General features: G+C 66.1%; 118 protein-coding genes and 3 pseudogenes (2 of these 121 only partly in view). 57 read left to right on the top strand and 64 right to left on the bottom strand.

Translation table 11 applies throughout. The features are described from left to right. On the top strand, positions 1-291 hold the 3' portion of the coding sequence (locus tag G6N66_RS14410) for an SRPBCC family protein (protein ID WP_085231042.1). 192 nt of this gene lie to the left of the window's left edge; 291 of the gene's 483 nt are visible here — the last part of the coding sequence; its start codon lies off the left edge, out of view; it ends in the stop codon at positions 289-291. On the opposite strand, the gene G6N66_RS14405 is transcribed toward G6N66_RS14410, so the two are convergent. The 3 genes from G6N66_RS14405 to G6N66_RS14395 all read right to left on the bottom strand — a co-directional run bounded on the left by G6N66_RS14405 (position 275) and on the right by G6N66_RS14395 (position 3,569). Continuing rightward, the gene (locus G6N66_RS14405; protein ID WP_085231041.1) at positions 275-1,138 is read right to left on the bottom strand and encodes a cyclopropane mycolic acid synthase family methyltransferase; all 864 of its coding nucleotides are present in this window, start codon (positions 1,136-1,138) and stop codon (positions 275-277) included. The genes G6N66_RS14410 and G6N66_RS14405 overlap by 17 nt on opposite strands. Positions 1,139-1,250: 112 nt before the next feature. Beyond that, positions 1,251-2,771: an FAD-dependent oxidoreductase gene (locus tag G6N66_RS14400; RefSeq protein WP_085231040.1), complete on the bottom strand. Its 1,521-nt coding sequence runs from the start codon at positions 2,769-2,771 to the stop codon at positions 1,251-1,253. 45 nt (positions 2,772-2,816) lie between these two features. Next, complete coding sequence (locus G6N66_RS14395; protein WP_085231039.1) at positions 2,817-3,569, bottom strand: hypothetical protein; 753 nt, start codon at positions 3,567-3,569, stop codon at positions 2,817-2,819. Positions 3,570-3,662: 93 nt separating this feature from the next. Here G6N66_RS14395 and G6N66_RS14390 point away from each other — a divergent pair, with 93 nt between their 5' ends. From G6N66_RS14390 to G6N66_RS14375, 4 genes are all read left to right on the top strand, one after another. Then, a complete protein-coding gene (locus G6N66_RS14390) occupies positions 3,663-4,895 on the top strand; it encodes a L,D-transpeptidase (RefSeq protein ID WP_232079304.1) in 1,233 nt (410 codons plus the stop codon). 117 nt (positions 4,896-5,012) lie between these two features. Then, on the top strand, positions 5,013-5,417 hold the full coding sequence (locus G6N66_RS14385) for a Fur family transcriptional regulator (RefSeq protein WP_085231060.1): 405 nt from the start codon (positions 5,013-5,015) through the stop codon (positions 5,415-5,417). Then, positions 5,396-7,636: a catalase/peroxidase HPI gene (gene katG / locus G6N66_RS14380; protein WP_085231059.1), complete on the top strand. Its 2,241-nt coding sequence runs from the start codon at positions 5,396-5,398 to the stop codon at positions 7,634-7,636. The genes G6N66_RS14385 and katG overlap by 22 nt, the downstream gene beginning before the upstream one ends. Positions 7,637-7,717: 81 nt before the next feature. After that, positions 7,718-8,332, top strand: coding sequence for a hemerythrin domain-containing protein (locus G6N66_RS14375; RefSeq protein WP_085231037.1), 615 nt, complete (start codon positions 7,718-7,720; stop codon positions 8,330-8,332). A 3-nt stretch (positions 8,333-8,335) separates the two neighbouring features. On the opposite strand, the gene G6N66_RS14370 is transcribed toward G6N66_RS14375, so the two are convergent. Both G6N66_RS14370 and G6N66_RS14365 read right to left on the bottom strand, forming a co-directional pair. Then, positions 8,336-8,554: an acyl carrier protein gene (locus tag G6N66_RS14370; protein ID WP_085231036.1), complete on the bottom strand. Its 219-nt coding sequence runs from the start codon at positions 8,552-8,554 to the stop codon at positions 8,336-8,338. 65 nt (positions 8,555-8,619) lie between these two features. Then, the gene (locus G6N66_RS14365) at positions 8,620-9,189 is read right to left on the bottom strand and encodes a carboxymuconolactone decarboxylase family protein (RefSeq protein ID WP_085231035.1); all 570 of its coding nucleotides are present in this window, start codon (positions 9,187-9,189) and stop codon (positions 8,620-8,622) included. A 38-nt stretch (positions 9,190-9,227) separates the two neighbouring features. Here G6N66_RS14365 and G6N66_RS14360 point away from each other — a divergent pair, with 38 nt between their 5' ends. Next, positions 9,228-9,551: a winged helix-turn-helix transcriptional regulator gene (locus G6N66_RS14360; protein ID WP_085231034.1), complete on the top strand. Its 324-nt coding sequence runs from the start codon at positions 9,228-9,230 to the stop codon at positions 9,549-9,551. Positions 9,552-9,554: 3 nt separating this feature from the next. On the opposite strand, the gene G6N66_RS14355 is transcribed toward G6N66_RS14360, so the two are convergent. Next, a complete protein-coding gene (locus G6N66_RS14355; protein WP_085231033.1) occupies positions 9,555-10,709 on the bottom strand; it encodes an LLM class flavin-dependent oxidoreductase in 1,155 nt (384 codons plus the stop codon). Between the two features lie 53 nt (positions 10,710-10,762). Between G6N66_RS14355 and G6N66_RS14350 the strand changes: the two genes are divergently transcribed. The 5 genes from G6N66_RS14350 (at position 10,763) to G6N66_RS14330 (ending at position 14,537) form a co-directional block, all read left to right on the top strand. Beyond that, on the top strand, positions 10,763-11,536 hold the full coding sequence (locus G6N66_RS14350; protein WP_085231032.1) for an enoyl-CoA hydratase/isomerase family protein: 774 nt from the start codon (positions 10,763-10,765) through the stop codon (positions 11,534-11,536). A gap of 129 nt (positions 11,537-11,665) precedes the next feature. Continuing rightward, positions 11,666-12,337 (top strand): TetR/AcrR family transcriptional regulator, encoded by a 672-nt coding sequence (locus G6N66_RS14345; protein ID WP_179968275.1) that lies wholly within the window; start codon positions 11,666-11,668, stop codon positions 12,335-12,337. An 82-nt stretch (positions 12,338-12,419) separates the two neighbouring features. Further along, positions 12,420-13,061, top strand: a complete 642-nt coding sequence (locus tag G6N66_RS14340) for a carboxymuconolactone decarboxylase family protein (protein ID WP_085231031.1) — start codon at positions 12,420-12,422, stop codon at positions 13,059-13,061. 10 nt (positions 13,062-13,071) lie between these two features. Beyond that, positions 13,072-13,758, top strand: a complete 687-nt coding sequence (locus tag G6N66_RS14335) for a GntR family transcriptional regulator (protein WP_232079507.1) — start codon at positions 13,072-13,074, stop codon at positions 13,756-13,758. Further along, entirely contained in the window at positions 13,755-14,537 is a 783-nt protein-coding gene (locus G6N66_RS14330) for an SDR family NAD(P)-dependent oxidoreductase (RefSeq protein WP_085231029.1), read from the top strand. The genes G6N66_RS14335 and G6N66_RS14330 overlap by 4 nt, the downstream gene beginning before the upstream one ends. Here G6N66_RS14330 and G6N66_RS14325 read toward each other — a convergent pair. The 5 genes and pseudogenes from G6N66_RS14325 to G6N66_RS30440 all read right to left on the bottom strand — a co-directional run. Further along, a complete protein-coding gene (locus tag G6N66_RS14325; protein WP_085231028.1) occupies positions 14,484-15,425 on the bottom strand; it encodes an LLM class flavin-dependent oxidoreductase in 942 nt (313 codons plus the stop codon). The two genes, G6N66_RS14330 and G6N66_RS14325, sit on opposite strands and share 54 nt — an antisense overlap. Continuing rightward, entirely contained in the window at positions 15,422-16,639 is a 1,218-nt protein-coding gene (locus G6N66_RS14320) for an LLM class flavin-dependent oxidoreductase (protein WP_085231027.1), read from the bottom strand. The genes G6N66_RS14325 and G6N66_RS14320 overlap by 4 nt, the downstream gene beginning before the upstream one ends. Before the next feature lie 69 nt (positions 16,640-16,708). After that, the gene (locus G6N66_RS14315; RefSeq protein ID WP_085231026.1) at positions 16,709-18,082 is read right to left on the bottom strand and encodes a 4-hydroxyphenylacetate 3-hydroxylase N-terminal domain-containing protein; all 1,374 of its coding nucleotides are present in this window, start codon (positions 18,080-18,082) and stop codon (positions 16,709-16,711) included. 6 nt (positions 18,083-18,088) lie between these two features. After that, entirely contained in the window at positions 18,089-19,165 is a 1,077-nt protein-coding gene (locus tag G6N66_RS14310) for an acyl-CoA dehydrogenase family protein (protein ID WP_163645846.1), read from the bottom strand. 161 nt (positions 19,166-19,326) lie between these two features. Next, positions 19,327-20,331 (bottom strand): annotated as a pseudogene (locus G6N66_RS30440) (acyl-CoA dehydrogenase family protein); the annotation flags it as partial. 190 nt (positions 20,332-20,521) lie between these two features. Here G6N66_RS30440 and G6N66_RS14300 point away from each other — a divergent pair. Continuing rightward, a complete protein-coding gene (locus G6N66_RS14300; protein WP_169721503.1) occupies positions 20,522-21,580 on the top strand; it encodes a class I SAM-dependent methyltransferase in 1,059 nt (352 codons plus the stop codon). Here the strand turns inward: G6N66_RS14300 and G6N66_RS14295 are convergent. Continuing rightward, positions 21,570-22,331 carry a DUF1906 domain-containing protein gene (locus G6N66_RS14295; RefSeq protein ID WP_085231024.1) on the bottom strand — a complete coding sequence of 254 codons (762 nt, stop codon included), beginning with the start codon at positions 22,329-22,331 and terminating at the stop codon, positions 21,570-21,572. The two genes, G6N66_RS14300 and G6N66_RS14295, sit on opposite strands and share 11 nt — an antisense overlap. 244 nt (positions 22,332-22,575) lie before the next feature. Here G6N66_RS14295 and G6N66_RS14290 point away from each other — a divergent pair, with 244 nt between their 5' ends. Genes G6N66_RS14290 through G6N66_RS14280 form a run of 3 tightly spaced genes read left to right on the top strand, consistent with a single transcriptional unit; the run spans position 22,576 to position 25,662 of the window. After that, positions 22,576-23,832, top strand: coding sequence for a glycosyltransferase family 4 protein (locus G6N66_RS14290; RefSeq protein WP_085231023.1), 1,257 nt, complete (start codon positions 22,576-22,578; stop codon positions 23,830-23,832). Then, the gene (locus G6N66_RS14285) at positions 23,745-24,605 is read left to right on the top strand and encodes a class I SAM-dependent methyltransferase (RefSeq protein WP_372515994.1); all 861 of its coding nucleotides are present in this window, start codon (positions 23,745-23,747) and stop codon (positions 24,603-24,605) included. Before G6N66_RS14290 ends, G6N66_RS14285 begins: the two co-directional genes overlap by 88 nt. Next, positions 24,586-25,662 carry a prenyltransferase gene (locus G6N66_RS14280; RefSeq protein ID WP_085231021.1) on the top strand — a complete coding sequence of 359 codons (1,077 nt, stop codon included), beginning with the start codon at positions 24,586-24,588 and terminating at the stop codon, positions 25,660-25,662. The genes G6N66_RS14285 and G6N66_RS14280 overlap by 20 nt, the downstream gene beginning before the upstream one ends. Here G6N66_RS14280 and G6N66_RS14275 read toward each other — a convergent pair. From G6N66_RS14275 to G6N66_RS14260, 4 genes and pseudogenes are all read right to left on the bottom strand, one after another. Further along, entirely contained in the window at positions 25,649-26,296 is a 648-nt protein-coding gene (locus G6N66_RS14275; RefSeq protein WP_085231020.1) for a class I SAM-dependent methyltransferase, read from the bottom strand. The two genes, G6N66_RS14280 and G6N66_RS14275, sit on opposite strands and share 14 nt — an antisense overlap. A 34-nt stretch (positions 26,297-26,330) precedes the next feature. Then, entirely contained in the window at positions 26,331-27,182 is an 852-nt protein-coding gene (locus G6N66_RS14270) for a class I SAM-dependent methyltransferase (protein WP_085231019.1), read from the bottom strand. A gap of 23 nt (positions 27,183-27,205) precedes the next feature. Then, positions 27,206-28,566, bottom strand: a pseudogene (locus G6N66_RS14265) (HNH endonuclease signature motif containing protein). An 86-nt stretch (positions 28,567-28,652) separates the two neighbouring features. Next, positions 28,653-28,865: a hypothetical protein gene (locus G6N66_RS14260; protein WP_085236594.1), complete on the bottom strand. Its 213-nt coding sequence runs from the start codon at positions 28,863-28,865 to the stop codon at positions 28,653-28,655. A 113-nt stretch (positions 28,866-28,978) separates the two neighbouring features. On the opposite strand from G6N66_RS14260, the gene G6N66_RS14255 reads away from it, so the two are divergent. The 3 genes from G6N66_RS14255 to G6N66_RS14245 all read left to right on the top strand — a co-directional run bounded on the left by G6N66_RS14255 (position 28,979) and on the right by G6N66_RS14245 (position 31,619). After that, positions 28,979-29,746, top strand: coding sequence for a sulfite exporter TauE/SafE family protein (locus G6N66_RS14255; RefSeq protein WP_085236652.1), 768 nt, complete (start codon positions 28,979-28,981; stop codon positions 29,744-29,746). A 45-nt stretch (positions 29,747-29,791) separates the two neighbouring features. Next, on the top strand, positions 29,792-31,249 hold the full coding sequence (locus G6N66_RS14250) for an amino acid permease (protein WP_085236596.1): 1,458 nt from the start codon (positions 29,792-29,794) through the stop codon (positions 31,247-31,249). A 115-nt stretch (positions 31,250-31,364) separates the two neighbouring features. Next, positions 31,365-31,619: a hypothetical protein gene (locus G6N66_RS14245; protein ID WP_085236598.1), complete on the top strand. Its 255-nt coding sequence runs from the start codon at positions 31,365-31,367 to the stop codon at positions 31,617-31,619. Positions 31,620-31,677: 58 nt separating this feature from the next. Here G6N66_RS14245 and G6N66_RS14240 read toward each other — a convergent pair whose 3' ends face one another. After that, positions 31,678-31,821 (bottom strand): hypothetical protein, encoded by a 144-nt coding sequence (locus tag G6N66_RS14240; RefSeq protein WP_163645844.1) that lies wholly within the window; start codon positions 31,819-31,821, stop codon positions 31,678-31,680. 133 nt (positions 31,822-31,954) lie between these two features. Here G6N66_RS14240 and G6N66_RS14235 point away from each other — a divergent pair, with 133 nt between their 5' ends. From G6N66_RS14235 to G6N66_RS14220, 4 genes are all read left to right on the top strand, one after another. Next, positions 31,955-33,262 (top strand): hydroxyacid-oxoacid transhydrogenase, encoded by a 1,308-nt coding sequence (locus tag G6N66_RS14235; RefSeq protein ID WP_085236600.1) that lies wholly within the window; start codon positions 31,955-31,957, stop codon positions 33,260-33,262. A gap of 127 nt (positions 33,263-33,389) precedes the next feature. Continuing rightward, positions 33,390-33,821 (top strand): tautomerase family protein, encoded by a 432-nt coding sequence (locus tag G6N66_RS14230; protein ID WP_139825554.1) that lies wholly within the window; start codon positions 33,390-33,392, stop codon positions 33,819-33,821. Between the two features lie 22 nt (positions 33,822-33,843). After that, positions 33,844-34,662 carry a glycoside hydrolase family 16 protein gene (locus tag G6N66_RS14225; protein WP_085236602.1) on the top strand — a complete coding sequence of 273 codons (819 nt, stop codon included), beginning with the start codon at positions 33,844-33,846 and terminating at the stop codon, positions 34,660-34,662. Positions 34,663-34,930: 268 nt separating this feature from the next. Then, on the top strand, positions 34,931-36,583 hold the full coding sequence (locus tag G6N66_RS14220; protein ID WP_085236604.1) for a PE family protein: 1,653 nt from the start codon (positions 34,931-34,933) through the stop codon (positions 36,581-36,583). A 10-nt stretch (positions 36,584-36,593) separates the two neighbouring features. Here the strand turns inward: G6N66_RS14220 and G6N66_RS14215 are convergent, their stop codons facing one another. Further along, positions 36,594-37,496, bottom strand: coding sequence for an NAD-dependent epimerase/dehydratase family protein (locus tag G6N66_RS14215; RefSeq protein WP_085236655.1), 903 nt, complete (start codon positions 37,494-37,496; stop codon positions 36,594-36,596). Positions 37,497-37,557: 61 nt separating this feature from the next. On the opposite strand from G6N66_RS14215, the gene G6N66_RS14210 reads away from it, so the two are divergent. From G6N66_RS14210 to G6N66_RS14195, 4 genes are all read left to right on the top strand, one after another. Next, the gene (locus tag G6N66_RS14210; protein ID WP_085236606.1) at positions 37,558-38,580 is read left to right on the top strand and encodes a cation diffusion facilitator family transporter; all 1,023 of its coding nucleotides are present in this window, start codon (positions 37,558-37,560) and stop codon (positions 38,578-38,580) included. A gap of 12 nt (positions 38,581-38,592) precedes the next feature. Then, positions 38,593-39,414 carry an alpha/beta fold hydrolase gene (locus G6N66_RS14205; RefSeq protein ID WP_085236607.1) on the top strand — a complete coding sequence of 274 codons (822 nt, stop codon included), beginning with the start codon at positions 38,593-38,595 and terminating at the stop codon, positions 39,412-39,414. A gap of 144 nt (positions 39,415-39,558) precedes the next feature. Continuing rightward, positions 39,559-39,942 carry an NYN domain-containing protein gene (locus G6N66_RS14200; protein ID WP_085236609.1) on the top strand — a complete coding sequence of 128 codons (384 nt, stop codon included), beginning with the start codon at positions 39,559-39,561 and terminating at the stop codon, positions 39,940-39,942. Continuing rightward, positions 39,939-40,886 carry an NAD(P)H-dependent flavin oxidoreductase gene (locus tag G6N66_RS14195; RefSeq protein WP_085236611.1) on the top strand — a complete coding sequence of 316 codons (948 nt, stop codon included), beginning with the start codon at positions 39,939-39,941 and terminating at the stop codon, positions 40,884-40,886. Before G6N66_RS14200 ends, G6N66_RS14195 begins: the two co-directional genes overlap by 4 nt. 159 nt (positions 40,887-41,045) lie before the next feature. On the opposite strand, the gene G6N66_RS14190 is transcribed toward G6N66_RS14195, so the two are convergent. From G6N66_RS14190 to G6N66_RS14120, 15 genes are all read right to left on the bottom strand, one after another. Further along, positions 41,046-41,654, bottom strand: coding sequence for a CAP domain-containing protein (locus G6N66_RS14190; protein WP_139825555.1), 609 nt, complete (start codon positions 41,652-41,654; stop codon positions 41,046-41,048). A 16-nt stretch (positions 41,655-41,670) separates the two neighbouring features. Then, the gene (locus G6N66_RS14185) at positions 41,671-42,087 is read right to left on the bottom strand and encodes a DUF732 domain-containing protein (protein ID WP_085236614.1); all 417 of its coding nucleotides are present in this window, start codon (positions 42,085-42,087) and stop codon (positions 41,671-41,673) included. A 4-nt stretch (positions 42,088-42,091) separates the two neighbouring features. After that, positions 42,092-42,685 (bottom strand): hypothetical protein, encoded by a 594-nt coding sequence (locus G6N66_RS14180; RefSeq protein ID WP_232079302.1) that lies wholly within the window; start codon positions 42,683-42,685, stop codon positions 42,092-42,094. Further along, complete coding sequence (locus tag G6N66_RS14175; protein WP_085236659.1) at positions 42,682-43,242, bottom strand: mammalian cell entry protein; 561 nt, start codon at positions 43,240-43,242, stop codon at positions 42,682-42,684. The genes G6N66_RS14180 and G6N66_RS14175 overlap by 4 nt, the downstream gene beginning before the upstream one ends. 44 nt (positions 43,243-43,286) lie before the next feature. After that, entirely contained in the window at positions 43,287-44,735 is a 1,449-nt protein-coding gene (locus tag G6N66_RS14170; protein WP_085236616.1) for an MCE family protein, read from the bottom strand. After that, the gene (locus G6N66_RS14165) at positions 44,736-45,869 is read right to left on the bottom strand and encodes a virulence factor Mce family protein (RefSeq protein ID WP_372515708.1); all 1,134 of its coding nucleotides are present in this window, start codon (positions 45,867-45,869) and stop codon (positions 44,736-44,738) included. A 5-nt stretch (positions 45,870-45,874) separates the two neighbouring features. After that, positions 45,875-47,161 carry a virulence factor Mce family protein gene (locus tag G6N66_RS14160; RefSeq protein ID WP_085236618.1) on the bottom strand — a complete coding sequence of 429 codons (1,287 nt, stop codon included), beginning with the start codon at positions 47,159-47,161 and terminating at the stop codon, positions 45,875-45,877. Then, a complete protein-coding gene (locus tag G6N66_RS14155) occupies positions 47,158-48,474 on the bottom strand; it encodes a virulence factor Mce family protein (RefSeq protein WP_163645843.1) in 1,317 nt (438 codons plus the stop codon). Before G6N66_RS14155 ends, G6N66_RS14160 begins: the two co-directional genes overlap by 4 nt. Further along, entirely contained in the window at positions 48,471-49,499 is a 1,029-nt protein-coding gene (locus tag G6N66_RS14150) for a virulence factor Mce family protein (RefSeq protein WP_085236620.1), read from the bottom strand. The genes G6N66_RS14155 and G6N66_RS14150 overlap by 4 nt, the downstream gene beginning before the upstream one ends. Positions 49,500-49,539: 40 nt before the next feature. Then, the gene (locus G6N66_RS14145; protein ID WP_085236622.1) at positions 49,540-50,925 is read right to left on the bottom strand and encodes an MCE family protein; all 1,386 of its coding nucleotides are present in this window, start codon (positions 50,923-50,925) and stop codon (positions 49,540-49,542) included. Between the two features lie 5 nt (positions 50,926-50,930). Continuing rightward, the gene (locus G6N66_RS14140) at positions 50,931-51,746 is read right to left on the bottom strand and encodes an ABC transporter permease (protein WP_085236624.1); all 816 of its coding nucleotides are present in this window, start codon (positions 51,744-51,746) and stop codon (positions 50,931-50,933) included. Between the two features lie 9 nt (positions 51,747-51,755). Beyond that, positions 51,756-52,541, bottom strand: coding sequence for an MlaE family ABC transporter permease (locus tag G6N66_RS14135; protein WP_085236625.1), 786 nt, complete (start codon positions 52,539-52,541; stop codon positions 51,756-51,758). Positions 52,542-52,808: 267 nt separating this feature from the next. Beyond that, the gene (locus tag G6N66_RS14130; protein ID WP_085236627.1) at positions 52,809-53,015 is read right to left on the bottom strand and encodes a ferredoxin; all 207 of its coding nucleotides are present in this window, start codon (positions 53,013-53,015) and stop codon (positions 52,809-52,811) included. Beyond that, entirely contained in the window at positions 53,012-53,422 is a 411-nt protein-coding gene (locus G6N66_RS14125) for a nuclear transport factor 2 family protein (protein WP_085236628.1), read from the bottom strand. The genes G6N66_RS14130 and G6N66_RS14125 overlap by 4 nt, the downstream gene beginning before the upstream one ends. After that, the gene (locus G6N66_RS14120) at positions 53,419-54,678 is read right to left on the bottom strand and encodes a cytochrome P450 (RefSeq protein WP_085236630.1); all 1,260 of its coding nucleotides are present in this window, start codon (positions 54,676-54,678) and stop codon (positions 53,419-53,421) included. Before G6N66_RS14120 ends, G6N66_RS14125 begins: the two co-directional genes overlap by 4 nt. A 125-nt stretch (positions 54,679-54,803) precedes the next feature. On the opposite strand from G6N66_RS14120, the gene G6N66_RS14115 reads away from it, so the two are divergent. Further along, positions 54,804-55,991 (top strand): LuxR C-terminal-related transcriptional regulator, encoded by a 1,188-nt coding sequence (locus G6N66_RS14115; protein ID WP_085236665.1) that lies wholly within the window; start codon positions 54,804-54,806, stop codon positions 55,989-55,991. Positions 55,992-55,994: 3 nt separating this feature from the next. Here G6N66_RS14115 and G6N66_RS14110 read toward each other — a convergent pair whose 3' ends face one another. Then, positions 55,995-57,533, bottom strand: a complete 1,539-nt coding sequence (locus tag G6N66_RS14110; RefSeq protein WP_085236632.1) for an aldehyde dehydrogenase family protein — start codon at positions 57,531-57,533, stop codon at positions 55,995-55,997. Continuing rightward, entirely contained in the window at positions 57,530-57,949 is a 420-nt protein-coding gene (locus G6N66_RS14105; RefSeq protein WP_085236667.1) for an SCP2 sterol-binding domain-containing protein, read from the bottom strand. Before G6N66_RS14105 ends, G6N66_RS14110 begins: the two co-directional genes overlap by 4 nt. A 228-nt stretch (positions 57,950-58,177) precedes the next feature. Between G6N66_RS14105 and G6N66_RS14100 the strand changes: the two genes are divergently transcribed. Together G6N66_RS14100 and G6N66_RS14095 are read left to right on the top strand one after the other, a co-directional pair. Further along, positions 58,178-58,570, top strand: a complete 393-nt coding sequence (locus tag G6N66_RS14100; RefSeq protein ID WP_085236633.1) for a nuclear transport factor 2 family protein — start codon at positions 58,178-58,180, stop codon at positions 58,568-58,570. Positions 58,571-58,624: 54 nt separating this feature from the next. After that, positions 58,625-59,821 carry a TetR/AcrR family transcriptional regulator gene (locus G6N66_RS14095; protein WP_085236635.1) on the top strand — a complete coding sequence of 399 codons (1,197 nt, stop codon included), beginning with the start codon at positions 58,625-58,627 and terminating at the stop codon, positions 59,819-59,821. Positions 59,822-59,833: 12 nt separating this feature from the next. Here G6N66_RS14095 and G6N66_RS14090 read toward each other — a convergent pair whose 3' ends face one another. From G6N66_RS14090 to G6N66_RS14070, 5 genes are read right to left on the bottom strand one after another with little or no spacing between them, the layout of a single operon-like run. Then, complete coding sequence (locus G6N66_RS14090) at positions 59,834-60,604, bottom strand: SDR family oxidoreductase (protein ID WP_085236637.1); 771 nt, start codon at positions 60,602-60,604, stop codon at positions 59,834-59,836. A 4-nt stretch (positions 60,605-60,608) separates the two neighbouring features. Beyond that, positions 60,609-61,679, bottom strand: coding sequence for a 3,4-dihydroxy-2-butanone-4-phosphate synthase (locus G6N66_RS14085; protein WP_085236639.1), 1,071 nt, complete (start codon positions 61,677-61,679; stop codon positions 60,609-60,611). A 6-nt stretch (positions 61,680-61,685) separates the two neighbouring features. Then, a complete protein-coding gene (locus G6N66_RS14080; RefSeq protein WP_085236640.1) occupies positions 61,686-62,759 on the bottom strand; it encodes an alpha/beta fold hydrolase in 1,074 nt (357 codons plus the stop codon). 14 nt (positions 62,760-62,773) lie between these two features. Beyond that, positions 62,774-65,278, bottom strand: a complete 2,505-nt coding sequence (locus tag G6N66_RS14075) for an FAD-binding oxidoreductase (protein WP_085236642.1) — start codon at positions 65,276-65,278, stop codon at positions 62,774-62,776. 24 nt (positions 65,279-65,302) lie between these two features. After that, positions 65,303-66,412 carry an LLM class flavin-dependent oxidoreductase gene (locus G6N66_RS14070; RefSeq protein WP_085236644.1) on the bottom strand — a complete coding sequence of 370 codons (1,110 nt, stop codon included), beginning with the start codon at positions 66,410-66,412 and terminating at the stop codon, positions 65,303-65,305. Positions 66,413-66,648: 236 nt separating this feature from the next. Between G6N66_RS14070 and G6N66_RS14065 the strand changes: the two genes are divergently transcribed. From G6N66_RS14065 to G6N66_RS14050, 4 genes are read left to right on the top strand one after another with little or no spacing between them, the layout of a single operon-like run. Next, the gene (locus tag G6N66_RS14065) at positions 66,649-67,599 is read left to right on the top strand and encodes an enoyl-CoA hydratase (protein ID WP_085236646.1); all 951 of its coding nucleotides are present in this window, start codon (positions 66,649-66,651) and stop codon (positions 67,597-67,599) included. Between the two features lie 15 nt (positions 67,600-67,614). Then, the gene (locus tag G6N66_RS14060; protein ID WP_085236648.1) at positions 67,615-68,844 is read left to right on the top strand and encodes an acyl-CoA dehydrogenase; all 1,230 of its coding nucleotides are present in this window, start codon (positions 67,615-67,617) and stop codon (positions 68,842-68,844) included. Position 68,845: 1 nt separating this feature from the next. After that, positions 68,846-69,952, top strand: a complete 1,107-nt coding sequence (locus G6N66_RS14055) for an acyl-CoA dehydrogenase family protein (protein WP_085236650.1) — start codon at positions 68,846-68,848, stop codon at positions 69,950-69,952. A 55-nt stretch (positions 69,953-70,007) separates the two neighbouring features. Next, positions 70,008-71,630: an AMP-binding protein gene (locus tag G6N66_RS14050; RefSeq protein WP_085236669.1), complete on the top strand. Its 1,623-nt coding sequence runs from the start codon at positions 70,008-70,010 to the stop codon at positions 71,628-71,630. A 40-nt stretch (positions 71,631-71,670) separates the two neighbouring features. On the opposite strand, the gene G6N66_RS14045 is transcribed toward G6N66_RS14050, so the two are convergent. Both G6N66_RS14045 and tpx read right to left on the bottom strand, forming a co-directional pair. After that, complete coding sequence (locus G6N66_RS14045; RefSeq protein WP_085236268.1) at positions 71,671-72,819, bottom strand: IS30 family transposase; 1,149 nt, start codon at positions 72,817-72,819, stop codon at positions 71,671-71,673. Positions 72,820-73,139: 320 nt separating this feature from the next. Continuing rightward, positions 73,140-73,631, bottom strand: a complete 492-nt coding sequence (tpx, locus tag G6N66_RS14040) for a thiol peroxidase (RefSeq protein WP_085234567.1) — start codon at positions 73,629-73,631, stop codon at positions 73,140-73,142. Between the two features lie 113 nt (positions 73,632-73,744). Here tpx and G6N66_RS14035 point away from each other — a divergent pair, with 113 nt between their 5' ends. Together G6N66_RS14035 and G6N66_RS14030 are read left to right on the top strand one after the other, a co-directional pair. Next, entirely contained in the window at positions 73,745-74,695 is a 951-nt protein-coding gene (locus tag G6N66_RS14035; protein WP_085234566.1) for a GlxA family transcriptional regulator, read from the top strand. Positions 74,696-74,713: 18 nt separating this feature from the next. Continuing rightward, complete coding sequence (locus G6N66_RS14030) at positions 74,714-75,451, top strand: DJ-1/PfpI family protein (RefSeq protein ID WP_085234565.1); 738 nt, start codon at positions 74,714-74,716, stop codon at positions 75,449-75,451. Here the strand turns inward: G6N66_RS14030 and G6N66_RS14025 are convergent. Both G6N66_RS14025 and G6N66_RS14020 read right to left on the bottom strand, forming a co-directional pair. Further along, positions 75,448-75,930 (bottom strand): nuclear transport factor 2 family protein, encoded by a 483-nt coding sequence (locus G6N66_RS14025; protein WP_085234564.1) that lies wholly within the window; start codon positions 75,928-75,930, stop codon positions 75,448-75,450. The genes G6N66_RS14030 and G6N66_RS14025 overlap by 4 nt on opposite strands. A 40-nt stretch (positions 75,931-75,970) precedes the next feature. Then, the gene (locus tag G6N66_RS14020) at positions 75,971-76,816 is read right to left on the bottom strand and encodes a hypothetical protein (RefSeq protein ID WP_085234563.1); all 846 of its coding nucleotides are present in this window, start codon (positions 76,814-76,816) and stop codon (positions 75,971-75,973) included. A gap of 59 nt (positions 76,817-76,875) precedes the next feature. On the opposite strand from G6N66_RS14020, the gene G6N66_RS14015 reads away from it, so the two are divergent. Then, positions 76,876-77,658 (top strand): SDR family oxidoreductase, encoded by a 783-nt coding sequence (locus tag G6N66_RS14015; protein WP_085234562.1) that lies wholly within the window; start codon positions 76,876-76,878, stop codon positions 77,656-77,658. Here G6N66_RS14015 and G6N66_RS14010 read toward each other — a convergent pair. Next, positions 77,607-78,436, bottom strand: a pseudogene (locus tag G6N66_RS14010) (YqjF family protein). The gene G6N66_RS14015 and the pseudogene G6N66_RS14010 overlap by 52 nt on opposite strands. A gap of 127 nt (positions 78,437-78,563) precedes the next feature. Here G6N66_RS14010 and G6N66_RS14005 point away from each other — a divergent pair. Then, on the top strand, positions 78,564-79,046 hold the full coding sequence (locus G6N66_RS14005) for an MPT63 family protein (RefSeq protein ID WP_085234561.1): 483 nt from the start codon (positions 78,564-78,566) through the stop codon (positions 79,044-79,046). Between the two features lie 13 nt (positions 79,047-79,059). On the opposite strand, the gene G6N66_RS14000 is transcribed toward G6N66_RS14005, so the two are convergent. Further along, on the bottom strand, positions 79,060-79,731 hold the full coding sequence (locus tag G6N66_RS14000; protein WP_085234560.1) for a hypothetical protein: 672 nt from the start codon (positions 79,729-79,731) through the stop codon (positions 79,060-79,062). A 25-nt stretch (positions 79,732-79,756) separates the two neighbouring features. After that, positions 79,757-81,613 (bottom strand): fatty acyl-AMP ligase, encoded by a 1,857-nt coding sequence (locus G6N66_RS13995; RefSeq protein WP_085234559.1) that lies wholly within the window; start codon positions 81,611-81,613, stop codon positions 79,757-79,759. 71 nt (positions 81,614-81,684) lie between these two features. Between G6N66_RS13995 and G6N66_RS13990 the strand changes: the two genes are divergently transcribed. Both G6N66_RS13990 and G6N66_RS13985 read left to right on the top strand, forming a co-directional pair. Then, positions 81,685-83,100, top strand: a complete 1,416-nt coding sequence (locus G6N66_RS13990; protein ID WP_085234558.1) for a TIGR00366 family protein — start codon at positions 81,685-81,687, stop codon at positions 83,098-83,100. Between the two features lie 55 nt (positions 83,101-83,155). Further along, positions 83,156-83,617: an SRPBCC family protein gene (locus G6N66_RS13985; protein WP_085234557.1), complete on the top strand. Its 462-nt coding sequence runs from the start codon at positions 83,156-83,158 to the stop codon at positions 83,615-83,617. A gap of 29 nt (positions 83,618-83,646) precedes the next feature. Here G6N66_RS13985 and G6N66_RS13980 read toward each other — a convergent pair whose 3' ends face one another. The 6 genes from G6N66_RS13980 to G6N66_RS13955 all read right to left on the bottom strand — a co-directional run bounded on the left by G6N66_RS13980 (position 83,647) and on the right by G6N66_RS13955 (position 89,136). Continuing rightward, complete coding sequence (locus G6N66_RS13980; protein ID WP_085234556.1) at positions 83,647-83,952, bottom strand: hypothetical protein; 306 nt, start codon at positions 83,950-83,952, stop codon at positions 83,647-83,649. A 146-nt stretch (positions 83,953-84,098) separates the two neighbouring features. Then, positions 84,099-85,262, bottom strand: a complete 1,164-nt coding sequence (locus G6N66_RS13975) for an LLM class flavin-dependent oxidoreductase (RefSeq protein ID WP_085234555.1) — start codon at positions 85,260-85,262, stop codon at positions 84,099-84,101. 115 nt (positions 85,263-85,377) lie between these two features. Next, a complete protein-coding gene (locus tag G6N66_RS13970) occupies positions 85,378-85,746 on the bottom strand; it encodes a hypothetical protein (protein ID WP_139825357.1) in 369 nt (122 codons plus the stop codon). 75 nt (positions 85,747-85,821) lie between these two features. After that, positions 85,822-86,022: a hypothetical protein gene (locus G6N66_RS13965; RefSeq protein ID WP_085234553.1), complete on the bottom strand. Its 201-nt coding sequence runs from the start codon at positions 86,020-86,022 to the stop codon at positions 85,822-85,824. A 106-nt stretch (positions 86,023-86,128) separates the two neighbouring features. After that, positions 86,129-88,423 (bottom strand): isocitrate lyase ICL2, encoded by a 2,295-nt coding sequence (aceA, locus tag G6N66_RS13960; RefSeq protein ID WP_085234552.1) that lies wholly within the window; start codon positions 88,421-88,423, stop codon positions 86,129-86,131. A gap of 116 nt (positions 88,424-88,539) precedes the next feature. Beyond that, on the bottom strand, positions 88,540-89,136 hold the full coding sequence (locus tag G6N66_RS13955) for a DUF5134 domain-containing protein (protein ID WP_085234551.1): 597 nt from the start codon (positions 89,134-89,136) through the stop codon (positions 88,540-88,542). A 91-nt stretch (positions 89,137-89,227) separates the two neighbouring features. Between G6N66_RS13955 and G6N66_RS13950 the strand changes: the two genes are divergently transcribed. Continuing rightward, positions 89,228-89,596: a hypothetical protein gene (locus G6N66_RS13950; RefSeq protein WP_085234550.1), complete on the top strand. Its 369-nt coding sequence runs from the start codon at positions 89,228-89,230 to the stop codon at positions 89,594-89,596. A 7-nt stretch (positions 89,597-89,603) separates the two neighbouring features. Here G6N66_RS13950 and G6N66_RS13945 read toward each other — a convergent pair whose 3' ends face one another. Next, on the bottom strand, positions 89,604-90,326 hold the full coding sequence (locus tag G6N66_RS13945; RefSeq protein ID WP_085234549.1) for an MBL fold metallo-hydrolase: 723 nt from the start codon (positions 90,324-90,326) through the stop codon (positions 89,604-89,606). 101 nt (positions 90,327-90,427) lie between these two features. Between G6N66_RS13945 and G6N66_RS13940 the strand changes: the two genes are divergently transcribed. From G6N66_RS13940 to G6N66_RS13920, 5 genes are read left to right on the top strand one after another with little or no spacing between them, the layout of a single operon-like run. Then, positions 90,428-90,733: an ArsR/SmtB family transcription factor gene (locus tag G6N66_RS13940; protein ID WP_139825362.1), complete on the top strand. Its 306-nt coding sequence runs from the start codon at positions 90,428-90,430 to the stop codon at positions 90,731-90,733. Then, positions 90,730-91,119, top strand: a complete 390-nt coding sequence (locus tag G6N66_RS13935; protein WP_085234547.1) for an SRPBCC family protein — start codon at positions 90,730-90,732, stop codon at positions 91,117-91,119. Before G6N66_RS13940 ends, G6N66_RS13935 begins: the two co-directional genes overlap by 4 nt. 3 nt (positions 91,120-91,122) lie before the next feature. Then, on the top strand, positions 91,123-92,127 hold the full coding sequence (locus G6N66_RS13930) for a zinc-binding dehydrogenase (RefSeq protein WP_085234546.1): 1,005 nt from the start codon (positions 91,123-91,125) through the stop codon (positions 92,125-92,127). 37 nt (positions 92,128-92,164) lie between these two features. After that, positions 92,165-92,611 (top strand): SRPBCC family protein, encoded by a 447-nt coding sequence (locus tag G6N66_RS13925; protein WP_085234545.1) that lies wholly within the window; start codon positions 92,165-92,167, stop codon positions 92,609-92,611. 20 nt (positions 92,612-92,631) lie between these two features. Then, positions 92,632-93,135, top strand: coding sequence for a YbhB/YbcL family Raf kinase inhibitor-like protein (locus tag G6N66_RS13920; protein WP_232079301.1), 504 nt, complete (start codon positions 92,632-92,634; stop codon positions 93,133-93,135). A 4-nt stretch (positions 93,136-93,139) separates the two neighbouring features. Here G6N66_RS13920 and G6N66_RS13915 read toward each other — a convergent pair whose 3' ends face one another. Continuing rightward, entirely contained in the window at positions 93,140-94,699 is a 1,560-nt protein-coding gene (locus tag G6N66_RS13915) for a phytoene desaturase family protein (RefSeq protein WP_085234543.1), read from the bottom strand. A gap of 37 nt (positions 94,700-94,736) precedes the next feature. Between G6N66_RS13915 and G6N66_RS13910 the strand changes: the two genes are divergently transcribed. Continuing rightward, positions 94,737-95,333 carry a TetR/AcrR family transcriptional regulator gene (locus tag G6N66_RS13910; protein ID WP_085234542.1) on the top strand — a complete coding sequence of 199 codons (597 nt, stop codon included), beginning with the start codon at positions 94,737-94,739 and terminating at the stop codon, positions 95,331-95,333. Here G6N66_RS13910 and G6N66_RS13905 read toward each other — a convergent pair whose 3' ends face one another. Together G6N66_RS13905 and G6N66_RS13900 are read right to left on the bottom strand one after the other, a co-directional pair. Continuing rightward, positions 95,334-95,879: a TetR/AcrR family transcriptional regulator gene (locus G6N66_RS13905; RefSeq protein ID WP_085234541.1), complete on the bottom strand. Its 546-nt coding sequence runs from the start codon at positions 95,877-95,879 to the stop codon at positions 95,334-95,336. Beyond that, on the bottom strand, positions 95,876-96,205 hold the full coding sequence (locus G6N66_RS13900) for a DUF962 domain-containing protein (protein ID WP_085234540.1): 330 nt from the start codon (positions 96,203-96,205) through the stop codon (positions 95,876-95,878). The genes G6N66_RS13905 and G6N66_RS13900 overlap by 4 nt, the downstream gene beginning before the upstream one ends. Positions 96,206-96,290: 85 nt before the next feature. On the opposite strand from G6N66_RS13900, the gene G6N66_RS13895 reads away from it, so the two are divergent. After that, entirely contained in the window at positions 96,291-97,106 is an 816-nt protein-coding gene (locus G6N66_RS13895; protein WP_085234539.1) for an alpha/beta fold hydrolase, read from the top strand. Here G6N66_RS13895 and G6N66_RS13890 read toward each other — a convergent pair. Continuing rightward, a complete protein-coding gene (locus G6N66_RS13890; RefSeq protein ID WP_232079300.1) occupies positions 97,103-98,005 on the bottom strand; it encodes a LysR family transcriptional regulator in 903 nt (300 codons plus the stop codon). The two genes, G6N66_RS13895 and G6N66_RS13890, sit on opposite strands and share 4 nt — an antisense overlap. A 92-nt stretch (positions 98,006-98,097) precedes the next feature. On the opposite strand from G6N66_RS13890, the gene G6N66_RS13885 reads away from it, so the two are divergent. Next, entirely contained in the window at positions 98,098-98,490 is a 393-nt protein-coding gene (locus tag G6N66_RS13885) for a tautomerase family protein (RefSeq protein ID WP_085234537.1), read from the top strand. After that, positions 98,487-99,452, top strand: coding sequence for an NAD(P)H-dependent flavin oxidoreductase (locus G6N66_RS13880; protein WP_085234536.1), 966 nt, complete (start codon positions 98,487-98,489; stop codon positions 99,450-99,452). The genes G6N66_RS13885 and G6N66_RS13880 overlap by 4 nt, the downstream gene beginning before the upstream one ends. Here G6N66_RS13880 and G6N66_RS13875 read toward each other — a convergent pair. Genes G6N66_RS13875 through G6N66_RS13865 form a run of 3 tightly spaced genes read right to left on the bottom strand, consistent with a single transcriptional unit; the run spans position 99,446 to position 102,330 of the window. Then, a complete protein-coding gene (locus tag G6N66_RS13875; protein ID WP_085234535.1) occupies positions 99,446-100,159 on the bottom strand; it encodes a hypothetical protein in 714 nt (237 codons plus the stop codon). The genes G6N66_RS13880 and G6N66_RS13875 overlap by 7 nt on opposite strands. A 15-nt stretch (positions 100,160-100,174) precedes the next feature. Continuing rightward, complete coding sequence (locus G6N66_RS13870) at positions 100,175-101,620, bottom strand: class I adenylate-forming enzyme family protein (RefSeq protein ID WP_085234534.1); 1,446 nt, start codon at positions 101,618-101,620, stop codon at positions 100,175-100,177. Further along, positions 101,602-102,330: a hypothetical protein gene (locus G6N66_RS13865; RefSeq protein WP_232079299.1), complete on the bottom strand. Its 729-nt coding sequence runs from the start codon at positions 102,328-102,330 to the stop codon at positions 101,602-101,604. Before G6N66_RS13865 ends, G6N66_RS13870 begins: the two co-directional genes overlap by 19 nt. Before the next feature lie 106 nt (positions 102,331-102,436). Here G6N66_RS13865 and G6N66_RS13860 point away from each other — a divergent pair, with 106 nt between their 5' ends. From G6N66_RS13860 to G6N66_RS13840, 5 genes are all read left to right on the top strand, one after another. Beyond that, positions 102,437-102,919, top strand: coding sequence for a carboxymuconolactone decarboxylase family protein (locus G6N66_RS13860; protein WP_085234533.1), 483 nt, complete (start codon positions 102,437-102,439; stop codon positions 102,917-102,919). A gap of 17 nt (positions 102,920-102,936) precedes the next feature. Next, the gene (locus tag G6N66_RS13855) at positions 102,937-103,578 is read left to right on the top strand and encodes a nitroreductase family protein (RefSeq protein ID WP_085234532.1); all 642 of its coding nucleotides are present in this window, start codon (positions 102,937-102,939) and stop codon (positions 103,576-103,578) included. Continuing rightward, positions 103,578-104,072 carry an SRPBCC family protein gene (locus G6N66_RS13850; protein ID WP_085234531.1) on the top strand — a complete coding sequence of 165 codons (495 nt, stop codon included), beginning with the start codon at positions 103,578-103,580 and terminating at the stop codon, positions 104,070-104,072. Before G6N66_RS13855 ends, G6N66_RS13850 begins: the two co-directional genes overlap by 1 nt. Before the next feature lie 117 nt (positions 104,073-104,189). Further along, the gene (locus G6N66_RS13845) at positions 104,190-104,681 is read left to right on the top strand and encodes a hypothetical protein (protein WP_085234530.1); all 492 of its coding nucleotides are present in this window, start codon (positions 104,190-104,192) and stop codon (positions 104,679-104,681) included. 16 nt (positions 104,682-104,697) lie between these two features. Continuing rightward, entirely contained in the window at positions 104,698-105,663 is a 966-nt protein-coding gene (locus G6N66_RS13840) for an FAD-dependent oxidoreductase (protein WP_085234529.1), read from the top strand. On the opposite strand, the gene G6N66_RS13835 is transcribed toward G6N66_RS13840, so the two are convergent. Continuing rightward, the gene (locus G6N66_RS13835) at positions 105,650-106,039 is read right to left on the bottom strand and encodes an anti-sigma factor antagonist (protein ID WP_085234528.1); all 390 of its coding nucleotides are present in this window, start codon (positions 106,037-106,039) and stop codon (positions 105,650-105,652) included. The two genes, G6N66_RS13840 and G6N66_RS13835, sit on opposite strands and share 14 nt — an antisense overlap. Before the next feature lie 100 nt (positions 106,040-106,139). Here G6N66_RS13835 and G6N66_RS13830 point away from each other — a divergent pair, with 100 nt between their 5' ends. Continuing rightward, the gene (locus G6N66_RS13830) at positions 106,140-106,922 is read left to right on the top strand and encodes an enoyl-CoA hydratase/isomerase family protein (RefSeq protein ID WP_085234527.1); all 783 of its coding nucleotides are present in this window, start codon (positions 106,140-106,142) and stop codon (positions 106,920-106,922) included. Here the strand turns inward: G6N66_RS13830 and G6N66_RS13825 are convergent, their stop codons facing one another. Then, positions 106,923-107,324, bottom strand: a complete 402-nt coding sequence (locus G6N66_RS13825; RefSeq protein ID WP_085234526.1) for a phage holin family protein — start codon at positions 107,322-107,324, stop codon at positions 106,923-106,925. Positions 107,325-107,341: 17 nt separating this feature from the next. Beyond that, positions 107,342-108,409, bottom strand: coding sequence for an amidohydrolase family protein (locus tag G6N66_RS13820; protein WP_085234525.1), 1,068 nt, complete (start codon positions 108,407-108,409; stop codon positions 107,342-107,344). Positions 108,410-108,534: 125 nt separating this feature from the next. Here G6N66_RS13820 and G6N66_RS13815 point away from each other — a divergent pair, with 125 nt between their 5' ends. Both G6N66_RS13815 and G6N66_RS13810 read left to right on the top strand, forming a co-directional pair. Then, positions 108,535-109,746, top strand: a complete 1,212-nt coding sequence (locus G6N66_RS13815) for an MFS transporter (RefSeq protein WP_085234575.1) — start codon at positions 108,535-108,537, stop codon at positions 109,744-109,746. Between the two features lie 174 nt (positions 109,747-109,920). Continuing rightward, positions 109,921-110,279, top strand: partial view of a sulfotransferase family protein gene (locus G6N66_RS13810; protein ID WP_085234524.1) — the 5' end (the start) only. Its footprint extends 451 nt past the window's final position; only the first 359 of its 810 coding nucleotides appear in the window; it begins with the start codon at positions 109,921-109,923; its stop codon lies off the right edge, out of view.

Raw genomic sequence — 110,279 nt, 5'->3', positions numbered from 1 at the left:
GCCGGTGGCCACTACGTCGTTCACAACCTGGTCGATGTGTTCGATCAGGACCGTGCCATCGGCTGGATGCCGGGTCAGCTCGACGACGCGGGCAGGCATTCCCCCGGCGGCTGGTTCTGGCGCTACGACCTTCGTCCCAACGGCGACGGCACCGACGTCACCCTCACCTACGACTGGAGCGCCACGCCGCAGGAATTTCGCGACGAGGTCGGCGGGATGCCCGTGTTCGCCGAGGACTACCTCGACGCATCGCTGCTGACCCTGGAGCGCGTCGTCACTTCCGCAGAGTGAACTGGTTGACGTCGATGTGGCCGGACCGGAATAGCTTCGCGCAGCCGGTGAGGTACCTCATGTACCGCTCGTAGACCTCCCGCGACTGCAGCTCGATCGCCTCGGCTTCGCGCGCCTGCAGGGCCTGCGCCCACAGGTCGAGGGTCCTGGCGTAGTGCAGTTGCAGCGACTGCCGGCGGGCCAGCGTGAAACCCACTGTCGCAGAATGCTCTTCGACCATTTCGATGGTGGGCAGCCGCCCACCGGGGAAGATCTCGGTGACGATGAACTTGGTGAAGCGCAGCATGTCGATCGTCAGGGGTAGGCCCTGCTCGCCGAGCTGCTCGAGGGCCAACCCCGTGATCGTGTGCAGCAGCATCACACCGTCGGTGGGCAGGATCTTGTGGGCCAACGCGAAGAAGTCGCCGTAGCGGTCATAGCCGAAGTGCTCGAATGCCCCGATGGACACGATTCGGTCGACGGAATCCGTGAACTCCTCCCAGCCCTGCAACAGGACCCGCCGGGTGCGCGGGGTGTCCATGCCGTCGAACATGGCCTGCACGTGCGCCGCCTGGTTTTTGGACAACGTCAGGCCGATGACGTTGACGTCATATTTCTCGATCGCTCGACGCAGGGTGGCGCCCCAACCGCAGCCGATGTCGAGCAGCGTCATGCCGGGCTCTAGGCCCAGCTTGCCCAGCGCCAAATCGATCTTGGCGATCTGGGCCGCGTGCAGCGTCATGTCGTCGCGCTCGAAGTACGCGCAGCTGTACGTCTGCGTCGGATCGAGGAATAGCCGAAAAAAGTCGTCGGACAAGTCGTAATGCGCCTGGACGTCGGCAAAACGCGGCGTCAGCCCCTCAGTCAATGGTCTGTGCCTTTCCGGACCTGGGGCCCTGCGGATGTGTGCAAACTGGACACGATTACCCCCGCAAAGTGGTTCGAAACGGGGCGACACTTGGATTGCCCGACACCCGAGCTCAGTGCGAGGCGGTCAGGTCCCGGGTGGCCGGTCCTTCCAGCAACGTGCCGTCGGGCGCGAACCGCGACCCATGCAGCGGGCATTCCCATGCCTTGTCGGCGTCGTTCCATGTCACGATGCCGCCGAGGTGCGGGCACACCGGCGAAACCCGGTGCTGGCTGCCGTTCACCCGGCAGCGGGCTTCCAGATGCCAGGGCGGCCCACTCACCACGCCGCCTTCGTCCTGGCCGGGGTCGCGTCGGCCGGTGCGCGTCACCGGGGTGATCCACCCCGTGGTCAGCCTGAAGCCGACTTCGACGTTGGCTTGCATGGCCGTCAGCGCACCCGACAGCTCGTGGGGGCTCCAACTGGCGAACGCCTTCGACCAGTCCATCCGCCCGCCCAGCATGCGGCTCGAGAGCGCCAACGCGGCGGCGGCACCGTTCGTCATGCCCCATTTTTTGAAACCCGTTGCGATGAAGATGGTTTCGTTGTTCGGCAGGATAGGACCGACATAGGGCAGTTGGTCGATCGGTGTGTAGTCCTGCGCCGACCAAAAGTGGGTCTGCGCCGCGCCTGGGTAATGCCTGCGCGCCCATGACGACAGCTCCTCAAGCGCTGTGGTGGGGCTTTTCTCGCGGCCGACGGTATGACCGGCGCCACCGACAATCAGCACGTTGCCGCCGTCCACCGGCGCATAGCGCACCGAACGCGTCGGCGAGTCGGTGGAAATCATCATCGCGCGGGTGATGTCGCCGGGCACTTTGAAGGCGAAGCAATACGAGCGGCTCGGCTTGACCCGCGCGAAGTAGCCGCCGCGGTCCAGGATTGGGATCCCGGTGGCCAGCACGAGTTGCCTGCCGCTGATTTCGAGGTCGCCGTGCCCGGGCGTGTTGACGTGTGCGCGTACTCCCTTGCCGTGGCTGGACACTCGCCGGACCCGCGTGTGCTCGACCAGCCGCCCTCCGCGGTCGAGCAGCTCCGCGGCCAACGAGTCCAGGAACGGCATCGGGTCGAATTGGGCCTGATCGGCCAGTCGCACGCCGCCGTGGTAGGGAAACGGCACCCCGGCGTCGTCCTCCCAGGTGACCGGCAGACCGACCGCCTGACACGCTTTGAGTTCGGCGCGCGCAGAGGCGACGCCCCGGCGGCACTGCGCGTAGGTGTAGGCATCCTCGCGCTGCACCGGCACGCCGTGCGACGCGCAGTGGTTGAGCACCCAATCCTGGCCTTCGCGATTGCCCTCCACGTAGGCGCGGGCGGTGTCCTTGCCGTGCTTGGAAAGAATCTTCGACAGGTTGCTGCCCTGCAGCAGGCTGATTTTGGCCGTGGTGTTTCCGGTGGCACAGGCGCCGACGGTGCGCGCCTCCAGCACCAGTACGTCCTTGCCGGCGCGCGCCAGCAGCACGGCGGTCATGAGTCCCGTGATCCCGCCGCCCACGACGATGACATCTGCGGACCGGGACCCGCGGTCAAGCGGGTCAGACTGCTTTGCGGCCCAGGGCGGTTCGTGTCGATCGGCAAGCCATAACGAAGTCACAGCGTGGCTGATACCCCGACAGCTCGCGGCAAAACGTCTGCGGCGCTACCGCGCCCGCTTCAGCTGCGCGTGTGCGTCTTTCAGTGATGCCGCGGCGGCACGGCTGGCTTGCTTCGCCCTGTCGTAGCGTTTCTCGGCGGCGTCGAGCGCACGCTCGGCCTCGCGCAGGCCGGCCAGCGCCTCGTCCCGACCACGCCGAGCCGCGTCGCGGTCGGCTTGCCGCGCGGACAGTTCGTCGTCGGCTTCGGTCTTGGCCCGCTCGGCGGCGGCCGCGGCGGCCCGTAGCTTTTCCAGTTTGGGTTCGCGTCGAGTCTTCGTCGACGCGGGCGCCGCATCCGCGAACCCGCCGAAGCCAGACCATCGTTCCGCCTTGGTCAATCGACCCAGCCGCGCCCTGACCTCGGGATCGGCGATGGCGGCTTGCAGCGTGCCGGTGACGTCCTCGCGCACCGCCGACGACGGGTTCGTCACCCCGGCGGATTTGAACGCGGCCCGGGCGAGTTCGTTGATGAGCTTGTGTTGTTCGGCGGACAGGTTTCGAATGCGTTCGCCGTCCATGGCGGCATGCGCATCCCGCAACCGGTCACCGAGGTCGGACAGGCGTTGTCTGGTCTTGTTGTCCCGGAGCACGAGCCGGTTGACCATCCACGCCGCCGCCGTTGGTTTGCGTGCCGCGGAAATCCGTTTGGCGGCAGCGTCGTCGCCGCGTCGCTTGGCTGCCGCGCTCAATTCCGCGCGCTGCGCCGTGAAGACGTCCGGTTGCGCGCAATACAGACTGTCGAGTTCGTCGTCGGCCATGAGTCCATGATCTCTCGCTCACCGGGTTTACCGAGCACGCACATCGGGTTACCCGCAGTGCAACATTGTCCGTGCTCAAGAGGATGCAACGGTTTGCCAACATCAACGTCCATCGGTAGCGGCCGGAGGCGGCTGCTGCTGCTCGCCGTGTTCGTGGTGGTCGGGGTGGTCGGCTCGCTGCAGATTGCGGTGCCTCCGGGTTCTCGTTCGTCGAAACCGCTTGAGGCGGCGCAGGTCACGATCACGCCGGACGCCAATGCGCACGACGTCGATCCGGTCGCGCACGTCGTGGTCAAAGCCAACGTGGGCACGCTGACCGACGTGCGCATGGTCAACGACGGCGACAAGCAGGTCGACGGTGTGATGACGCCCGACAACAAGGTGTGGAAGCCCACCGTCCCGTTGGGCTACGGACGCACGTACACGCTGAAGGTCAGCAGTCGCGGACCCAATGGCGTTGACTCGACTCGGGTGTCGTCGTTTTCTACGCTGCGGCCGTCCAATCAGACGAAGGTTTCGTTCACCACGACGTCGGAGGCGGCGTTGAAAGACGGCGGCACCTACGGCGTCGGAACGGTGGTCGTCGCCCATTTCGACGAGCAGATCGCCGACCGCGCCGCGGCCGAGAAGCACCTGACGGTGACGACCAACCCCGCGGTGCAGGGTTCGTGGTTCTGGGTCGACGACCAGAACGCCCACTGGCGGCCGGAGCACTACTACGCGCCGGGCACCACGGTAACCGCCGAGGCCAAGATCTACGGAATATCGCTGGGGAACGGCATATTCGGGCAAGAAGACAACCGGGTGTTGTTCCGGATCGGCGACTCGCACGTGTCCGTCGCCGACGATGCCACCAAGCTGGTCACCGTCTTCGACAACGGCAAGCTGGTCCGTACCATGCCCACGTCCATGGGCATGGGTGGTACGGAAAACATTGCCGGACACACGATTTCGTTGTGGACGCCGCCGGGCATCTACACCGTGCTGGACAAGGGCAACCCGGTCGTCATGGATTCCTCGACGTTCGGCCTGCCCAAGAACTCGCGCCTCGGCTATCGCGAGACAATCAAGTACGCGACCAAGATCAGTACCGACGGCATCTATCTTCATGAGCTCGACGCGACGGTCTGGGCCCAGGGCCACACCGACACCTCGCACGGCTGTCTGAACCTCAACGCCGACAACGCGAAATGGTTCTACGGCTTCTCCGTCCCCGGTGACGTGGTGGAGATCCGCAACAGTGGCGGACCGCCGGTCAAACTGGAGCAAAACGGCGACTGGACGCTCAGCTGGGATCAGTGGCGCAACGGCAGCGCCCTGAAGTGACGAGTCGGCCCACCCGATATTCGCCCGAACCCGCCGAAATGAACTCTTGACTGAATCCAGATAACGCGCCATATTGTCAGGGTGTCCTCGACGGCGAAGCACGCGGAGCGGTTGCGGATGGCCGATCTTCGTGTGACCCGACCTCGGCTCGCGGTGCTGGAGGTGGTGGACGCGCACCCACATGCCGACACCGAGACGATCATCTCGGCGGTGCGCCAGGGGCTGCCCGAGGTTTCTCGGCAGGCCGTGTACGACGTGCTTAATGCGCTCACCGCGGTGGGTCTGGTTCGGCGCATCCAGCCGCTGGGTTCGGTCGCCCGCTACGAGTCGAGGGTCGGCGACAACCATCACCACCTGGTCTGCCGCACCTGCGGCACGATCACCGACATCGACTGCGCGGTCGGCGAGGCGCCGTGCCTGACCCCGGCGGATGTCGACAACGTTCTGGATGGGTTCGTTCTCGACGAGGCCGAGGTCATCTACTGGGGCTTCTGCCCCGACTGCTCGAGTGCAGTTTCTTAGATCAGCCCGAATCACCTAACACCGAAAGGAAAGTCGTGTCCGAAAGCGAAAACCCGACAATCGCTGCACCGACCCCGAAAGAGGGCGCTCCCCTGACCAATCAGGACTGGTGGCCCAACCAGATCGACGTGTCGAGGCTGCACCCGCACTCGCCGCAGGCCAACCCGCTCGGTGACGACTTCGACTACGCCGCCGAGTTCGCCAAGCTCGACGTGGAGGCGCTCAAGGCCGACATGATCTCGCTGATGACCACCTCGCAGGACTGGTGGCCCGCCGACTACGGCCACTACGGCGGCTTTTTCATCCGGATGAGCTGGCACGCCGCGGGCACGTACCGCATCTTCGACGGCCGCGGCGGCGGCGGACAGGGCTTGCAGCGCTTCGCCCCGCTCAACAGCTGGCCGGACAACGCGAGCCTGGACAAGGCCCGCCGGCTGCTGTGGCCGATCAAGAAGAAGTACGGCAACAAGATCTCGTGGGCCGACCTGATCGTCTACGCCGGCAACGTGGCCCTGGAGTCGATGGGGTTCAAGACCTTCGGCTTCGCGTTCGGCCGCGAGGACGTGTGGGAGCCCGAGGAAGTTATCTGGGGCTACGAGGACGAGTGGCTGGGCACCAACAAGCGCTACTCCGGTGAGCGGGACCTGGCTCAGCCCTACGGCGCGACCACCATGGGCCTCATCTACGTCAATCCCGAAGGGCCCGAAGGCAAGCCGGACCCCGTCGCGGCGGCAATCGACATCCGTGAGACGTTCGGCCGGATGGCGATGAACGACGAGGAAACCGCCGCGCTTATCGTCGGTGGCCACAGCTTCGGCAAGACGCACGGCGCCGCCAGCGGCGAGCTGGTCGGTCCGGAGCCCGAAGGCGCCCCGATCGAACAGCAGGGTCTGGGGTGGAAGAGCCCCTACGGCACCGGCTCGGGCAGGGACGCCATCACCAGCGGGCTGGAGGTCGTCTGGACACCCACGCCGACCAAGTGGGACAACACGTTCCTGGAGACCCTGTACGGCTACGAGTGGGAACTGGTCAAGAGCCCCGGCGGCGCGTGGCAGTTCACGGCGAAGGACGGCGCCGGCGCGGGAACCATCCCCGACCCGTTCGGTGGGCCGGGTCGGAACCCGACCATGCTGGTCACCGACATCTCGCTGCGGGAAGACCCGATCTACGGCCAGATCACGCGGCGTTGGCTGGACCACCCCGAGGAGCTGGCCGACGCGTTCGCCAAGGCGTGGTACAAGCTGCTGCACCGCGACATGGGCCCGATCAGCCGCTACCTCGGCCCGTGGGTTCCCGAGCCGCAGCTGTGGCAGGACCCGGTTCCGGCGGTGGATCACGCGCTGGTCGACGAGAAGGACGTCGCCGCACTGAAGACCAAGGTGCTCGGCTCCGGCCTGTCGGTTCCCCAACTGGTCAAGACGGCCTGGGCGGCGGCGGGCAGCTATCGCAACACCGACAAGCGCGGTGGTGCCAACGGTGGCCGGATTCGCCTTGAGCCGCAAAAGAGTTGGGAGGTCAACGAGCCCTCCGAGCTGGACAAGGTGCTGCCGGTGCTGGAGAAGATCCAGCAGGACTTCAACGCTTCGGCGTCGGGCGGGAAGAAGATATCGCTGGCCGACCTGATCGTGCTGGCCGGCTCGGCGGCGGTGGAGAAGGCGGCCAAGGACGCCGGCTACGAGATCTCGGTGCACTTCTCGCCCGGGCGGACCGACGCCTCCCAGGAGAACACCGATGTCGAGTCGTTCAGTGTGCTCGAACCGCGGGCCGACGGGTTCCGCAACTACGTGCGGCCCGGTGAGAAGGCGCCGCTCGAGCAGCTGCTGCTGGAGCGTGCGTACCTGCTGGGTGTGACCGCGCCGGAGCTCACGGTGCTGATCGGTGGTCTGCGCGTCCTCGGCGCCAACCACGGCGGCAGCAAGCACGGCGTGTTCACCGCCAACCCCGGCGCGTTGACGAACGACTTCTTCGTCAACCTGCTCGACATGGGCACCGAGTGGAAGGTGTCGGAGACGGCGGAGAACGTCTACGAGGGCCACGACCGGGCGTCGGGTGCTCTCAAGTGGACGGCGACCGCGAATGACCTTGTGTTCGGGTCGAACTCGGTGCTGCGCGCCCTCGTCGAGGTGTACGCGCAGGACGACAACGCGGGCAAGTTCGTGGAGGACTTCGTCGCGGCCTGGGTCAAGGTGATGAACAACGACCGGTTCGACCTGACGTAACAACGCGAACACGGTGCAACACCCCCGCGAGCCCGCACGGCTTGCGGGGGTGTTGTAGTTCAGGGCAATCTGAGGGACGCAATGACGGACATCACCGCGCTGATCCTCGCCGACCACGACTGGTTCCGCGAGCAATTCGCCAAGCTCGACGAGCTGCAGGCACAGGAGCAGGTCAACCGCGCCGCGCTGGAGCGGGTGTGGCGTCCGCTCGCCGACAAGCTCGACGTGCATGCCTACATCGAAGAGAAGATCTTCTACCCGCAACTGCTCAAGCGTGGCGCCGACGATCCCGAGGGCGAGACGCTCGATGCGATCGGCGATCACAACGACATTCGCGACGGAGTCCGCGACGCGCACGCAACCCGGGTCGGCACCGACCGGTGGTGGGCCGCGGTCGGGCGCACCCGGGCGGCCAACGACGATCACATGGGCGAGGAAGAACGAGAAGGACTTTCGGACTTCCGCCGCAACGCCCCCATCGGTCTTCGGGAGACGCTCGGACAGCAATACAGCGAGTTCATGGCCGCCCATCCCACCACCGAGGGATTGCCGATCGTCGACCGCGACCCGCAGCGTTACGTCGACGAAGTCGAGGAGCAGGGCGAGGGAAGCGAGGAAGGCGAGGGTGCCGAGGGCGCCTCGCAGCCCGCACGCACCGATTTCTCGCTGCGCATCGGCAGCCTCAAAGGTCAGTGAAGCTTAGGCCGAGGTCAACTTGCCCAGCAGTTCGTGACAGCGGTGCGCCCGTTGTGAGTCTTGCGTCATCACGTCCTCGAAAAACGACGCAACGTCTTCCAGCCCAGCGTTTTTCGCATCGCGGACATATTGACCGTAGTCATGCCCGGCCTTCAGCGAATGGTATTGCAACGAGATCAGGTCGAACTCGACGTCGCCAAATCCGGTTTCTCCGGTTGCCATGGTTTCCCCCTTGCGATGATCTGCTGACCCAGTGGTGCTTCCCGTTGGTCGATGACCTAAACACTTCAACCGCGCGATGTGGCGAAAGTGCGGGCGCCGGCTTCCAGCGGTAGCCGCAGCGCATTCACGAGATAGCTTACGGTCCTGTAGGTTCCGGCAAGCATGAGCAACTCCAGGATCGCCTCGTCGGTGTGGTGCGCGCTCAACTGCGCCCACAGGCCGTCGTCGACCGTGCAGCTGGAGTGCAGGCTGTCGCAGAGCCGGATCAGGACGCGATCGGCGTCATCCCAGCACGCATCCTCGGGTCCGCCGGTGGTCAGCGAGGCGATCTGCTCGTCGCTCAGGCCGGCCTTGGCGGCGAACGTGCTGACGTGCACTCCCCACTCGTACTCGGCGCCGCAGGCCGCGGTGACCCGGTCGATGACGATCTCGCGCTGACGGATCGTCAGGTGCCCGCGGTCGAGAAGACCCGAGTTGAAGAACTTGAAGAACAACCGGTGGTCGCGGGCCAGCGTGGTGAACAGCACCAGCGGCGGGTTGCCCCGCATGATCGCGTCGATGGCTTGCTGAATGTCGGCGGGCAGGGGTGGCGTCGCGGGCGCGATGCGCGCGCTATGACTTTTATAGCGTTTCATGCTGGCACTGTACGCCGCGATGCTACAAAATGTGAAGCATGCGAGCTCCGCGGATCGGCGAACCAGTATGGGGATCATCCACCGGGCGGGCGATCATGGTCGCCCTCGACGCCCTGGGCCGGCGCGGCGCCCTGCGGATCCTGTGGGAATTACGCGGCGGCCCACTGACTTTCCGCGCGCTGCAGGCGGCCGCCGAGATGAATCCCGGGTCGCTGAACACCCGCCTCAAGGAACTGCGGGCGCTGGACATCGTGGAGCACTCCGACGGTGGCTATCGGCTGACCGGTCACGGGCGATCGCTGATGACCGCCCTGAAGCCACTGCAGGCCTGGGCCGAGGACTGGACGCCCCGTGCGCACTGAATTTCAGCGCAGGTTGGTCGGATTGAGATCCTCGGGCATCTGCTGGCCGGCGTCCTCGTAGGCCTTCTTGATCGCCGCCATCGCCGGCGCGCCGTAGTCGCGCTTCTTGGACACCACCATGTCGTAGCTGGCGCGCAACGGCTCCAGGTGCCCACGAAACTCGGGAATCACGTAGCGGCCCATCAATTCGTAGCTGCGCAACGTCGCCTCGCGGTCGGCCCAGTCGCCGGCCAGCACCAAAAATCCGCCGAATCCCCCGGTGGCCTGCTGCAGCCGGTGCAGCGCCTCGATCATGTCGTCGGGCGTGCCCACGATCGCGGCGTCCTCGGCGATTTCCTGCTCCAGCGTGTAGTCGTTTTTCAGCCCGGCAACGCGCTTGAAGTAGCCGATGCGCTCGGTTTCCCGACCCTCGCGCACCTCGGCGATCGCCTGCTCTCGCGTGTTCGCCAGGTGCGCGCGGATCACCAGCCGCCATTCGTCGCGGCGCAGCTGCTTGCCGCTTTCGGCGGCGGCCTTCTCCCCCAGCGCCCAGTGCGCGGCCAGATCCTTCTTGCCGCCGATCAGCCCGGCGCCCAGCGACAGGACACCCACTCCGTGCGTGCCGGCGGCCGTCATGCCCGACGGTGAGGTGCTCGACGCCACCGCGATCGGCATCGAGCCGTTCACCGGAAGCATCTGCAGCGCAGCCTCATTCAGCGTGAACCAGTCGCTCTCGTGGGTGACCGTCTCGCCGGCGAGCAGCCGGATGATCACGCCGAGCGCCTCGTTCATCCGGGGCCGCTGCGTCGAGGGATCGATGCCCATCATGGTGGCGTCGGAGATCAGCGCGCCGGGGCCGACGCCGAGCATCGCCCGGCCGTGCGTGAGGTAGTCGAGCTGGACGAACCGGTCGGCCACCATCATCGGGTGGTGGTACGGCAGGCTGACCACACCGGAGCCGAGCCGGATGCGCTGGGTGCGTTGCCCGGCGACCGCCAGGAACATCGCGGGATCGGGGATGTTCTCCCACGCGGCCGAATGATGCTCGCCGACCCAGGCCTCGTCGAACCCCCACCGGTCGCACCAGGCGATCAGCTCGAGGTCGCGCTCGTAGCTGGTCAGCGGGCTTTCGCGAACCGGGTGATACGGGGCGATGAACGTTCCGAACTTCAGCTGCACAGCCGCCTCCTACAATCTACATTGACGTTCACGTTCATCGAGAGGACCGCCCGATGCTCGATCCCGGCGCATACCGCACCATCGACATCAGCCTGGACGGCTCCACCGGCGTGGCGGTGTTGACGCTGAATCGACCGGAGAAAGCCAATGCCGTTGACGACGTCATGCATTCGGAGTTGTCCACCGTCTTCGCCGCGGCGCAGGACGACGGCCGGGTGCGTGCGGTGGTGCTGACCGGCGCGGGCCGCACGTTTTCCGCCGGCGGCGACGAATCCAGCGATCGCGGGTACCACACCGCGACCGGGCGCACCCCGATCGAGGAGGCGCGCCACATCGTCGACGACATCATCGCCTTGACCAAGCCGCTGGTCGCGGCCGTCAACGGGCACGCGATCGGGCTGGGCGCCGTGCTGGCCACCCTCGCGGATATCTCGTATGTCGCCGACTCGGCGAAGCTGGGCGACCTGCACGTGCACGCCGCGCTGCCGGCCGGCAATGGCGCGGCGGCGATCTGGCCGTTGCTGGTCGGGGTCAACCGCGCCAAGCACCTGCTCATGACCGGCGAGGTGCTGACCGCCGCCGAGGCCGAGCGCTTCGGCCTGGTGACCAGGGTCGTCCCGGCGGCCGACGTGCTTCCGACGGCGATGTCGACCGCCGTCCGGCTCGCGAAGCTGGCGCCCCAGGCGGTCCAGGGCACCAAGGCGGCGGTCAACCGTTTGCTCGCCATGGCGTCGGGCGCGGTGCTCCCGTTGTCGCTGGCGTTGGAAGCCGCCGCGATGGAGCACGACGACTTCCGCGCCGCGATGGAGAAATTGGGTCGCAAGTGAACGCGCAAATGACTCGGCATCAATCGGCACGCTACGACGCCAATGGCCGTTTGTCAACGTCAACGTTCACGTTGATAATTGCGTCTTTGCGCAGCTCCGGGCCTTGATACCGTACGTTTGTATTCGCGTGTGTTCGCGCTACCGACTAGGAGGACGACGATTCCAGCCACCCGACCGCAGAGCGACAATGCTCGTCGGCGCCATGAGCGGCGCAACGCCGATCGCCGCGCCTCCGGCGAGCGATGGCAAACCATCCTCAAGGGAGCCGCCGAGGTCTTCCTGCGCGAGGGATTCGCGCGGGCTCGCCTCGAGGACGTCGCCGTCGAGGTCGGCATCAACCGCGCCTCGCTCTACTACTACGTCGGCACCAAGGAGGAGTTGCTCGTTGCGCTGATCGAGCAGCCCGCCTACACGATGACCCGGCATTGTCGCGAGGCCCTGGAGTCCGATGCGCCGGCCGACGAGAAGCTGCGTCGCGCGCTGCGCGCCTATGTCGACGATCTGGCCGCCAATCCGGAACTGTTTCTGTTGTTCAGCGAAAGCCAGCATCTCGCGACCATTTTCGAAGCGCGTGACATCGTCACCAACGCCGACGCATACGGCAAAACGCTGCTCGCGATCGTCCAGGAAGGCGTGGCGTCCGGTGTCTTCCGCGGGGACCTCGACCCGCGGCTGGTAATGCTCGGCATTCTGGGCATGCACAACTGGATCCACCGCTGGTACGTGCCCGGGGGGCGCAACACGCTCACGGAAATCGGTGATGCCTTCGCCGCCATGGTGCTCTCCGGCTTGCGCCCGTAGACCGGACTGTACGCAATCCATCGTTTCTCGGAGTCGCCGAGCTGCGTTGACGCGTCGGCCGAGGCTGAGATTGAATGCAATCATGCCACGCTTAAAGCAAATCCCCCGCGGTGAGGTCACCGACGACTTCACGCTGAAGATGTACGACTTCATGTTTGGCGACCGCGATCCGGTGGCTGAGCCCGGCACGGTCGGCGGAACGCTGGGCAACTGGTGGACCGTGATGGCGCAGTCCCCCGCCGCGTTGCGCCATGCCGTGCGCGGCTTTCGGCTGTACCGCCAAGAAGTCAAGCTGCGGCCGGAAGACCGTGAGCTGGGCCAGATCCGGGCCGGTTGGGTGGTCGGCAGCCAATTCGTCTTCTCGCAGCACTGCAAGGCGTGCCGGTCGGCGGGGCTGTCCGAGGAGAAGATCGCCGCCATTCCATCGTGGGAAACCGCCGACTGTTTCGAGCACGAGGAGCGATTGCTGCTGGCCTACGCCGATTGCCTTGCGGGCCAACACGGTCGGGTCCCCGAGCAGCTTTTTGCGCAACTGCGCGAGGCCTTCACCGATTCGGAGATCCTCGAATTCACCTACGTCACCACTATGTACGTCATGCACGCGATCATGTCGCGGGCGTTGCGGCTGGAGTTCGACGACGTCGACGATCCAACCGTGGAGGTGGCCGATCCGGAGGGCGGCGGCGTGCTGGACATCGGCGCCGCCACGTCCGGAGGTGACTGACTTGACCGAGATGGACGGCCGCTCGGACCTGGCCTACCGGCTCATCCGACGCGCGATCGCGGAAGGCGATTTCGAGCCGGGCTCACGACTGGTCGAACAGCGCATCGGCGAGATGTTCGAGCTGTCCCGCACTCCCGTTCGAGAAGCGTTGCGCGCCTTGGCCGCCGACGGGTTGGTGACCATCGAGCGAAACCGTGGCGCCATGGTCGCGACGATGTCCGAAACCGACATCCGAGACCAATACGAGCTACGCGCCCGGCTGGAGTCACTGGCGGCGGAACGGGCCGCCACCCGGATGGACGCCGACGCCATCGCGACGCTGGATGCCGCGATCGCCGAGTTCGACGAGGGCATCGCGCTGATGTCGAACGGTTCGGCCGATGCCGCGCTGCGCAGAATCACCGCTGCCAACAACGCCTTTCACCGAGCCGTCGTCGAGGGGGCGCAGCATCGGCGGCTGTCGGTTCTGCTGGAGCACGCGGTCGATATCCCGTTGGTGTATCAGGTCTTTCGGCACCAGACCGAGGCCGAACGGCAGCGGTCGAATCTGTTTCACCGGATGGTGCGCGATGCGATTGCTGCGGGCGAGCCGCAGCGCGCCGGGGCGTTGATGGCCGAGCACATCTTGCAAGGCCGCGACTCGCTGCTGCAGTTGCGGGCTCAGCCGGGCCGCGAAACCGAAACGCACGCTTCGTGACTCTTCCTCTTCGGGGCCCTGTCGGTGCCTGGTTCCGGTTGGACGGTCGCGTCGCGGTGGTGACCGGCGCGACGTCCGAGCTGGGGGTGGCGATCGCACGGGCCCTGGGTGCCGCGGGGGCGCGCATCGCCCTGGCGGGACGCCGCCTCGAGGTCGTCGAGGCCCGGTGCGCCGGCCTGCGGGATGACGGCATCGACGCGGCCGCCTTTCGGGTCGACGTCGCCGATCACGAATCATGCACTGCCGCAATCACTGAGGTCGTGGAGCGGTTCGGCCGGGTGGATGTGCTGGTCAACAACGCCGGGGTGGGCACCGCGGCGCCCGCGACGCGGGAAGACCCGGCCCAGTTCCGACGCACGGTCGAGGTGAACCTGATGGGCGCCTACTGGATGAGCCAGGCGTGCGGGCGCGTCATGCGGCCGGGTTCGGCCATCGTCATGATCAGCAGCATCCTCGGGCTGACGACGACGACGCTCCCCCAGGCGGGCTACGTGTCGAGCAAGGCGGGGTTGCTGGGGCTCACGCGGGATCTGGCCCGGCAGTGGACCGGCCGCAAGGGGATTCGGGTCAACGCGGTGGCGCCAGGATTCTTGTCCACCGGTCTGGCCGAGCTGACGCCCGACGGCTTCAACGACGACTTCGTGGCGCATCGGGTGCCCGCCGCCCGGCTGGGCGAACCCGACGAGGTGGCCGCCGCGGTCCTATTCCTGGCCAGCCCGGCCGCATCATTCGTGAGTGGCGCGGCGCTGCCCGTTGACGGCGGCGCTCTGATTACCTGACCGGCGGGCGAGCAACAAGCCCCGTAAGTGTTCCAGCACAACGGGATTGACCAGATCCGGCTCGTAGAGGAGCTCGGGCGGAAAATACAGCACGATCTCGTCGATGCCGACCTGCCGCCAGCGGGCCACCCATTCGTCGAAGGCCTGCACCGACGACCAGATCGGGTCCGGCGTGGTCGCTGGGCTGCCGGCCAGGATTTGGCGGCGAATGCTGGATGGGTTTCGGCCGAACTCGGCGCAGAACTCGTCGAGGGCGGCGGCGCGCTCTTTGGTGATGGCCAGCAGCTCGGGTGAGGACAGCCCCCAACCACCGAACGAACTCCAGATGTCGCCGAACTGGGCGACCAACCGCAGGCTCGAACGGCCATGCGCGGCAATGCACATCGGCGGACGGGGACGCTGCAGCGGTGCCGGGCGAAGCCGAACACCGCGGACGTGGTAGTGCTCCCCCGCATAGTCGACGGGCTCGGCGCGTAGCAACGCGTCGATCAACTCGACCGCTTCGGCGAACCGTGCCTCGCGTTCCCGCCGCGGCCAGGGCGCCGTGCCGACCAGCTCGTGGTCGGTGGGTGCGTAGCCGGCACCGATACCCAACTGCAGCCGGCCACCCGACATGTTCTCGATCGTGACGGCTTGCCGGGCCAGCACCACCGGATGTCGCAGGATGACATTGGACACCAACGGCCCCAGCAAGATCCGCCTGGTGCAGTTGGCCAGGCCGGACAGCGTCGTGAACGCCTCGTACCAATTCGACCTCGGTGCCTGGGGGTTGGCGACGTGATCATCGATCCACAGGCTGCGAAACCCCAACTCCTCGGCACGCTCGCACCGGTCCACCAGCGTCGACCACGCGACGTTGGGAAACAGCAGCGCCCCGAAGTCGATCACCGGCCGGCGTGCAGGCTTTCGTTCTGGGCTGCGGCTTCAGCGGCTTCAGCGGCTGCAGCGCGCCGGCGGGCGTCGCGCTCCTCCAGGAACTGCTGGGTGGCACCGACGATCGCATTGGTGATGTTGCCCATCAGTGTCTCGCGGTGGAAGATCGTCCAGTCCCGGCTGCGCTCGAGCGGTTCGAGCGAATCCTGGAACACCGGCATGACGTAGCGACTGATCAACTCGTAGGAGCGCAGCGTGGCCTCACGGTTGGCCCATTCGTGCGCCATCAACAGATAGGTGCCGAAACCGCCGGACTGCCTTTCCAGCCGGCGCAACTGGTCGATCGCCATGTCGGGCGTGCCGATCACACCGACCCCGGTCTCATTCACCGCGGCGACGATGTCCTCTCCCGGGTCGAAATCGCCCAAAATCGGTATCGCCCCGACGTTTTGGAAGTAGTCCACCCACTGCGCCAAGCCGATCTCGACCTCGCGGCGCGCCTGCTCCTCGGTTTCGGCGATGTGCATCGGTCCGACCATCCGCCACTTTTCCCGACTCACCGTTTGCCCATGCGCGGCCGCGGTCTCGGTGGCGGTCCGCCAGTTGCGCGCCAGCGCGTCGAACGCCTTCCGCTGGGTCGCCGCGATCGACAACAACCCGATGCCGAATTTGCCCGCCGCCACCGGTCCCGAGGGTGACGCCGTCACCGCCACACTGACCTCGATGCTGGGCCTGCTGTAGGGCCGCAATTGCAACCGGGCGTCGCGCAGCGTGAACCAGTCGGTCTCCCGGTTCACCGGCGCCTCGTCGCGCCACAATTCGAGCACCGCCTCCAGCGACTCGAGCATCATGTCGCGTTGCCGCGTCGTCTCGATGCCCATCATGTAGGCGTCACCCGGCAGCGCACCCGGCCCGACGCCCACAATCAGCCGGCCTCGCGTCAGGTGGTCGAGCTGCACCATCCGGTCGGCGAACATGAAGGGGTGGTGATACGGCAGGGACGCCACGCCGGTCCCCAGCCGGATGCGCTTGGTGCGGGCCGCCGCCGTGGCGATCATCAGATCCGGTGCGCCGCTGATTTCCGTTCCACCGGAATGGTGTTCACCGAACCACGCTTCCTCGTAGCCCAGCTCCTCGACGGCCTCGACCAGCTGCAGGTCACGTTCGAAGGAAAGCGTCGGATTGTCGCCCACCATGTGGTAGGGAGCGATGAACACACCAAAGCGCATGGCCTGAATCTACGTCCACGTTCACGTTCACGCAAGGTCGGTCGCCGCTCGCGGGGGGTAGGCGGTGCCTCAGTCGAGCGCCGCGGCCCGCCTGGCCAGGCGTTTGGCGCGCTCGAGGTCGTAGTGCTTGCGGGTCACCAGGCGCTGGGCGAACAGGCCGCCGCCGGATTGGACGTTGGTGACCAGGTGCCAGCCGCCGTACGCGTCAGCGGTGGCATCCCGGATGGCGTGAAACAGTTTGGCGCGGGTGTCGCCGTCGACCTCGGATGCGCCGGTCAGGTACTTGCGCAACTGCGGCCCGACATCGGGGTTGTCCAGGTCGGCCATCGACGGCGTGGTGATCACGCCGCCGCCGGCGATGTCGTGCAGGTGGCGCACCATCAGGTTGAAGTTCGCGGCGCCAAGGTATTTCGTCGCGTTGGTGTACAGGTCGTCGGGATAGTAGTAGCCCTCCGGCGTGGTGTGCGCGTTGCTGATCGCGGCCTCCATGCCCGCCCGCAGCATGGTGGCGTGGATCATCATCTCGTCGATCTTCTCGCGGATGTGCGAAACCCGGGCGGTGCCATTGGCTTCCGCGATCAGCTGGGCCAGGCCCACCATCTCGTCGGCCTGCTCCACCATCACCGCCGTGCCGCCGAGGCGCTCCCACAGGCCCAGCGAGTGCGCGAAGATTCCCGCCTGCGCCGCGACACCGTCGAGGAACACGTGCTCGTGCGGCACGAAGACGTCGTCGAAGATCACGAATCCGTCGGGCATGCTGCGCCCGGAGCTCACCGGGTGGTCCCGCTCGTCGCCGCCGCGCGCCTGCACGGTACGGCTGATCACGTGCACGCCGGCGGCGTTCACCGGGACGGCGCACGCGATCGCGTAGTCCTCCTCCCCCGGTTTCATCGACTTGGTCGGCATGACCAGCAGGTGGTGGGCGAACGGCGCCGCGCTGATGTGCAACTTCGCGCCGCGGATCACCACGCCGTCGGCGCGGCGCTGCACCACACGCACGTACTGGTCGGGGTCGTCCTGCGCGGCCGGGGCCTTGGACCGATCGCCCTTGGAGTCGGTGATGCACTCGGCGATCCGGATGTCGTCGCGGCGGGCTTGTGCCACATAGGCATTGATGCGCGCGACGAACTCGGGGTGCGCGTCGCCCAACCGCGCGGCCGCCACCACCAGCGTCATGAGCGACTGGTAGGTGACGTTGAGCAGCAGGTCCATCTCGGTCAGGACGGGCACGCGCTCGCGCAGTTCCTCGACGGTGCGCGGCGCCTCCACCAACGGGTTCACCGCGTCCGCGTCGGGCCGGTAGTACTCGTCGTATCCCGCGGCCACCGCGTCCAGCGCCGGCGCGAGCAAGGAATCGGTATCCAGGTCGGCGACCAGCTTGCCGTCCTGGTAGATCCGTCGGCCGTCGCGCAACGAGTTCTTGTACTGCTCGCCGGTCATCATGTTCGGTTACACGCTCCTCCGGTTGAACGGCTTGTCACGATCGGGGTCGGGCTCGCGGGGCAGCCCCAGCACCCGTTCGGCGATGATATTGCGCTGGATTTCCGACGTGCCCCCCGCAATGCAGAACTTCTTCATCTCCAGGAAGGACCTTGTGCCGGAGGGCATCTCGGCATCGGACGGCCAGCCCAACGTGAGGTGCGGCGCCAAGTCGACGCGGATGCGGCCGGTGCGTTCGTGCAGGTCCGCGCTGACGAGCTTGCGAATGGAGTCGATGGCACCCGGGTTGCGTTCCGGCGTGACGCTGGCGCGAAAGCTTGCACTCTGCAGTGCGCGTTCGTCAACGAGCATGCGCTGCAACCGGTCTCGAACGTCGGCGTTGTCCCAGGCCCCGCTGTCGACGGCTTCGGCGATGAGCTGGTCGGCCACTCCGGGGCCGACCACCGGCGGCCCGGTGAGGCTGTTGCGTTCCTGCATCAGGGTGCTGATGCCGACCTGCCATCCGGCGTTCAGCGGACCCAAGCGTGCCGAGTCGGGAACGACGACGTCGGTCAAAAAGACCTCGTTGAACTCGGCGTCGCCGGTCATCTGCCGAAGCGGTCGCACCTCGACTCCAGGTGTGCGCATGTCAAGCAGGAAGTAGGTGATCCCGGCGTGTTTGGGCAACGACGGGTCGGTGCGGGCCATCAGCAAACCGAAGTCGGCCGTGTTGGCGAAGGAACTCCAGATCTTCTGCCCGTTGACCAACCAGCGATCGCCGTCGATGCGCACCGCCGAGGTCGCCAGCGAGGCCAGATCGGATCCGGCGCCCGGCTCACTGAACAGCTGGCACCAGCGGTGCTCGCCGCACGCCAGCGGGCGCAGGTACGTCTCGCGTTGCTCGTCGGTGCCCCACTGCAGGATCGTCGGGCCGGCCAGCCACACGCCGACGAAGTCTTCCTCGGGTCGGTCCACGCCGCGGCGGCGCAGCTCCTCGACGACGGCGCCGCCTTCGTCGCGGCCCAGCCCGCGGCCGCCGTACTGGGGTGGCCAGGTCGGTGTCGACCACCCGGCCTCGCCGAGCCGGCGATACCAGTCGCGCCGCACCGGCGAGTACTTCTCCCCGGCGGCGGCAATGCGTTGTCGCCGGCGACCTCGTCGGTCAGGTGCTCTGCCAGCCAGCGGCGCAGTTGGTCGACCGCGGGCGACGACGCAACCTGAGCCGGTTCGGTTGGCGCCGAGGGGTTTCCGACGACGGCGGCGCCGAGCCGGTCGCGATGCTGCGACGGTGTGCCGAAGAGGTACTGGTCGGCCTTGGCCCGCCGCAGATACAGGTGCGCGAAATGCTCCCAGGTGTACCCGATACCGCCGTGCAACTGGATCATCTCGGCGGCGTTCTGCAGCGCCGCATCGCCACATGCCGCCGCCGCGACCAGCACGGCGAACTCCGCGTCGGCCGCACCGGCGGCCAGCTGCTGGATCGCATACCACGCGCTGCCGGCGCACAGTTCGGCGCGCACCGCGGCGTCGGCGAGACGATGCTTGAGCGCCTGAAATCCGCCGATCTGACGGCCGAACTGCCTGCGATCCAACAGATACCGCCTAGTGAGCTCGACGCACTGCTCGGCGAGCACCGCCTGCTCGGCGGCCAGCAAGGCCGTCGCGCGCAGCCGCACCGAGGCCAGCACGGACGAGGCCGCGCCGGCGACACCGACCGGGCGGCCCGGGGCGCCAACCAGCCGGAGGTTGGCCAGCGGCCGGGTGGTGTCCAGGGTGGACAGCCGCTCGCGGTGCATCTGGTCACAGCCTTCCACCGCGAAAAGCGTTGGGCCACCGTCGGTGTCGGCGGCCATCAGCACCACGTCCGCGTCGGCGCCGTCGGGGACGTGGTGGAAGTCGCCACTGACCACCCAGCCTTGCCCTGCGCGTTCGGCACGGCCGATGCCGTCGGCGACCGTGGCGGCCAACTCGCCAGCGGCGATGCCGGGTAGCAGTGCGGCGCAGGCGGATTCGTCACCGGAGGCCAACAGCGCTTCGCCGGCCAGGCACGCCGTGGCCAGATACGGCGGCGCCCCGAGCTCCCGAGCGAGTTCCTCGCAGACAATCGTCTGTTCGACCAACCCCGCCCCGCTGCCGCCGTAGTGTTCGGGGATCGCGATGCCGAGCAATCCCAGCTCGGCCAGCGCGGTCCAACCCGCGCGCCGCGCCGCAGCCGCGTCCGCGTGCCGCGCTTCCGGTAGCGGCAGGTGCTTCGCCACCACCCTGCGCACCATGTCGCGAAGGTCTGCAAGAGCGGACTGGTGTTCGGAGGCAGCCGAGATCGCGTCAAGCGAGACAGCCATTTTGTATACATTAGGGCCGAATTGACGGGTGTCAATACCGACTACACCGGCTTTTGTATGCAATGCTCCCGCGACGTCCCCCGGCTGGTGTGAACCGGTCGGGTCGTGTACATAGAGTCTGGTGGACGGCCCACCCCCCAGCTCCTTCGACGCACCAGTGCTGCGCGAAGCGATGGCCCGGCGGTTACATCGCCGAGCTGAGGCCGAGGGCAAACTCACGGTGCCGGCCGTTCCCAGCATGGTCGATGAGTACGTCGAAATGTGCGAAAAGATCTTTGCCGGCATGGGCATTCGGTACACGGTTGAGGAGTCCGCTCAGCTCAAGAGGGTGCTGCAGGGCGAACTGACAAAGGCGTACAAGACCTCTTCGCGTTCGGTCGTCGTCATCGAGTTCAACGCGCCCTGGGGCACCACGCTCAACTATCGCGTGAAAGCGGAATGGCGGACGATCGAAGAGGATTACGACCGCTGGGTCGCGATACGTCAGCCACCGCTGTTCGGCAGCGAGCCGGACGCGCGGGTGTGCGCGCTGGCCGACGCGGCGGCCGATCCCAAAACCCATCGGGTCCTCGACATCGGCGCCGGTACCGGGCGCAACGCGCTGGCCCTGGCGCGACGCGGGCATCCGGTGGACGCGGTCGAGATGACCGCGAAGTTCGCCGAGACCATCCGCTCGGAGGCCGAGGCCGAGGCGCTGGACGTCCGCGTCATCGAGGCCGACGTGTTCACCGCCACCGATGGAGTGGAGTCCGAATATCAGCTGATCGTGGTCTCCGAGGTGGTGCCGGACTTCCGCGTCGCGGCGCAGTTGCGCGGGCTTTTCGAATTGTGCGCGCAGCTGTTGGTTCCCGGCGGGCACCTGGTGCTCAACACCTTCTTGCCGCGCCCGGGTTACACCCCCGACGACGCCGCGCGCGAACTCGGGCAGCAGTTCAACAGCATGATCTTCACCCGCGACGAGGTGAACGGAGCGGCGGCCCAGCTGCCGCTCGAGCTCGTTGCCGATGACTCGGCCTACGACTACGAAAAGGCCCACCTACCCGAAGGCGCTTGGCCGCCGACCGGCTGGTTCGACGGATGGGCCAGCGGCCTCGACATCTTCGACCTCGAGCGTGACGAATCCCCGATCGAACTGCGCTGGCTGGTCTACCGGAAGACGAGCCATCAGGTCACCGGTTGAGATCCCACTGCCCGTAGTCGGGTGCCAGGACGTCGTCGACGTCTACTTTGATGCCGTTCAAGACGGGGCCTTCGAGGATCCCCTGATACAGCACCGCCGTGGGCTCACGTTGCCCGTTCGACCATGCCTTCGTCTGCCATGCCCACCGGAACCCGGGGCTGGTGGAGTGCCCGATCACGCCGTCCCGCACGGCCCAGCCACAGGCGTTGGCGTGCCCATAGATGCCGGTGCGCTCCACGCCCAGGACCGAGTTGATGCCCCGAAACCAGTCAACCGCAATGCCATTCCAGGTGGCGACGTCGATGTTGTCGTCGACGCTGAAAAAGATCGGCGCAGAACCGGTTCCACCCGCCGCGTTGTGCAGGCGCAGCGCGGTCTGGGCGTCGGCCACGCCGCCGTCATGCCCGCGGGTGTAGTCCGACGGTGTGGGCCAGCCCGGCTTGCCGTACTGGAAGTTGCTGACGATGTGCAGGCCGGCCGCGCGCAGCGCGTCGGCGTAGTCGCGGGTGATCGGCTTAGCCTCGAAGTGCGCACCCGGACGCTCTTCGGACACGTAGTTGATCACTCCGTCATAGCCGGCCGACTTGATCTCATCCGGTGGGATCCTGCGCTCGGCAAAATCGATCAGCTGCGTGGCGGCCGCCGACGCCGGCGGCCAGCCGGGCGCCGCCGCGAGCGTCCCCAGGCTCAGCAGAGCCGGTGAAAGCGCGTATTTGAAGACTTCGCGTCTCGAGACGGGTCGCTCAGGCATCGGCGCGATGGTAGCAAAAGCGCACCCCGGCCGATCGCGGTAACAGGCTCATGACATGCTGGTTCAGCTGATCGCGTGGCGTGCACCGCCGATGCCCCGGAGGCCGCGTTGCGTCGATTAGATGGTCGAACTATAGTCTGGACAGGTGTCCAGTTTGCTACGACGGGGTCGGGCGTCCGGTTGATCGCGGCGGATGGGGGGACAAGGTTCCGCCGTCGTTTCATCCAACGCAGAAGGGTTGAGTATGCGGATTGCCCTGCTGTCCTATCGGAGCAAGACCCATTGCGGCGGACAGGGCGTTTATGTGCGCCATCTGAGCCGGGGGTTGGTGGACCTGGGTCACGACGTCGAGGTCTTCTCCGGCCAGCCCTATCCGGAGCTGCTCGACCCGCGGGTGCGATTGACCGAAGTACCCAGCCTCGATCTCTACCGTGAGCCCGACCCGTTCCGGGTGCCGCGGCCCAGCGAGATCCGCACCTCGATCGACCTGTTGGAACTCGCCACCATGTGGACCGCGGGCTTTCCCGAGCCACGCACGTTCACCATGCGGGTGGCGCGGTTGTTAGCCGGCCGTGCAGGCGATTTCGACCTCGTCCACGACAACCAGAGCCTGGGTACCGGGCTGCTCGGCATCGCGGCCTCGGGTCTGCCGGTGGTGGCCACGGTGCACCACCCGATCACCCGCGACCGAGTGCTCGACCTGGCCGCCGCACGATGGTGGCGAAAGCCGTTGGTGCACAGGTGGTATGGGTTCTCCAACATGCAGAAGCAGGTGGCGCGCCAGATCCCGGACCTGCTGACCGTCTCGTCGTCATCCGCGGCGGACATCGTCACCGACTTCGGTGTCTCCCCGGATCAGCTCCACGTGGTGCCTTTGGGCGCCAACACCGAGTTGTTCAAGCCGGGATCGCTACCGCGCCAACCCGGCCGGGTGATGGCCATCGCCAGCGCCGACACCCCGCTCAAGGGCGTCAGCACCCTGCTGCACGCGGTCGCCAGACTTCGCACCAGCCGCAATCTCGAATTGCGGCTCGTGGCCAAGGTGGAGCCCAACGGGCCGACCGAGAAACTCATCGCCGAGCTGGGCATCACCGACATCGTGCACATCAGCAATGGACTGACCGACGCCGAGTTGGCGGCGCTGTTCGCATCGGCTGAGGTCGCCTGCATTCCGTCGCTCTACGAAGGGTTTTCGCTGCCGGCGGTGGAAGCCATGGCGAGTGGCACCCCGATCGTGGCCAGCCGGGTGGGTGCGTTGCCGGAGGTTTTGGGCACCGATGGCGCGTGCGCGGAACTGGTGCCGGCCGCCGACGTCGACGCGCTGACCCATGCGCTCGGCGAGCTGCTCGACTCGCCGGAAAAGCGCCGCCGCCTGGGCAACGCGGGCAGGGAGCGCGCCGTCAATGTCTTCTCCTGGGAAGCCGTGGCCGCCCAGACCGTGCGGGTCTACGAGCGGGCAATCGCGCGAAATGCCGTTTCCGAAGGCGAATCGCGGTGCTGACACTCGATTTCGACCGGCTGGGGATCGGTCCGTCCACCAAGGTCATCGACGTCGGTTGCGGCGCCGGCAGGCATGCCTTCGAGGCGTATCGGCGCGGCGCCGACGTCATCGCATTCGACCAGGACGAGTCCGAATTACGTTCGGTGGAAACCATTCTGACCGCGATGGCCGAAAGCGGTGAGGCGCCCGTGACCGCGTCGGCCAAGGCGGTGGTCGGTGACGCGTTGAAGTTGCCGTACGCAGACGAGACCTTCGACTGTGTCATCGCGTCCGAAATCCTGGAGCATGTGCCCCACGACGATGCCGCCATCGCCGAACTGATCAGGGTGCTCAAAGTCGGTGGCACACTGGCGGTCAGCGTGCCGCGGTGGCTGCCCGAGCGGGTGTGTTGGTTGCTGTCCGACGAGTATCACAGCAACGAGGGCGGCCATGTGCGCATCTACCGGGCCAGCGAGTTGCGCGACAAGATCGCCCGGGCCGGCACGGGCGGAATGACTTTGACGCATTCCCATCACGCGCACGCACTGCATTCGCCGTTCTGGTGGCTGAAATGCGCGGTGGGAGTCTCCAAGCCCGACCATCCCGTGGTCGCCGCCTATCACAAGCTGCTGGTGTGGGATCTGATGCAGCGGCCGAAGCTAACGCGGGTCGCCGAGTCACTGCTCAACCCGCTGGTGGGCAAGAGCGTGGCTTTGTACTTCACCAAGCATTTCACCAAACCGCAAGTGGCGGAAGGCGAAGAGCAACTGGGGAATGCAGTTGCGTCGCTTTAACGCGCCGTCCGTTCCGGGCGTGCTGACTGCCGAGCAGTGCCGCCAAACCGCGCGATCGATCGCCGCCGCCCAAGAACCATCGGGTGCGATCCCCTGGTTTGAGGGTGGTCATACCGATCCGTGGGATCACGTGGAAAACGCGATGGCCCTCACCGCGGCCGGGTTGCTGGAGCCGGCGCGGGCGGCGTTCGAGTGGAGTCGCCGAACGCAACGGCCCGACGGTTCCTGGGCGATCCAGACCCGTTGCGGGACAGTCGAAGACGCCAACAGTGACAGCAACTTCTGCGCCTACATCGCCGCCGGCGTCTGGCACCACGTGTTGGTCACCGGCGACAAGTCCTTTGCCGCGACGATGTGGCCGGTGGTGCACAAGGCGATCGACTTCGTCATCGACCTGCAGGTCGGCTACGGTGAGATTTGTTGGGCACGAGGCGAATCGGGCCCAGTCTCCGAGGCGTTGACGACCGGGTGCGCAAGCATCTTCCACAGCATCCGGTGCGCGCTGGCCCTCGCCGCACTGGTCGGCGAACCGCAGCCGGAGTGGGAACTGGCGCTGGGCGCACTGGGTCACGCGATCGCCGCACACCCGGAGGCGTTCACCGAAAAGGATCGCTACTCGATGGACTGGTACTACCCCATCCTGGGCGGGGCGCTGCGCGGCCCGGCCGCCGCCGCGCGAATCAAGCAGCGCTGGGACACTTTTGTGGTCGACGGGCTGGGCATCCGGTGCGTCAGCGACCGGCCCTGGGTGACCGGCGCCGAGACGTGCGAGCTGGTGATGGCGCTCGATGCCATCGGTCACCGATCGGCCGCGCATCAGCAATTCGCCGCGATGCAGCACCTGCGCGAAGACGACGGCTCGTATTGGACGGGGTTGGTGTTCGCCGACGGCAAACGCTGGCCCGAGGAACGCACGACCTGGACCGGGGCGGCGATGATCCTGGCGGCCGACGCGTTGTCGAACACCACCGCGGGCGCGGGGATCTTCCGGGGCGAGGGCCTGCCGATGGGCCTGCAGACCGACTTCGATTGCGAATGCGTGGCTACCGGGCGCTGATTCGCTCGAGCACCCGCAGCGAGCCGGTGGCCGAGACTTCCCGGAACTCACCGGAATCGATTGCGCGGCAATAGATCAAATACGGCGGACGGCCGCCGTATTTGGGATCGGGAAACACGTCGTGAATGAGCAACGCCCCACCCACCGCGACCCACTTCGCCCAGCCGTCGAAGTCCTGATTGGCAGCGTCTTCGCTGTGACCGCCGTCGATGAACAACAACTGCAAGGGTGACCGCCAACCCTTGGCCACGATCGGCGACTTGCCCACGATGGTGACGACATGATCGTCCAATCCCGCCGCGTCCAGGGTGCGGCGGAACGTGGGCAGCGTGTCGAACAGGCCGGTGACCTCGTCGACCAGCGACGCGTCGTGATACTCCCAGCCGGGCTGGTGTTCCTCGGAGCCGTGATGGTGGTCGATCGTGTACAGCACGCTGGAGGTCTGCTGTGCCGCCGCGCCGAGCAACAGGGTGGATTTGCCGCAGTAGGTGCCGATTTCGACGGCAAGGCCGCCGTCGAGGTATCGCAGCGCCGCGTCATGCAGCGCGCGTCCCTCGTCGGCCGGCATGAAACCCGGTACCTGTTCGGCGAGCGCGAACAGGCGCTCGGTGGAACTTGCTTCGACACGGCTCATCAGACGAACCTATCGCGAGTCAGCAGGGCGGCGATCAGCCGGCTTGTCGAGTGAGCAGAGCAGTCGCTGCCGACCGCGCGCGACCCGGATTCCGCAGATCCGGATGCGGCAGCCAGGCAAGCGGGTGCATGAACCACGGGAGGCGATGCAACCGGTAGGCCGACACCAACTGCGATTCGGCCTGCACGACGCGCCAACCAAGGTCTTCGAAGTAGGCCAACCCGTTCTCGGGCGCGAATTTGAAGGGGGCGTTTTGTCCCAGGTCGGCCATGTCCCTATTGATCGTCTTCTTCAGGCTCGGAAAGGCGAAGTCGACCATCCACCAGTTGATCTCCGGTCGGGTGAACGCCTGCGAAAGCGCGGCGATGTCACCGGCTTCCAGATACATCGACAGGCCTTCGGTGAGCACCAGCGCTTTCGTGGCACCTGCGAGTGCCTCGTTGAGGAAGTCGTCGCGCGCACGTGCATCGGCCAGGTCGACGGCCGTGCGGGTCAGTTTGCAGCGCGGCGTCTGGTCGGCCAGCAGCTCGGTTTTCTCCTTGAGCAGCTCCGGCAGATCGGCCTCAACCCAGGTGAAATTGGGCGCCAGGTCCATCCGGTACGGCCGCGTGTCCAGCCCGGCGGCTAGGTTCAACACCCGATCGCAGCCTTCGGCGATCGAGCGCGCGATGGCGTCGTCGATGATCTTGGTGCGCGCGACGAGCCACCAACCATCGCGGTTCGTGCGCGGGGCCCTGGCGGCGATGGCCCGACCTCGTTCACCGGCGAGGCGCTCGGCGAGCGGGTCCCTGAACAACGCATCCGGACGTGCTGTTTCGGTGGCGCGATACCTCGCCGTCCATCGCGCCGTGTCGGAAACGTGGCTGATGTGTCCAGTGCTTGCCATACGTTGCGTTATAGCACCCAGCGTCAATCGGGTTCGTCGTCGTCGGGGTTTAGGAGTTTTTCGGGGTGGTGGTAGGTGTTGGTGCGGGGTTGGCCGTAGTCGAGGTGTGGGGGTGGGATCCATTCGGTGTCGCCGTGAGCGTTTTTGCGGGTGGTCCAGCCTTTCTCGGCGAGTCGGTTGTCGGGTCCGCAGGCTAGGGTGAGGTCTTCGATGTCGGTGCGGTGGGTGGTGGTCCAGCCGCTGACGTGGTGGGCTTGGCTGTGGTAGGCCGGCGCGTCGCAGCCGGGGCGGGTGCAGCCGCGGTCTTTGGCGCACAGCATGATCCGCTGCGCGGGGGAGGCGAAGCGTTTCCCGTGATGCAGTGCTAAGGGCTTGGTGCCATCGAAGATGGCTAGGTAGTGGTGGGCGTGGCTGGCCAGGCGGATCACATCGGACATGGGCAGCAGGGCGCCGCCGCCGGTGCGGGCCTTGCCCGCGCCGGCTTCGAGCTCTTTGAGGGTGGTGGTCACGATGATTGATACCGGCAGCCCGTTGTGCTGGCCGAGTTCGCCGGAGGCGATCAGGGCGCGCAGGCCGGCCAGTAGGGCGTCGTGGTTGCGTTGGGCGCTGGAGCGGTGATCGCGGCGTACCGCGTCCTCGTCAGGTTGCTCGTGGACGACGGGGGTGTCGTCGTCGGGGTTGCAGGTGCCGGGGGCGGCGAGTTTGGCGAGCACGGGCTCGAGGAAGGCGCGCAGCTCGGGGGTGATCAGCCCGCTGATGCGTGACATTTTGTCGTAGTCGGGCTTGCCCAGGATGATGCCGCGTTTGCGGGCGCGTTCCTCGTCGGAATAGTCGCCGTCGGGGTGTAGCCAGTCCATGAGTTGGCGGGCTTGTTCGCGGAGTTGGTCGGGGCGGTACTCGGTGGCCTTGTCGGCCAGGACGAGTTCGACGGCGGCGCGGGTGCCACATCGACGACGGCGGGTAGGTGGGCGAAGAAGTCGCGGATGACGCGCACGTGGGCGTCGCCGATGAGGCCGTCGTGTTGGGCGGCGGCGGTGTGGGTGAGCAGCGGCGCCAACGGTTCTCCGGTCAGCGCGCGCCGTGGCCCGAGGTCTTCGGCTTCGGCGATGCGGCGGCTGGCTTCGGGTTTGGTGATGCGCAGCCGGTCGGCCAGCGCGCCGCACAGTGTGCCGCCGAGCTCTTCGGGGCGGGCTTGGGCGTCGAGTTGGTTGATCAGCGCGTGCTGGGGTGTGCGTTGGCGGCGCATGCCGCGTTCGAGGCGTTGCAGGATCCGCAGCCGTTCCGGGGTGGTCAGTGCGTCGAAACTCAACGCGCACAACCGGTCCAGCACACCATCGAGCGCGTCGAGCACCTCGACGATCTCCTCGCGGCTGCTGCAACCCATGCCCCGAATCTACGAAGGACCACCGACAAGAATCGCCCGATTGTGGCTACAGAAACCAAAGTGGCGCAAGGGATTACGCTGGCAGCTTAGCGCTCGACAAATTTCAGCGCCCGGATCAGATAGTTCCGTTGGACGCGGCGAGCACTTACCAACAGGACCAGATTCAGCGCGGCCCGCGCCAGCGCCACCCGCGATGTTCGCTTCTTCCAGGGGACAGGCATCGAGCCCGCGCGGCGCCCCAAGTGGTAGCCGATGCACAGCGCCGTCAGCGCTACACAGATAACCACGATCGGCGCCATGTCGACGAGCGTCTCGTGTCGTCGTCGCGGTGAGGTCACAGGGCAGACACACCTAGCCAACAAAGCGAGCCAACACCTGGCCCGACTACGGTTGCCCAGTGCCGGTCTCCCACATCGTCCTGATCGTCTTGGCCAGCCTGGCCGCCGGCGCGATCAACGCGCTCGTCGGATCCGGAACCCTGATCACCTTCCCGACGCTGGTCGCGCTCGGCTTCGCGCCGGTCACGTCCACCATGTCGAACGCGGTCGGGCTGGTGGCCGGCAGCGCGTCGGGCACCTGGGGTTATCGTGCCGAGCTATCCGGCCAATGGGATCGGTTGCGCTGGCAGATCCCGGCGTCACTGACGGGGGCCGCATTGGGCGCTTTCCTGCTTCTGCATCTTCCCGAGAAGGTGTTCGCGCAGGTGGTTCCCGTGTTGTTGGTGCTGGCTTTGGCCCTCGTCGTGCTCGGGCCTCGGATCCAGGCGTGGGCGCGGCGGCGCGCCGAGGAGGCGGGCCGCTCCGCCGAGCACATCACGCCGGCGCGGATGACCGCGCTGGTGGTCGGCACGTTTGCCGTCGGGGTCTACGGCGGGTACTTCACCGCCGCGCAGGGCATCCTGCTGGTCGGCGTGATGGGGGCGCTCCTGCCCGAGTCCGTGCAACGCATGAACGCGGCCAAGAACTTGCTGGCGCTGCTGGTGAATCTGGTTGCCGCAGTGGGCTATACGTTGGTCGCGTTTGACCGGATCAGCTGGCCGGCGGCCGGCCTGATCGCGGCGGGTTCGCTGGTCGGAGGATTTGTGGGTGCTCGCTACGGGCGCCGGCTGTCTCCGAACGCCCTGCGCGCGACGATCGTGGTGGTCGGTCTGATCGGGCTGTATCGCCTGCTCACAGTTTGACCGATCAGCAAGCGGCGCAGGCCGTCGCCCCCTATTGTCATCGCCATGCTGAACGAGGTCGCCGCCCCCGACGATTCGTCCCATCTCCGCCGCGGCCTATCCAATCGCCAGATCCAGCTGATCGCCATCGGAGGTGCGATCGGCACCGGTTTGTTCATGGGCTCGGGGCGAACGATCTCCCATGCCGGCCCGGCCGTGCTGGTGGTGTACGGAATCATCGGCTTTTTCGTGTTCTTCGTGCTGCGCGCGATGGGCGAGCTGCTGCTGTCCAACCTCAACTACAAGTCGTTCGTCGACTTCGCGGCCGACCTGTTGGGACCGGCCGCGGGGTTCTTCGTCGGGTGGTCCTACTGGTTTGCCTGGGTGGTCACCGGTGTCGCCGAAATCATCGCGATCACCGGCTACTCGAAGTTCTGGTGGCCCGACGTGCCGGCATGGCTGCCGGCCGTGGTCACGGTCGGTTTGGTTCTGCTGTTCAACCTGTTCAGGGTCGCCAACTTCGGAGAGATCGAGTTCTGGTTCGCCTTGATCAAACTCGCCGCGATCTTCTGCCTCATCGTCGTCGGTGCGATCCTGGTGGCCACTCACTTCGTTTCCCCGCACGGTGACCGCGCGACGATCGAAAACCTTTGGAACGACGGCGGATTCTTCGCTACCGGATTCATGGGCGTGGTCAGTGGCTTCCAGATCGCGTTCTTCGCGTTCGTCGGCGTCGAGCTCGTCGGCACCGCCGCGGCCGAGACCGCCAACCCGCGCCGCACCCTCCCCCGCGCCATCAATGCCGTCCCGGTGCGCGTCGCGATCTTCTACATCGCCGCGCTGCTGGCGATCCTCGTCGTCATCCCGTGGCGGCGGTTTTCCAGCGGCGAGTCACCCTTCGTAATGATGTTCTCCCTGGCCGGATTTGGCGCTGCGGCGGCGATGGTCAACTTCGTCGTCATCACCTCCGCCGCGTCCTCGGCCAACTCGGGCCTGTTTTCCACCGGGCGCATGCTTTTCGGGCTCGCCGACGAGGGCAGCGCGCCATCAATCTTCCGTCGGCTCAACCGCGGCGCTGTGCCGGCACCGGCGCTGCTCGCCACGGCGCCGCTGTTGCTGACTTCGGTTCCGCTGCTGTACGCCGGCGGTTCAGTGATCGACGTTTTCACCTTGGTCACGACCGTCGCGTCGCTGCTGTTCCTGTTCGTCTGGACGATGATCATCCTCAGCTACTTCGTCTACGCACGCCGCCACGCGGACCGTCGCGCCGGCTCCAGGTACAAGATGCCCGGTGGAATCGCGAGCTGTTGGCTCGTCCTCGGCTTCTTCGTGTTCGTCATCTGGACGCTGCTGACCGACCACGAAACCGCGATCGCGCTCGCCTGGTTCCCGCTGTGGTTCGTCGCCCTTGGTGCTGGGTGGCTGGTCGCGCGCGGCCGTCCGGGCCGCGCAGAGCGGTACCGGCAATTCCAGGCGGCGATGAACCAACCCGTCGACGACCCGTCGAGCGTCACGCCAGCGTGACGTGACAGGCGACCGCGCGCACGGAGTTTGTTGGGATCGGTAGCCCCCGCGACGGTCTGTACTTCCGGTAATTGCAAAGCCATTGGGGCCGCGCATCACCGAAAGGAAACCTCACATGCAACTCCTGCCCACCAGCATCCAAGAACACGTCAACCGCATCGATCGTCAACGCAGCCTGATGATCGGGATCAGCACCGGGCTGCTCGCGGCCTGGAGCTTCTTCCGGCTGATCTGGCTGCTCTACATCGCGGCCACGTTCGGCTTGTTCCTGGGCTCGCTGGTGTTCCAGTTTGTGCTGTGGGGCGTGGTCGGTACCGTCGCGGCGATCGCGTCGATCGCGCTGCTGACCCGCTATCGCAGCGGATCATGACCCGTCGCTGAGAAGCCGAATAGTTCCGAACCCGCCCGGGTTCGGAACTATTTCATCTCTACGTCGCGCCGGTGTAGACCAGGCGCCCGTCGAAGATCTGCGAGAACTCATCGGCTGTTTGGGCAATTCCGCTGCCGGTGGTGCCATCCGCGACGCCCAATCTCGCTGCCGTGCTTGCCGTGTCGCGGGACAGCTCCCACATGGACAGATTTCGCTCGGATCGTCGTTGATTCCGATCAGCGCGTCACACCCACCATGTGCCACGCCTGCTGGCTGGTCAGACGGCCATGAGGCGAGTGCGATAGATTGCCCTGCGACCGGCTCAGGAGGACGCGATGGCGTGCTGCGAATTTCCCATCCCGGCCGAGGGCTGCGACGGTGCCTTCACCGTCGATGCGTCCCGCGTCACCTTCGGGCGCGGCTGCCTGACCGAGGTGGGCGATCGGGCCCGCGCGCTCGGGCTGCGACGGGTCGCGCTGTTCTCCGATGCCACCGTGTCGCGGCTACCTGTGTTCGCCACCACGCACGGTGCGCTGGTCGCGGCGGGACTGGACGTGATCACCTACACCGATGCCCACGTCGAACCCACCGCTGCGTCCTTCCGGGATGCGGCCCGCTTCGCGCAAGACGCGAACCCCGACGGCTACGTGTCGCTGGGCGGCGGTTCGGTCATCGACACCTGCAAGGCCGCCAACCTGTATGCCACCCATCCCGCCGATTTCCTCGCCTACGTCAACAAGCCCATCGGCGAAGGCAAACCCGTCCCGGGCCCGCTCAGGCCGCACATCGCATGCCCGACGACGGCGGGAACCGGCAGCGAGGTCACCGGGATCACGATCTTCGACCTGTTGTCACTCAAGGCGAAGACGGGCATCGCCTCGCCCGCACTGCGCCCCACAGAGGCGCTCGTCGACCCCGACTGCACCGTGAGCCTGCCGCCGGAGGTCGTGGCCTCGGCGGGCCTCGACGTGCTGTCACACGCGTTGGAGTCCTACACCGCCAAGCCGTACGTGTTCCGCTCGGCTCCCGAACGCCCGAGCCTGCGGCCCATGAGTCAGGGTGCCAACCCGTGGAGTGATCTGGGCTGTCGAGAAGCGCTGCGCCTGTTGGGCACGTACTTGGAGCGCGCGGTCAACGACGCCGCCGACACCGAGGCCCGCGAGCAAATGATGTGGGCCGCAACGCTTGCCGGCATCGCCTTCGGCAACGCGGGCGTGCACGCCCCCCACGGCATGGCCTACGCGGTGGCCGGGTTGGTCCGAGAATTCCGCCCGTCCGGCTACCCGCCCGACGAACCGCTGGTGCCGCACGGGATGGCCGTTATCGTCAACGCGCCCTCGGTGTTTCGATTCACGGCGGAGGCGAGTCCCGAGCGGCATCTGGAGGGTGCGCGGCTGCTCGGCGCCGACACGCAAGGCGCCATGGCCGAAGACGCCGGCGAGGTGCTCGGCGACGAACTCATCCGCATCATGCGCGCGGTCGGCATGCCGAACGGCCTCAGCGCTGTGGGCTACACCGACGACGACGTGACGGCGCTGACGCAGGGGGCACACCCGCAACAGCGGCTCTTGCAAAACGCGCCCCGCGAGATGACGAAACCCGTTCTGGCAGAACTATTTCGGCAAGCCATGCGCTACTGGTAACCCCGGCCAGGCCAAAAGCATTGATGAACGAATCACCGTCGGCTATGGTCGCAGGGTAGCCGATCGGCTAGCCGCAGGCAGAGGAGCCTCAACGTGTTCCGAGGATTGAGAAAGCTGTGATCCCCCAATGCCGATGATCGATTTGACGTTCGTGCGTGGCTCGTTATCCGACGCGGCCCTCGGCACGCTGACCGACCAACTGGTGACGGCACTGCTGCGCGCCGAACGCGTCCCCGACACCGCATTCATGCGCGACAACACGTTGGTCTACCTGCACGCGCTGGATCCCGCCGAGCAGCTGGCCGGCGGCCGCCAACCCGGGCAACCGCGATTCCGGGCCGACATGACGGTATTCGAAGGAGCGCTCAACAAAGAGCGCAAGGAACACCTCGTCGCCGAAGTGCACGCGGCCATCTGCGCGGCGGCGGGCATCGACCCGTCGGGCGCACGCGCCTACCACGTCTGGACGTTGATTCACGAGATACCGGAAGGCAATTGGGCGGGCGGCGGCAAAGTCATCTACTCCCAGCAGGTGCAGGGGCTCATCGCCGACGAGTAGGGGCTGCTATTGTCGCTTGCTAATGCCAGAGGTCGATCGTCGCAGCATGATGTTGATGACGGGTGTCGGGGCGGTGGCAGCCGCGATCGCCGTCCCCGAGGCGGGCGCCAGCCCGCCTCGACCCGCAGCACCGTCGGGCCAAGTTGCCTACATTTTCCAGGACGAGTTCGACGGCCCGGCCGGCTCGGCGCCCGACGGCGGGAAGTGGCACGTGGCCCGCGCCCGCGAGCCGATGAAAGATCCGACGTATTGGGAGCTGCCCGAGCATGTCGGGCAATACCGCGACGACCGCCAAAACGTCTTTCTGGATGGCAAGTCCAACCTTGTCATCCGCGCCGCCAAGGATGGTCCTACCTTCTACAGCGGCAGGTTGACCAGCAACTGGCGCGGGGGCGTCGGCCACAACTGGGAAGCCCGAATCAAACTCGACTGCCTGACCGCCGGCGCCTGGCCCGCCTGGTGGCTGGGCAACGACGATCCCGGTGGCGAAATCGACATCCTCGAGTGGTACGGCAACGGGAGCTGGCCGTCGGCCACCACAGTCCATGCGAAGTCGAACGGTTCGGAATGGAAGACCCACAACATCGCGGTCGACAGCGGATGGCACACGTGGCGATGCCAATGGGACGAGGCCGGAATCCGGTTCTGGCAGGACTACTCCGACGGCGCTCAGCCCTACTTCAGCGTTGCCGCGAACTCACTGCCGGACTGGCCGTTCAACAATCCCGGCTACGCCATGTATCCGGTCCTCAATCTCGCGGTCGCCGGTTCCGGCGGCGGTGACCCCGGACCCGGCAGCTATCCGGCGCAGATGCTTGTCGACTACGTTCGCGTCTGGTAGCGAATTCACGCGGGTCTATTTAAATGAATTCAACGCCATTAGCGGGCGTGACAGCCCAACATGGTTAGCAAACCGCGAAAGAAGTAGACCAGCGTATCGGCCTCGATGGTCTTGACCACGGGTTGCGCGCCGACAGTCTGGGGTTCGTCGAAGAGAGAACCGCAAATCGATGCCGAAATTTACAGCGCAGTTAGGGCTTAAACACAGTTTCGGTCGCTATCTTGAATGTTCTTGTTCGTCTTAACCCCGGAGATGATCGGAGCGCGAATTGTCGTCTTTTCTGATTGCAGCACCCGAAGCCCTGGCCGCGGCGGCAGCAGACCTGAACGGGATCGGGGAGGCGATAACGGACTCCACGTCGGCGACGCTGCCCACGACGATCGGGATCGCGCCGGCGGCCGCCGATGAGGTGTCAGCGGCCATCGCTGCGCTGTTTTCCAGCCACGGCCTGCACTTCCAGGGGCTGAGTGCGCAGGCAGCGACGTTTCACTCGCAGTTCGTGCAGGCCCTCCAGGGATCGACGAGTGCGTATGTGGCCGCGGAGGCGGCCAACGTCGGGCCGCTACAGGCGCTGGTGGACGTCGCCCAGCGGCTGACGTTGTTTTCGCCGGTTGAGTTGCTGACCGGTCGCCCCGTGATCGGTAACGGAGCGAACGGGACGACGGTAAACGGGGTCGGGACGAACGGCGGGAACGGCGGCTGGATCTTTGGCGTCGGCGGCAATGGCGGCAACAGCACCAACCCCGGCGCGGCCGGCGGTGCCGGCGGGTCGGGCGGCTTCCTTTACGGAAAGGGTGGTAACGGCGGCAGCGGTGGCGCCACCACCGTGGGGACCGGCGGCACCGGTGGGGCCGGCGGCAACGCCGGGCTCCTGTGGGGCCACGGAGGCAACGGTGGGGTTGGCGGAGCCGCCACCATCGGGACCGGTGGCACCGGTGGTGCGGGCGGCACGGGTAGCTACATCTTGGGCGCCGGCGGTGCCGGCGGCGCCGGCGGCCAGGCCGGCGGCCCGCTCATCAGCGGCACCGGCGGCAACGGCGGTCACGGCGGCAATGCAATCGGTCTGGTAGGCGGCTTTGGCGGCGCCGGCGGCGCCGGGGGCGCCGACATTGGCATCGATGGCACCGGGGGTAATGGCGGTAACGGCGGCAGCGGCAGTGGCGGCTTCCTCGCCGGACTCGGCCTCGCCCAAGGCGGCAACGGCGGCGCCGGTGGCGCCGAGAGCGGCATAGGCACCGGCGGCAACGGCGGAGACGGTGGCATCGCTGCCGGCCGCGCGTTCCTCGGATTCGACCTGGTTAATGGTGGCTCCGGCGGTGCCGGTGGTGCCGCCGACGGCGCCGCCGGCACCGGGGGCAACGGCGGCGTCGGCGGCGATGCCGCCAGCGTCGCCCTGATCGGGGCCGGAACCGCCCAAGGCGGCAACGGCGGCGTCGGCGGTGCCGCCGACGGCGCGTTCGGATTCGGCGGCGACGGCGGCAACGCCGGTTTGGGCACCACTCTCTCGGGCATCGCCGGCGGCGGGGCCGGCGGCGCGGGCGGTCACGCCAATGGCGTCGGGGGCTTCGGCGGCGATGGCGGCGCGGGCGGTGAGGGCGCCACGTTCGGCGCCGCCATCGGCGGTGCCGGCGGGCACGGGGGTGCCGCAACGGGCACCGGCGGCACCGGTGGCAACGGCGGCGCCGGCGGCGATGTCCTCGCCGGCATCGGCCAAGCCGGTGACGGTGGCACCGCCGGCGGCGGCACGAATGCCGCCGACGGCGGCAATGGCGGCAACGCCACGGTGACCATGAGCGGCAGCTCCACCCCGTCGATCATTGGCTTCGGCGGCAACGGCGGAAACGGCGTCAACGGCGGCACTGGCGGCACCGGTGGCGCGCCCGGCCTCATCGGTACCCGCGGAACGGACGGATCGCCCTAACCGCTGCTGCTTAGGAGCTGACCAGCTCCGGGTGAAACTTGGCCGCCATCCGGCGCAGCCCGTCGTGCCAGTCGACCGTCGTCTGGCCGACGAGCTCGTGCATCCGGCTGGCATCGGTGGGATTGCCGCGCAACGCCTGATCGCTCTCCTCAAAGACGGGCTGCTTGCCCACCAGCGAGCCGAGGTAGTCGCACCACTGCTGCAGGCTGACGGTCTGGTGGCCACACCAGTTGAGTGTGGTCGCCGGGATCGACGCCACCTCAAGCAGTTTGGGGAGCGTCGCGATGATGTCGTCCTCGTGGATCGGGCTGTAGTTCGCCGGCCCGCCCGGTGGCACCGGGATCGGGATGCCGGCCAGGATCATCTCCATGTGGTAGAACGGCCAGCCACCATTGTCGCCGTACGGGACGTTGAGGCGCGCGATGGTCGTGGGCACGCCCAGGGCGCGCGCCATCGTCCGCGCCACGACCTCGCCGGCGATCTTGGAAATGGAGTACGTGGGGAACAACGGCTTGTGGTTGTCGCCCAAGGCGGCGCTTTCGGTGCGGGGTTCGTCGCCCGGCGGGTCATACACGGCCCCCGACGAGCAGTGCAGAAAACCCTGAACGCCGCGGCAGTGCGCCATGAGCAGACCCACCGACTCCGCATTGGCCCCGAGGTCCTTGTCCCAGCTACCGCTCTTGGCGACCGCCAGGTTGAGCACGTAGTCGAAGTCGGATGGGATCTCGGTGAAGTCCCCCGCGGCCAAATTCACGGTCTGGCACCGCACCCCGGCCTTCTCAAGATCCTCGCGGACCGCGGGGTTGGTGAAACGGGCGATGCCCCAGACCTCGTTCTCGGCAGCGAGGGCCTTAGCGATCGGGGTGGCAACTTGGCCGGTCGGACCGGTGATGAGGATCTTGGAGCCGCGCATGCGCTGATGGTAGGCGACCTCGCGTTGGCGATTCGGCGACCCCATGACTTATTATCTGCGTATGCATGCAGATAGTTGTCGGACCCCCGTCCAGCAGGGCGGCCCTCGTGCGCATTCGCACGGCCTGCGCGGGGCGATCAAAGAGATCGTGACTCCCCATTCCCACGACGCGGCCGACCGTGTCGACGATGCTCTGGAATCCAGCGCCGCCGGGATCCGTGCGGTCAAGATCAGCCTGCTGGTCCTCGGATTGACCTCGATCGCCCAGATCGCGGTGGTGGTGGCCACCGGGTCGGTGGCCTTGGCCGCCGACACCATCCACAACTTCTCCGACGCCCTGACCGCGGTGCCGTTGTGGATCGCTTTCGCGCTGGGCACCAAGGCCGCCACGCGGCGATACACCTACGGGCTGGGTCGAGCCGAGGATCTGGCCGGGTTGTTCGTCATCGCGATGATCGCGCTCTCGGCGATCGTGGCGGGATACGAAGCGATCATGCGGCTGACCAATCCGGAACCGGTGGCACACGTCGGCTGGGTCGCGCTGGCCGGGTTGATCGGGTTCGTCGGCAACGAGTGGGTCGCGGTCTACCGGATCAGGGTTGGGCGGCGCATCGGCTCGGCCGCCCTGATCGCCGACGGAGTGCATGCCCGCACCGACGGGCTCACCTCGCTGGCCGTGGTGTTGGCCGCCGGCGGTGTCGCACTTGGGTTCCCGCTCGCCGACCCGATCATCGGCCTGGTCATCACGGCGGCGATCCTGGCCGTGCTGCGCACCGCGGTGCGCGACGTGTTTCGGCGGCTCCTCGACGGAGTGGACCCGACGATGGTCGACGCCGCCGAACAGGCCTTGGCCGCCCAACCGGGAGTGCAAGCGGTGCGCAGTGTCCGGATGCGCTGGATCGGGCACCGGCTGCATGCCGACGCCGAACTCGACGTCGATCCCGCACTGAACCTGGTGCAGGCGCACCGCATCGCCCATACCGCCGAGCACGAACTCACGCATGTCGTTCCCAAACTCACGACGGCACTGATTCATGCCTATCCCGCGGAGCACGACCTCGCCGCGACGGGGGGTTCGGCGTAAAGTCCACAGGCCATGGCCGGTGCGATCAACTTCGTCGATGCCAACGGGCTGAGATTCGCCTATCTCGAGGAGGGCACCGGGCCCCTGGTGCTGCTGCTGCATGGCTTTCCGGACACCGCACACACGTGGGACGAGCTGCGCCCGGCCATCGCCGCCAAGGGGTATCGGGCGGTGAGCCCGTTTATGCGCGGCTACTCCCCCAGCGGCATCCCGGCGCGCGACACCGATCAGGAGACCTTGGCGCGCGACGCGCTCGCGTTGATCGAAGCGCTCGGCGCCAGTCAGGCGATCGTCATCGGACATGACTTCGGTGCCGGCGCCGCGTACGGTGCGGCCGCGCTCGGACCGGATCTCGTGAAAAAGCTTCTCGTTCTTGCCATTCCGCACCCGGCGGCACTCAAACCGACGCCCGCGAAGCTGTGGGGCGTGCGCCACTTCGCGGTCTACAAGCTGCCGGGTGCGGCGAAACGCTTTGCGCGCAACGACTTCGCCGCGCTGCCCGCCATTTGTCGACGCTGGTCGCCGACGTGGAATCCCGATCCCGCGGAGTTCGACGCGGTGCGTGCGACGTTTTCCGACCCGGCCAGCTTGGACGCGGCGTTCGGGTACTACCGAAAGCTCTCCCCCATACCCAGCGCGTCATTGCGCGCGCGGATCACGGTCCCGACGGTGGTCTTCGCCGGCCTCGATGATCCGGTCGCGGAGCCCTCGGACTACCGGGGCGCCGCCCGGATGTTCGAGAACGAGTACATCGTCGAGGAAGTCCCGGGCGGGCATTTCATGCATCGCGAGCATCCAGAAATGTTCGCCGAGCGGCTCCTGACCCACCTGTGAAGAAGTGCATCGACCACCACCATGGGTCGCATAGAATCGTTCGAACGACAATTTCCCATGCCGATCAGCCCGGTCCGAGCCTCGCAGTTGCCCCCCAAGCGCAGCCTCGGCCCGGGCTGATCTTTTCCCGCCGTACGGTGAGGTGTGCGCTGGATCGTCGACGGCATGAACGTCATCGGAACGCGCCCGGACGGTTGGTGGAAAGATCGTCGCGCTGCGATGATCGCGTTGGTCGAAAAGCTCGACCGGTGGGCTGCGGCGGAGGGCGACCAGGTGACGGTGGTGTTCGAGCGCCCGCCCTCGCAGGCCATCCGGACAACGCGGATCGAGGTAACGCATGCCCCCAGGGCGGCAGCCAATTCGGCCGACGACGAAATCGTTCGGCTGGTCCACGCCGACGACCGCTCGCACGAAATCCGCGTCGTGACATCCGACAAGGGGTTGGCCGAGCGGGTCCGAAACCTGGGTGCATCCGTCTACCCTGCCGATCGCTTTCGTGAACTCGTCGACCCCCGTGAGGTGAAATGAACGCGACCACACCGTCCAACCGGCTCTGCGCGCTCGCCCAGATTGACATCCCGATCGTTCAGGCGCCGATGACGTACATCGCCGGGGCGCAGTTGGCCGCCGCGGTGTCCAACGCCGGCGCGCTGGGCATCATCGAGACCACCTCCGATGAGGGCCGTGCCGACCTTCGCCGGGTCCGCGACCTTACCGACGGCTCGGTCGGAGCCAACATCGCGCTGCTGTTCAACCGCGACCCCGGCATGGTGGATCTCCTCGTTGCCAACGGGATTCGCTTCGTCACCACTTCGGCGGGCGACCCGGCGCTGTTTACCGCGCGCCTGCACGACGCCGGCATCACCGTGTTCCATGTGGTGGGGACCCTGGCCGCGGCCAAGAAGGCGGTCGACGCCGGCGTGGACGGCCTTGTCGTGGAGGGTGTCGAAGGCGGCGGGTTCAAGAATCGGTTCGGGGCCTCGACCATGGTGCTGCTTCCGTTGGTGGCGGCCCATGTCGACGTGCCGATCGTGGCGGCCGGCGGGATCTGCGACGCCCGGTCGATGGCCGCGGCGTTCGTCCTCGGCGCCGAGGGCGTGCAGATGGGCACGCGGTTGCTCGCGTCGTCGGACTCGCCGGTGCATGGCAATCTGAAGGAAGCCGTCGTGCGTGCGGACGAGACCGGCACCGTGCTCCTCCCCCTCGACGGCAAGCGAATGATGCGGGTGATCAGGACGGCCGCCGCCGAAAAGCTGGACGCCCAAGCCTCTTTCGAGGCAGGCGGTGCCGCGCTGCAGCGTGTTCAGCGGCTCTACTTCGACGGCGACATGGACGCCAGCGTCGCGAATACCGGTCAGGTCGCCGGACGGATCGAAGACCTTCCGCCGGCGGCGGACATCATCAAGCAGATGTGGGCTGGGTGTCGAGAGGTGTTGGCCGCGACGGCGGATCGGCTGGGGCCGGCTCGGTAACCAATTCTTCAACGGCGAGAGCGTTGCGGCATCACGTAAACCTAAGTCCGAGAGTGTAATTCGTGATATGCCAGGAACACGGCGGCGCGGCCGCCGGTCGAGCGTGCGCAGTTGTACGGGTGTGACGGCGTGTCGACGGACAAACACGCACGGCCGCGGCTATTGCGGGGGGATGGCCGGCGGTGGATACACCCCGCGCAAAATCCAGGGGAGCCAGTTGACGCCGTATTCGATTTCGTCGCTGGCGTCGTAGTCGGGGCTGGGGCCAATCGGAATGTTTTCCGGCGCCGGGCTAGGTCGCTCGGGCTGACCGTACACGGCCACCACGACGGTGCGATCCGGGCTGTTTTCCGACCACACGCCGATTTGCGTGTTGGCGCAGTTGGACATGATCGCGAAGGTCGTTGGATTGTTGTACCACTGGTTGATCAACTCGATGCCGCTGATTGCAACCGCGGGGTTGATCGCCACGGTTTCGGCGACGTTGCCGTGGAAGCCGGCGGCATGTGCGCGGTCTTGCGGGGTGGATCCGTCAGATCCGATGTCGGCGTCGAGGTTTCGGTTGTTCAGCAGGTCGAGGGTGTGCCATTGGGCGGCGAGCCGCAATTGTGGATTGATCTTGACGTCGTTGACGCAGCCGGCTTGGTGCTGGACGGTGTAGACATTGGCGACCACGCCGTTGTTGAGCCGCGTGTTATCCGCCCGTGCAGGCGGCGCGCCCAACCCGGCGGCCACGGTCAGGGCGGACCAGGCAGACAGGGCGGCCATCGGTGCATGGTGCATGTCAGTTTCCTTCCATCGGCCCGGTCATCCGCCCGGGGGGTGCCGGTGGCCGGTAGTGGGCCGCCGAGTTGCGCAGCTGCCAGATCAGTGCGGGGCAGAGTTCGTTGACGGCCTGGCTGATCAGATAGGACGCCTGGAATTCGTCGACGGTGTTGAAGTCGGCCTTGACGTCGCCCATGACCTGCGTATAGCTGCGGCCCCGAAATACCTTGTCGCAGATGCCATGTCCATAGTCCAGGGCGGCTTCCGCGTTGGCGAAGTTGTAGCCGGGCCGCACCATCACGTTGACCAGATAGGCCACCACCTCGGCGGACGCCGTCGGCGCCGCCGCCGTCGCGAGGCCCACCGTCAATGCAAACACGAAAACCGCGGCCAGCAGTGGCGTGTCAGCTGTGTCATGGAATGTCGGCCGCCGCATGGGATCAAACCGGATCGAATTCCGAGATCAACCAATGCCCGTCGACCTTATCGAGGGTGACCCGAACGTTGGATGCAGTGTTTGTCGGCGCGTCCTGGGCGACGACGATGGTCTGGTTCACGAACAGCAGGACGACGGCATGGTCGGCCGAGGCCGATAACGATGCCGCCGCGGGCACGGTGGCCACGGCAGAGATCTGTTTTTGCTGCGCTCCGGGAATCACCACATCGCGAGTCAGCTGTGTGTAGGCATTCAAAAACTTTCCGGTCAACCTTCCTCGGGCCGCCTCGAGATCCTTCCGTACAGTCTCGGGCCGGTAGGACAGCAGCGCGACGGTGGCGTCGGTGGCGGCGTGGACGGATTCCGCGCGGGCAACCGCGGTGTCGCGGATAGCAGTGTCCTGCCATTTCAACAAGCCAGCGCCGCATGCCAGCAATAGCGCCAGCGCCGGCAGCAGCTTGTAGGCGACCAGCCGCGACCAGCGGCTGCGACGTCGGTTCTTTGACTCATCGGCGGCGGTTTGCGTTGTCGTGCAGGACCTTTCCAGCGAATCGGTTTCGCGGCGCTTCCACCGGCGCGGCAGCTCGACGATGCTCATGGCACGAATCCGACGTTGGACACCTTGACCTGATCGCCGACCTTCTGAACGCTGATCCGCATCCGCCACGCCCGCGGAACCGGGTCGGCTTCCCCCGAGGTGGAGGTGCGCACGGAGACTGCCACCAATGCCTGTGCCGCGCCGGGGGTCTCGGACTCGAGCCCCGCCTCGGTGATCGTGCCGACGGTGGTCGACTTGGCCTGCTTGACCACGTCGATGAACGGTTGTGACCGCTTGGCGAAGTCGTCGTAGAACTCGCCCGTGGCCCCGTCCAGAATGCGGCGCACATCGGCGTCCGCGTGTTGCCAGTCGATGGTCGTCAGGTTCAGTGCGCCCTGCCTGGCCGCCTGTAGGTAATGGCTGCTCTCGGCCTGCGCGCGCTGTGCCTGATGGACACGAAAGCCCTGCCAGGACAACAACATAGCCAAAGAAGTGGCGACAGCAACGCCGGCAACTATCGCTGCCCGCGGTCCTGGTGTTGGCTTTTCCGGTTCCGTTGTCTGGACTTGCTGAGCATCCTCTGCGCCAGCTGCGTCGCAATCGGTTTGCACTGACATCCCGCCTCCATCTCCATCGTGCTTGGTGGTCCCGTGGGCCGTGGTCAGCCGCCCGGCGGCAGCAGCATTGTTTGCCATGTCTTGTCTTTCGGCGCGGTTTGGGCCAGGTCGGATCGGGTGTACTGATGGCCGTCGGGTCCGATGTAGGTGCCGGTAGCGGGGTCGTATTCGGCCGCGGCAATGGGCAGCGGCGGCGCTGCCGCTGCGGATGGTGCTGATCCGGGCGGCAACTGCGGGATGCCTTGCCCGGACAGTGTGGCGTTGGGGTCGCCCTTCCAGTTGTAGCCGTCGTTGAGCGGCACGTACTGTTCGGCGCTTTCACACAGCTTCACGGTGGGCGCGCGCTTGCCGGGCACGGTTTCGCAGGGAATGTTGCGCGCGCCGCGCACGTTGAGCTGCGAGTCCTGAGGCACCCTGCAGTACAAGTTGCCGGCCGGGCGGTTCGGGTGGTCCTCAAAGGTGGCGACGCGCTGCTGTTGGGCCGGCAGGAACCCGGTGGTGCACGGCGGCGGCAGGTTGAGGTTGAGGTTAAAGCTCAGATACTGACCGCGGTATGCCTGCTTGGTGTTGACATTGGCGAGGATGCCGGCCTGCTCGGCGTTGATGGCCATCGGGAACGCCACCAGCAACTGCTCGATGTCGCCCTGGTAGGTGAGCGCGACTTGACCGACGCTGGCGAGGTTGGCCAGCAGGATCGGCAAAGTGGATTGTAACCGGTCGACGAGTTTGGTTGCCTCGCCCAGCGCCGGGCCGCCCCCGTCGATGACTCCAGCGAGGGCCTCGTCGTGGGTCCGCAACTCCGCGGTGACCGTGGACAGGTGTGATGCCCACCCGGCAATGGCATCCGACGTCTGACTCTGCGAATCGAGTACCGGTTGTGCTTGGTCGATCAGCGCGACCAGTGGGTCGAGGTTCTTGCGGGCGTCGATCGCGAGGTTGGACGAACCCATGATCAGCCGTGAAAGCTCGGGGCCGAGCCCGCCCACCGCGGTGTAGGACTCGTCGATCACGGTCTTCAGGTTGTCGTGAGGTATTGCCGCCAAAGCCGTGTTGGTGGCACCGAGCAGGGTGTTGATGTCGGGCGGCACCGAGGTGTCGGCGAGCGGGATGACATCGCCGTCCTTCAGCGGTGGCGCTGCGGGGTTGCGCGGCAACAACTCTACGTACGTTTCGCCGATCGCCGTTTGGCTGTGCACCTCGGCCTTGAGGTCCGCCGGGATTTGAATGCCTGACTTCAGTGACAGCACGGCTTCGACGCCGGTGTCGGTGAGGCGCACCGATTCCACCCGGCCCACCTCGAAGCCGCGATAGGTGACGTTGCCTGTGCTGTACAGGCCGCCGCTTTGCGGCAGCTGCATCGTCACGGTGTAGCGGCCGACTCCGAACAGCATGGCCGGGAGCTTCACGAAGTGCAGAAACGTGAGGGCCAGCACGCCAACCGCGATCACAGCGAAGATGGTGAGTTGGATGATCACTCGTCGCCCGATATTCATCTAGTGCCCCTGGTCCCAGTGGTAGGGCACGGTCAGCGGATTGCCCGGGGTGCCGCGGTACCCTGCCGTGCACGGGCTCGGGAACTGGCCGATGGTGCGGCCCCACTGCAATTCGAGCTGGGTCAGATGGCACTCCCACCGGGTGCCGGTGAACAGGCCCTGATCGATTCGGCTGAGCGTGAGGTCGACGATCGCGGTCAGATTGGCATAGTCGCCGCGTTGGAAATTTTCGAACGTCTCGTTCGGAAACGGGAATGTGGCCAGCAGCGACAGTGAGCGCGTCAGGGCGGGACCGGCGTTGGCGAGCGACTCGAGCACCGGTCCGATTTGGTTGAGTTCGCTGACCAGGTTCTGTTTGGTCTTGTTGATTGAGTCCGCGGTCAGCGCGCTGAACTTGCTCAGTTGGTCGGCCGCCTCGACGAGGTTGTGCCGCTGCTCGTTGAGCACCGCGAGCGCGTCGGGCACGGTGGCCAGTGCTCGATCGAGGATGGGTTGCTGGGTGGCGAACTTTTCGACGAGGCGGTTCAGGCTGTCGGCGGCCGCGATGATGTCATCCTGTTGGTTGTTGAGTGACGCGGTGAACTTGTCGAGCTGCGTGATCAGGCTGCGCAGGTCTTGCTCGCGGCCCCGAAACGCGGTGCTCAACGCCTCGGTGATGTCTTGTATCTGGCCCAGTCCACCGCCGTTGAGCACCAACGACAGCGCCGCGAGTGTCTGTTCGGTGCTTGGGTAGGCGCCGCCGCGCGACAGCGGAATGAGCGAACCGTCGCGCAGCTTGCCTTGCGGCGCTTCGCCTTTCGGCGGCGCTAGCTCGATGTGGTAGGAGCCCAGCAGGCTGGTGGTGCCGATCTTGGCGCTCGCGTTGGCGGGCAGGTTGACGTTGCCGTTGAGCCGCATGGTCACCAGCGCGTGCCAGCCCTGACGTTCGATCTTCGTCACGTGGCCGACCGTGACGTCGGCAACGCGCACCCGCGAATTCGGCTGGATGTTGTTGACGTCGGGCATCTGCGCCTGGATCAGATACGAGCCGGGCCCGTTGCCCTGCGTGCCCGGCAGGGGCAGGGAATTCAGCCCCCGCCATCCGCAGCCCGAGATCCCCGCCACGCCAACGATCGTCACCACGATCAGCAGCACGCTCCTCACGAGCCGCCTCCCGGCGGCATCATGATGCCGCGTAGGCCGGCTGCGGGGTCCGTAGTTACCGGCGCGCTTGCGGGTGCGGGCGGACCCGCCGGGGAATCCGCGGGCGGCACGAAGTCGGGTCGCATCCAGTCCTCGCTGTAGGTGACCTCGTTGGGCCTGGCTTGCGCTCCGACGAAGAGGTTCTCGCCCAGTGGGGGGAAGTTGTATTGGCGGTTCTTGACAATCGGTGCCAGGTATTGCACGCAGAGCTTCGCCGCTTGTTCGCCGCCCAGGCGGGAGGCGGCCTGAATTGCCCCGCACAGGAAGGCGATTGGGTTGTTCATGTTGGTGCCGGCAAGCGCGCCGGTCAGCGAACCGTTGGCCGGTTCGAAGATGTTGTTGAAGTTCTGCAACACGGTGGGGCCGATGTGCAGCGTCTGCTTGATGTCGTCGAGGCTGTCGACCAGCACCTTGGTGATCGACGTGAGCTTGTCGGACGCGGCGCCGATCGCCTCCCTGTGGTCGGCGGCGAAGCTCTGGACATCGGCCACGACCGCGTTGACGGCTTCGGCCGCCTGAGCGACCTTGTTCGGGTCGTCGGCAAGCACCGCCGACACGGCGGCCAGATTGTGGTTGAGCTGCTCGAGCAGATCTGCGCTGTCATGTAGTGCCGTCACCAGCGTCGAGAGGTTCTTCACCGTGCTGAAGATGTCGTTGCTGTGGTCGCCGAGCGCCGAGATCGTCTGTGACAGTTTGATTATGGTGTTGCGGATCGTCGGTCCTTGCCCGCGGAGGTTGTCGGCGGCCGTGTTGATCAACGCACCCAGTGTGCTGATGCCGCCCGGTTGGGTGGGCTTCAGCAATTCGGTAAGTCGCTGCAGTTGTGTCCGCAGGTCATCCCATTCGACGGGGACCGCGGTGTGGTCCTGCGGGATGATCGCGCCGTCGCTCATGGTGGCTCCGCCGCTGTAGGGCGGCGTCAGCTGGATGGCGCGGCCCGTCACAAGTTGGGGTGACAGGATCGCGGCCTTGGCGTTAGCGGGAACCTTGTATTTACGGTCGATCCAGAACGAAATCTTGGATCGCAGCGGTTGCGGTTCAATAGCGAGGATTTTGCCTACCGGTACGCCCCTGATGAGGACGTCGTCGCCGGCGAAAACGCCGTTGCTGTTGTCGAAGTAGGCGACCACGGTTGTTCGGGCGGCCTCCCCCGCGGTTCGCATCGCGACGAGTACGCCCGCCCCGAGCACCAAGGCGAGGGTGGTTGCCAATACGGAGCGGGCACGTCGCAGCGTCCTTGTCACGGATGGCCTCCGGGCTGCCGCGTGGGCGCAACTTCACCGGGGGCCGGCACATACACCGGCGAAGGTGTGGGCTCTGGTATTGAGGCCAGGCCGGGCGGCGGTGGCGCGGGTGGTCCGGGCGGCGGGCCGCCGGGCGGCGGGGCCGGCGGGGGTTGCCGATAGGGATAGCGCGGATCGCCGGGGTTACCGGTGATCGAGTCGGGCAGGTTAAGCTGCGGCTCGCCGCCCTGACCGGTCCGCGGGTACGGCATCGGCAGCGCCGGGGTGCCCGGCTGGCCGGTCGGCGGGTCGGTGAGTTGGGACGGCAGCAATGTGGCCGGGTCCAATCCGAGGTCGGAGAATGCGGCGCTGATGAACGGTTGGACGAACTGCCCGGGCAGCAGATTCACCACGTAGGCCTTGAAGAACGGGCCGGACGAAAGAGACTCGCCCAGCGACATGACGTAGTTGTTGAGCAGTGGGATAGCTTGCTGCAGACGCTCTTTGCGGTTTTCGACGATCGTCAGCACGCCGTTGAGCTTGTCCAGCGCCGGCCTCAGCTGCTGTCGGTTCTCGGCGATGAAGCCTTGCAACTGCCGTGACACCGACGAGATATTCGACCAGATCTGATCCAGCGCGGCGCTTTGCGTTCGCAGCTGCGCCAGCAGCGCGTTGGTGTCGCGCACCAGCCCGACGATTTGGTCGGTGCGCTTGGCCAGAACCCCGGTCGCCTTAGCCGCGTTGTCGAGCAGGCTGCGCAGTTGGGCGTCGCGCCTATCGAGTGTTTGCGCGAGCCGGGCGACTCCCCTTATCGCGTTGCTGAAATCCGCCGGTGTATCGGCGAAGGTTTGGGCCAGGGTGCCCAGCGAGTCGGACAGCTGGTTGGTGTTCAGCCCGCTGATCGTGGTGGCCAAGTCGCCAAGGGCGTCGGGCAGTTGGTAGGGCGACATCGTTCTATCGATCGGGATGGGGCCTTTGAGCTGACCCTCCCCGCGCGGAGTGACATCGAGAAATTTGCTACCCAGGAGGCCTTTGGTCTTGATCGCCGCTTCGGTGCGACTTCCGAGCCGAATGTTGTTGTTTACCTTGAACTTCACCAGAACCCCGCGCTCGTCGAGTTCTATGCTGGAGACTTTTCCGACCGGATAGCCGGAGACCTCGACGGTGTTGTCGGCCCGCAACCCGCCCGCGTCGGCGAAATAGGCCGAGACGTCGTTGCCCCGATCGAAGAAGGGCAGCTTCTGATATTGCAGGCCGCCCACCACAAGTCCGGCGACCGCCACCATGCCGACGGCCCCGACGACCAGGCGGTTGCGTTCGGCAAATGATTTCATTTCGGCGTGCACCGCCCCGAGGGCTGACCGGCCACCTTGATATACACCGGCTGTCCGCCTTTGCCGTTGACCTTGAGCACGACGTCGCAGAGGTAGAAGGCGAAGAAATCGCCATACATGCCTTGGCGCTGCAGCGCGCGGTATTTGTCCGGCAGTGTGTTGAGCAGATTGTCGAGATAGTCATGGTCGGCCACGGCGATGCCGGCGACCCGGTCGGCCTCGCGAACCACTTTGGCGAACGGCTCCCGGGCCTGTGACAACAGGTCGGCGACGGAACCGGCTGCGGCGTTGGTGTAGGCCACCGCGTTGGAGATATCGCTTTTGCGTTCTGCCAGACCGTGAATCAGCTGCGACAGCGACATCACCGCCTTGTCCAGGCGATCGCTTTGCCCGCCGAGCGAGCCCAGCACCACGTTCAGGTTGTTGACCACCTGCCCGATCAGCTGGTCGCGGTCGGCCAACGTGTTCGTCACCGTCGCCGCCTGCTCTAGAAACGAACCGATCGTGGGGCCCTGTCCCTGAAACGCCTGCAGCAGTTGCTCACTGAGCGCGTTGACCTGTTCTGGGTTGAGCGCGCGAAACAGCGGCTTGAACCCGCCGATCAGCGCATCCAGATCGAGCGCGGGTTGGGTGCGCGCCAACGGAATCGTTTGACCTGGAGCCAGTATTTTCAGCCCCCCGGCTCCTTCTTCGAGCGCCAGGTAGCGATCGCCGAATAGGTTGTCGTAGCGGATCACCGCGCGGGTACCCTCGGTGAGAGTCACCGAATTGTCGGCGGTGAACTCGACACGCACCGTCGCGTCGGTATTGATAGAGATCGTCTTGACCTTGCCCACCTCCACCCCGGCGATCCGGACCAACTTGCCCTCTCGCAGGTTCGACACGTTGGTGAACTCGGCGTAATAGCCCTTGCCTTGGTCGAATCGAACCTGACCGAAAACGGCAGCCAGTAAGAACGTGGTCAGCAGGCAGACCGTCAGGAAGACGCCGAGGCGCGCCGCGACGCCTCTCAAATTCTCCCGCATGGGCTTGCTCCTATGTGACTTGCTGGCGGTCAGGGGTGGATCACGGTGACGGCGGACCCGAATTCGGTTGGGGCGGGCCCGTTTGCGGCGGCGGTGGGCCGGGTAGGGCGGGAGGCACCCCCGGCCACAACGGCACCCCGCCGGCCCCGTACAGTGCCGCGCCGTAGGGCGGACCCCCAGGGTCGGGTCCGATTGCCGGCCCGGGGATACAGGCCCGAACCGAAGGCGGTTTGGGCGTGGCGCGGGTCACCGGGAAGTAATCCACCCAGCATGGATGCCCAATGCCAGGATTGGGCCGGATGTCGAGCCCGGTTCCCCAACCGGTGTTGGTGACGAGTTCGCGTACCGGAAAGTTCTTTGTGGCATCCGGAAGAGATCCGCAGCCCGGCTTTCCACCGGGACCGCCCTTCGCCGCGACGATCGGCAGGTTGTCCGGATAGACATAGGGATCGTTGCCCAACAAGAGCGCGACATCAAGCTGCAGCGTCCGGTGATCGGCACCGCCCCACGCGGCATAGCCGCCGTTGTCGAGATACCACTTGGTGCCCTGCAGCAGGCAGGTGTACTCCGGCTGGTACTTGCGTAGCAGGTTGGTGGTCGGTTCGAGGACGTTGACCGATGCGACGAGATTGTCCCTGCTGTACCCGAGCAGGTTCGACCCGCTGTTTGCCAAGCCAATTACGTTGAGCAGCAACGTATCCAGCTTCGCCGAATGATTCACGACGGTCGCACCGGTGGTGCTGGCGGCGTTGAGGATCTTGAGGATGTCCTGGGCGGCCGCGCTATAGGTGTCGTTGAAGCGCTTCAGCGATCGCCAATCCTGGTGGATGGTTTCGCTGCGCGCGTTGAGTGCGGTCAGCACCTGGTTGAGGTCGGTGGTGGCCTCGCCCATCCGTTGACCCTGTCCGCGCACGGCGTCGGCCACCGCGGTCAGCACCGCGTTCAGTTTGAGCGGATCGACCATGTTGAGAATGTCCACGACATTTTCGAAGACCGTGTTGATCTCGGTGCTGACGTTCTTCGAATGCAACGCCGCCCCGGCGGACAGCCGAGCGCGACTGGGGTTCGGCGGTATCACCAGGTCGACGAACTTCGCTCCGAAGGCAGTGGTGGCACTGATCCGCGCTTCCACGTTGGCCGGGATATACCGAATCTGATCGGGGTCGATGTCGAGCTCGAGGCTGGCCCCACTGGTGTCGTCGGCGATCCGGCTCACCCGGCCAACCTGCACACCGCGCATCATGACCTTGGCGCCGGTGTCCATCACCAGTCCGGAACGATCGGAGGTCAGCGTCACTGGCACGTACGACCGGAAGGTGCCGCTGAAGGACGCCGACGTCACGAGGACGACCACACCGATCAGCACGAACAGCAGCAGCGCCCACCACCCGTCGTGCAGACGGTGTGTACCAGGACCGCGACTCATTGCCACTAGCTCGCCAGGTGAAAGTTTGGGGATTGACCATAGATGGCGAGCGTCATGATGACGATCGCGATCGACGCGACGACCATCGAGGCACGCACGGCCCGGCCAACGGCCTCGCCGACTCCGGCCGGTCCGCCCCGCGCGGTGTACCCGTAATAGGTGCACAAGAGCATGATCATGAGCGCAACCACGATGACTTCAAACGAAGACCACAACACGTCGCTCGGACGGAGGAACGTGTTGAAGTAGTGGTCGTAGACTCCCGTCCCCTGCCCGTAGACGGCCGTGGTGCCGACGCGGGCGGCCAGATAGGCCGTCATGAGCCCGACGCAGAACAGCGGGACGGCAACGACCACTCCCGCGAGCACGCGGGTGCTCGCCAGGTAGCTGACGCTGCGGATGCCGATCACCTCCAGCGCGTCGATCTCCTCGTTGATGCGCATCGCGCCGAGCTGAGCGGTGGCCCCGGCGCCGACGGTGGCCGCCAGCGCGACCATGACAGTTCCCGGCTGAATTTCCCTGGTGTTGAAAAAGGCTGACGCAAAACCGGTTAACGCCTCCACGCCAACCGAAGCGAACTGGTTGTAGCCCTGCACCGCCACGATCGCGCCGGTGGTCATCGCCAAGAACCCGACGATGACGACCGTTCCGCCGATCACCGCAAGGGTCCCGACCCCCAACCCCATTTGGGCGATGACCCGCATCAGCTCGCTGCGATAGTGCATGACCGCGTCGGGGATCCCGGCCAGGGTGGTGATGTAGAACCGCATCTGCGATCCGATCTGATTCCATTCGCCCACAATGGGATTCGTCACCGCCATGGCCTCACCTCAAGACACCATGAGCGGCATACCGACCGCGGTGACGATGATGTTGATGACGAACAAGACGATGAAGGCAAAGACGACGGTTTCATTCACCGCTCTGCCGACGCCGGCCGGGCCACCCCCCACCGACATGCCCTTGTAGCACGCGATGAGTCCTGCCATCAGCCCGAACAACGTCGCCTTGATCATCGAGATGATGACGTCGATGGTGTGGGTAAGCGTGGTGAGACCTGTCACCCACGCACCCGCCGAGACGTGCATGAGAAATACCGAGCAAAAGAATGCGCCGATAAGACCCGTCGCGGTCACCACCGAACTCAACGCCAGCGAGACCGTGGTGGCCGCGAGCACCCTTGGCACCGCCAGCGCTTGAAGCGGGTTGATGCCCATCACCCGAAGCGCATCGAGTTCCTCGCGGATGGTGCGCGCACCGAGATCGGCGCACATGGCGGTGGCGCCCGCGCCCGCGACCACCAAAACCGTGACTATCGGGGCGCTCTGGTCCACGGTGAAGATTGCGCAACCGGTGCCGGAAAAATCCGCGGCGCCGATGTCGGTCAGCAACACGTTGAAGAGGAATCCGGAAATCACCGCCCACGGGATCGTCATCAACACCCCTGGCAGTGTCGACACCCGCGCCACGAACCAGCACTGAAAGAGGTATTCACGCCACGCGAAAGGTGGCCTGAACATCGCCACGAACGTGTCCAGCGTCATCGCGAAGAAGTCGCCCATCGCGCGCACCGGCCGCAAGGCCGGATTGGCCGCTCCGTCGATCGCGATCAGCATGGCGCCGCTTTCCAGCGACGGTCGACGCCGTGTCGTCGGGTGGACTTGCTCACGCTGGCCCCCCGGGCGGGTTGAAGTGGACGACTGACATCCGTGAGGGTACGCGGCGCAAGCCCATCATGTCCATAGACGATACGCAGATGACCAAAGAGAAAGTCGGTAAAATCCGTAGAAATAAGCCATATATATGTGGTGATGTCTTTTGTTGATATCGTGCGATCGACTGGTCGGCGCCCTGTCGGGTTGGCCCGGCGGAGTCGCATCGGATCACTCCGATACCAAGCGCAACGCCCCCGATGGACACAGCTTGACCGCGTTGCGCACCCTGCGCTCCAGGTCGGTGTCGGGGTCGGTCGGCACCTCATCGGAAGCCAGCAGCACGATGCCGTCGTCGTCCTGGTCGAAGAACGCATCTGCGGTCATCACACACATTCCGGCGGCCATGCAGATCGTTCGGTGCGCTGCGACTTTCATGAGAAGGCCTGCAGGGTGAGAGCCGAATTCATGAAGTCGCGGAAGTGTAACCAGCGGCCCTCGCGCAGCGTGATGATATGCGCGAACTCCGATTCCCATTCGTGGCCGGTGGCGAGTCGGCGGAACCGCTGCCGGCCCCAGGTGGCGAGGTCGTCACCTTGGGCGATGAACTTCCACGGTTCCATCTCGAGGATCTCGATCGTCTGGCCGACCCTGCCGAAGAACGTCATCGCTTCCTCGATGCCCCGGTAATCCCCTGCGTAAGGGATGGTTTCGGTCCCGTAATAGGTGATTCGCACCTCTGGATCGAGGTGGGCGACGGCGGTGTCAAGGTCGCCGGCCGGGACGGCGGCGTAGATGGTCTTGGTCGCCTCGATGTTGCGCGACACGTTGCCAAGGGCGGTCATGAGAGACGAAGCGGCAGACGGACATACGCATGTGTGAGCAGGCTGGCGGTCTGCTTGGTGCCGGGGTCGTCGGTCAGTGCGATCGTTTGGTAGCGATCGAGCACGGCGTTGAGCACCGCCATGACCTCCAAGCGGGCCAGCGACGCACCGAGGCAGAAGTGCAGGCCGTGACCCAGCGACAGCTGCTGGCGAATGTTGGGGCGGTCGATATCGATTCGCCCGGGGTCGGGGAACACCGCAGGGTCGCGATTGGCCGAGCCGAAGAACAGCGCCACCCACTCGCCTTTACGGATGAGCTTGCCGTCGATCTCGACGTCACGGGTGGCGATGCGAAACAGGCGCTGCGGAGGCCCGTCGAGCCGAAGCGTCTCTTCGACGAAGATGTTCAGCAGCGTCCGGTCGGCGCGAATGCGCGCCTGGACCTTGGGCTCTCGCGCCAGTGCGTGCAGCAGGTTGCCGATCAGGAAGGTCGTAGTCTCGCTACCCGCGACCACCAGCGTGACGCAGAACCGAACGATCTCTTCGGGAGTGAGCCGTTGTCCGTCAACCTCGGCGCGCAATAACGCCGAAATGAGGTCCTCGGCATCCTCGACGTCCTCACCCGCCGGGCGCTCGGCCAGCCGGGCGGTGTGCTCGGCGAGCCGAGTAGCGAACGTCGCGACCATTTCTTCGTTGCTTGCGATTCGTTCTTCGGGGGTCAGCGACGACGACAACATGAACGCGTTGGCCCACCGCCGGAAACGCACATGGTCGCCGTCGGGCAATCCCAGCAGCCGAACCATGGCCCGGGTCGGGATCTCGGCTGCGAACTCCATCACGTCGACTTCTCCGGTGCCGAGGTCGTCGAGCAGATGCGGGATCAGTTCGTTCAGCCAGCCCTCCAGCCGCTTAACGCGGCGCGGGGAAAACGCTTGGCTGACCAGCTTTCGTTCCACCTCGTGCTTGGGCGGATCGGTGTTGACCAGCATCAGGCTCGGCGCCGACGAGGCCTCTTGCAGCGGATCACGTGACGAGAATGTGGTGCTGTCCTTGGCGGCCTCGAACACCTGGTCATAGCGGAAGAGCGCCCATGCGGCGACCGGCTCGTCGGCGCCGGGCACGGTACCGGGCGGCCAATCCCGGTACCCCGCAACGGGTGAGAGGCTCCTGAGCTCGTCATACAACGGATACGGATTGGCGATGCCCTGCGGTGTGGTCAGAAGTTCGACGGCCGCCACGGTTCCTGCCTCGCTTGTCTTGAGGGTCTCTGCTGACATGCTGATCAGCCTCTGCCGCCAACGCCGGCAAATCGATCCCCCGTTGGGGAGCACTCTTACCCCCGTAGGAGAGGAATTTCGGTTTTCGGCCCCCGCGGCCCGGTTCCGGGAGGAAAGTGAGCATCATGATTCCCGTCAGCGAAGTGCCCGATCCGGTTTCACTTGGCACCCTGGCCGACGGTGACCACCCCGGTTGGGCGTCTCGTCCGGTCAGGGAAAGCGATGCTGCACGCCGCTACCGAGACGCGTTTCAGGACTGCGGAATCGATCCCACCGATGATCCGTTGGCGGTCGTGGCCGAGTCCATCGACACCAAGGCGAATGTGGTACGCACTGCGCTGGAGGCGCGCGGTGATGAGGACGCCGCAAACGCGCTCGACGCGATGCTGGATTTGTGCTCTCTGGAACGGGAGCTGATCGAAGACGGCGCAAAGCGGCGCACCTTCGCACTGTTGGCTGTGCAGGAAGCCTTGAGCAAGCTACGGGTCGTGGACGATGTCGCGACGATCGTTGACCGGGCGCCGCGCGAGCTGGTCGAGTCGTGTGGATTCGATCGCGCCGTGCTCTTTCGTGTCCACGAGGGCCGGATGGTCATGGAGTCAGCCTATTTCGGTGCCGACACGCAGGGCGCGGAGAAGATGGTTGCCTTCGCCCAATCGGTAGCGCCGCTGCTCGATCACATGTTGATCGAAACGCAGATGATCCGCCGACACGCGCCCGCGATTGTGCGCGACGCTCTCAACGACCCGCGGGTCAACCGGCCAATTGTCGATTTCTCATTGACGCACTCCTACGTGGCGGCGCCGGTGATGCCGACCGGCAAGGTCATTGGATTCCTGCATGCCGACCGGCTCTACTCGGGCCGCATCGTCGACGAGATCGACCGAGACACCGTCTGGGCGTTCGCCGAGGGATTCGGATACGCCTACGAGCGCACGGTTCTGTTGGAGCGCATGCGTCGTCAACACGCCGAAGTCCGTCGCGCGCTGGCGTCCGCAGACGAGGCGGTTCGCGCGCTGCAGGACGCCGATCTGGATCTGCGCAAGATCGAGCCGGTCGAACGCGGTCCCGCCGCAAGGTCATTGGCCGAGGTGCAGACACGGGTGATTACGATGCTGACCCGCCGCGAGGTCGAGGTCCTTCGGCTGATGGCGGCTGGCCGTACCAACCAACAGATCGCCGATGAGTTGGTGATCTCGGCGGGGACGGTGAAGTCTCACGTCAAGAGGGTGCTTCGGAAGCTGCATGCGACCAATCGCGCCGAAGCGGCCTCCGCCTACGTGCGGCTCGCCAGTGTGCCCGAACCCGGTTGACGCTCAGGACCGGGGAATGCCGATGGCGTCGCTGTTTCCGAGCAGGACGTCGTAGGGTTTGGTCTCGCGTCCGCCGGCGAGGTCCAGATGTATCGTCTTGACCTCGGTGTAAGCATCGAGCGCGTCGGGGCCGAGTTCGCGCCCGATTCCGCTTTGTTTGTAACCGCCGAAGGGCAGCCGGCAATTGATTTGGTGCGCATCGTTGATCCACACGCTGCCGGCCTGAATTCGTTCGGCCAGCGCCAGTCCCCTGGCGTTGTCGGACGTCCAGATGCTCGCCGCCAGACCGTAGTCACTGTCGTTGGCGATCGCGATGGCTGCTTCGTCGCCGTCGTAGGGGATGACGACGAGAACAGGGCCGAAGACCTCTTCGCGCGCGACCGTCATGTCGTTGGTCACGCCGCGGAGAATCGTTGGCGCCACCCAGAATCCCTTGTCAAACATGCCGCCCGTGATTGCCTGGCCACCGAGGACGACGGTGGCGCCGGCGTTGCGCGCTTCTTCGATGTAGCCGAGGATGCGGGTGCGCTGCGCGGCGTCGATCACGGGACCCAGGTCGGTGTCCCAGTCGCGGGTTGGGCCAGCGACGATGGTCTTCGCACGCTCGACGAGGCGGTCGACGAACTCGTCGTGTAGCGCTGCGGGAACCAGTGCGCGAGTGCCGGATTCGCAAATCTGACCCGAGTAGGCGAAGCATCCGTAGAGCACTCCGTCGGTTGCCAAGTCGAGGTCGGCGTCGTCGAGGACGATCGAAGGGCCCTTGCCGCCGAGCTCTAGCGTCACCTGCTTGACCGTGCCCGATGCCAGCCGCATGATTTCCCGCCCAACCGCGGTGGAGCCGGTGAACGCAATCTTGCCGACGTCGGGATGCGAAGCCAGCCGGGCTCCGGCATCAGCCCCGTCGCCCGGTACGACGTTGAGGACGCCGGGCGGTAAGCCGCTGTCTTCGGCAATGCGGGCGAATTCGAGTATCGACAGTGGGGTGTGTTCGTCGGGTTTGACGACGACGCTGTTGCCCGCGGCCAGCGCCGGGCCAATCTTCCAAATGGTCAGCAACAGGGGGAAATTCCACGGCGTGATCGCGCCGACGACACCGATCGGCTCGCGGTGTACGACGCTTTGACTGAGCACCGGGAAGGTCTCGACCGAGGCCGGCCGATGCCACGCATAACTTTCGGCAAGGTCGGCGAAATAGCTGAAATGAGCCAGGGCATAGCCGATATGGAACCCGGTGGCCAACCGGATGGTGGCGCCGTTGCACGCCATTTCCAATTCGATCAGCGCATCGCTGGCGTGATGAGCCGCGGCCGCGATCCGGCGCATCACTGCAGCGCGATCCCGCGGTGTTGCCCGTGACCACCCGCCTCGCTCGAAGGCGGCCTTGGCGGCCGCAACCGCCGCATCGACGTGGGCGGCATCTCCTTGAGCGACGGTGGCGACCACTGTCTCGTCGCTCGGGTCGATGATGGTCATCCGCCGCTTGGAATCGATGCGCTCGCCGCCGATCAGCATCCGATGATGCGGGACAGCCAGCGCGGTCATCGGGGCCCCCCTTCGCGGGCGACCCCTCGGTCCTTTTCGGCGATCTGGGCCCGGTACATCGGGAACAAGGGCTTGGTCAGCGGAATGAGTCGCAAGATCTTGCCGATTGGACCCTTGGCTTTGACCTGACCCTTGGCTAGGCCGATGGTGAGGTTGTAGTCGCCGCGCCAGAATTGGTCGGCAACGTCGGCAGGCATTGTCATGGTGACGTCCGGTTTGAGATCAGTTGGGCCGCAGGCGACTTGAAAGTCTTCGCGCAATGCCACGGTGAGTTCAAAGTCGGGATCGGTGTAGATCACTCGCATGACGATGTTGGCGGCCCGGAATTTGGGTCCCGACCGGGGGTGGTTTCCGGCCTCGCGGAAGACGCCGCCGATGTACTTGTCGATCTCGCTGCCGTCTTTGAAGAAGCTCATGATGGGCAATGCAATCACCGCGGCGACCCCGTGGTCAGACCCCGAAAGGGAAGTCTTGATGCCCCGAAGGAGAGATTCGTCGTTCCGGAACAGTCGCGAGGATGCCAATATGTCAATCACTGATACCATTGTTCGATACCGGCGTAATCGATAAATAGCGACGTGATAGTGCATTGATGTACCAGTGATGTATTTTGATAGTTCGACGATGCGTGAGGAGCCAGCCGGATGACCGATACCAAGGAAGCCAGCGAGCAGCTCGTCCGCGACTTTCTCGGGTCCTGGCAAGCGCGCAGCCTCGACACGATCTGCAGCGGCTTTGCCGACGACGCGATCTACCACAACGTGCCGGTCGAGCCGATCGAGGGCATCGCAGGAATCCGCGCGATGTTTCAGGGATTTCTCGACGTATTCGCCGATGCCAGACTCGACATCGTCACCCTGGCCGCTGAGCCCGGCCGTGTGCTCGTGGAGCGCGTCGACTACTTCACCATGAACGACGGCCGCAAAGTGGTGCTGCCGGTGACCGGCGTGTTCGAGATCAAAAACGGCAAGATTGCGCGCTTCAGCGACTACTTTGACCTTGCGGACTTCGAGGGCCAGAGCGGGATGAAACTGTAGGCGATGCTTTGGCAGAATTTGTGATTCCGGCTTGCACGAAGGGGGTTCGCGTCGATGGAGACAGTCGTCCAACCCGTTAGGCGCCGGCCAAAGGACCGAAAGCAGCAGATTCTGGAGCAGGCTGTCGGACTGTTCATCGACCGCGGCTTCCACTCGGTCAAGTTGGAGGACATCGCCGAGGCGGCCGGGGTCACCGCGCGCGCGTTGTATCGCCACTACGACAACAAACAGGCGTTGCTCGCCGAGGCGATTCGAACGGGCCAGGATCAGTACCAGAGCGCCCGTCGTCTCACCGATGGCCAGGCGGAGCCGACACCTCGCCCGCTGAACGCCGAGCTACCGGACCTGATCGCGGCGGCCGTCGCATCTCGGGCCCTCACGGTGTTGTGGCAGCGCGAGGCCCGTTACCTCAACGACGACGACCGTGCAGAGGTCCGGCGCCGCATCAACGCGATCGTCGCCGGCATGCGCGACAACGTCAACCTGGAGGTGTCTGGTCTGAGCCCGCAGCACTCGGAGTTGCGAGCGTGGGCGGTGTCCAGCACGCTCACCAGCCTTGGACGGCACAATCTGACGCTTCCGGCCGACGAGCTGAAGGACCGTCTGTACCAAGCCTGTATGGCCGCGGCGAGGACGCCTCCCGCCAGCGAGTTGAAGCCCCTTCCGGCAGCCGCTGCTTCGCGCGCCGAGGAAGGCGTGCTGTTCTCTCGCTACGAAACCCTACTGGCCGCGGGCGCGAGACTGTTTCGGGCGCAGGGCTATCCGGCCGTCAGCACCAGCGAAATTGGGAAGGGCGCCGGGATCGCCGGTCCGGGGTTGTACCGTTCGTTCCCCTCCAAACAAGCCATCCTCGATGCGCTGATCCGCCGTCTCGATGAGTGGCGGAGCCTCGAGTGTATCCGCGCATTGCGTGCCAATCATCCTGCGGCGCAGCGTCTTCGCGGACTTGTCGAAGGTCACGTCAGGATCAGCCTGGAGGCCCCCGACCTCGTTGCCGTGTGCGTGACCGAACTGTCGTACGCCTCAAGCGAGGTGCGCGAGGGTTACGTGAGAAATCAATCCGACCGTGAGACCCTGTGGATTGGGCTCATCGAGAAGCTGGTGCCGTCCAGCAGTGCCGCCCAGGCGCGCCTGCTCGTCGCCGCGGCGATCAGCTTCATCGAAGACGTCGCTCGGACATGGCATCTGACGCGCTACGCCGGAGTCGAGGACGAGATCACCGACATCGCGATGTCCATCCTGACGAGCTGATCCGGTCGGTCGTCACCACAGCGCGGCGATAGTTCCGCCGTCGGCGATCTGAGTGGTTCCGGTGATCATCGACGAATCGTCGGACAGCAGGAACGCGACGATGCTGGCCATTTCCTCCGGTGCTGCCATGCGGCCCTGCAAGCGAGCGATCATCGCCTGCGCGCCGCCGTCACCGAGCGCTTCGTCGAACATCTCGATTGCGGTCTGCTGCATCGGGGTGTCGACAAAAGCGGGTAATAGGGCGTTGGACCGAATTCCGGACGAGCGCAGCTCCGCGGCGGTGATGCGGCTCAGGTGGCTGATCCCGGCCTTGGACATGCCATATGCCCCGGTGCCGCTGACGCCGATATGGCCCGCCAACGATGACATGTTGACGATGGCGCCTCCCCCCCGCTCGATCATCTTCGGCGCGGCATGTTTGGTGCACAGCCATGCGCCGCGCATATTGATCGCGATGGTTCGGTCGAACTCCTCGACGGTGGTGTCGATGACCGAAGCCAGGTGCACGACACCGGCATTCGCGACCAGCTTGTCTACGCCCCCGAACGCGGCGACGCAGGCCTCGACCATGCCAATGACCTGTTGCTCGTCGCTGACATCAACCCGGTGGCCGACTGCGCCCGAACCGATTTTCACGGCGGCCGCATCGGCCGCGGCACCGTCGATGTCGGCGCAGAGCACACTGCAACCCTCGGCGACGAGGCGCTCGGCCACCGCGAAGCCGATGCCGGCGCCCGCTCCGGTCACGATCGCGGCTTTGCCCGCCAGGTCCGGATGCGTCATGTTGTCACCCCGCCACCGCCCAGGTTTGGGCTCCGATGCCGTGCTCGCGAATCGCTCCGAATAGGACAAGGCCAAATCCTGGCATGTCCTCGGAAAGTTTGAGGGCATAAACCCCGAGATCACGCAGGATCCATGTCACGGTCTGCGACACAAGATCGGCGGTTGCGCTGCGTGCGTAGAGGCCGCAGGCGCGCGGTGGTCCCGGCGGACGCAGGTACACGACCACGCCGCTCCCCTGGGCCGACATCCTCGAAAGTGCGGTGTTGAGTTCCGCGCCGCAGCGGCACGCTTTCGAGCCGAACACGTCGCCCGTCAGGCACTCGACGTGGACATGCAACGGAACGGCTATACCGGCATCCGCCGGGCCGATGATCACCGCCAGATGTTCGCCGCCGTCGTGCACGTCACGAAAGCCGATGACGCGGGAGTCGCCGGCCCAGGTGGGCAGGATCGACTCCGCCAGCCGGAGCACCTGCGGTTCGGTGCGCTGTCGGTATGCCACCAGCTCGGCGATCGAGACGACGGCCAACCCGTGTTCGACTGCGAATTCGACCAACTCGGCGCCAAGGGCCATCTTGGTGGGGTTTCGGTGGGAGACGATTTCGCAGAGCGCGGCGGCTCGCCGCCGTCCGGCGAGAGCAGCCAGATCGACGGCCGCCTCGGCGGCTGCGCGCCGCCCGAGTACCCCGTCCGCGTCGGCCTGCACCGGGAGCACGTGACCCGGCCGCGAGAAATCCGATGCGTTCGACCTGGCCGACCCGAGCGCTGCGATCGTCCGGGCGCGGTCTCGCGCCGAAATCCCAGTGCCCGCACCGCGATAATCCACCGATACGCAGTGCGACGTGTCCTCGCGGCACATGGGCGGAAGGTTCAACCGGGTGCACTCGGCACCCGGCAACGCGACGCGGACGTAGCCCGAGGTGTGCCGGATCGCAAAGGTGAGCAGGGGCGGTGTGGCCGCCTCGGCCGCGAAGACGAGATGGCCGTCGCTCTCGGTATCGCCGGTGAGGACTACGGCCTGACCGGTAGCCATCGCGGTAATCGCGCGCTGCACACGCACATCCGTGGTTTTCACGCGTGCTCAGCGGGGCCGGGTCACCGAGGCCAGCCCGCCTAGGAAATCGAGCAGCAGCCGGTTGGTCTCGTCGGGCGCTTCTCGCTGGATCCAGTGTCCGACGTCGGCGATCATGTGGGTACCTCGGTAGTCGGACATGACCTCGTGCGTGCGTTCGACGGCCTCGGCGCCCCACGTGGTGCCGACGTCGTACTCGCCGCCGATGAACATCGCCGGCGGGACGAGTGGTTTGCCTTCCTGGTCGGCCAGGTCATGCCAATCGTTGTCGATGTTGTGGTAGAAGCTCAGGGGGCCGCCGAAGCCGGAACGCTCGAATTCGCCGGTGTAGAAGTCCGCGTCGGCGTCGGTGAACCAGGCCGGCATCGTTTCGGGATAGAGGAAGGCGTCCTTGAGCCGTGCTCCTTCGGCCATGCAGAGCGGGCCCGCGCGGATCACGTCGACCGGGTCCATGGCTGCCAAATCGACGCCCGCGTCGACGGCCGCCTTCGTTGCCGCGATCATCCCCTCCCCGGAGACCGTGTATGTCAAGCCGACCAGCCACCCGCGCACGTCTTCTTCGATCTCGGCGATGATGCCGTCCTGGGCGGAGAAGTAGTCCTGATACCAGACCCGGCCCTCTCCGGCGAGTTCCAGGTGGTAGTCGCTGGGCCGGTGCTCACCGAAAGGACTGCCCGGCAAGCCGATTACGCCGCGGCCGGCGAACGGAACGCTGATCCCCACCACCCCGGCGCAGCGGTCCGGATGCAGCCAGGCGAACGTCCAGGCGACCGGCGCGCCCCAGTCATGACCGATGATGAACGCCTTGTCCACACCGTAGGCGTCGAGCACTCCGAGCACGTCGCCGACCAATTCTTTGATGCGGTAGGCCGTTTGGACGCGGTACTTGGATGAGCGCCCATACCCGCGTTGGTCGATGGCCACCACGTGGTATCCCGCAGCGGCCAGCGCGGGAATCTGATGACGCCAGGAGTACCAGGATTCCGGAAACCCATGCAGCAAGACGACCAATGGTCCTTCGCCGTCCTCGACGGCATGGATCCGCGTACCCCGGCAGTCGAGGAACCGATGAACTTGCGACATGTTCGCCTTCCCTGTCAAGCGCCCACCAGCTGATCGACGGGCTCTTCTGGTACCGAACGGTTTTCGTAGTTGCGAGCGATCAATGTCTTCTCACCCGACAATCTGGTGCGGGCCCACTTGCCGAGGACGCGGGCAGCGATCCCGGGTTTCATCAGCGCCAGCGGTGGTTTGACCAGGTGGACGACGGCCAGGAATTCGCGGTAGGCGTCGAGATCGTCGTGCACCAGCTCCAGCAGGCGGTCCATGTACCAGGTCAGCACGCCGAAATAGAACGGCCGCTTCTTTTCCACATCCTTCATCCAGTCGAAACGCAGGTTCTGCTCGCGGATCACGAACCAGGCCGTGTCGGCCATCTTGGCGACAGACCGGTAGTACCGGCGCGGCAGGTCGCGGTGTCCCGCACCGTATTTACCCAGCAGCACCTGCATCTCACGAACTTCCTTGAGCGCCAGGCTCATACCCAACCCCGAAACCGGATCGGCGCTGGTGTACGCATCGCCCACGGCCAGCAGCGCGCGGGGCAGATTCCGCTTCTTTTCGTAGCGCAGGCGCAGCATGTTCGGATACCGGAAGTTGTAGATCGGCGAGGCCGATTCCAGACCGTCGATGTTCTCTCCGACGACCGACGACGGCATGAGATCGGCAAAGTCACGGAATTCCTGCGCGGTGCGCGGCGGCGAATAGCAGTTGTACGCCACCAGTGAGGTCGACAGGATGGTGCGCGAGCTGTCGGTGTAGTACTGGGCGGCGTAGGTGTCCTCGAAGGGCCGGTAGGCATAGCAGATCACCATCACCTTGTCCTGCCACCGCCGCTCCGGCGGAACCCGGTGCTGCATTGTGGAATAGAAGCAGTTGATGATGTCCTGCTCGACTTCGGGAGCCCCAATGCCGATGCGCTCCAAAAACTGCGGCACGTGGGTGTTCTTGCCAGACGCGTCGACGACGAACTCGGCGGGAATCACCTCCGGCTCGCCGTCCCCAGCGACGGCGACGCCAATGACGGTGTTGGTGTCGCGGTCGTACACCAAGTCGGTGACCTCCGACTCGTACCGGAAGTCGATCCGCGGCTCGTCGTCCAGTCGGCGGCGCACGCACCATTCCAGCAGCGGGCGTCCGGCACAGACGATCTCGATGTCACTTGTTCCCGGCTTCTTCCAGCTGCCACCCAAGCGAATTCGGTACTGGGCGGCCATGTCCACCTTGAACGCGCCTTCGGCCACCATGTCGTCGACAATGCCGGGGAAGAACCGCTCCAGCTCGATCTGTCCCGCCGTGAGCAGGTGATGGAGGTGCCAGCCCTGGGCGGCGCCCGGCCTGCCCTCGCGGCGACGGTGTGTGTCGTCCTTTTCCAGAACGATGACTTGTTCGAAGGTCTCGGTGCACACCTTGGCCGCGGCGATGCCGGCGATGCTGCCCCCGATGACCACCGCTGTGCCGCGGCCCTGACGGCGCACCTCAGCGATGTCGAGACGCGCGTGGTCGAGACGGGCCGGATTGCGCCGGAGCGCCGCTCCGCTGGGTACAAACTTTTCGTAGTAGAGGCCGATACCGTGAAAGCCGTTGGTTTCCAACCAGGTTCGGGTGGCCTCCACCATCGAGGCCGGTCCGCACAGATAGACGTCGGCGTCACCGCCCGCCAGCATTCGCTGCTCCAACAGGTCGGTGACGAGCCCGGTCCGTCCACCCCATGTCGCGTCCGGGCGGGCGACTATGACCTGTACCTCCAGCCCGGGGATGCGCCTGCTCAGCTCGTCGAGCTCGGCGAGCTTGCACAGGTCTTCGGCCGAGGTCACCCCGTAGAGCAGATAAACCGGCTGCGCGATATCACGTTTCAGGCTCTGGGCCATCGCCAGGATCGCCGACAATCCGGTACCGCCCGCGACGAGGATCACCGGGCGCACGATCGGGCGCAGATAGAAGTTGCCCTTGCTGCACCGCACGGCGATACGGTCACCGGGTTTCGCACGGTCACGCAGGTAGTCGGACATGACGCCGCTCGGCAGCAGCCGAATGATGAACTCCAATTCGCCGTGGCCGTCGGCGGGATGGGCGTAGGAGTAGTTGCGCCACGCGCTGGTGCCTGGGACCTGCAACTGAGCGAACTGGCCGGCCTTGTAATCCAGGGAGGCCGCGATACCCGAGACATCCAGCCGCAGGATCGCGGTGCTTGGTGATATTAAGTCGACGCGAGTCACCACGGCGTCGCCGGTGACCAGCAGCGCGGCGTTGTCGTCGACCGGATATTGCAATTCGATCCGGCAGTCAGACGCGGCGAATGTCTGGCAGGTCAGGATCTTTCGCGCCTCGCGCTCCACATCGGACAGCCCCTCAGTGCGTCCCATCTCGTACTGGCCAACGGTGCACGTGGCCACGCATGTGCCACAGATCCCGCTTTGGCACTCGTTGACGATGGCGATACCGTGCTCCTCGGCGGCCTCCAGGATCGACTGGTCAGGCCGCACCGGCATCGCCTTGTGCGTGCCGTCGGAATATCCAACGGTGACCTGGTGGACTGCCATCTCGGTGCCCCTTCGCACAAGTCGTCAGACGATCGCGGCAACGGGTTTCTTGGCGATGCGGGCGTTGAGCCTGGGCATGACCTCCTCGGCCAACAGCCGCATCGAATCCTTCCAGGGGCCCGGGTTATCGATGTAGTCGAAGCCCAGAATCAGCAGGTGGCCGAATCCGCCGACCTGGTCGTAAGTCGCCTCGAGCTTGTCCACGACCGTATCCACCGACCCGATCACGAAGGTGTTCTCGGCCAGGTATTCCGGGGTCACGTCGTCGTCGGGCACCGATGGGTTGTGCTTGTAGAACTTGGTCATGCCGAACATCCGGAACGTCGGCAGCACATACTCGCGCATCGCGCGCCCCATCGTGCCGTCGACGGCATAGCGGAACGCCTGTTCATCGGTTTCTGCCACCAACACCTCACGCACCAGCCGCCAATCGCGGCGATCCGGCGTGCGGCCACTGCGCTCGGCGCCCTCCAGCACCGCGTCCCAGTGCGTGGCGACGTACTCGGTGTTGAGGTCCAGGCTCATCGGCAGGTAACCCCGCTCGCCCGCCAGCTTGAGTGTCTCGGACCCGGCGCTGAACCCCGTGACTCCGATCGGCGGGTGAGGCTTCTGAAACGGCTTGATGTGACGCTTCATCAGGCCCTCAAACATCGGCGCAATTCCGTTGGCGTTCCAGTACTTCCCGCGATGCTCCCACGGCTCGTCCTCGGTCCAGATGCGCAACATGATTTCTAGCGCCTCACGGGTCATCTCGCGATGCTCGCCGTTCTTTCCGTCCACGTCGTAGAGCGCCCAGTCGCCCGGGATGCCGCTGGCGCCGACACCGAGCATGAAGCGGCCCTGGGCCAAGTGGTCGAAATACGCTACGCGGTGGGCAAGTTCGACCGGATGGTGATACGGCAGCAGGTGCGCGCCGGGCGCCAGCTTGATGTTCTTGGTGCGTAGCAGCGCTTGCGCCAACAGCAGATCGGGCGCGCAGATCGGCTCCCACGGCACCGTGAAGTGTTCGCCGACCCAGGCTTCCACATAGCCAAGCCGGTCAGCCAGCTCGATGATGTCGAGGTCCCACTGGGTGGCGTCGTAGAGGCTGCGCTCCGGTGGATGGGCCGGCATGAGGAAAATTCCGATCTCCATGTTCAACCCTTCTTGGCTGTCGGGCGCGGCTGCGACGGCGTCCCTTGTAGGTCCTTGTAGGTCCCTGTAGGTATACCACAGTACTAGCAAAATACTTTACTGCATGCAAGATCCAATTCACATGCGCCTTTAGACGGATCATCGTGAAATCATGGCGTAGCGGCTATGGACATGTTGCGGGATCACCGCGTAACCTCGCTCACGTCACCCGTTCCAGCGCGCAGTGAGGAGCCGCCATGAGCGTCACCGGGGTCAATCCGGTCGATCGCCGGTCGGATGGGGAGGGTCCGGGGTGGCATTTCGACTACATCCGGTACGAAACGATCGACGACGGCCGCATCGCCGTCATCACCCTTGACCGCCCGAAACAGCGCAACGCACAGACCCGCGGGATGCTGGTTGAGTTGGGCGCGGCGTTCGAACTCGCCGAGGCCGATGACACGGTCCGGGTGGTGATCCTGCGGGGCGCCGGCCCATCCTTCTCCGCGGGGCACGACCTCGGTTCCGCCGACGATGTCCGAGAGCGTTCACCCGGCCCGGACCGGCACCCTACCTATCTGTGCAACGGCGGAACATTCGGCGGGGTGGAGTCACGCAATCGGCAGGAATGGCACTACTACTTCGAAAATACGAGGAGATGGCGCAACCTGCGCAAAATCACCGTCGCCCAAGTGCATGGCATGGTGCTGTCGGCCGGCTTGATGCTGGCCTGGTGCTGCGACCTGATCGTCGCCAGCGACGACACCGTGTTCGCCGACGTTGTCGGCACCCGGCTGGGCATGTGCGGGGTGGAGTACTTCGGTCATCCGTGGGAATTCGGGCCGCGAAAGTCAAAGGAGCTTCTCCTCACGGGCGACTCCATCGGAGCGGATGAAGCCCATTCCCTCGGGATGGTGAGCAAGGTATTTCCCAGCGCTGAATTATCGCAGTGCACAATAGAATTCGCTAGGCGCATCGCCAAAATGCCGACGATGCCGGCGCTTCTCATCAAGGAGTCGGTGAACCAAACCGTCGACGCCATGGGGTTTTCCACGGCACTCGACGGTTGCTTCAAGATCCATCAACTCAATCACGCGCACTGGGCCGAGATCACCGGCGGAGAGCTGTCCTACGGGACCGTTGAGTACGGGTTGGACGACTGGCGTGCCGCACCGGAGATCCCGCGCGCGATCAAGCGGCGACCCTGACAAGGTGCGCGCAAAGTGGACGTGACGTACCCGCGCGAAGCGGAAGCCTTCCGCGACCGGATCCGCGCGTTCTTGACCGAGCACCTGCCCGCCGACTGGTCGGGCCTCGGGGCACTCCCGCCCGACGAGCGCGATGCATTCGCGCGGCGATGGCGGCGGTCACTGGCTGCCAGCGGGCTGGTGGCCGTGTCCTGGCCGGCCGAGTACGGCGGTGGTGGTCTGTCCCCGGTGGAACAGGTGGTGCTCGCCGAGGAGTTTGCCCGCGCCGGTGCGCCCGAGCGAGCCGAGAACGACCTGCTGGGAATCGATCTGCTGGGCAACACACTGATCGCTCTGGGATCCGAGGCGCAAAAGGAGCATTTTCTGCCCCGCATACTCAGCGGCGTAGATCGTTGGTGCCAAGGATTCTCCGAGCCCGAGGCCGGTTCGGATCTGGCGGCCGTGCGGACCAGGGCCGTGTCCGACGGCGGCGAGTGGGTGATCAACGGCCAGAAAATCTGGACCTCGGCCGGACATACGGCGAATTGGATCTTCGTGTTGGCGCGCACGGACCCCGACGCGCCCAAGCACAAGGGCTTGTCGTTTCTCCTGGTGCCCATGGATCAGCCGGGCATCGAGGTTCGCCCCATCGTCAACGCGGCGGGGCACTCTTCGTTCAGCGAGGTTTTCCTGACCGATGCCCGCACCGGGATCGCCAACGTCGTCGGCGGAGTCGGCAACGGGTGGACGACCGCGATGACCCTGCTCGGCTTCGAACGCGGGTCGCAGGTTGTCACGGCCGCCATCGAGTTCGGCCGCGACCTGGAGCGGCTGTTTGAACTCGCCCGCAAGCGCGGCGTGCACACCGACGCGCGCATCCGAGATGGCTTGGCGTGGTGCTACTCCCGAGTCCAGATCATGCGCTACCGGGGTTACCGTGGCCTCACCTCGCTGCTGAACGGAGAGGCGCCGGGCGCGGAGGCCGCGATCACCAAGGTCGTTTGGAGCGAATACTTCCGGCGCCACACCGAGCTTGCGGTGGAAATCCTGGGCCTCGACGCGCTCGGTGCGGTGGGTCCAGGCAACGGGGAGGCGCGGCTGGTGCCCGAGGCGGGCACGCCGAACTCCCCCGCCTGCTGGATGGACGAACTGCTCTACGCGCGAGCGGCGACGATCTACGCCGGCAGCTCGCAGATCCAGCGCAACGTGATCGGAGAGCAATTGCTTGGGCTTCCCAAGGAGCCACGTCCAGAAGCGGTGCGGTGACGTGGATTTCCGCTACAGCGCCGAGCAGGACGACTTTCGCGCCTCGCTGCGCGGCCTTCTTCGCGACCAGGCCCCACCGGCGCGGATGCGCGAGGTGGCCACCCTTGGTGAAGATGCCGGCCACGATAGGCGACTGTGGCAACGGCTGTGTTCCGAGCTGGAGTTGCCCGCGCTGCACGCCCCGCCGGAGTACGGCGGGGCGGGTGCGACGCTCGTTGAGACCGCGATCGTGTTCTGCGAACTCGGACGGGCGCTCACCCCAGTTCCCTTCGCGGCGACGACGTTTGCCATCGAAGCAATCCTGCGCACAGGCGACGAAGAGCAGTGCAAGAGGTGGCTGGGCGGCTTGCTCTCGGGCGAACAGATCGGAGCCCTCGCGGCCAGCGGCTTCGGTGACGCCGATTCGTCGGCGGCAGCAGTTCGGGCCGACCGGCGCGGCGATCGTAGCGCGTTAACCGGCGAGTGCACGGCGATCTTGCACGGTCATGTCGCGGACCTGTTCGTCGTCCCGGCGGTGTCCGGGAACACCGTGATACCGCACGTGGTAGCGGCCGACGCGCCAGGCGTGAACGTTGTCCGACTGCCCTCGTTCGACATCACTCGTCCGGTGGCCAAGCTACAGCTGACCGAGGCCCCAGCCGACGCCCTGATTGCCGGGTCAACCGAGAAGTTCGAAAGGGTGCTGGACGTGGCGCGGGTGTTGCTGGCGGCCGAGATGCTCGGCGGCGCCGAGGCGTGTCTGCAGCTCGCGGTCGAATATGCCCGGAGCCGAAGGCAATTCGGCCGGGCGATCGGTTCCTTCCAGGCGGTCAAGCATGCCTGTGCCGAGATGATGATTGAGATCGATGCGACCCGGGCAGCGGTGATGTATGCCGCGATGAGCGCCGCCGACGCGGCCGAACTGGCGATCGCCGGGCCGTTGGTGAAGGCGCAGGCCGCGGACACCTTCACCCTGTGCGCCGGCTCCGCCATACAGGTCCACGGCGGCATCGCCTTCACGTGGGAACACGACTTGCACTTGTACTTCCGCCGGGCCAAGACCACCGAAGCGCTCTTCGGCAGCAGCGCCCAGCACCGGGCACTGCTGGCTCACCGGGCGGGCCTGTAAGTCAGCGATGGGCACCGCGGCCCGCCTCGAGACGGTTCAGGGGGACAATCACGGGATGCACTCCTACGATGCGGGTCCGGTCGACACTCCCCTTTTGGACGAGACGATCGGGGCGAACTTCGAGCGCACCGCTTCGAAGCACCCGGATATCGAGGCGTTGGTCGAATTGGGCGGCGCCCGCTGGACCTACGCCCAACTGAACGATGAGATCGACCGCCTGGCACGTGCCTTGCTGGCCAGCGGCATTCAGCGCGGCGATCGAGTCGGCATCTGGTCGCCCAACTGCCCGGAGTGGACCATTCTGCAGTACGCGACCGCGAAGGTCGGCGCGATCCTCGTCGCGATCAACCCCGCCTATCGCACTTACGAGTTGTCCTACGTGCTAAGGCATTCGGGGACACGACTGTTGGTATCGGCGGCGGCCTACAAGACGTCCGACTACGTTCGGATGGTCGGCCAGGTACTCGACGAGGTTCCCGAGTTGGCTGGGCAACTGGACGAGGTGGTGTTCTTGGGAACCGCCGGGTGGGAGCGGCTGCGCGAGCGCGCCGAGGAAGCGTCCGGCGCGCAGTTGCGATCACGCATGGCCACACTGCGGCCGTCCGATCCGATCAACATCCAATACACCTCGGGCACAACGGGTTCGCCCAAAGCGGCCACGTTGTCGCATCGCAACATTTTGAACAACGGCTTCTTCGTCACCGAACTCATCGGGCTCGCCCCCGGCGAGCGGCTTTGTTTGCCGGTGCCTTTCTATCATTGCTTCGGGATGGTGATGGGCAATCTCGGCTGTACTTCCCACGGTGCCACCATGGTGATTCCGGCACCGGGTTTTGATGCCGCCGCCACGCTGGATGCGATCGAAAAGGAGCGCTGCACCGCCGTGTACGGCGTGCCCACCATGTTCGTTGCGATGCTCGGCTGTCCCGACCTAGCCGATCGCGATGTGTCGTCGCTGCGGACCGGAATCATGGCGGGCGCTCCCTGCCCGGTGGAGCTCATGAAGCGCTGCGTCGACGAACTGAATATGTCGGAGGTGGCGATCGCCTACGGCATGACCGAGACGTCCCCGGTGTCGTGCCAGACGTTGATCGAGGACGATTTGTCCCGACGCACCACGACGGTGGGACGAGTGCATCCGCACGTGGAGATCAAGGTCGTCGACGCGGACACCGGCGAGATCGTGCAGCGCGGTCAACTCGGCGAACTGTGCACCCGGGGCTATTCGGTGATGCTGGGCTACTGGGGGGACGACGAGAGGACCCGCGAGGTCATCGACGGTGACGGCTGGATGCACACCGGCGATCTGGCGGTCATGCACGACGACGGCTATTGCGCGATCATGGGGCGCATCAAGGACATGGTCATCCGGGGCGGCGAAAACGTGTACCCGCGAGAGATCGAGGATTTCCTGCACACCCACCCCGACATCGCCGACGTACAGGTCATCGGCGTGCCCGACGACAGGTACGGCGAAGAGCTGTGCGCCTGGATCAGGATGCGGGCCGCCCGCGCACCCCTGGACGCCGACGCCGTGCGGGATTTCTGCGCCGGAAAGCTAGCGCACTACAAGATCCCCCGCTACGTCCACATGGTCGACGAGTTCCCGCTGACCCCGAACGGGAAGGTCCGGAAAGCAGACATGAGAACAGAGACGATTCGGTTGCTCGGGTTGTGAGGTCGAGCGTGCGCGGTTGTACGCCTGCGACGGCTTGCATTCAAGCGGTGGCTGCAACGAATGTGGACGGGTTTGAGAGTAGTCGGTGGAGTTCTTCGGCGGGGGTGCGCCAGTTGTGGCGTTTTCTGGGTCGGGCGTTGAGTTCGGCGGCGACCTGGTCGAGCCAGCCGGGGCCGTAGAACGACAGGTCGGTGCCTTTGGGGAAATACTGGCGCAATAGTCCGTTGGTGTTCTCGTTGGTGCCGCGCTGCCATGGACTGTGCGGGTCGCAGAAGTAGATCGGCAGGCCGGTGGCTTCGGTGATCTTGGTGTGCAGCGCCATCTCGCTGCCTTGGTCCCAGGTCAGCGAGCGGCGCAGGACCTCGGGGATCTCGGGAACCTTGGCCGACATTGCCTCGGCCAGGGTGGCCGCGGTGTGGTCGCCGGGCAGGTGCAGCAGCATCACGAAACCGGTGGTGCGTTCCACCAGGGTGCCAATCGCTGAGCCCGAGGCGGTAGAGCCCAGGATGAGATCGCCCTCCCAGTGCCCTGGGATCGCGCGGTCCTCCGCCTCGGCGGGACGCTCACTGATGTTGATCATTTCTTTGAGCTTGCCGCGGCCTGTTTCCTTGCGGCCCTGCGCTTTTCGCTGAGTACGGCCGGTGCGCAGCGCGGTCTTGACCAGCCGGGCCAATTCTCCGCGGGGCTGAACGTAGATGGCTTGGTAGATCGTCTCGTGTGACACCCACATCTCCGGATCGTCGGGAAAGTCCTCCCGCAGCCGGCCCGCGATTTGCTCGGGACTATGCCGCTTTTCCAAGCGTGCCACCACCTCAGCCAACAATGCAGGCCTGGCCTGCAGGTGGCGCGGTTTGGGGCGCTTGCGGTTGGCCTCAGCGATGTCTTGACCCACCCGTGCCCGATAACCCGACCCGGTCTGCCCACGGGTGATTTCGCGGTCAATCGTGTCCCTGTGGCGCCCCAACAACCCGGCGGCCTGCCCCGGTGAGTGCGCTGTCTCCAACAGCTGTTCCAATCGGCAGCGCTCGATAAATGACAACGGCCCCTTCGGCGGTGACGGATCGGGCTCGATATCAACAGGCACGGCGGTTCTGGGCACATACCCAGCGTGTTGGACCCACCTCAGCGCGGCGGCATCTGACACGCCGGCGATCACCGCGGCCTCCGCCACCGTGGCCCCCGCACGCATCGCCTCCCAAAACCGCTCCCGAGCGGCCTGCGAATAACGCAGGCCGTAGTGCTTGGGATTGGTTTGATAACCCGCCGCCCTGGCCCAGGACCGACCCGTACCGCCGTGCACCCCGGCCACCGTCGCGGCCGCCGTTGGCGATAGCCCCGAATTCACCGCCTCCCAGAACCGCTCCCGCACCGACTCCGCCACGACACGCGAACCCTGCACCCGAAACCCCATCGAGCAACACCTCCGAACTCATCAGGTGTTGCAGCGACCACTTGAGTCTGACCGGCGTGTCACCGTACAACCACGCACACTCGCGGATAGGAGCGGAGCTAGAGCGCGGCCAGTGCCGCGTCGTAGTTCGGCTCCTGCGCGATCTCGGGCACCAGCTCGGTGTACGCGACCTTGCCGTCGGCGCCGATCACCACGACCGCGCGGGCCAGCAGGCCGGCCATCGGGCCATCGGCGATGGTGACGCCGTAGTCCTCGCCGAAGCTGTCGCGGAACGCCGACCCGGTGGAGACGTTTTCGATGCCCTCCGCGCCACAGAATCGTGCCTGAGCGAACGGCAGGTCTTTGGACACACACACCACCGACGCGCCGCTTTGGCCCGCGCGCTGATTGAAGGTACGCACGCTGGTCGCGCACACCGGGGTGTCTACCGACGGAAAGATGTTCAACAGCACGGGCTTTCCGCTGAACTGGTCGCTGCTGACCGGGCTCAGGTCGGCGCCGGTCAGGGTGAAGCTCGGGGCCGGGGATCCGACGGCCGGCAGTTCGCCGACAGTGTTGATCGCGTTTCCGCGCAGGGTTATCTGTGCCATAGGGACACAGTCTGCCAAGGCCCGGGTGGCCGGTTTCGGCCAGGTTCGTCATGTCCTGATTTGTGGGGTGCACGGCGTAGACGCCACGTGCCTGCCTGGCCAACACTGAGTTCATGACTCGCAAGGTGGTGATCGTCGGCTTCCCCGGCATCCAAGCGCTCGACGTGGTGGGGCCGCACGAGGTGTTCAGCGGCGCATCGCTGCTGACTGACGGCGATTATGACGTCGTAATGGCGTCGCCCGGCGGCCAGACCGTCACCACCCCGACCGGGCTGGCATTTGCCTCTGAGCCGTTGCCCGAGCCCGGCGACCCGATCGACACCGTCGTGCTACCCGGTGGTGGCGGCGTGGACGACGCGCGAGCCAACGCCGAACTCGTCGACTGGATCGGCGGCGTGTCCCGCACCGCGCGCCGCGTCGTCACCGTCTGCACGGGCGCCTTCCTGGCGGCCGAGGCCGGCCTGCTAGACGGCTGCCGGGCGACCACGCACTGGGCCTTCGCCAAACGATTGGCCCGGGAGTTCCCCGACGTCGACGTCGATCCGGATCCGATCTTCGTGCGTAGCTCCGAGACGGTCTGGACGGCGGCCGGTGTTACGGCCGGAATCGACCTCGCGCTCGCGCTGGTCGAGGACGACCACGGCACCGAGATCGCACAGACGGTAGCGCGCTGGCTGGTCCTGTACCTGCGCCGCCCCGGCGGCCAGACCCAGTTCGCCGCCCCGGTGTGGATGCCACGGGCCAAACGGACCTCCGTCCGCGAGGTGCAGGAAGCCATCGAGACCGAACCGGGCGGCTCACACAGCATCGACGAACTGGCCCGTCGGGCGGCGATGAGCCCCCGCCATTTCACCCGGGTGTTCACCGACGAGGTCGGTGAGGCGCCCGGCCAATACGTCGAGCGCGTCCGTACCGAAGCCGCGCGCCGGCAGCTGGAGGAAACCGACGACACCGTCGTCGCGATCGCCGCGCGCTGCGGCTTCGGCACCGCGGAAACCATGCGGCGCAACTTCATTCGCCGAGTCGGCATCTCGCCGGATCAATACCGCAAAGCATTCGCCTGAACACTAAGGAGAACATTGATGACACAGATCGCCTTCGTGGCCTACCCCGGCTTCACCGCATTGGACATGATCGGCCCGTACGAGGTGCTGAGAAACCTGCCCGACGCCGAGGCGCGGTTCGTCTGGCACGAAGCCGGACCGGTCACCGCCGACTCCGGCGTGCTGATCATCGGCGCCACGCACTCGCTGGCCGAAACCCCTTCGCCCGACGTGATTCTCGTGCCCGGCGGCCCGGCGACCCCGGTGCACGCCCGCGACGAGGCGCTGCTCGACTGGCTGCGCCGGGCACATGCGACCGCGAGCTGGACGACGTCGGTGTGTTCGGGTTCGGTGATCCTCGCGGCCGCTGGACTGCTGAAAGGCCAGCGGGCGACGTCGCACTGGATGACGATTCCGGCCCTCAAGGCATTCGGTGCCATCCCGGTCGCCGACGAGCGAATTGTGCACCAGGGCAACATCGTTACGAGTGCGGGCGTGTCCGCCGGGCTGGACCTCGCGCTGTGGCTGGCCGGGGAGATCGGCGGGGAAGGTCGTGCGAAAGCGATCCAGCTTGCGATCGAATACGACCCGCAGCCCCCGTTCGACTGCGGTCACATGTCCAAGGCGCCCGCAACCACGAAGGCCGCGGCCACGGCGCTGCTGTCCAAAGACAGCGTCAAGCCGGCAAACGTCAAGGCCGCCACGATGCTGGCGTGGGATCAGGCGCTGGCGGCGGCGCGGTCCCGGCGCAGAACCCGAAGCAAACGGTCCGCCTAGGCCGAGGCCTTGGGTTCCAGAAAATCGGTGGACGCGAACGTGCCTCCGGCCTGCATCCAGGCGGCGACGACGCCGGGCGCATCCCGGTTGGGGTTGTAGATGTCTTCCTCGCTGGAGAACAAGCCGTCGCCCGCGTAGACCAGCCGAGTCCAGTTGGGAAACCAGAATGGTTCGCCGTTGGGATCGGTCGGATGGTCGAGCAGATTCTTGATCATGATGACGACGGCGTCGTTGTCGTCGTCGTAGGCAATCCAGTCCGAGGGAAAGCGCATGTGCGGAAACGGGGCCATCACGGCCACGATCCATTCGCGCACCTCTTCGCGCCCGTGATAGACGCCGTAGTGATGCTCGGTATAGACCACGTCCTCGGTGAACAGGTCCGCGAACGGCGACCAGTCGCCGGATGCACTGCACCCCTCGACGACGGTCGTGTAATGGTTGACGGCTCGCTCGATTTCAGCCCGACTAAATTTGCCCATAGCGGACAGACTAGAACGTGTTCTGAGTTTGATGGGCCGGTTAAAGCTGCGGCCAGTCCACGACGAATCGACGCGAGGGGTCGGCCGGGTCGACGACGCAATCCAGTGGCAGGCCGATGGCCAGGTTGGCCACCTGCGACTGGGGTACCGGCTGGATAGCACGGGCCGTTACTGGCGCCAAATTCGGGAAATGAAGCTCGACCTCCAACGTGTAGTGCGGAGCGTCGATGAATTCCGGTCGGCTGGGGGTCCTGCCCAGGCTGCGCGGTGTGGTGCCCATCGCGCTGAACGACTTGAGCGCACCGGGGACGCGCTGCCCCGAGGCGAGCAGCTCGGCCGCGGATAGCACCGGACCGCCGCCGGCGCCCTGCTGGAACAAGTCCGCGAGGTCTTCCAGGTTCGCCGACGACTGATTGATGACGACCTTCGGCGGCATGTTGATGACGGTGTGCGTCGACACGGGCTGTCCGGCAAACCCCTCGGTGGGCCGCCGTTGCCTCGACGAACGCCCGATCCGCAGCCGTTTCGGGTTGGTCTCGTCGACCTCCACCGACACCGTCCTGCCCGGGGCCACCCCGCCCAACTCCCACGGCGGGAAATTCTGCCAATGTGCGACCTCGTAGGGCTCTCGGCCAGGAACCTGGACCCGCAGCCGGAACCGGCACACGAGGCGCGCCGGACCGTTGACCGCCACCGAGCCGAATTGCTTGAGCGACAACACCTGTGCGGTCCCCGCCACCACGGGACCGCGGATTTTTCTCATCTGGCGCACGATCAGCGGGCCGAGAATCGGAGTACCCGCGATCAAAAGGACGAAGAGCACGGTGGAGAACCAATTGGTGCCCCCGGGCGAACTCGACGAACCGACTGCCAGGTAATGGTTCATTGGGGCACGCTAACACCGAGTTCGCGGCGTGCGCGGGCTAACTATCGGAGGTGTCGACAATGACTGTGCTGGAGACTGTGCTGGACCTGTTCGACTTGCACGGCAAGACGGCCCTGGTGACCGGAGGGTCCAGCGGTATCGGCCGCTGCGTCGCGCGGGCTTACCTGGAAGCCGGCGCCCAGGTGGCCATCGCGGCGCGCAATGCCGAGGCTTTGCGCAGGGTCGCCGACGAGCTTTCGGCGGCGGGCGGCAGCAAAGTCGTGCCGATCGCTTGCGACGTCACCGATCCCGGACAGGTGCGCGCCATGGTGGACCGGGTGACCGCCGAGTTGGGCGGCATCGACATCGCCGTCTGCAACGCCGGGGTGGTGTCGGATCAAGCGATGCTGGACATGCCTCTCGAAGAGTTTCAACGCATTCAGGACACCAACGTGACGGGCGTGTTCCTCACCGCCCAGGCCGCGGCCAGGGCCATGGTCGACCAAGGCCGGGGCGGGGTCATCATCACCACCGCGTCGATGTCCGGCCACATCATCAACGTCCCGCAGCAGGTGGGCCATTACTGTGCCTCCAAGGCGGCGGTCATCCACCTGACCAAGGGCTTGGCCGTCGAGCTGGCGCCGCACAACATCCGGGTGAACAGCGTCAGTCCGGGCTACATCCTCACCGAGCTCGTCGAGCCGCTGGCCGAATACCACCGGTCGTGGGAGCCCAAGATTCCGCTGGGCCGAATCGGCGGGCCCGAGGAACTCACCGGCCTATTCCTCTACTTGGCCAGTGCAGCGTCGAGCTACATGACCGGATCCGATCTGGTGATCGACGGCGGATATACCTGCCCGTGAGTTGACCGCACCCGGCACGGGCGGCCGAAGCGGGTTCGTACCCCGGGTGAGTAGAGGGCGCGCAGCCGGTCGCCGACCGGGCGTATCCCGCTCGCGGGCACCAGCTCGTCGTCCAAGTCGACGATCTCGGCGGCGTGCAGCGGCCAGGGCCCGTGCTCGTTCGGGACCCACCAGGTCTGGCCGGCCTTGCGGGTGTGCGCGCCCCAGCGCGCGGTGAGCCAGACCTCCAGCGGCGTCGGTTCGATCAGGTCTCCGACGCTGATGTCAGCCGGGTGCGCCGTCCGCGATGCGGCCAGCGCCGCACACTGCGATACGTGATCTGATCGCCGGTGCGCGTCATCCGCATCTTCGCCCAGGTGTAGGGGACGCCGAGACCGATCCGGGTGACGGGCACGACCGCGAGCCGGGCAGTTTCCAGCGACCGGAAGAGGACTCCGTGCCGCCCCGCGTCGTCGATCGAATACAGCCGAACGTTGGTCTCTAGGAAGCTGCCGAAATACGGAAGCGGCAGCGCGGTACCGAGATTGGTGCTGCTCATGACGAAGGGAACCAGCGCCACGTACGTCAGCCCGTCGGCGAAAACGTCGGGGCGGGTCCCCGGCGGGTACAAATGCGCGACGCTCTCGGGCGACACCGGCCAGTGCACGAAGGTCAGTTCACCCCAGCGCTGATCGAAGGTGACCGGGCCGGTCAGGGGCGGCGGAGTGACCGGGTATCCGGCAAGGGCAGCGCTCGCGGTGGGTGGGCCGGAGGCGCCCGGTTCCGGCGTCGACGTCATCCGATCATCGTGACACGCGCTCGGCGGTCCCGGACAAAGTCTTTATCGAACAATGGACATTTGCGGCTTAAAGTATTACGCGGGTGGCACCAATGATGCGGTCACCCAATCGAGTAGTGGAGGACCAGTGAAGATCACCACGTTGATAAAGACGGCAGTGGCCGTTCTCGGCATGACAGCCATTGCCTTCGCCAGTGCACCGATTGCGTCGGCGTCGGCCTATCCCATTACCGGCAAACTCGGTAGCGAATTAACGATGACCGACTCGGTTGGCCAAGTAACCCTGAGTTGGAAAGTCAGCGATCTCAAATCCAGCACCGACCGGGTGCCCGGTTATCCGGTGGCCGGCCAGCTCTGGGAGGCCACCGCGACCGTCCACGCGATCTCGGGTCCCGTCACCCCCGCCATCTCACAGTTCAATGCCCGCACCGCCGACGGCGTCAATTACCGCGTCTTGTGGCAAGCATCTGGCCCGAACACCATTAGTGGCGCCACCATCCCACAAGGGGCCCAAGCGACCGGCAAAATCTACTTCGATGTCACCGGTCCGCAACCGACCATCGTCGCAATGAACAATGGAATGGAAGATCTCCTGATTTGGGGGCCGTGAACGGTAGGTGCCGCTATTCCTCGAGCTGACCGGAGATCCCCCGCTCAATACTGGCCTGCGTCACGGCTGGAAATACGATGAGGCCGTCGAGTTCTTTGCGGGCCCGGTCATAGGCGTTCTGGCGTTCCTGTGGCGCCGCTGCCGAGTCCGACGCCACCCGTAACAGGCTCTGCGCGCGGGCGATCCGTTGTTGGTCAGCCCGCGAAAAGTCGCTGCGCCGTTTGCGTTTGGCCTCGGCTTCGGCGATGTTGAATGCCGTCGCGTAGTCCTGCACGGCCGCCAGATACTGGGCCGCGGCCTCCCGGTCGTCGAGGAGGTCTTCGGCCTTGGCCGGGCGCAGCAAATCCGCCCGCAGTTTGGCCTTGTGGAAGTCGATGGTCAGCGGGTCGCGCATGTCGGTCATCAGTGGGAAGTCGAGCAGTTTGGCGAAGTCGAGCTCGTATTCGAGCCAGCGCGCATCGGTACGGCTGTGCTCCTCGATGACGCGTCGCAACGACCGCCACTGGGCGGCCTGATCGTTGGGGGGCTTTGCAGTGGGCTCAATGGGCGTTGCGCCGTCGTCGGCCGCTTGCGGCTCGCGCGCGCGGCGTTGCACCGCCCCGAACGCTTTCACCGCCGCGACGGCCATGCCCGCCAGCGGCAGCAACAGGATCAGCAGCTCCGCGAGCCGGAATACCAAACCCACCCCGCCAGGATGCCACCGGTGGCCGCTAGTGGGTGCCCAGCGTGCCGTCGAGGTAGTGGTCGCGACAGGCCAGCCGGGCCAACTTGCCGCTGGTGGTGCGCGGGATGGCGCCCGCCGGCAGGAAGCGCACGTCGGACACCGCCACGCCGTGCCGGTGCAACACGGCCGCGCGGATCGCCTCGACCGCCGGGTGCGGATCGTTGTGGCTGGTCCCCGCGGCGCGCTCGGAGACGATCACCAGGCGCCGCTCCTCGTCGTCTGAATCCGGGGGCACCGTGAACGCCGTCGCATATCCGCGCCGCACCATCGGCGCGGCGTCTGCCGCGGTGGCCTCGATGTCTTGCGGATAGTGGTTGCGTCCGTGGATGGTCACCAGGTCCGCGATCCGGCCGGTGACGTAGAGCTCGCCGTCCAGATAGACGCCCAGATCACCGGAGCGCAGCCAGGTGCCCTCGAGGTCGGCGCCGTCCGCGTGGCTGTTCTCGGCAAGCGGCGTCCTCAGCTTGGCGCCGAATGCGAGCCGGGTCTGGTCGGGCAGGCCCCAGTAGCCGCGGCCAACGCTGTTGCCCTGCAACCAGGTTTCGCCGACGTGCCCGTCCGGCAGCTCCGCCCCGGTTTCGGGGTCGACGATCACCACCCACAGGCTGCGGGCCACCTGACCGCACGACACCTGTGCGACCGCGTTCGCGGCGTCGGCCGCGACGGGCGCCGCCGTGCCGGCGCCGAGCTGATCGCGGTCGAAGTACACGACCGTCGGCTCGGCGTGGTGGGCGATGGTCGCGACGAACAGCGTCGCTTCGGCGATGCCGTAGGACGGCTTGAAGGCGTTGCGCGGCAACCCATATGGCGCGAAAGCCTTGTTAAATGCCGTGATCGCATCGATGCTGACGGGTTCGGAACCGATGATCGCCACCACGTTGCGCAGGTCTATTGGGTCCCCGTTGTCGCCAGGCGACGGCAGGCCGCGCTGTGCGGTCCACTCGTAGGCGAAGTTCGGCGCGGCGGTCACCACGCGGCCCTGCCGCGAGCCGTCCGACATCGCCCGAATCCAGCGCAGCGGCCTGCGGACGAACGCGGTGGGCGACATCAGGGTGGAGTGTCCGCCGTACACCGCGGGAAAGCCGATCATCGACAAGCCCATGTCGTGGTAGAGCGGTAACCAGCTGACGCCGTGGGTGTTACGGTCCAGCAGGTCGATCGACAGGATCATCTGTACCAGGTTGGTGCCCACCGCGCGGTGCGTGATCTCCACTCCGACCGGCGGCCGGGTCGCGCCCCCGGTGTATTGCAGGTGTGACACGTCGTCCATGCCCAGCTCGGTGTCGACGAACTGCTCCCCCGCCGCATCCGGGATCTCGTCGATGACAAGGACTTGCGGCCGACGGACGCGCGACATGTGGACCAGAAAGTCTTCGACGGCGCCCTTTGCCGCCGCGGTGGTGAGCACGACGGCCGGCTCGGAGTCGCGCAGCGCGGTATCGAGACGTTCGGCGTGCCCGGGCAATTCGGGCGCGAACAACGGCACGGCGATGGTGCCCGCCTTGATCGCCGCGTAGAACCCGGCGACATAGTCGATGCCCTGCGGCGCGAGAACGGCGACGCGCTCGCCGCGACTCGCGGCCCGTTGCACGCGCGCACCGATGGCGCGCAGGCGCACGCCGAGTTGACTCCAGGTCACTTCGTGGGCCTGCCCGTCGGCCGCACGGCTGTAGTCGAGGTAGCGATACGCCACCAACTCACCGACGTTGGCGATGTTGCGCTCGATCAGGGACACCAGCGTCGTGCCTGCCGGCAACGCGACGGCGCCGTCGGCGTCCAGGCAGTCCTCGATCTTGAGCAGGCCTTTCGGCGGCTCCAAGTTCCGCCGGGAAGCGCTGTCCATATCGGGCAGTCTAGGCAAGCCCGGTGCACTAGAGTCCGTGCCGTACCGCACGCCTTGATGAAGGTAGGTCAATGACGTCCGAGCCGAAAGAACAGGTCCGGCAGGCCGAACGACGGGGCGTGATGCGCTGGCTCACCGCCCTGTGTGTCCGGTACGTCGAACGTTTGATGCCCGACCCGTATTTGTTCGCGGTCATCCTCACGATCCTCGTGGTGGGCCTGATCGCGTTGCTTGTCCGCGGCGCGACGCCGTCGGGTGTGCTCAAGGCGTGGTACGGCGGCGTCTGGGGGGCGCAGAACATCTTCACGTTCGCCTTCCAGATGGTGCTCATCCTGGTGACCGGCTACACGCTGGCCGAGGCACCGGTCCTCAAGCGGGCCATCGTTGCCATCGCGAGCAAGCCTCGGAACCAGATTGAAGGCGCCCTGCTGTGTTTCGGGGTCAGCGCGATCCTGTCGCTGCTGAACTGGGGATTGGGTCTGGTATCGGGCGCGCTGGTGGCCCGCCAGGTCGCAAAGCGGCTCACCGGCACGCATTTCGGTTACCTGATTGCCGCTGCGTTCATGGGCTTCATCGTGTGGACGCAGGGCTTGTCGTCGTCGATCGCGCTGGCCAACACCGACGCCACTAGCCCAATCAACGTGATACACAAGATGACTGGCGCGAATGTGCCGCTAAGCCTCACGATCTTCCAGCCCTACAGCTGGGTGTCGGCGATCGCGGTACTCGCCCTGCTGGCCATCGCGGTCTGGCGGATGGCGCCGGCCGAAAGCCTCGAACCCGATCCCGCGGTCTTCGAGGAGGAGCCGGAACCGCCCGCGCGAGAAGGCAAGCGCACGTTCGCCGAGTGGCTGGAAAACCTTTGGATCCTCAACGTTCTCGTCTTTGCCGCGGGCATAACGTATTTCGTGCTGAGCGGCTTTGCGCTCAATATCTCGTCGATGATCATGCTGTTCACCGTGACGAGCGCACTGCTGCACCGCACGCCGATTCGCTTCATCCGCGCCTTCTCCGGAGCGGCGAAGGTGTCGGGTCCACTGCTGCTGCAATATCCGCTCTACGGCGGTATCGTGGGACTGCTGGGTTATCTGCCAACGGGTTCGGGCAAGCCGCTGCAGACGGTGCTCGCCGAGGCGCTGGTGACGGGTGCCGACCAATACACGCTGCCATTCCTGACTTTTGTGGGCTCGGTCATCATCTCGTTGTTCGTCCCTTCCGGCGGCGGGCACTGGGGCGTGCAGGGGCCCATCGCCGTTGGTTCCGCCCTTGCCCTGCACCAGCATTCGCCGGCCTACCTCGGGCTGATGTCGATGGCCGTCGCGATCGGCGAGGGCGTCGCGAACATGATCCAGCCCTTTTGGCTGTTGCCCCTGCTCGCGATCGCGAAGCTGAATGTCCGCCAGGTGATGGGCTTTACGGTCGTGGCGTTCCTGATCGGTTTTGCGGTGTTCAGCGCCGCTATGATCATCGCCCCGCACACGCTCTGAGGGCGACGGCCATAGTAGGTTGTTGAGCGTCGTTCAGCCGATTAGGGAGCCAGGCATGTCAGGTCGGAAGTTCACGTTCGAGATCAACAAGACCAGCACCGCGCCCGCCGCGACACTATTCCGGCTGGAGACCGATGGTGCCAATTGGGCCCAGTGGGCCAAGCCGATCGTCGTTCAGTCGAGCTGGGCCCGCCAAGGCGATCCGGCCCCCGGCGGTATCGGTGCTATTCGCAAGGTGGGCATGTGGCCCATGTTTGTGCAGGAGGAGACCCTCGAATACGAGCAGGACCGCCGTCACGTGTACAAGCTGGTCGGACCCCCGAGTCCCGCCAAGGACTATGTCGGCGAGGTGGTCTTCACGCCGAACGCGGCCGGTGGCACCGACATCCATTGGGCCGGTTCGTTTATCGAGCGGGTCCCCGGGACCGGTCGGGTGATGCGCGCGGCGCTGGGAGGCGCGGTCCGGTTCTTTGCGGGCCGGCTGGTCAAGGAGGCCGAGCGCCAGTCCAACAGCTGACGATCAGCCTTGTTGCGCAACGCCGTTCGTCAGGGGTTGTTGAACTGGTTCTCGTACGTTTGTTGCTGTTGCATGTCCTGATTGAACTGCTGTTGGGCTTGTTCGTTCTGCTGCTCTGTCTGCTGCATCGATTGCAGCATTTGCTGCAGCTGGGCCTGCTGGTCGTCGGTGTCGTCGGTGGCAAAGCCGCCCGGGGCCGTCCAGGCGGCCAGCCGCACCTCGGACGGGGTGTCGGCGCGCCCCGCGTAGGACAACGCGAGCAGCGCGACCGCCGCGGCCCCGGCGAAAGCTAGTTGGGCAATTCGTAATTGGCGCGCGGAAAAAGGGGTGGTCATGTGCCCGTTTTACGTTGCGCGGCTAGCCGTCGGCTGGGCGGCGGCTGTCGCTCGGATATGAAAAGGGCTAAGCCTCCACGAGCCGAACCTCACTGCGAATTTTGCGGCCGAAAATCGCAGCCAGGTTCGGCTCGCGGAAGCAGCCGCTACTTCGACTTGAGTTCGTCCTGATACTTCTGGGTCATGTGCGCGACGGCCTGATTCTGCGACTCCGCGAGGCCCTCGCGGGCGTCGCTGGCGCGTGCGGCGGCATCCAGCGTCGGCTGCGCCTGACCTTGGAAATGCGGCATCACCTCGGCGGCGAACAGTTCGGCCGACCGTTTGGTCGCCGCCGGATTCGCCCACTCGTGGCCCATCTGCAACATGCAGCCAAACCCGCCGGACTGATCCCACATCCGCTGCACCTGTGCCCGTGCCCGCTCCGGCGTGCCGATCACGCCCGCCCCGTTCTCGTTGATGACGTCGATCATCTCGTCGAGCTGCTCGCCGGGCATGGTCATCTGCGGGAACGCGGCCACCTTCTGGAAGTACCGGAACCACGGCTCAAGGCCGAACTTCACGTCCTCGCGGGCCTGCTTGTCGGTTTCGGCGATGTGAAACGGCCCGACCAGGCTCCAGTTCTTGCGATCAACCTTCGTTCCGAACGCCGCGGCGCGTTCTTCGACGATGTCCCAGTGATATTGCAGCGCGTTGAAGCCCTCGATGGTCAGCGTCGCCCCGATGGAGAGCAGGCCGATGCCGTGCTTGCCGGCCAACCGCGCGCCCGTGGGCGACGCGACCGCGGCCACCGCCAGCGGAACACCGCCGTCGGAGTAGGGGGCGAGTTGCAGCTTGGCGTCGTGCAGCTCGTGCGTGGGTGTCTTGGCGTTGACGGTCTCACCCGCCAGCAGCCGAACCACGATGTCGAGGTTGGTTTCCAGCAGCTCACGGGTGTCGGTGGGGGTCAGCCCGATCATCGACGAGTCGCTGGGCAGCGAGCCCGGGCCGACGCCGCCGATCACCCGGCCGCGGGTGAGGTGATCCAGCATCATCAAGCGGTCCGCGACCCACAGCGGGTTGTGGTAGGCGAGCGAGATCACCCCGGTGCAGAGCTTGATCTGCTTGGTCCGCTCCGCGGCGGCGGCGATGAAGATCTCCGGCGAGGCGATCAGCTCGCTGCCGGCCGAGTGGTGTTCGCCGATCCACGCCTCGTCGAAGCCGAGCGCGTCGAGGTGCTCGACGAATTCCAGATCGCGCCGTATGGCGAGGGTCGGGTTGGTCCCCGCGCGGTGAAACGGCGCGATGAAATATCCGAACCTGAGCTTCGCCATTGAAGTCCCCTTGCGGTCGAGTTAGCGGGTCGCCACAGATCGAGCTCGATCGGTGAACGATAACCCGAATTCGGTGCCGGACCCTAGGACTTCGGCGCAGGAGGCTTTCGCCGTATCAGCGGTTGCCGCCGCAGATGTTGCCGACGCAACCGCCGCCACCGCCCGGCCCGCCGCCGCCACCACCAATCCCGGGGATGCTGCCGCCGCCGCCGTTGGGCCCGCCGCCGCCGGTAGGGCCTCCGGGGATGTTGCCGCCGCCGCCGTTGGGTCCGCCGCCGCCGGTGGGACCCCCGGGGACGTTGCCGCCGCCGCCGTTGGGACCGCCGGTGCCCGGCGCGGTGGACTGCGTCACGCTGACCGACGGCGTCGTTGTCGAAGTCGTGCTGCTACTCGGCCCTTGATTGCCGCCCCCGCAGCCGACCGCCGCCACCAGCATGGCGGCCCCGCCGAATACCGCGAAGGCCGTTCGGGCTCCAGACCTCATCAGACTCCCCTCTCGTCGCATTGATGGGGCCTACCCGGCGCAGCGCGCAGACAAACGACTCAAATGTGATCGGGGCTAGCAGGGGTTGAGGCCGGATATGCAGGCGACGAGGGTCGCGTTGTGCACGTTAGACGGCGCGTGGGCGGGCGCTGATGCGGCGGGCGGCGCGGGCTGCGTCGTCGGGCTGTTGCCCAACGAGTCGGTGCCGCCGAATCCGACCACAAAAGCCAGCGCAGCTGCACCACCGAACATCGCGATTTTCTTGGTTCCGGTCATCGCATTCTCCCGTCAAGTGCAGGGTCGATGACCAGATTCTACACCTCTGCAACTATTGCGGCCAGGAAACTATAGGCCGCTCAGTGCGCTCCGGCCGGCGGGTGGTTTAGGCCTCCTTGGTGATCAATTTCCGCAACGCCACGCGATCGGGCTTGAGCAGCTCCTCGATCCGCGGATGGTTCACCTCGGCCACGATGATCTCGCCCACCTCCTGGTAGACCTCGCTGAAGATGCCGTGGGACTTCATCTTCTCGGTCTGATAGAGGTTGTCCTCGGTCGGCGTCACGTAGATCACCGTGTCCGCCTTGAAGCGGTGCACCAGCCACAAGTGGATCAGGGTCATCAGCCGCTTCTGGCGCAGCTTTTCGGCGAACGTGTTCTGGTCGCGCACCTGCAGGATGCTGCGGCCGTGCCGATCCTTGATGGGGTCGACGATGACATTCGCCAGTTGCTCGCTCGGGCTCGACCCGTCGGCGTAGATCCCGAGTTCAAGCACGTCCGAGCCGGCCCGCCGGGGCCGCAGTTGCACCCGGAGTTTCTCGCCCAACTGGTAGGTCTCGCTCCACAGCGCCAGCCACTCCTCCAGCAGCTTTTTCGGCACCTCGGTCTGCACCAGGTGCTGGTGCTGGGTGGAGCCCTTGCCCATCGCCTTGGTGGTTGCCGTGCGCCCGGAGGACGCGGCCAGCGCGGCGTCGCTGCGCGGGCCGCCGACCAGGGTTTGCGGTGTGCGGTAAGGAGATTCGACCAAACGCATCTTGCGCTGCAGCCGGGCCAGCGCCAGCATGCCGTCCTGCTGCAGCGAGGTGGCGAACTCCTCGGCGGCGACGCCGTCGATCTGGTGCCCGCCGTAGGTGATGAAGTTGAAGACGAAGCCCATCTTGCCCAGCTCCACCGGGAACTGCTTCATCTCCTCGTCGCTCATGCCGGTGGTGTCCCAGTTGAACGACGGCGAGAGGTTGTAGGCCAGCATCTTGTCCGGGAACTCGGCATGGATGGCGTCGGCGAACTGTTTGGCGTCGGCGAGGTCCGCGGTCTTGGTCTCCATCCAGAGGATGTCAGCGAACGGCGCCGCGGCGAGCGACTTAGCGATCGCATACGGGATGCCGCCGCGGACCTGGTAGTAGCCCTCGGGTGTGCGCGCCAGATCGGGGCTCCACGGCGGGTCGGCGCCCAGCTCCCGCGCCTTCTCCCGGGCCGCGAAGTGCGGCGTGCGGGCCGCGAACAGTCGCCATTGCTCGGGGCTCATGCTCGCGGGCTCGTCTTCGCTCACGCCGAACTCGAGCACGTCCGCGACGGCTTCGCTGTACGTCATCAACCCGGCGTCGTCCTCCCAGGCGGCCACGAAGCGCGACTCGACCTGGTCGAACAAGTCGTCGATCGAGCCCTCGCCGCTGTCCCGCCAGGTGTTGACGGCGTCGGAAACCACGCCGAGGATGCCCTGGCGCTCCAGCCAGGCGGTGGCGATACCGTACTCGCCGTCGGCCAGCGCGTAGAGCAGGTGGCCGTTGAGCTCCTTGACGCCCAGCTCGTAGAACCGCCGCACCAGCGCCAAGAAACATCCCTTATAGGAAGGAATCTTCAGATTGGTCGCGCCCAGCAGGAACGGCTGGTCGCGCTCGTCGGAGTCGCTGTCGATCAGGTTCGCCGCCTCGGCATCGGTGCGCGCGACGATGATGCCCGGCACCCGCATGATGTCGAGCTGGAACCGGGCCGCGTTGAGGCGCTTGATCTGTTCGTCCGACGGCACCAAAACCTTACCGCCCTGATGGCCGCACTTCTTGGTACCCGGACGCTGGTCCTCGATGTGATACCCGGGCACACCGACCTCGACGAAACGCCGGATCAGGTTGCGCACGTGCGGATCTCCGCCGTGACCGGTGTCGGCGTCGGCGATGATGAACGGTCTGTAGTCATACTGCTTGGCCGCGGCGCGCTGCTGTTCGCTCATCTGCAGCCGCAGGTACTCCTGGTTGCGATCGGCGGTGAGCAGAGCACGCACCAGGACGGCGGCGTCCTCGGGCACCTGGCTCAACGGGTAGCTGGCGAGGTCGGGCCCGGGGTCTTCGGTGGTGGACCCCTTCGCCGAGGTAGCCCACCCGCCGAGGTAGATCCCCTCGATGCCCATGCGCTTCATGGCGACGGCTTGACCCGGCGAGTACGGCCCGAAGGTGGTGATGCTCTTCTTGGCGGCGAACAGTTCACGCAGCCGCGGGTAGAACGCCGAGGCCGCCTCGCGCGCGACGGCGTAGTCGGTCGGGATCGTGCCCCGCTGCTCAACTACTTGGCGCGCGGTGTAGAGGCGAATGATGCCGTCAAAGCGCGAGCTGTCGAAGTACCGCTGCGTGGCCGCGACGTCTCGCTCGAACGGTGTAGAAACCTCAGTTTCGGTGTCGATAGCCATGGGCTCACGCTCCTGTTCAGCCCGGATTCCACTGACGAAGTGCAGTGTATCCCGAACCGTGTGAGTTGAATCACTCGCCAAGAGTGCGCCGGCCGGGGCGATGGTCTGGCGCCGGCTCAGCCCTGAAACAGCATGGCGCCAAACGTGATAGCCATGCCGGCGGCCATCATCGCCTGGCCCGCGCTGTCCAGCCACCAACGACGCGTCGCGCCGTCGTGCGATCGCTCAGCGGCGAACCGGTAGCCCCAGAAGACCGCCGCGACGGCCAATCCGGCGAACCAGAACCAGTTGACCGCCGTGATCCAGGGCGGCCCGCCGCTCGCGGGCATGTCCGGTGGCATCTCGTTGTGGCCGACCGTATGACCCGGTAGGCGACCACCCATAAACGTGACCATCCATGCCATCGCCAGCATCATCAGGGCGTGATAGCCGTACTCGGCGCGTTTCGCCACGGTTCGCTCCGACAGAAAAGCGGTGGCAATCACGAACCATGCCGCGGCCAATAGAAAAAACACGGCGCTTTCCATTGTGGGCAACTGTGGGCCCCACGGCCAGGCCATCATCGCCATGGCGACCGACATGATGAAATGCAATCCGTAGCGGACAATTGCGGTCCACGCTCTGCGCTGGGTGACGACCGCGAAGGCCCATTCGGCGGCGCTCGCCACGAACAGTGCCGTGACAACCCAACGAAGCGGTAGATCATCGATCATTCGCGTTTGCTTTCCGGTCGGGAATCGCGGATTTGTTTGAAGAGTAATAAAACCGTCCCGACAAGATGAATCGCGAGTATGGTCGTCTGTCGTGCAGGCGGAATTGCGCTTCGACCGTTGGTTTCTTCCCCTATCGGTGCCCCTGGGGCTCGGTCCTAAGAACAGCGAGCTGCGGGTCGACGCCGGAGAACTTCACGTCAAGATGGGGTGGGCGTTTTCGGCCGCGATTCCCTTGACGTCCATCAAAAGCGCGCAACCGATCACGACGCGGGTGTACGCGGCCGGCGTGCACTATGCATTCGGCCGGTGGCTGGTCAACGGGTCCTACAAGGGTCTGGTCAAGCTGATGATCGATCCAGCGGCACAGGCCAAGATCTTGAAGAGGTCGACGACGGTCAAGGAGTTGTGGATCAGCGTGACCGATCCGGATGCGCTCATCGCCGCCTGCACAGCAAAATAGTTCGCGCTCAACGGGTTTCGCGACTTACCCGCTCCCGCAACCAATCTCGTTGCCGCCGGACGAACTCGGCGTCGACGACGCTGCCATGACCCGGTACGTAGCTGGCGTCCGGTCCCCCGGCTTCGAGCAAGCGATCAAGTGTGGCCGGCCAGGCCGGTAGATCCGAATCGGCGTCGATATACGGGTCCGCGGATTCCTCGACGAGATCGCCGGTGAAGACGACGGGCGGGCCGTCCTCGCGGTCTGGGGCCGGCACCACGACGACAAGGTCCGCCGTGGTGTGGCCGCGGCCCAGGTGGGTGATCTCCACCGTACGATCCCCGAGATCAATGGCGCCGTCGTAGATCCCGTGTCGTGGTGGCCGCAGGGCGGCGATCGCGCGGTCGACCTCGTCGGCGTCCGCGCCGTAGCTAACCGCGTGACGGCGAAGGTGGTCGGTTGCCGACGACAGGTATGCCACAACCTCGGGTGCGCAGAAGATCTCCGCTCCGGCAAACTGCGACGAGCCTAGGACGTGATCAAAGTGCTTGTGTGTCAACACAATATGCGTCACCGGGCACGCTGCGATCTGCCGGATATCGGCGTCGATCGCGGCCGCTTCGATGAGCGTGGTTCCGGTGTCGACGACCAGCGTTCCGCCGTCGCTGCACACCAGCCCGATCGTGACGTCGCAGAACGGCAGCCGGCAGCGATGCACGGTGTCGGTCAGCCGCTCCCAGTCGTAGTGCATAACTGGGAGGCTAACCGCACCGAACCGTCGAGTGTTGACATGTCGGGAATTTCCGACATATATTCGACTTCGTGGCTGACCTCGATGGCGCCGGTGACCGCATTTGCGACGTCTTCGCGGCGCTGGCCAACCCGGTACGGCGGCAACTGCTCGAGATTCTCACCGGCCAGCCGCTTTCCGCCGGGGAACTCAGCGACCGGTTCGAGCTCAGCCGGCCCGCCGTCGCCGAGCACCTCAAGGTGCTGCGTGACGCCGGGTTAGTCGCCGACGAGGCGCACGGCCGTCGGCGCATCTACCGCTTGACCGCGGAACCGCTGGCCGCGCTGGGTGAGTGGTTGCATCCGTTCGAAAAGTTCTGGCGCGCGCGCTTGGCCGCGCTCGCCGAGGCGGCAGAGGAGCAGCAATGACCGAGACCATCCGCGTGGACCAATTCGTCGCGGCCCCTCCCGAGGCGGTGTGGCGCCTGTTGACCGAGCCGGAGTTGCTGCGCCAGTGGTGGGCCGAGGGCGAGGTTGCCGCGGTGGTGGGACACCAATTCACCCTCGACATGCCCGGCTACGGCAAGCAGCCCTGCAAGGTCATCGAAGTCGACCCGCCGCACCGCTTCGTCTACACCTTCACCCCGGCGTGGACGCTAACCTGGCGGCTCGAAGCCGAAGGCACTGGGACACGAGTATTCCTGGAACACAGCGGCTTTGACCTGGACGACCACCGAATGGCCGATGCGTTCAAGCGCATGGGCGCCGGGTGGCGCGACGTGGTTCTGCCCCGCCTTGCCGAAGTCAGGAGCTAAGCGATGCGCGCAGTAGTCATCACCAAACACGGCGACCCGTCGGTCCTCCAGGTTCAGCAGCGGCCCGACCCGCCACCGCCCGGCCCGGGCCAGCTGCGCATCGGGGTGCGAGCCGCCGGGGTGAACTTCGCCGATCACATGGCGCGCGTCGGGCTCTACCCGGACGCGCCGAAGCTACCGGCGGTGGTCGGCTACGAAGTCGCCGGCACCGTCGAGGCCGTCGGCGACGGTGTCGATCCGGGCAGAGTCGGCGAACGGGTCTTGGCCGGAACCCGTTTCGGCGGCTACGCCGAAATCGTCAACGTGTCGGCCAGCGACTCGGTGACGCTGCCCGAGGCGGTGAGCTTCGAACAGGGCGCCGCCGTTCCGGTCAACTACGCGACCGCATGGGCAGCCCTGCACGGCTACGGGTCGCTGCGCGCCGGCGAGCGGGTGTTGATCCACGCCGCGGCCGGCGGCGTCGGAATCGCGGCGATCCAATTTGCCAAGGCCGCCGGGGCGGAGGTGCACGGCACCGCGTCGCCCGGCAAGCATCAGAAGCTGACCGAGCTGGGTGTGGACCGCGCCATCGACTACCGCCGCGACGGCTGGTGGAAGGGCCTGGGCCCCTACGATTTGGTGCTCGACGCGCTCGGTGGCACGTCGCTGCGGCGGTCCTATGCTCTGCTGCGTCCGGGCGGAAGGCTTGTCGGCTATGGGATTTCGAACCTGCAGCAGGGCGAGAAACGCTCGCTGCGCACGGCGGCGCCGCAGGCGTTGGCCATGCTGCGCGGATTCAACCTGCTCGACCAACTCTCCGAGTCCAAGGCCGTGATCGGCCTGAACATGTTGCGGCTGTGGGACGATCGCGGCACCCTCGAGCCCTGGATCACTCCGTTGAAAAAGGCGCTCGACGACGGCACCGCCGCCCCGATCGTGCACGCCGCCGTGCCCTTCGCCGAGGCGCCCGAGGCGCACCGGATCCTGGCCGCGCGGGAGAACATCGGCAAGGTCGTGCTGGTGCCGTAAGCGTTTGGATGGCTGCCCCGGCGGCTATGCGTCCCGCATGGCTGTCAGCGATTCCCGTGAAGTCGTCATCGAGGCGACGCCGGACGAAATCATGGACGTATTGTTCGACCTCGAATCACTACCCGAATGGTCCTCGGCGCATAAGAGCGTGGAGATCCTGGAGCGCGACGACCAGGGCCATCCGAGCAAGTCCCGCCAGGTCGTGAAAGTCGTGGGCGTCAGCGATGAGCAGGTGTTGAAATACTCGGTGCACGACGACGGAGTGAGCTGGACGCTGGTCAGCGCCAAACAACAACGCAGGCAAGATGCCCGGTACACGCTGACCCCCGAGGGCGATTCCACTCGGCTGCAGTTCGACCTCACCATTGACCTGAGCGTGCCCGTGCCGGGATTCTTGATCAAGAAGGGAGCCAAGGGCTTGATGGACACGGCGACCGACGGCCTGCGCAAACGAGTGCTGGCGGTCAAAAAGGGCGGCAAATAGCGATGAATTCCGCTCGGCGAATGATCGTCCTTTTCGCGGGTCTGGCGGTGGTCGGCTCCGGTGGCACCAGCGCGGCGGCGCCATCCGGGCCACTGACGATCACGAGTCCCGCCTTCGCCAACGGGGCGCCGATACCCGCGCAATACACCTGCAGGGGGGCCGATGTCGCGCCGCCGTTGGCCTGGTCGACGCCGTCGGGCGCGGCCCTGGTTGTCGACGACGTGGATGCTCCCGGCGGGGTGTACGTGCATTGGATCGTGACCGGAATCGCCCCCGGCTCGGGCAGCAGCGGCGATGGCCAGATCCCGGGTGGCGGCAGCGCGGTGCCGAACTCGGCCGGACAGGCCGGATACAACGGGCCCTGCCCGCCGGCGGGCACCGGGCTGCACCATTATCGATTCACGCTCTATCAGCTCCCGGCCGGCTATCAGCTGCCCGGTGGACAGGCCGCCGGTCAGGCGGCGCGCACGATCGCCGGCGCGGCGACCGGACAGGCCCAGCTGGTCGGAACGTTCGGGGCGTGACGGCCTACTGGTCGTCGAGCACCTGATAGCCCGCGTTGTACCCGGGGGTGAAGGTGATACCCGGGCCGCCGTGGCATCCCGCACCGCCGAGGTAGAGGCCGTCGATCGGAATCGGCATGTCCAGGAATCCCTTGGGCCCGGGTCGATTTGGCCCCATCAGGTCGGGGTGCAGCAGACCGTGGCAAAAGTCGCCGGCGGGCGCACCGAACATGGTGTTCATGTGATAAGGCGCAAACGTGATGTGGCGGATCACGATGTCCTTGAAGTTCGGGGCGAACCGGGTGATCTTGTCGATAACACGTTGGGTCATCTCCTTTTTCAGGTGCCCATGCTGCTCTCGGCCGACTTCCACCGGGAAGGCGTAGGCGAACGCGCTCGCCGCGTGCTTCCCGGGCGGCGCCATGCCGGGATCGTGCACCGACGGGATCTGCATGCCCATCGACGGATTGTCCGGCACCAGCCCCCGCCGACACATCTCCCACTGCCGTTGCTGCTCCTCGGGTGAACCGAAGATGCCGACCGACTGCTGCATGCCCTCCTCGTTGAGGAACTCATACGGCGGCGCGAACTTGGGCAACCCGTCCAGAGCGAAGTGCAGTTGCACGAAGGACGCGCGGTGGTCGCGGTCGGAAACCCGCGAGACCAGTTCCGCCGGAACGTGTTCGGGCGCGATGAGCTCGGTGAGCGTGACGTCGGGCGAGAGGTTGGATACCACGATCGGGGCGGTGATCGTCGACCCGTCGCGCAGGCGAACGCCCTGCACCGTGCCCTTCTCGACCAGAATCTGCTCCACCTTGGTGCGGAATTTGATTTCCCCGCCGTGGGCAACGAAGAGCTCGTGCAGGTGTTCGGTGAGTGCGCCGATTCCGCCCTTGAGCTTGCTCATCATCGCGGTGCTGTCGTCCGGCACCGCGAGCGCGAACGCCAAACACGTTGCGCTGCCGGGGGTATAGGGTCCGCGATAGGTGGAGTTGACGGCCAGAAACGCCAGCATGCCGCGCATGACGGCGTGCTTGTCCTTGTCCGGCAGGTATCGGTCGATCACGTCCATCGCCGAGCCGAACAGGACTTCGTGAATCGCGCGGCGTTCGGCCTCGTTGGCCGCGCACGCGTACATTTCGTCGAGGGTTTTGGGGGGCTGGCGAACGTCAAAGCGCCCCAGCGCCTTTGCCGGCCCCTGGCTCCAGGCGATCAGCTCGGCCATGCCCATGACGGCCTCGACGCCGTGCTTCTCGCCGAGATGGGTCATCAGCTGCATCGGGTCGCGATAGAAGACCATCGGCTCTTCGCCGTTTTCGCCGATGTTGATCGACATCACGTCCGGCTCGATCTCGGGCAGCGTGTCGAGCCCCAGGTCCTTGGTGATCTGGCTGGCCATCGGGAACTTCACCGATCCGGCGATCTCGTAGCGGAAGCCGTCGATCAATTCGACCGTTGCGGCCATCCCCCCGGCGTAGGTGTTCGCCTCCAGGCACACGGTGCGCAGGCCGGCCCGTTGCAGAATCGCCGCGGCGGCCAGCCCGTTGTGCCCGGCACCCACGACGATCGCGTCATAATCTGTCATGCGTGACAGAATATGTCAGTACTGACATGATTGGAAGGTGTCTGCGATAAACCGTCACGAACAGCGCCGACGATCGACGCATGAGGCGCTTCGCCAGGCCGCGCTGAAATGCTTCGCCCGCAAGGGGTTTTCCAACGTCACGGTGACGGAGCTGGCCGCCGAAGCCGGCGTCACCGAGCGGACGTTCTTCCGGCACTTCCCCACCAAGGAAGCGGTGCTGTTCCAGGACTACGAGACGCAGCTGCAATGGCTGGCCGACGCCCTTGCCCGGCGCCCGGCCGGTGAGTCCCTGTTCGACGCGGTCCTGGCCAGCGTCGCGGCCTTCCCGCACGACCTCGAGGTGGTCCGCCAGGCCGCGACCGCCCGCGCCGAGCTGATCGACGCCGACCGGATCGCGAGCCATCTGCGGGTGGTGCAGGCGTCTTTCGCCGACGTGCTGACCGCGTTCGTCAGAAGGCGCAATCACGACGCGGCGAACGTCGACCTGGCCGCGGAGGTGGCAGGGTCGGCTCTGGCGGCGGCACTGGTGGTGGCGGTCGAGAACTGGGGCCGCAATGGTTGCGCCGACGACCTGGGTGAGCTCGTGGCGGCGAGCCTGGATTTGGTGCGCTCCGGGTTTGCCGCGCTGGCCTGATTAGCCCCGGTCGCCGGTGGCCAGCCGAATCAGCCCGTCGCGCAACGCCTTGTCGGGCTTTCCGGCGGCGAGCTCGACCAGGGCGATTTCGGCGATGGCCGCGACGAGCAGCGCGGCGATCGGTTCCGGTCGCGACCACTCGAGCGCGACCAGATCGGGCAGCAACAGCGTGGCGCCGGTCTCGTTACGTGCCGTAACCAGGTCGCTGAGCCCGGCCTCGGTGCGCGACTGCACGAGCAGCGCTTTGGTGGCCGCATCCGCCAGGCACCCGTCGAGGTAGGCCGTGAGCCCCGCCTGGAGCCGGTCTCGCCCGGGCGGCAGGTCGGCCATGGCGGCGACGATCGATTCCTCCAGCTGGTCGTGGAATCGGACGTGCAGTGCCCGCACGTAGTCGGTTCGGCTGGGCCAGTGCTGATAGAAGCTGCCCTTGGCCATACCCGCCTCGGCGACGATCGCGTTGACGGAGATCCTGGCGAGGTCGGAGGTGCTCAGCAGGCGCTGTCCGGCGTCCAGCAGCGCGTTGCGGCCGGGTTCGGGCGGTCTCACGCGGCCCTGCGCCTGCTGCGTCGCGCCAGCATCTCGCCGTACTGCTCGCACACGTGGATCACCCCGGTCAGTTGATACGTGATCCATCCCTTGTGCGTGGAGGGCAGGTTCTTCTCGAACAGTCGGTGGCCGACGATCTGCATGGCCCAGCCTCCGATGAACATCGTGGCGCCCACCTTCGGCTTGGCGAACAGCAGCGGCATGCCGGCCGCGATGATCGGCGTGCCGATCAGATGGGTCGCCCGCACCCCCTTCGAGGTGTGCTGGCTGCGGTAGTAGGCCATCTTGTCGGCAAATGGGGCATCCGGCGGCGGGGCTGGTGGCATCGCGGAGTCCTCCTTGTCGGCGCGTGTCTCCCGTTGTAGCGTAGGCGTTGACCGACCAGTCGGTCAACGCCTGGAAAGGGGACCCATGACCACCATCCAAACCCGCGCCGGCCGCGTCGCCTATCGCGAATCGGGCAGTGGTCCAACGGTTTTGCTGCTGCACGCGACGCTGCACGACCGACACGACTACGACCCCATCGTCGATACGCTGGCCCGGCGCTACCGCACCATTGCGGTGGACTGGCCCGGCCATGGGGATTCGGATCCGCTGGACGCCGCCATGGAGCCGACCGCGCCGCTGTTCGCCGATGTGCTCGAAGACGTCGTCGACGGCCTGGGTTTGTCGCGCGCGGTGTTGATCGGCAACTCGGTGGGCGGGTTCGCCGCCGCACGGTTGGCGATCACCCGTCCGGAGTTCGTTGCGGGTTTGATCCTGGTCAACACCGGCGGCTTCGTTCCGCTCAATGCCGTGTCGCGCACGTTCTGCCGGATTATGAGCGTGCCCGCGATGTGGCGCGCCGCTCCCCTGTTCGTCCGTGGCTACATGAAGGCCCGGACCGACAGCGACCGCGCCATCGCCGAGCGCACGATCGCCCGGGCACGGACCGACGACGGCGTCCGGACCGCCACGGGGTTGTGGCGAAGCTTCGCCACCCCCGAGCACGACCTACGCAGCCGCGCCGCCGGGCTGTCGGCGCCCACGCTCATCGTCTGGGGCAAGCGCGACATCGCGATACCGCTGAGCTCCGGGCGGATAGCGCACGACGTCATCCGTGGCTCCCGATTCGAGATCCTCGACACCGGCCACGTGGTCTTCTCGTCCGACCCGCAGGGGTTTCTCGCCGTCGCCGAGCCGTTTTTAGACTCGGCGAGCCGGCGCGAAAGTCCCCAGTTTCGTTAGTGATTGGGGACTTTTGCGTCTGCTGGCCGCATGGGACGCGCGGCGCTTTCCACCGCTGCCTCGACGAAGCGGCGCAGCACGGCATTTCGGGGGCGCGGCAGATACGCCAGCCCGACCGGACTGGCCGGTGCGTTGCGCAGCGCGATGAACTTCACGCCCGGGTGGATGTTGCGCCTCATCGCCACATCGGGAATTACGCCGATGCCGCGGTCGGCGGCCACCGATTCCAGCCACTCGTCGAAATTCGTTGTCTCGACCACGGTTTGCGGCCCTTCGCCTTCGGGCCACGACCACGGCCCGGTGGTGCCGCTGGCGGTGTTGACCACCAGCGGCCACCGCGGCACCTCGGCCCAGTCCAATTCGGCCCTGCCGGCTAGGCGCGAGTGAACCGAACACACCGCCACCCGTGACTCGTCGAACAGGTGCACAACCTGTACGGCGGTGGACGCGACGTGCCCGCGCACCACGGCGATGTCGACCTTGCCTTGCTGCACGCCGGTCAGCGCATCGTCGGTGCGGACCAAACTGACCCGCGTCCCGGTGGCGCGCTCGAACCGTGCCACGGTGTCCTGCGCCCACGGGTCGGGCAACAGCCAACTGAAGCCCAGCCGGAGGCTGGCCTGGCGTCGCACGGCGGCGAAACCGCGCTCCAGCTCGGCCAGCACACGTTCGACGTGGTCGAGGAACCGCTGTCCGGCCTTCGTGGTCTCGACGTGGCGCGAACTGCGGTCCAGCAGCGCCACACCGAGGGCGTCTTCCAACTGCTGAATGGTGCGGCTCAGCGCGGGCTGGGTAATGCTCAGCTCGTCGGCGGCGAGGGTGAACGACTTGAGTCGCGCGACCGCCTCGAACACCCGCAGGTGGCGCAGCTCGACGCGGTTACCCGCAAACCCGTTCATGCGTGACAAGCATAGATGCATTACAGCAGGCATTTCACCGGGGATTTCCGTGGACCTAACGTCGGTTGCAACGACAACGGAAGGGAGGCAAAATGCCGCTGCTGTACATCGACCTCATCGAGGGTCGCACGCCGGCCGAGGTCACGGAACTGCTGGACGCAATCCACGACGCGGTGGTCGACGCGTTCGGGGTCCCGCTGCGCGACCGCTACCAGGTGGTGCGCACCCATCCGGCCCACGAGATCGTCGCCTGGGATACCGGTCTGGGCATCGAGCGCTCATCGCGGTTGGTGGTGGTGCACGTGGTGAGCCGGCGACGCACCCGCGAGGCGAAGGAAAAGTTCTATGAACTGCTCGCGTCCAATCTCGCCGAACGGTGCGGGACGGACCCGGCAGACCTGATCGTATCGATCACCGAAAACGGCGACGAGGACTGGTCTTTCGGCCACGGGCGCGCACAGTTTCTGACGGGAGCGCTGAAATGACACTGGATACCCGCCTGACCACATTCCTCGGGATCGAACACCCGATCCTGCTTGCGCCGATGGCGGGGATATCGGGGGCTAGCCTGGCCGCGGCGGTGAGCGCAGCGGGCGGCCTGGGTCTGATCGGCGGTGGTTACGGGGACGCCGAATGGTTGCGGTCGCAAATCGGCCAACTCGGCGGCGCACGAGTCGGATTCGGGTTCATCACCTGGAGGCTGGCCCGCGACCCGGGGCTGCTCGACGTGGTAGTGGCGCAGCAACCGGCGACGATCATGTTGTCGTTCGGTGAGCTAGCGCCGTTTGCCGAGCGCATCCAGGCGGCCGGCATTCCGCTGACGGCACAGGTGCAAAACCTCGAGCACGCACGACGGGCGCTGGACGCCGGCGCGGACGTCATCGTCGCGCAGGGCGGCGAGGCGGGCGGCCACGGCATGACGGTGCGCTCGACCTTCACGCTGGTGCCCGACGTCGTCGACCTCGTCGCCGAACGCTCGCCGGAGACGGTGGTGGTGGCGGCCGGGGGCGTCGGCGATGGTCGGGGGCTGGCCGCGGCGCTCGCACTCGGCGCCGACGGGGTCTTGGTGGGCACCAGATTTTGGGCGTCCCAGGAAGCGTTGGTGTCGCCGCGCGCGCACGAACGGGCCATCGAGGCCAGCGGCGACGACACGCTTCGCACCCGGGTGTATGACATTGTGCGACAACTGGATTGGCCCACCGAGTACAACGCGCGGGCGCTGGGAAACGCCTTCCTCGACACCTGGCACGGAAACGAAGATCAACTTTCGGCGTCGTTGCCCGACGCGGTGGACACCTTCCAAAAGGCCACGGCCGCAGAGGACTTCGACACCGCCGCCGTGCTTGTCGGCGAGGGCGTGGGTGGCATTCGCGACGTCCGCCCAGCCGCCGACATCGTGCACGAGATGGTCCGCGACGCGGCGCGAATCCTGAACCGCGCTCAGTAGAGCGGTGACCAGTTCGACGTCCGAAGCAGCCGGCTCTCCCATTGGTCACGGTATTTCAGCGCCTCGACCATGTAGCTGCCGGGCTGCCGGTGTTCGGGCGCGGTCTCGGTGGTCAGTAGGCGAACGAGCGCGGCGTAGTCGTTGACTTCCTCAATCTTTTGCCACAGCATCGCTTCTCGACGCCGGTAGCTGCCGTGCGCGACCTGAAAGCACGCCTGGATATCGAGGATGCGCATCTCCCTGGGGGCCTTGGACAGCACCCGGTAATAGATTTCGTCCCACATCCGGATGTAGTAATCGAGCGGAGCGTGCGGCCAGCCGGTGTCCTCCATGAACAGGCTCAGCGGATGTGTCGCACCATCGGTGGGCACCGCGGCCAGGTCGACGGTCTGCAACGGTGACCACTCGACCGGAAGCAGCAACTTCCCCGTCACGTCGTGGCGCAGGTGATCCAGCTCGCGCATCCACGGGTTGAGATCCCCGCTCCGCACCCGGCGATCGAGCCGCTCCCAGGCGGCGCCGTCGGCGATTGCGGTGACGGTGACGACGTTGTAGGAAACCCCGGAGCCGTGAGCATGGTTCGCATACCAAAGCAGCCGCGCGTCGTCCCCCTCGGCGAGGGTAGGCATCCAGCCCTCGCGGTAGGCGGCCTCGAATTCTTCCTCGCGCGCACCGACCACCTGGTGGGTCTCGTGAAGGAAAAGCATTGCTACTCCTACGTTTCAGGCGTGCTCGGCGATCAGCGCGGCGATCTGGCGGCGGCTGACCTTGCCGGTGTCGCTGTATGGAATCTGGTCGACGATCGCCAGCCGCTCCGGCAGCTTGAAGTAGGCGATCAGCTCGCGGCAATGCGAGCGCAGTTCGTCGAGCGTGACCGGAGCGCTGGCCACCACCGCGGCGCCGACCCGCTGGCCGAGTTCGTCGTCGGCGATCCCCGCGACCGCGACGTCGGTGACCGACCGATGGGAACGCAGCGCCTCCTCCACCTCGATCGGCCCGAACTTCTCTCCCCCGCGGTTGATGGTGTCGCTGAGCCGGCCGCTGGGAAAGATGTAGCCGTCGGCGTCCTGGCGGCCCAGGTCGCCGGTGTGCAGCCAACCACCCATGACGTTCTGTGCGGTGTGCACCCACAGCTCGCCGACGGTCCCGGGCGCGACGTCCTCGCCGGTCGCGGGGTCGACCACCCGAACCTCAACCCCGGGTAGCGGCCGGCCGACGGATCCCGCCCGGGCGGGATCGCGGTGATCGGCGGGCAGCAGCGTGGTGTACGCGCCGAGCGTCTCGGTCTGACCAAACACGTTGGTAAAAGCCACGTTTGGCAGCGCGTCCATTGCCCGCCGCACCAACGCGATCGGCGCGGCGGCGGCGCCGTAGGCGATGGCCACCAACGACGTGAGATCCGTGTCGGCGAAGTCGGGATGATCAAGGATGCGTTGCAGCATGGTCGGCACCATGAAGGTCATGGTGATCCGGTGCGCGGACACCAGCCGTAGCCACTCGCCGGCGTCGAAGCGGGTCTGTACCACCAAGGTGTTGCCCGCATAGAGGCTGCCGAGCACGCCCAGGGAACCGCCGACGTGGAAGAACGGGACGCACATCATCCCGACCGTTGGTGTGGCGTCCGCGCGAAACGGCGCCGACATCCCCCCGACCCGCGCGCTCAGTTGGCCGCTGGTGATGCTGACCGCTTTGGGGAGTCCGGTGGTGCCGCTGGTGAACAGGATCAAAGCGTCTGCGGTGTCGGGGATTTCGCTCACCTCGGGCACCGGGGGCGAGTCGCCGGCCAAATCGCTGTCCGTGACAACGGTGGTCGCCCCCGCGTCGCGCAGCCGGTCGGCATAGGCCTGTCCCGCGACGCCGACCCCCGCACAGCCGGCGTTCTTCAACAGCCCCTTCAGTTCCGGCGGCGTCAGGGCCGGGTTCATCAGCGCCGCCGCGGCGCCGAGGCGTGCGGCCGCGAACAGTGCCGCGATCGATAGCCGGCTGCCGCCATCCACGACGGCGACCCGGTCGCCGGCCACCACGCCGCGCGCGGCCAGAGCCGCCGCGCACTGCCGGACGGTCGCCGCGAGATCGCCGTAACTCACCGAGCACCCGTCGACGATCAGAGCGGTCCGGGTGGGATCGCTTGCGGCGGCGGCCTCGAGGCTTAAAACAGCGGAGACCACTCGGACGTCCGCAGCAACCGGGAGGTCCACTGATCGCGCAGATCCAGGGCATCGTGCATCCAAGTCCCGGGGGCGCGGTATTCGGCGGGGATGTGGGTCCGGAGCAGATCCAGCAGGGCCTCCGGCTTGCTGATGCGTTGCATCAGGATCACCTCACGACGCACGTGGCTGCCGAGGGCGGGCTGGAACGCCGCGTGCATCGACAACATCGACGTCGGCTCCTCGAGGCTTTTGGCGTACACCTCGCCGCAGCGGACGATGTATTCCTCGAACTTGTCCTCGTAGGGCCACATGGTGTCTTCCATGTAGAGGCTCATCTCGTGCTCTCGCCCGTCGACGGGCACGTCTTCGAGCACGACTTCAGGTAGGGGCGACCACGGTAGCGGCACCAGCAGCTTGGCGTCGACCTCATGGCGGAGTTCGTCGAGGCCGCGCATCCAGTCCCGCAGATCACCCTTTTGCACGCGGTGGGTCAAGCGTTCCCATGCCGCGCCGTCGCGGACCGCGGTCACCGTGATCACGGTGTAGGCGGGGCCGCTGCCGTGCGCCTGGTTGGTGTACCAGAGCAGCCGGGCCTCGTCGCCGTCGGCGAGCATGGGCATCCAGCCGTCGCGAAATGCCGCTTCGAATTCGTCTTCAGCGCGCCCGCGCACCTTGTGCACCTCGTGCATGAACAGCACGCCCTGACCTCCCAGATCGGGGCGCTGCACCGCTGAACGCCCTTAGCTCGGACGGTATAACGCGGGTCGACGTATGCACAATTACCGGTGGTGGATGACCTAGACAGTCGAGCCGAGAATCTGGTTTCCTCAGCTAATGGCTCGACTTGAGGTACCGGATGGTCCGGGCGGCGAAGCCGCCATGATCTGGACGCTGCGGCCGCAGCTCGGCGGCATGGTCGAGCGGATGATCCGGGGCGCATACCAGCAGAGCATCCTGCCGGCCGACGAACGCGAGTTGGCGAGGATGCGAATCGCACAGATCAACGACTGCGTCGCGTGCTCGGGCTTCCGCGCCCCCTCGGTACTGGATGCCGGTGTGGCACAAGAGCTTTACGACAACGTCGCGGACTACGCCAGCTACTCCGGCTACACGCCGCGGCAGCGTCTCGCCATCGAGTACGCCGATCGCTTCGCCACCGACCACGCATCGATGGACGACGAGTTCTTCGAGCGGCTGCGGGGCGTGTTCTCGGATGAGGAAATCCTTGATCTCACTTTGTGTGTCGCGGTTTTCCTCGGCTTGGGCCGGTCGCTGACCGTGCTGGGCGTCGACCAGTCGTGCGCCATCGATATTTGAAACTCGAAAGGAACTCCATGGATCTGGCGACGGTCGACGAACTGCTCACCACGACGCGGGCCGTGCGGAAACGGCTTGACCTCACCCGCCCCGTGGGCCGCGAGGTCATCCTCGAGTGCATCCGGCTGGCCATGCAGGCGCCGACGGCCAGCAACACCCAGGACTGGCGTTGGATCGTCGTCACCGATCCCGACAAGCGTGCGGCGATCGCCGAGATCTACAGCAGCATCGGCGCGCAGTACCTGGCGTACGCCGCACAGAACGCGACGGATCCGCAGACACAACGGGTGTACCAGAGTGCGATGAGCCTCACCGACACCCTCGCCCAGGTCCCGGTCCACGTCATCCCCTGCATCGAGCAGCGCATCGACGGCGCCGAACTCGGGATCGCCGCGGCGGCCTGGGCGTCGATCATCCCGGCCGGCTGGAGCTTCCTGTTGGCGCTTCGTTCGCGCGGTTTGGGGTCGGTGTGGACGACGATGCATCTGTTCAAGGAAAAGGAAGTGGCCGAATTGCTCGGCATTCCCGAGACGGTCACGCAGGCCGCGCTGTTCCCGGTGGCCTACACGATCGGCACCGACTTTCGGCCGGCCGCCCGGCCGCCCGCGGAAAGCATCACTTACTGGGACACCTGGGAACAACCGAGTGGAGATGGCTGATGCAGTCCTACACCGTGCGATTCCACGTCGACGCGCCCCCAAAGAAGGTGTGGCGGGTCCTGCATCCGCCGGTGCCGCCGGACGCGCCGCGCCCGCGGGTCCTCGAATGGCCCGGCGGCAGCATGGAAATCCTCAACGAAGGCAACGAGGCCGGCGAGGGCCTGGTCCGCACGTGCATCTTCGAAGTCCCCAAGTATCTGCTGTCCGGCGGCAGGGCGCGGTCGTGGGAAACGGTGACGGAGGCCGAAATCAACAGGCTGTCGCGGTATATCGCGGTCGGCGCGCCGCTGTGGTCGCGCGCCGAGGGCTACCACGAACTCGAGGAACAACCCGATGGCACCACCGTGCTGACGTTCCATGAGACCTATCACGCCTACAACCCGGTGCTGCGGTTCTTCCTCGAACGCCCCGTGCACGCGAGAATCTCCCGCGACAACCTCAAGGTGTACGAGCACGCACTGGGCTATGCGGGCACCGTGCGGCGGCTGAGCTAGCCGCATTGACTCTGCGCTGATGGCGGGCGCTACTCGCACTTCTCCGCCATAGCCGCAGAGTCAACGGGTGTGCCCCGCTGCGGTGGCCCGGTACATTGGTCCTCTATGGGGTCCTCTATGGGGTCAGAGGCATTGACGCGTCCGTCGCGGTGGGTCACCGCGGGGGTGATGGTCGCGGGCTGGGTGGCATCGGCCGGTTTGGCCGGCGCCGACCCGGAACCTGCGCCGCCCCCGTCACCAGCGTCTTCACCGGCGGCGCCCGCGCCGGCGGCGAAAACGACTATCGACAAGGACGGCACCTACGCCGTCGGGTCCGACATCGCACCGGGCATTTACAGCTCCGCGGGACCGATCGGCAGCGGCACCTGCTACTGGAAGCGCACCGGCAACCCGGACGGCAACCTTATCGACAACGCCATCAGCAAGAAACCACAGGTCGTGCAGATCGATCCGACCGACAAGGCGTTCAAGACCGACGGCTGCCAGCCCTGGCAGCTGACTCCCGACGCCGTCGTGCCCCCCACTACACCGCCCCCGGGTGTGGCAGGCACCCTCGGCATCCTGAACGGGCTGCTCGGCGGGAATAGCCCGCCACCGCCGCATAACTGACGGGGGCTAGCGGTCCGTGACGAATGAGCGGCACCAAGTCGTCGTCGTCGGTGCCGGCGTCAGCGGATTGACGTCCGCCATCAGCCTGGCTGAAGCCGGGTGGCCGGTGCGGGTGTGGGCCGCCGCGCCGCCCCAGCAGACAACCTCACGCGTGGCGGGTGCGGTGTGGGCGCCCCCACGGCCGTCCGGACGTGCCGTGCAGACACAGGCCTGGACCGAGCACTCGCTGCGAGTGTTCCGCGAGCTGGCCGAGGACCCCACCACCGGGGTACTCATGGCGCCGGCCCTGGCGGCCGGCGACCTGTCCGGGGCCGACGCGATGTCGTCGGCGTCCGCCCTGATCCCCGACCTTCGTCGGGCCGACCCCGCTGAGCTGCCCGACGGTGTCGCGACCGGCTATCGCGCCACCATGCCCATGATCGACATGCCGCACTACCTCGACTACCTGACGCAGCGACTGGCGGCGGCCGGCTGCGAGATCGAGATACACCCGGTGCGCGCGCTGGCCGAGGCCGCCGATGCCGCACCGATCGTGGTCAACTGCACCGGTCTGGCCGCGGGTGCGCTGGTCGGCGACGACGCGGTGCGGCCGCTGTTCGGGCAGCACGTCGTGGTCACCAATCCTGGTCTGCGGCAACTGTTTCTGGAAATCAACAGCGACCCGGAATGGATTTGCTACTTCCCTCATCCGCAACGCGTCGTCTGCGGCGGCGTCAGCATCCCCGACCGATGGGACACCACCGCGGAGCCCGAGATAACTGAGCGGATCCTGCAGGGCTGCCGTCGGATCGAGCCACGCCTGGCCGACGCGGAGGTGATCGAGACGATCACCGGGCTGCGGCCCGACCGCCCGTCGGTGCGCGTGGAGGCCGAGCCGCTGGGGCGGGCGCTGTGCGTGCACAACTACGGTCACAGCAGCAACGGGGTGACCCTGTCGTGGGGCTGCGCGCGCGACGTCGTGCGCCTGGTCAGCGCTCGCTGAGCAGCGCCGTTTCCACCGACGCATACAGCGGCAGCAGGCGCCCCAAGCCGCAGGCGGCGATGGTTCGCGCGACGACCGGCTGACTGCTGACGAGCCGCAGCTCGACGCCGCGCCGCCCGCATCGGACCGCCTCGTTGGCGAGCGCGACATAGGCGCACGATCCCATGAAGTCGATTGCCCGGGCGTCGACGACGAACGGCCCCGGCGCGCTGGCGATCGAGGCGGTTCGGCTCACCATGCGTTGCCACACGGTGTCGTTGCTGGCATCGACGTCGCCGCCGACATGAATCACGACGGCCGAGCCGTTCAATTCGGTGACGGACCGCAGCCCGCTGTTGCAGAAGGCCGGGAACGTTTCGGTTGCGAGAGTCCTCATCGTCGGCAATCCCGTCGTCGTGTCCGGTGAGCCGTGACCCTGCGGCGATGCTAAGCATATGGGCTGGAAGGGCTGACCTCCAGGCATATCGTCGACCGATATGAGCATCGACTACGCGCTGGACGGCCGCATTGCCACCATCACGATCAATCGCCCCGAGGCGCGCAATTCGCTCGACATGGAGCATTTCCGCGATCTGAAACGGGCGTGGATCGCCTTTCGCGACGATCCCGGCGCGTGGGTCGCGGTGATCACCGGCGTCGGTCGGGACTTTTGCACCGGAGCCGATTTGAAGAAATTCATCCCCGAGCTGACCGGTGACCTACCCCAGCCCGACGGGTGGAACAAAGACGACGCCATCCACGCCGTCTTGCATCGATTCCCGCTGTACAAGCCGATCATCGCCGCCGTCAACGGCACCTGCGTCGCCGGCGGGTGTGAGATGTTGGGCTGCACCGACATTCGAGTCGCCGTGCCCGAGGCGCGGTTCGCGATCATGGAGCCCAAACGCGGCTTATTCGCCGGCGGTGGCAGCACGGTGCGGCTGCCCCGCCAACTGCCTTACGCGCTGGCGATGGAGCTGTTGCTGACCGCCGACATGGTGGACGCGCAGCGCGCCCTGGAAATGGGATTGATCAACCGGGTGGTCGCGGCCGACCGGTTGATGGAGGCCGCCTACGACTACGCCGAGCGCATCGCCGCCAACGCGCCGCTGGCGGTGTTCGCGACCAAGCAGTCTGCCGTCGAGGGGCTGGCGCTTGACCTGGATGCGGCCTACGACAACGAAACCCGGCACAGCGACCGGGTTTTCGAGACCCAGGACGCCAAGGAGGGACCGCGCGCCTTCGCCGAGAAGCGAGCGCCGCGATGGCAGGGCCGCTGACTACCTCTTGGCGGCGCGACCGACGTCGCGAACCACCAGCGACAGAGTCCAGCTGACGATCGACAACAGGATGGCGGCCCAGATCGCGTCCCACCAGAAATGGTCGATCACCAAACCCCAGTGAATGGTGTGTGTGGTGATCGAAGCGGTGATCCAGAGCATCAACGCGTTGACGACGATGTGAAACACGCCAAGGGTCAGGATGTACAACGGGATCGAGAAGAATTGCACGATCGGCTTGATGAACGCGTTGACCACACCGAACAGCACCGCGACGAGGAAGATGATGCCGATCCTCTGCGGCGTGGTGTAACCGCCGACGAACCGCAATCCGTGAAATAACAGCGTGACAACCCACAACGCGACACCGGTTAATGCGGCGCGCCACAGAAAAGGGCCCATGTCGGTGATCTTGCCAGTTAATTCAGGCTGTAGAAGCGCTGTGCGTTCAAGCCGCCGATCTTTTCGCGTGCTTCTTCACTGATGTCGGTTCGGGTGCGCAGATGCTTGGTGCTTTCCGGCCACTCGCCGTCCCAGTGCGGGTAGTCGCTGGCGAACATGATGAAGTCGGCGCCGAGCACATCGATCACGCCCGGCAGGATCGGCTCCTCGGGTTCGCATGTCACCCAGATGTTTCCGGCGGCCAGGTAGTCGTGCGGGTCGCGGCGCCAGCCGCGCTCGATCCAGTCGCCGCGCTTCTCGTAATGCTCGTGCAGGCGGTCCATGAAGAACGGGACCCAGCCCGCGCCCGCCTCGAGGAACGCGACCCGCAGTCGCGGATGCCGCTCGAAGACGCCGCCCGAGACGAGCGCCGTCATCGCCGTCATCTGGTCGAACGGAAAGCTGATGCAGTGCACCTGAATGTAATTCGTGAAGCGGTCCACGCCGATCTTCGGCAGGTGAATGCCGGGCGCGCCGTGCACGCCCAGCGGCATTTCGAGCTCGACGGCGGCGGCGTAGAACGGGTCAAGATCGGGGTGGTCAAGGTTGCGGGTCTTAAGCGCCGGCGGGACCAGGGTCGACACCAGCCCGAGCTCCTTGGCCTCGCGCATGATGTCGATGGCCACCTGCCCGTGCTCGATCGGGGTGACAGCGACGCCGCGCAACCGGCCGTTCGTCGGTGCGCAGTAATCCGCGATCCACTGGTTGTAGAGCCGGGCGAATCCCGCAGCGAATTCAGGGTCTTCGAGGCTGGGCACGCACAGCCCGAGGCTGGGATAGAGCACCATCGTGTCGATGTGGTCGCGGTCGGCGTCCCCCACCACACCCTCGGCCGTCCGGCAGTTGACGTCGGGCGCCTTGGTGATGCCATGCTCGGGTGGGCAACCGGCGCCGGGGCCCTCGTCCTCCGGATAGTTGCGGCCCTCGAACATCAACCGCAACCGCTTGTCGGTGCTGGGTTTGACGTAGTCCGGCCAGCGCTTGATCGCCTCGACGGCCAGCGATGAGTTTTCGGCGACGTGCCCATCGGCATCGATGATTTGCATAATTCGGCAACTTACTCTCGCGGGTTGTCTGGTCAAACGGCTTGCAAGTACGACACGATGCTGGCGTGACAACTCCCCAGGCCGGCAAGCTCACCGGCGACCAGCGAAACTCGTTCATCGCGGCGATGTTGGGCTGGACCATGGACGCCTTCGACTACTTCATCGTGGTGTTCGTCTACGCCGATATCGCAAAGACGTTTCACCACAGCAAGGCCGAGGTCGCGTTCATCACCACGGCCACCCTGGTCATGCGCCCGGTGGGGGCGCTGTTGTTCGGCCTGTGGGCCGACCGGGTCGGCCGTCGACTCCCGCTGATGGTCGACGTGATGTTCTACTCCGTCGTCGGATTCTTGTGCGCGTTCGCGCCGAACTTCACCATCTTGGTGATCCTGCGCGTGTTGTACGGCATCGGCATGGGCGGCGAATGGGGGTTGGGCGCCGCGCTGGCCATGGAGAAGGTGCCCGGCGAGCGGCGCGGCTTCTTCTCCGGGCTGCTGCAGGAGGGCTACGCGCTGGGTTACCTGCTGGCCAGCCTGGGATCGCTGGTGGTGATGAACTGGCTGGGATTGTCGTGGCGTTGGTTGTTCGGTCTGTCCATCATCCCGGCCTTGATCAGCCTGATCATTCGCTACCGCGTGCAGGAATCCGAGGTATGGGAAGCCGCCCAGGACCGGATGAAGCTGACCAACACCCGAATCCGGGACGTGCTGCGCGACGGCGCGATCATCCGCCGGTTCTTCTACCTGGTGCTGCTGATGACCGCCTTCAACTGGATGAGTCACGGCACCCAGGACGTCTACCCGACGTTCCTCGGCGCGACCGCCAACCACGGCGCCGGGCTGTCCAGCGTCACCGTCAAATGGATCGCGGTGGTGTACAACCTGGGCGCCATCGTCGGCGGGTTGGTGTTCGGCACGCTGTCGCAGCGGTTCAGCCGGCGCTACACCGTGATCTTCTGCGCGCTACTGGGGCTGCCGATCGTGCCGCTGTTCGCCTACTCGCGCACCGCGGCGATGTTGTGCCTCGGCTCGTTTCTAATGCAGCTCTGCGTCCAGGGGGCCTGGGGTGTGATTCCGGCGCACCTGACCGAAATGTCGCCGGACGCCATTCGTGGCCTCTACCCCGGTGTGACCTACCAGCTTGGCAACCTGCTTGCCGCGTTCAATCTGCCGATTCAGGAGCGCCTGGCCGAGTCGCACGGCTACCCGTTCGCCTTGGCCGCCACGATCGTGCCGGTACTGCTCGCCGTGGCCACGCTGACATTCATCGGTAAGGACGCGACCGGAATTCGTTTCGGCACCGACGAAACCGCTTTCGTGCCAACGGAAGCGACGTGAGCTAATCGCGATGGCGGCGGGGCGCCGAGAGCATCGCGCAGCGGGGTAATGGTCGCCTCACCCAAAGCCGGCCCGTCGCGGGTGCGATCCAGTTACGATGGCCCCGATCGCGGGGGGACTCGATGTCCGGAAGGCGACGCCGCCGGCCCGACACTTGTTTGAAGGAGGCGCGGCATGGCTGCCATTCACTTCATCTCGGGCCTGCCGCGCTCCGGTTCGACTCTGCTGGCGGCGTTGCTGCGGCAGAACCCGCGGTTTGAGGCGGGGATGTCGGGCCCGCTGGCCGGTCTGTTCGGCGCATTACTGGGTGAGATGAGCGCGCGCAACCAGTTCTCGGTGTTCATCGACGACGCCAAGCGCGAGCGCATTCTGCGCGGGCTGTTCGATAGCTTCTATGCCGGCTCTCCCGCCGACATAATTTTCGACACTAACCGCGGCTGGTGCGGGTGGATGCCGGCGATCGCGCGGCTGTTCCCCGACGCGAAAGTTATTGCGTGCGTGAGGGAATTGCCGTGGGTGATCGACAGCATCGA

The organism is Mycobacterium conspicuum (assembly GCF_010730195.1).
GTDB classification, from domain to species: Bacteria; Actinomycetota; Actinomycetes; order Mycobacteriales; family Mycobacteriaceae; genus Mycobacterium; species Mycobacterium conspicuum.
Note: the sequence above shows the minus strand (reverse complement) of the source record. Positions and strands in the feature narration are given on the sequence as shown.

Bases quoted from the DNA above. Each gene is read 5' to 3' on its own strand.
- G6N66_RS13920 (WP_232079301.1), top strand. From the start codon at position 92,632: ATGATCGTCCTTTTCGCGGGTCTGGCGGTGGTCGGCTCCGGTGGCACC.
- G6N66_RS13895 (WP_085234539.1), top strand. From the start codon at position 96,291: ATGACCACCATCCAAACCCGCGCCGGCCGCGTCGCCTATCGCGAATCG.
- G6N66_RS14340 (WP_085231031.1), top strand. From the start codon at position 12,420: ATGCCACGCTTAAAGCAAATCCCCCGCGGTGAGGTCACCGACGACTTC.
- G6N66_RS14140 (WP_085236624.1), bottom strand. From the start codon at position 51,746: ATGGCGGTGACGAATCCCATTGTGGGCGAATGGAATCAGATCGGATCG.
- G6N66_RS14295 (WP_085231024.1), bottom strand. From the start codon at position 22,331: ATGCCTGAGCGACCCGTCTCGAGACGCGAAGTCTTCAAATACGCGCTT.
- G6N66_RS13845 (WP_085234530.1), top strand. From the start codon at position 104,190: ATGGGGTCAGAGGCATTGACGCGTCCGTCGCGGTGGGTCACCGCGGGG.
- aceA (WP_085234552.1), bottom strand. From the start codon at position 88,423: ATGGCTATCGACACCGAAACTGAGGTTTCTACACCGTTCGAGCGAGAC.
- G6N66_RS13815 (WP_085234575.1), top strand. From the start codon at position 108,535: ATGTTGGGCTGGACCATGGACGCCTTCGACTACTTCATCGTGGTGTTC.
- tpx (WP_085234567.1), bottom strand. From the start codon at position 73,631: ATGGCACAGATAACCCTGCGCGGAAACGCGATCAACACTGTCGGCGAA.
- G6N66_RS14170 (WP_085236616.1), bottom strand. From the start codon at position 44,735: ATGAATATCGGGCGACGAGTGATCATCCAACTCACCATCTTCGCTGTG.
- G6N66_RS14260 (WP_085236594.1), bottom strand. From the start codon at position 28,865: ATGGCGCCGATCGTGGTTATCTGTGTAGCGCTGACGGCGCTGTGCATC.
- G6N66_RS13825 (WP_085234526.1), bottom strand. From the start codon at position 107,324: ATGGGCCCTTTTCTGTGGCGCGCCGCATTAACCGGTGTCGCGTTGTGG.
- G6N66_RS14230 (WP_139825554.1), top strand. From the start codon at position 33,390: ATGCCGATGATCGATTTGACGTTCGTGCGTGGCTCGTTATCCGACGCG.
- G6N66_RS14065 (WP_085236646.1), top strand. From the start codon at position 66,649: ATGAGCGTCACCGGGGTCAATCCGGTCGATCGCCGGTCGGATGGGGAG.
- G6N66_RS14030 (WP_085234565.1), top strand. From the start codon at position 74,714: ATGACACAGATCGCCTTCGTGGCCTACCCCGGCTTCACCGCATTGGAC.
- G6N66_RS13880 (WP_085234536.1), top strand. From the start codon at position 98,487: ATGACACTGGATACCCGCCTGACCACATTCCTCGGGATCGAACACCCG.
- G6N66_RS13925 (WP_085234545.1), top strand. From the start codon at position 92,165: ATGGCTGTCAGCGATTCCCGTGAAGTCGTCATCGAGGCGACGCCGGAC.
- G6N66_RS13915 (WP_085234543.1), bottom strand. From the start codon at position 94,699: ATGACAGATTATGACGCGATCGTCGTGGGTGCCGGGCACAACGGGCTG.
- G6N66_RS13900 (WP_085234540.1), bottom strand. From the start codon at position 96,205: ATGCCACCAGCCCCGCCGCCGGATGCCCCATTTGCCGACAAGATGGCC.
- G6N66_RS14365 (WP_085231035.1), bottom strand. From the start codon at position 9,189: ATGAAACGCTATAAAAGTCATAGCGCGCGCATCGCGCCCGCGACGCCA.
- G6N66_RS14205 (WP_085236607.1), top strand. From the start codon at position 38,593: ATGGCCGGTGCGATCAACTTCGTCGATGCCAACGGGCTGAGATTCGCC.
- G6N66_RS14025 (WP_085234564.1), bottom strand. From the start codon at position 75,930: ATGGGCAAATTTAGTCGGGCTGAAATCGAGCGAGCCGTCAACCATTAC.
- G6N66_RS13860 (WP_085234533.1), top strand. From the start codon at position 102,437: ATGGCTCGACTTGAGGTACCGGATGGTCCGGGCGGCGAAGCCGCCATG.
- G6N66_RS13930 (WP_085234546.1), top strand. From the start codon at position 91,123: ATGCGCGCAGTAGTCATCACCAAACACGGCGACCCGTCGGTCCTCCAG.
- G6N66_RS13875 (WP_085234535.1), bottom strand. From the start codon at position 100,159: ATGCTTTTCCTTCACGAGACCCACCAGGTGGTCGGTGCGCGCGAGGAA.
- G6N66_RS14395 (WP_085231039.1), bottom strand. From the start codon at position 3,569: ATGGCCGACGACGAACTCGACAGTCTGTATTGCGCGCAACCGGACGTC.
- G6N66_RS14090 (WP_085236637.1), bottom strand. From the start codon at position 60,604: ATGACGCATCCGGACCTGGCGGGCAAAGCCGCGATCGTGACCGGAGCG.
- G6N66_RS13945 (WP_085234549.1), bottom strand. From the start codon at position 90,326: ATGCACTACGACTGGGAGCGGCTGACCGACACCGTGCATCGCTGCCGG.
- G6N66_RS13820 (WP_085234525.1), bottom strand. From the start codon at position 108,409: ATGCAAATCATCGATGCCGATGGGCACGTCGCCGAAAACTCATCGCTG.
- G6N66_RS14100 (WP_085236633.1), top strand. From the start codon at position 58,178: ATGACCGATACCAAGGAAGCCAGCGAGCAGCTCGTCCGCGACTTTCTC.
- G6N66_RS14095 (WP_085236635.1), top strand. From the start codon at position 58,625: ATGGAGACAGTCGTCCAACCCGTTAGGCGCCGGCCAAAGGACCGAAAG.
- G6N66_RS14375 (WP_085231037.1), top strand. From the start codon at position 7,718: ATGACGGACATCACCGCGCTGATCCTCGCCGACCACGACTGGTTCCGC.
- G6N66_RS14235 (WP_085236600.1), top strand. From the start codon at position 31,955: ATGGCGTGCTGCGAATTTCCCATCCCGGCCGAGGGCTGCGACGGTGCC.
- G6N66_RS14150 (WP_085236620.1), bottom strand. From the start codon at position 49,499: ATGCGGGAGAATTTGAGAGGCGTCGCGGCGCGCCTCGGCGTCTTCCTG.
- G6N66_RS14120 (WP_085236630.1), bottom strand. From the start codon at position 54,678: ATGTCAGCAGAGACCCTCAAGACAAGCGAGGCAGGAACCGTGGCGGCC.
- G6N66_RS14015 (WP_085234562.1), top strand. From the start codon at position 76,876: ATGACTGTGCTGGAGACTGTGCTGGACCTGTTCGACTTGCACGGCAAG.
- G6N66_RS14125 (WP_085236628.1), bottom strand. From the start codon at position 53,422: ATGACCGCCCTTGGCAACGTGTCGCGCAACATCGAGGCGACCAAGACC.
- G6N66_RS14110 (WP_085236632.1), bottom strand. From the start codon at position 57,533: ATGACCGCGCTGGCTGTCCCGCATCATCGGATGCTGATCGGCGGCGAG.
- G6N66_RS14250 (WP_085236596.1), top strand. From the start codon at position 29,792: ATGCTGAACGAGGTCGCCGCCCCCGACGATTCGTCCCATCTCCGCCGC.
- G6N66_RS14050 (WP_085236669.1), top strand. From the start codon at position 70,008: ATGCACTCCTACGATGCGGGTCCGGTCGACACTCCCCTTTTGGACGAG.
- G6N66_RS14130 (WP_085236627.1), bottom strand. From the start codon at position 53,015: ATGAAAGTCGCAGCGCACCGAACGATCTGCATGGCCGCCGGAATGTGT.
- G6N66_RS14335 (WP_232079507.1), top strand. From the start codon at position 13,072: ATGGACGGCCGCTCGGACCTGGCCTACCGGCTCATCCGACGCGCGATC.
- G6N66_RS14360 (WP_085231034.1), top strand. From the start codon at position 9,228: ATGCGAGCTCCGCGGATCGGCGAACCAGTATGGGGATCATCCACCGGG.
- G6N66_RS14045 (WP_085236268.1), bottom strand. From the start codon at position 72,819: ATGCGTGCGGGGGCCACGGTGGCGGAGGCCGCGGTGATCGCCGGCGTG.
- G6N66_RS13985 (WP_085234557.1), top strand. From the start codon at position 83,156: ATGTCAGGTCGGAAGTTCACGTTCGAGATCAACAAGACCAGCACCGCG.
- G6N66_RS13990 (WP_085234558.1), top strand. From the start codon at position 81,685: ATGACGTCCGAGCCGAAAGAACAGGTCCGGCAGGCCGAACGACGGGGC.
- G6N66_RS14315 (WP_085231026.1), bottom strand. From the start codon at position 18,082: ATGATGACCGGCGAGCAGTACAAGAACTCGTTGCGCGACGGCCGACGG.
- G6N66_RS14275 (WP_085231020.1), bottom strand. From the start codon at position 26,296: ATGAGCCGTGTCGAAGCAAGTTCCACCGAGCGCCTGTTCGCGCTCGCC.
- G6N66_RS14180 (WP_232079302.1), bottom strand. From the start codon at position 42,685: ATGAGCATCGTCGAGCTGCCGCGCCGGTGGAAGCGCCGCGAAACCGAT.
- G6N66_RS14190 (WP_139825555.1), bottom strand. From the start codon at position 41,654: ATGGCCGCCCTGTCTGCCTGGTCCGCCCTGACCGTGGCCGCCGGGTTG.
- G6N66_RS14115 (WP_085236665.1), top strand. From the start codon at position 54,804: ATGATTCCCGTCAGCGAAGTGCCCGATCCGGTTTCACTTGGCACCCTG.
- G6N66_RS14370 (WP_085231036.1), bottom strand. From the start codon at position 8,554: ATGGCAACCGGAGAAACCGGATTTGGCGACGTCGAGTTCGACCTGATC.
- G6N66_RS14385 (WP_085231060.1), top strand. From the start codon at position 5,013: ATGGCCGATCTTCGTGTGACCCGACCTCGGCTCGCGGTGCTGGAGGTG.
- G6N66_RS14280 (WP_085231021.1), top strand. From the start codon at position 24,586: ATGCAGTTGCGTCGCTTTAACGCGCCGTCCGTTCCGGGCGTGCTGACT.
- G6N66_RS13955 (WP_085234551.1), bottom strand. From the start codon at position 89,136: ATGATCGATGATCTACCGCTTCGTTGGGTTGTCACGGCACTGTTCGTG.
- G6N66_RS13830 (WP_085234527.1), top strand. From the start codon at position 106,140: ATGAGCATCGACTACGCGCTGGACGGCCGCATTGCCACCATCACGATC.
- G6N66_RS14080 (WP_085236640.1), bottom strand. From the start codon at position 62,759: ATGTCGCAAGTTCATCGGTTCCTCGACTGCCGGGGTACGCGGATCCAT.
- G6N66_RS13855 (WP_085234532.1), top strand. From the start codon at position 102,937: ATGGATCTGGCGACGGTCGACGAACTGCTCACCACGACGCGGGCCGTG.
- G6N66_RS13835 (WP_085234528.1), bottom strand. From the start codon at position 106,039: ATGAGGACTCTCGCAACCGAAACGTTCCCGGCCTTCTGCAACAGCGGG.
- G6N66_RS14135 (WP_085236625.1), bottom strand. From the start codon at position 52,541: ATGCTGATCGCGATCGACGGAGCGGCCAATCCGGCCTTGCGGCCGGTG.
- G6N66_RS14215 (WP_085236655.1), bottom strand. From the start codon at position 37,496: ATGCGCGGCTCCAAGATCCTCATCACCGGTCCGACCGGCCAAGTTGCC.
- G6N66_RS14035 (WP_085234566.1), top strand. From the start codon at position 73,745: ATGACTCGCAAGGTGGTGATCGTCGGCTTCCCCGGCATCCAAGCGCTC.
- G6N66_RS14185 (WP_085236614.1), bottom strand. From the start codon at position 42,087: ATGCGGCGGCCGACATTCCATGACACAGCTGACACGCCACTGCTGGCC.
- G6N66_RS14350 (WP_085231032.1), top strand. From the start codon at position 10,763: ATGCTCGATCCCGGCGCATACCGCACCATCGACATCAGCCTGGACGGC.
- G6N66_RS14020 (WP_085234563.1), bottom strand. From the start codon at position 76,816: ATGAACCATTACCTGGCAGTCGGTTCGTCGAGTTCGCCCGGGGGCACC.
- G6N66_RS13980 (WP_085234556.1), bottom strand. From the start codon at position 83,952: ATGACCACCCCTTTTTCCGCGCGCCAATTACGAATTGCCCAACTAGCT.
- G6N66_RS14320 (WP_085231027.1), bottom strand. From the start codon at position 16,639: ATGCGCTTTGGTGTGTTCATCGCTCCCTACCACATGGTGGGCGACAAT.
- G6N66_RS14245 (WP_085236598.1), top strand. From the start codon at position 31,365: ATGCAACTCCTGCCCACCAGCATCCAAGAACACGTCAACCGCATCGAT.
- G6N66_RS14290 (WP_085231023.1), top strand. From the start codon at position 22,576: ATGCGGATTGCCCTGCTGTCCTATCGGAGCAAGACCCATTGCGGCGGA.
- G6N66_RS13975 (WP_085234555.1), bottom strand. From the start codon at position 85,262: ATGGCGAAGCTCAGGTTCGGATATTTCATCGCGCCGTTTCACCGCGCG.
- G6N66_RS14270 (WP_085231019.1), bottom strand. From the start codon at position 27,182: ATGGCAAGCACTGGACACATCAGCCACGTTTCCGACACGGCGCGATGG.
- G6N66_RS14195 (WP_085236611.1), top strand. From the start codon at position 39,939: ATGAACGCGACCACACCGTCCAACCGGCTCTGCGCGCTCGCCCAGATT.
- G6N66_RS14105 (WP_085236667.1), bottom strand. From the start codon at position 57,949: ATGAGCTTCTTCAAAGACGGCAGCGAGATCGACAAGTACATCGGCGGC.
- G6N66_RS14225 (WP_085236602.1), top strand. From the start codon at position 33,844: ATGCCAGAGGTCGATCGTCGCAGCATGATGTTGATGACGGGTGTCGGG.
- G6N66_RS14175 (WP_085236659.1), bottom strand. From the start codon at position 43,242: ATGTCAGTGCAAACCGATTGCGACGCAGCTGGCGCAGAGGATGCTCAG.
- G6N66_RS13965 (WP_085234553.1), bottom strand. From the start codon at position 86,022: ATGACCGGAACCAAGAAAATCGCGATGTTCGGTGGTGCAGCTGCGCTG.
- G6N66_RS13995 (WP_085234559.1), bottom strand. From the start codon at position 81,613: ATGGACAGCGCTTCCCGGCGGAACTTGGAGCCGCCGAAAGGCCTGCTC.
- G6N66_RS13885 (WP_085234537.1), top strand. From the start codon at position 98,098: ATGCCGCTGCTGTACATCGACCTCATCGAGGGTCGCACGCCGGCCGAG.
- G6N66_RS14075 (WP_085236642.1), bottom strand. From the start codon at position 65,278: ATGGCAGTCCACCAGGTCACCGTTGGATATTCCGACGGCACGCACAAG.
- G6N66_RS13850 (WP_085234531.1), top strand. From the start codon at position 103,578: ATGCAGTCCTACACCGTGCGATTCCACGTCGACGCGCCCCCAAAGAAG.
- G6N66_RS14070 (WP_085236644.1), bottom strand. From the start codon at position 66,412: ATGGAGATCGGAATTTTCCTCATGCCGGCCCATCCACCGGAGCGCAGC.
- G6N66_RS13935 (WP_085234547.1), top strand. From the start codon at position 90,730: ATGACCGAGACCATCCGCGTGGACCAATTCGTCGCGGCCCCTCCCGAG.
- G6N66_RS13890 (WP_232079300.1), bottom strand. From the start codon at position 98,005: ATGAACGGGTTTGCGGGTAACCGCGTCGAGCTGCGCCACCTGCGGGTG.
- G6N66_RS14145 (WP_085236622.1), bottom strand. From the start codon at position 50,925: ATGAGTCGCGGTCCTGGTACACACCGTCTGCACGACGGGTGGTGGGCG.
- G6N66_RS14240 (WP_163645844.1), bottom strand. From the start codon at position 31,821: ATGTGGGAGCTGTCCCGCGACACGGCAAGCACGGCAGCGAGATTGGGC.
- G6N66_RS14210 (WP_085236606.1), top strand. From the start codon at position 37,558: ATGCATGCAGATAGTTGTCGGACCCCCGTCCAGCAGGGCGGCCCTCGT.
- G6N66_RS13970 (WP_139825357.1), bottom strand. From the start codon at position 85,746: ATGAGGTCTGGAGCCCGAACGGCCTTCGCGGTATTCGGCGGGGCCGCC.
- G6N66_RS14155 (WP_163645843.1), bottom strand. From the start codon at position 48,474: ATGAAATCATTTGCCGAACGCAACCGCCTGGTCGTCGGGGCCGTCGGC.